The following is a 109,010-nucleotide window of genomic DNA, read 5'->3' on the forward strand; positions in this document are numbered from 1 at the left end:
CATGCCCCGCAGACAGAACGCCGGCAGCGACCCTGCGCTGCACGGGCGGTGAAAGCTTGAGCAGCCGCAGCGTGTTGGAGACCTGCGGACGCGAGCGACCGATGCGGTCGGCCAACTGGTCATGGGTGCAGTTGAAGTCCTTCAGCAGCTGGTCGTAGGCAGCTGCCTCCTCCAGCGGGTTCAGCTGCGCCCGGTGCAGGTTCTCCAGCAGGGCGTCCAGAAGAAGCTTGTCGTCCTCGGTGTGCCGGACGATCGCGGGGATCCGCTCCAGGCCGGCCTCACGGCAGGCCCTCCAGCGGCGCTCACCCATGATGAGCTCGTAGTGGTCCGGTCCCAACTGCCGTACGACAACGGGCTGGAGGAGTCCGACCTCTTTGATGGAGGTGATCAGCTCGGCGAGTGCGTCTTCGTCGAAGATCTCACGGGGCTGGCGCGGATTCGGGGTGATCGCGTCGAGCGGCACCTCCGCGAAGTGCGCTCCCGCCGGCTCGCTCGGCCGCGATGCCTCGTCGTGGTCCACCACGGCCCCGGCCGCTTCCGGCGCCGTGGCAGCCGCGGGAAGGGTGGCGACCTTGGCCGCCGCCACCCCGCGGTCCGTGGTCAGCACTGGAGCCGCCACCGGAGAGGCGGTGGCACCCGACGACAGGGACACCTGCTTCTCCTGGGGAGCAGCGGGGATCAACGCACCGAGCCCACGCCCCAATCCTCTACGTCGCTCGCTCACTGAATCCCCTCCGAGATGTTCTGCTGATGGTTCTGAGCCGCGTGGGCATGCTGCGGGTCGTAGTGGACCCCTACGCCCCGGAGCGCGATCTCGCGGGCGGCTTCGAGGTACGACAGGGAGCCACTCGAACCCGGATCGTAGGTGAGCACCGTCTGCCCGTAGCTCGGAGCCTCCGAGATGCGCACGGACCGCGGAATGCTTGTCCGTAGGACCTCGTCCCCGAAGTGGGTGCGCACCTCCTCAGCCACCTGCGAGGCGAGCCGGGTCCGGCCGTCGTACATGGTGAGCAGGATCGTCGAGACATGGAGCGAGGGGTTCAGGTGTCCTCGCACCAGGTCCACGTTGCGCAGCAGCTGACCGAGCCCTTCCAGCGCGTAGTACTCGCATTGGATGGGGATGAGGACTTCCGCGCCGGCGACCAGTGCGTTGACGGTCAGCAGGCCCAGCGACGGCGGGCAGTCGATGAGGATGTAGTCCAGCGGCTGCTCGTAGGCCTGGATGGCGCGCTGAAGTCTGCTCTCCCGCGCCACCAGCGACACCAGCTCGATCTCCGCACCGGCGAGATCGATGGTGGCGGGAGCGCAGAAGAGTCCTTCGACGTCGGGGACGGGCTGGACCACCTCGGCGAGGGGCCTGCTCTCTACCAGGACGTCATAGATAGAGGGGACTTCCGCATGGTGATCGATACCCAACGCCGTGGAGGCGTTGCCCTGGGGGTCGAGGTCCACCACCAGAACGCGCGCTCCGTGCAGGGCGAGCGAGGCGGCAAGGTTGACCGTCGTGGTGGTCTTCCCTACGCCACCCTTCTGGTTGGCGACAACCATGACGCGTGTCTGCTCAGGTCGGGGCAGACCCTCACCGGCACGCCCCAGCGCCTCCACGGCCAGCTGTGCAGCGCGGCCGATGGGGGTGTCGTCCATGGGCGGCGGTGTTTCACGTGAAACATCCTCCCCCGGGGACTCGGTACGGGGACCGGGGACCGGATCGGTCATCGGTCCCGCGATGTTGGCGTCGGACCGCAAGGATTCACTCTCCTCGACTTCAGGCTCGCGATGAGGAGAGCCTGCCATGCTTTTGGGGTCGTGAACCAGCGAGGCCCGTGGTTCTGTGGAGGAATCCACCTCTGTGGACAACTCCGTGGCCCGTAGGAGGGGCTTGCGGCCCTTTACCGGGGCGGCCGCACGGCCGCGGCTGATGATTCCCTGCAGCAGTGAGCGACGTTTCACGTGAAACACGATGCACGCGCCGCATCACCGAACCAGGACGACACTCCGAAATGTGTACGTATGGAAGCTTGTATGGCTCAGCGGACTACGGGTCAGCGGCGACGGCGCGTTCGGCTCGTCCTGGCGGCCTTCGCGCGCTTGGCGGCGAACCTCACACCGCCCGGGCTCTCACCCACCTCGACCCGTACGACAGTGGACAGCGGGTCGACGATTCCTTCACCGACATGGAGAACGGATGTCTCCACCACTCCGAGCTTGCTCAGCGCGGCCCGGGCGCCCTGGATCTCCTCCTCCGCGGTATCGCCCTTGAGTGCCAGCATCTCGCCATAGGGGCGAAGCAGAGGGACGCCCCAGCCGGCCAGCCGGTCCAGCGGTGCCACGGCCCGCGCCGTCACCACATGCACCGGAGGTACCTTGCCCAGCATTTCCTCGGCCCTGCCCCGGACCACGGTCACATGGTCGAGGCCCAGCAGCTCGACGACTTCCTGGAGAAAGTTCGTACGCCGCAGCAGGGGTTCGAGAAGGGTGATCTTGAGGTCCGGCCGGACGAGTGCGAGCGGGATACCCGGAAGCCCGGCGCCCGAGCCGACATCGCACACCGTCACCCCCTGCGGGACGACCTCGGACAGCACAGCGCAGTTCAGCAGGTGGCGCTCCCACAGTCGGGGCACCTCACGCGGGCCGATCAGACCGCGCTTGACCCCCGCATCCGCGAGCAGCTCCGCATACCGCACGGCCTCCGGAAAGAGCTCTCCGAATACCGTCCGCGCCGCCTCGGGCGCCTGGGGAAGCTCTGCTGCCTCCGTCACGGGAACCGTCCTTCCATACCGCACTGCCGCTCAGGGCTGTGGTGGCTGACTATTCAGGCTGACAAAGATCGGCCCCGCCTGCGAACAGACGGGGCCGACAGAACATGGGGTCAGGCAGGGAGTACGACGACGAAGCGCTGGGGCTCCTCGCCCTCGGACTCGCTGCGCAGCCCCGCGGCCGCGACCGCGTCGTGGACGACCTTGCGCTCGAAGGGCGTCATGGGGTCGAGCTTGACCGGCTGACCGGTGGTCTTGACCTCGTTGGCCGCCTTGGCGCCGAGCTCGGCCAGCTCGGTGCGCTTCTTCGCCCGGAAACCGGCGATGTCGAGCATGAGGCGGCTGCGGTCACCGGTCTCGCGGTGCACGGCCAGGCGCGTCAGTTCCTGGAGGGCTTCGAGGACCTCGCCGTCCCGGCCCACGAGCTTCTGCAGGTCCCGGCTGCCCGCCTCACTGATGATCGAGACCGCAGCTCGGTCCGCCTCGACGTCCATGTCGATGTCACCGTCGAGGTCGGCGATGTCGAGCAGACCCTCGAGGTAGTCAGCCGCGATCTCCCCTTCCTGCTCGAGGCGGGTCAGGGTGTCGCCACCCTCGGCGGCGGCGGAGATGGTGCCTTCCGTCACGGATGGACTCCTTCTTACTTCTTGGACGACGGGTGCTTGGGGCGCTGCTGGCCCTTGCGCTGCCCGGACTTTGCCTGTCCGGGCTTGGCCTGGCGGGCGGATCCGGTGGCCTTGCCACCGCCGGCCTTGGGCTTGGCGCCCTCGGCGGACCCTTCCTTTTGCAGCGACGTCTTGGACGTGGAGTCGGCCGGGCCTTCGGTGTCCTTGGCCGCACCCGGGGTGCCGACCGCGGTCTGGCGCCGTGCCTTGCTCTGCCGCTTGGGCTGCTGGCGCCGCTGAGCGCCGCTGCCACCCTCGGCCTCGGCCACTGCCGTCTCGCTCTTGGCCACCGTGCCGTCCGCCTGGGCGGCCAGGCCGGCCTTCGCCAGCCCGGTGATGAACCGGCGCTCGTTGTCGTTGCGGTCCGTCCCCTTGGCCACGATGGCCTGGACGACGGTGCGCTTGCGCCGCGAGCGGACCTCGCCGTGCGCGACGACGCTCTTGAGCAGGCGCTGCAGGTAGTGGTCCTGGGCCTTGCTGCCCGGGGTCGGGTTCTGGTTGATGACGTACATCTGCTGACCCATGGTCCACACGTTGGTGGTCAGCCAGTAGACGAGGACACCGACCGGGAAGTTGATGCCCATGACGGCGAAGATCACCGGGAAGATGTACATCAGCATCTTCTGCTGCTGCATGTACGGCGTCTTGACCGTGAGGTCGACGTTCTTCTGCATCAGCTGGCGCTGCGTGTAGAACTGCGACGCGGACATCATGATGATCATGATCGCGGTGACGATGCGGACGTCCGTCAGGGAGGCCTTGAGCACCTCGACCTTCTCGGGCGAGTCCATGAACTTGGCGGCGATCGGAGCACCGAAGATATGTGCCTCACGCGCACTGTCGACGAGGCTCTTGTTCAGCACGCCGATCTCGTCACCCGAGGCGATCTTGCTCAGCACGTGGTACAGCGCGAAGAAGAACGGCGACTGCGCGAGGATCGGAAGGCACGAGGAAAGCGGGTTGGTCCCGGTCTCCTTGTACAGCTTCATCATCTCTTCGGACTGACGCTGTCGGTCGCTCTTGTAGCGCTCCTGGATCGCCTTCATCTTCGGCTGGAGCGCCTGCATGTTCCGGGTCGACTTGATCTGCTTCACAAAGAGCGGGATCAGGCAGATCCGGATGAGGATCACCAGCGACACGATGGACAGTCCCCAGGCCCAGCCCGTGTCCGGGCCGAAGATCGCCCCATAGAGCTTGTGGAACTGGACGATGATCCACGAGACAGGTGTGGTGATAAAACTGAAGAGACTGGCAATCGTGTCCACTAATCAGGCTCCTTGAGCATTGGGCGAGGTCTCTGCGGCCGGGCTCGGGGTTCCGGGGGCCGACCCCGGGGCAGGCGCATCAGCGGCGGAGTGCCCGCCCTTGCTGCCACGCAAGGCATCGCGCAGCATTTCGTGCCACCGTGGGCGCTTGCGCGGGGGCACATGATCCACACCTCCGGGCGACCACGGGTTGCACCGCAGAATCCGCCAGGCGGTCAGGGCTGTGCCTTTCACCGCGCCGTGCCGGTCGATGGCCGTAAATCCATAGTGGGAACACGACGGGTAGTACCTGCAGACAGGTCCCAGCAGCGGGCTGATCGTCCACTGATAGAGCTTGATCAGTGCCAGCAGTGGGTACTTCATCGCGCGCCCCCTCCCAGCAGCCGCTGCAGAGCGACGTCCAGGTCTCGGGCCAGCTGTGCATGGTCGGCGTCGCCCGCACCGGGCAGCGCCCGTACGACCACCAGGCTACCGGGGGGCAGCTCGGACAGCCGATCGCGCATGAGGTGGCGCAGTCTCCGCTTGACCCTGTTGCGTACGACAGCTCCGCCCACGGCCTTGCTCACGACGAAACCCGCACACGTCGGGGGAGCGCTCTCCCCAGGCGCGTGCGGGTCCGTAGCACCGCTGCGTAGATGGACGACGAGGAGCGGGCGACCGGCCCGGCGTCCTCGGCGTACCGCAGTCGCGAAGTCCTCGCGCCGCCTCAGCCGATTCTCGGTAGGCAGCACGTCACGACCTGTTCGCGATCAGGCGGACAGGTTGGCGCGACCCTTGCTGCGACGGTTCGCCAGGATGGCGCGACCGGCACGGGTACGCATGCGCAGGCGGAAACCGTGGGTCTTCGCACGACGACGGTTGTTCGGCTGGAAGGTGCGCTTGCTCACTCGGGGGCTCCAGAAATGATTCGTTGATGGCGGGACATCGCCTGGCTGTCACCGTGCGCCCACGAGTAGCTCGCGATTACGCCCGAGTGCACCGCTTCACAATCACAGACCGTGATCTTTGCCCATCGGAGGCAGGCGGCAGCAGCCATCGACAACTCGACCTGGTTACGGTACGCGCGGCTACGCCATCCGGTCAAACCAGGCCGATGATGGACCTCGCTGTACACAGGCTGTGGACAACAACTTGAACCGCATGGCTCGGCCTGACTACCGTGGCTGAACTCGGATTCCTTTCCTGCCTGTCTTCCCATCCCGTCCCGAGAACCACACATTCGTGGGACCTGTGAGAGAGCGTGCCTTGTGGCTGACGTACCTGCCGATCTTGCCGCAGTGTGGCCACGAGTGCTGGAGCAGCTCCTCGATGAGGGCCAGCAGGGCGTCGAGCCCAAGGACAAGCAGTGGATCGAGCGCTGCCAGCCTCTCGCACTCGTCGCCGACACCGCGCTGCTCGCCGTACCCAACGAGTGGGGCAAGCGCGTGCTCGAAGGCCGGCTCGCCCCGCTGATCAGCGAGACGCTGAGCCGCGAGTGCGGCCGCCCGATCCGGATCGCGATCACCGTCGACGACTCCGTGGGCGAGCCCCCGGCCCCCCAGGCACCGCCCGCACACCAGCAGCAGGCGCCCCGCTACCAGGGACCTCAGCACGACGAGCCGCGCCAGAACGGGGACACATACGACGGCTCCCGCCAGAGCGACCCGTACGACGGACCGCGCCAGGGCGGCGACGCGTACGAGACCGGGCGCCAGGGCGGCTCCCCCTATGACAGCGGCGGCTACGGCCACCGCCCTTCGCCCGACGACGGCTTGCCGAACGTGCGCCCGTCGTACCCCGAGTACCAGCAGCAGCGCCCCGAGCCCGGCGCCTGGCCGCGCGTCCAGGAAGACCTCAACTGGCAGCAGCCCCGTCTCGGCGGTTTCCAGGAGCGCGATCCCTACGCCTCGGCACCGCCCGGACGGTCGCAGCACGACTACCGGCAGCCGCCCGAGCGCCAGCAGTACGACCCGCGCGCCGAGCGTCAGCTCCCCGAGTCGCAGGCCCCGCACCGCGGCGGCCCGTCGGGCGCACCCGGACCGCTCGGTGCCAAGCCCTCGCCGGCGCCCGGCCCCGGCGAGCCGCATGCCCGGCTGAACCCCAAGTACCTCTTCGACACGTTCGTCATCGGCGCGTCCAACCGGTTCGCGCACGCCGCTGCCGTCGCGGTGGCCGAGGCGCCGGCCAAGGCGTACAACCCCCTTTTCATCTACGGGGAGTCGGGGCTCGGAAAAACGCATCTGCTGCACGCCATCGGGCACTACGCCCGCAGCCTCTACCCGGGCACCCGGGTGCGGTACGTGAGCTCGGAGGAGTTCACCAACGAGTTCATCAACTCGATCCGCGACGGCAAGGGCGACACCTTCCGCAAGCGCTACCGCGATGTGGACATCCTGCTGGTCGACGACATCCAGTTCCTCGCGAGCAAGGAGTCGACGCAGGAGGAGTTCTTCCACACCTTCAACACGCTCCACAACGCCAACAAGCAGATCGTGCTGTCCTCGGACCGCCCGCCCAAGCAGCTGATGACCCTGGAGGACCGGCTGCGGAACCGTTTCGAGTGGGGTCTGACCACCGACGTACAGCCGCCTGAGCTGGAGACGCGTATCGCGATCCTGCGCAAGAAGGCCGTGCAGGAGCAGCTCAACGCCCCGCCGGAGGTACTGGAGTTCATCGCGTCCCGCATCTCGCGGAACATCCGTGAACTGGAGGGCGCGCTGATCCGGGTGACGGCGTTCGCCTCGCTCAACCGGCAGCCGGTCGACCTCGGTCTCACCGAGATCGTGCTCAAGGACCTGATCCCGGGCGGCGAGGACGCGGCCCCCGAGATCACCGCAGCGGCGATCATGGCGGCCACGGCGGACTACTTCGGCCTCACGGTCGAGGATCTGTGCGGATCTTCGCGCAGCCGTGTGCTGGTGACGGCGCGCCAGATCGCGATGTACCTGTGCCGAGAACTCACCGATCTGTCGCTGCCGAAGATCGGCGCGCAGTTCGGCGGGCGCGACCACACGACCGTGATGCACGCGGACCGCAAGATCCGGGCGCTGATGGCGGAGCGGCGGTCCATCTACAACCAGGTCACCGAGCTCACCAACCGCATCAAGAACGGCTGACCCAGCCCCCGGCACGGCCTGCGAAGGCGCCCACGGGACGAGATCCCGCGGGCGCCTTCGACGTTCCCGGGGCCCTGCCGGCGCCTCGCCGATGGGCCCACCGGTCCCCCGCCGGCACCCGCCGGAGCGTCGTCGGAGGGAGCCGGCGGGCCACCGCCGGCCGGAGACTCACCGTCCCCGCCGGAGACTCGCCAGAAGCGCCCTGCGGTGGCCCACCGACCGGAGACCGGATGTCCTCGCCGGCACCCGACGGTGCCCCCGGAGCGTCGACCGAGCCCTTCGGCCGGAGACCCGATACCCGCGCCGGCTCGCGCCTCAGCCAGCCGGGAGCCCCGCCGGTGCCCCCGGGCGCATCCCTGATCCCGCCGGAGGCAGGCGCGGAGCAGAGGCCCGCGACGCAGGCCCGTCAGTCCTCGCCAGACGTCCCCGGGCGCCTCGCCGACGGCCCGCAGGAGGAGTCCGGGACCCTCACGGCGCACCGCCGTCCGCGCTTCCCCCGGAAGATCGTGTTCGAATACCACCCGGCCCCCGCCCGTTCTCCACAGAACTGGGCACGATCTTCCGTCCACAGCCTGGGGACCGGGAAGTTGTCCAGATTCGGTCCACAGGCCGGCCGGTGCAGCGGATGTCGGGCCAGGTCAGCCGGTTGTGGATTTGTGGCCGGACGCCCTCCACAGTCTGTGGACAGAGAAATCGTCCACAGACCTTGATCCACGTTGTCCACCGGCAGCCCACAGGCAGGGCTCCGTTGCCCACAGCTTTTCCCCACCCCTGTCCACTGTTCGGCAACGCAACACCCCCGCTCACCGGGTCGAGTGAAAGGCGTCACACCAAGGAGGTCGGTTGGCCTGTGGGGAACGTGGGTAAAGCTGGGGACGGCACTGGGGAGAAGTCCCCGTGGGCTGTGCATCGGGTGTGCAGAACTTTCCGGTGTCCACAGAAGCACGGGGTTGTCCACGGCTCCCGCCCACAGGCGCGGTGGACAAAAAACGGGCCCTGACCTGCGCGGACGACGTTATCCACGGTTTCCACAGGCCCTACTACTACTCCCACTTAGAGTTACCGGGAAATTCGCTTGGAAGACGGGCCTGTGCACAACTCGGGCCCGGAGCGCCCCGTACCTCTTGGCGCGACTTGACCCCGACCCGCACCGACTGTCGGCGCCGTGCGTCAGACTGGTCTCCGGCATCAAGCCGACGACGAAGGCCAGCAGGGCGAGCCAGCAACAGCAGGAGGCGGTTCCGGTGAAGATCCGGGTGGAGCGCGATGTACTCGCGGAGGCGGTGGCCTGGGTGGCCCGCAGCCTCCCGGCCCGTCCGCCGGCGCCCGTACTCGCAGGCCTTCTTCTGAAGGCGGAGGACGGCGCCCTCAGCTTCTCCAGCTTCGACTACGAGGTCTCGGCCCGTGTCTCTGTGGAGGCGGAGATCGACGAGGACGGCACCGTCCTCGTTTCCGGCCGCCTGCTCGCCGACATCTGCCGCGCGCTGCCCAACCGTCCGGTGGAGATTTCCACAGACGGTGTACGGGCGACCGTGGTCTGCGGCTCCTCGCGGTTCACCCTCCACACCCTGCCTGTGGAGGAGTACCCCGCACTTCCGCAGATGCCGACCGCCACCGGCACCGTGCCCGGCGAGGTCTTCGCCTCCGCCGCCGCCCAGGTCGCCATCGCCGCCGGTCGCGACGACACCCTTCCCGTGCTGACCGGTGTGCGTATCGAGATCGAGGGCGACACCGTCACCCTGGCCTCCACCGACCGCTACCGCTTCGCGGTCCGCGAGTTCCTGTGGAAGCCCGAGAGTCCGGACGCCTCGGCCGTCGCCCTGGTGCCCGCCAAGACGCTCCTCGACACCGCCAAGGCGCTGACGAGCGGCGACACGGTCACGCTGGCGCTGTCGGGCTCCGGTGCCGGTGAGGGCCTGATCGGTTTCGAGGGCGCCGGACGGCGGACCACGACCCGTCTGCTCGAAGGCGACCTGCCGAAGTACCGCACGCTGTTCCCCACCGAGTTCAACTCGGTGGCCGTCATCGAGACCGCGCCGTTCGTCGAGGCTGTCAAGCGTGTCGCCCTCGTCGCCGAGCGGAACACCCCGGTGCGCCTCAGCTTCGAGCAGGGCGTGCTGATCCTGGAGGCCGGCTCCAGCGACGACGCACAGGCTGTGGAGCGTGTGGACGCACAGCTGGAAGGTGACGACATCTCGATCGCCTTCAACCCGACCTTCCTGCTGGACGGCCTCAGCGCGATCGACTCGCCGGTCGCCCAGCTGTCCTTCACCACGTCCACCAAGCCCGCGCTGCTGAGCGGCAGGCCGGCCGTGGACGCGGAGGCGGACGAGGCGTACAAGTACCTGATCATGCCGGTGCGCCTGAGCGGCTGACCAGCGGCTTCTGAGCGCCTGACCCCACAGGTGTGCACCCGTGTCCGGGCGTAGTCTCGGACGCGGGTAGGAAACGGCACTCAACGATTGAGGAATCTCTGATGGAGCTCGGTCTCGTCGGCCTCGGCAAGATGGGCGGCAACATGCGCGAGCGCATCCGCCGCGCAGGCCACACCGTCATCGGCTACGACCGCAACCCGGATCTCGCGGATGTCCACAGCCTTGAGGAGCTTGTGGGCAAGCTCAAGGGCCCGCGCGTCGTCTGGGTCATGGTCCCGGCGGGTGCCGCGACCCAGTCCACGATCGACGAGCTGGCGGAGCTGCTCTCCCCCGGTGACATCGTCGTCGACGGCGGGAACTCCCGTTGGACCGACGACGAGAAGCACGCCGTCGAGCTGGGCATCAAGGGCATCGGCTTCGTCGACTGCGGTGTCTCCGGCGGTGTCTGGGGCCTGGAGAACGGTTACGCCCTGATGTACGGCGGCGACGCCGAGCACGTGGCCAAGGTCCAGCCGGTCTTCGACGCGCTCAAGCCCGAGGGCGAGTTCGGCTCCGTCCACGCGGGCAAGGTCGGTGCCGGCCACTTCGCCAAGATGGTTCACAACGGCATCGAGTACGCCATGATGCAGGCCTACGCCGAGGGCTGGGAGCTGCTGGAGAAGGTGGACTCCGTCACCGACGTGCGCGAGGTCTTCCGCTCCTGGCAGGAGGGCACGGTCATCCGTTCCTGGCTGCTCGACCTCGCGGTCAACGCCCTGGACGAGGACGAGCACCTCGAGAAGCTGCGCGGCTTCGCGCAGGACTCCGGCGAGGGCCGGTGGACCGTCGAGGCCGCGATCGACAACGCCGTGCCGCTGCCGGCGATCACCGCGTCGCTGTTCGCGCGGTTCGCGTCCCGCCAGGACGACTCCCCGCAGATGAAGATGATCGCCGCGCTGCGCAACCAGTTCGGCGGCCACGCGGTGGAGAGCACGAAGTAATCCACAGGCTGTGCACCAGGCGGTGCGCAGCCACGCCGGGGGAAGGTCGGCGCCACACCATGCACGTCACGCATCTGTCGCTGGCCGACTTCCGCTCGTACGCCCGGGTCGAGGTCCCTCTCGATCCGGGCGTCACCGCTTTCGTGGGGGCGAACGGGCAGGGGAAGACCAATCTGGTCGAGGCCGTCGGTTATCTCGCGACCCTGTCCAGCCACCGGGTGTCCTCGGACGCGCCGCTGGTGCGGATGGGGGCCGACCGGGCGGTGATCCGGGCCGCGATCACCCAGGGCGAGCGCTCCCAGCTGGTCGAGCTCGAGCTCAACCCGGGGAAGGCGAACAGGGCCCGCATCAACAGGTCCTCGCAGGTCAGACCACGTGATGTGCTCGGGATCGTACGCACGGTGCTGTTCGCCCCCGAGGACCTGGCCCTGGTCAAGGGCGACCCCGGTGAGCGCCGGCGATTCCTCGACGAGCTGGTCACGGCGCGCTCGCCGCGCATGGCGGGGGTGCGCTCGGACTACGACCGGGTGCTCAGGCAGCGCAACACCCTGCTGAAGTCGGCCGCGATGGCGAGACGGCACGGCGGGCGTTCGATGGACATGTCCACGCTGGACATATGGGACCAGCACCTGGCGCGGGCCGGTGCCGAGGTGCTGGCCAGGCGGCTCGACCTGATCGCCTCCCTGCAGCCGCTGGCGGACAAGGCGTACGAGGCGCTTGCGCCCGGCGGCGGCCCGATCGCCCTGGAGTACCGTTCCTCCTCCGCTTCCGCCGGTGCGGAGCACGCCGGCCCGGCGACCCGTGAGGAGCTGTACGAGCAGCTGATCGCCGCGCTGGCCGAGGCCCGCAAGCAGGAGATCGAGCGGGGCGTGACGCTGGTCGGTCCCCACCGTGACGACCTGTTGCTCAAGCTGGGGCAGCTGCCGGCGAAGGGGTACGCCAGCCACGGCGAGTCCTGGTCGTACGCGCTGGCGCTGCGGCTGGCCTCGTACGACCTGCTGCGTGCCGAGGGCAACGAGCCGGTGCTCGTGCTCGACGACGTGTTCGCCGAGCTGGACGCGCGCCGCCGGGAGCGCCTCGCGGAGCTGGTGGCCCCCGGCGAGCAGGTGCTGGTGACGGCCGCCGTCGACGACGACGTCCCAGGCGTGCTGGCGGGTGCCCGGTACGCGGTGGCCGACGGGGCGGTGGAGCGCGTATGAGTGAGGACGAGACCCCGGTCCCCAAGTTCCCCGAGTCCTCGGGCGTGGACCTGGCCCGGGTCGCGCTGCGTGCGGCCAAGGAGCAGGCGAAGGCCAAGGGCGCGGCCGCGCAGCAGAAGAAGCAGGCCAGGCGCGGCGGCGGGCTGCGCTCGGGTGCGCGGGCCGACGGCCGCGACCCGCTGCCGCTTGGCGCGGCGATCAACCGGCTGATCACCGAGCGCGGTTGGGAGACACCGGCCGCGGTGGGCGGTGTGATGGGCCGCTGGCCGCAGATCGTCGGCGAGGACCTGGCCAAGCACTGCGTACCGCTGCGCTACGACGAGGACCCCGACCAGCGCGTGCTGACGGTCCAGTGCGACTCGACGGCATGGGCGACCCAGCTGCGGCTGCTGGCTCCGCGCCTGGTGGCGCGGCTGAACGAGGACCTGGGGCACGGCACGGTCCGCATGATCAAGGTGCTGGGCCCCGGCGGACCCGCGCGCAGATTCGGCCCGCTGCGGGCACCGGGGAGCACTGGCCCGGGGGACACGTACGGCTGAGGCCGGGCTGTGCGACGCGGGAAACCGGGCGGTACGGCTGAGGCATCCCTCACGGTAGCCGGAGGTTGACAGCCCGAAGCTCTCAAAGCCCGTGTGAGCCTCTTGGAGCCCCTTCCCGTATATGGGGAGTCGGCGGGAGGCGGTTGAGGGCGGCACATGCGGACTCAGCTACCGGCAAACCCCCATTCGTGTCGCCGGTACCGGTAGACTGGTGGACAATCCCGCGACTCTCGCGGGACTCGTCGATTAGATACCGAAAGACGCAGCCGGTCCCGCAGTGACGGAGAGCGGCTTGTGCTGTGCCAGAAAGGGCGCTTCGTGGCCGATTCCGGCAACCCCAACGAGAACCTTCCGTCCACTGCTGCCGGTGGGAACGGCGAGGTCACCGCCTCGTACGACGCCAGCGCGATCACCGTCCTCGAGGGTCTGGACGCGGTCCGCAAGCGCCCCGGCATGTACATCGGCTCGACCGGTGAGCGTGGACTCCACCACCTCGTCCAAGAGGTCGTCGACAACTCCGTCGACGAGGCCATGGCCGGCCACGCCGACAGCATCGACGTCACGATCCTCGCCGACGGCGGCGTACGCGTCGTCGACAACGGCCGCGGCATCCCGGTGGGCATCCACCCCGTCGAGAAGAAGCCGGCCGTCGAGGTCGTGCTCACCGTGCTGCACGCGGGCGGCAAGTTCGGCGGCGGCGGCTATGCCGTCTCCGGCGGTCTGCACGGCGTTGGTGTCTCCGTGGTGAACGCGCTGTCCTACAAGCTCGCCGTCGAGATCAGGACGGACGGCTACCGCTGGACGCAGGAGTACAAGTCGGGCGTCCCCACGGCCCCGCTGGCCAAGCACGAAGAAGTGTCCGACTCCGGCACCGCGGTCACCTTCTGGGCCGATCCGGACGTCTTCGAGACCACCGAGTACTCCTTCGAGACGCTCTCGCGCCGCTTCCAGGAGATGGCCTTCCTCAACAAGGGCCTGACCCTGACGCTGACGGACGAGCGCGAGTCCGCGAAGGCGACCGTCGGCGCGGACGACCCGGACGCGGCGGCGGTGGAGGAGCACCCGGCCCGGACCGTGAAGTACTTCTACGAGGGCGGCATCGTCGACTTCGTGAAGTACCTCAACTCCCGCAAGGGCGAGCTCGTCCACCCCACCGTCATCGCCGTCGAGGCCGAGGACAAGGAGCGGATGATCTCGGTCGAGATCGCGATGCAGTGGAACTCGCAGTACACCGAGGGTGTGTACTCGTTCGCGAACACCATCCACACGCATGAGGGCGGTACGCACGAGGAGGGCTTCCGCGCTGCGCTGACGGGTCTCGTCAACCGGTACGCGCGCGACAAGAAGCTGCTGCGCGAGAAGGACGACAACCTCACGGGCGAGGACATCCGCGAGGGTCTGACGGCGATCATCTCCGTGAAGCTGGGCGAGCCGCAGTTCGAGGGCCAGACCAAGACCAAGCTGGGCAACACGGAGGCGAAGACCTTCGTCCAGAAGGTCGTACACGAGCACCTCAACGACTGGTTCGACCGCAACCCCAATGAGGCCACGGACATCATCCGCAAGTCGATCCAGGCGGCCACCGCCCGGGTCGCGGCCCGCAAGGCGCGCGATCTGACGCGCCGCAAGGGCCTGCTGGAGTCGGCGTCGCTGCCGGGCAAGCTCAGCGACTGCCAGTCGAACGACCCCACCCAGTGCGAGATCTTCATCGTCGAGGGTGACTCCGCCGGCGGCTCGGCCAAGTCCGGCCGCAACCCGATGTACCAGGCGATCCTGCCGATCCGAGGCAAGATCCTGAACGTCGAGAAGGCGCGGATCGACAAGATCCTGCAGAACACCGAGGTCCAGGCGCTGATCTCGGCCTTCGGCACCGGTGTGCACGAGGACTTCGACATCGAGAAGCTCCGCTATCACAAGATCATCCTGATGGCGGACGCCGACGTCGACGGCCAGCACATCAACACGCTGCTGCTGACGTTCCTGTTCCGCTTCATGCGGCCGCTGGTCGAGGCCGGGCATGTGTACCTGTCCCGTCCGCCGCTCTACAAGATCAAGTGGGGCCGGGACGACTTCGAGTACGCCTACTCGGACCGCGAGCGCGACGCGCTCGTCGAGCTCGGCAAGCAGAACGGCAAGCGGATCAAGGAAGACTCGATCCAGCGCTTCAAGGGTCTCGGCGAGATGAACGCCGAGGAACTGCGCATCACCACCATGGACCAGGACCACCGGGTGCTCGGCCAGGTCACGCTGGACGACGCGGCGCAGGCGGACGACCTGTTCTCGGTGCTGATGGGCGAAGACGTGGAGGCGCGGCGCTCGTTCATCCAGCGCAACGCCAAGGACGTCCGCTTCCTCGACATCTGAGTCGGTCTCAGCTGACCGCACGAAAGGACTGAAGACCAGCAATGGCCGACGAGAACACCCCCGTCACGACCGAAGAAGAAGAGCCTGTAGCCCTGCGTGTCGAGCCCGTCGGGCTCGAGACCGAGATGCAGCGGTCGTACCTCGACTACGCGATGTCCGTCATCGTGTCGCGTGCCCTGCCCGACGTGCGGGACGGTCTCAAGCCCGTCCACCGCCGCGTGCTCTACGCGATGTACGACGGCGGGTACCGGCCCGAGAAGGGCTTCTACAAGTGCGCCCGCGTCGTCGGTGACGTCATGGGCACGTACCACCCGCACGGCGACTCGTCCATCTACGACGCCCTGGTCCGCCTGGCCCAGCCGTGGTCGATGCGTATGCCGCTGGTGGACTCCAACGGCAACTTCGGCTCTCCGGGCAACGACCCGGCCGCGGCCATGCGGTACACCGAGTGCAAGATGATGCCGCTGTCCATGGAGATGCTCCGGGACATCGACGAGGAGACCGTCGACTTCCAGGACAACTACGACGGCCGCAACCAGGAGCCGACGGTCCTGCCGGCGCGCTTCCCCAACCTGCTGGTCAACGGCTCGGCGGGCATCGCGGTCGGTATGGCGACCAACATCCCGCCGCACAACCTGCGCGAGGTCGCCTCCGGTGCCCAGTGGGCACTGGAGCACCCCGAGGCCACCCACGAGGAGCTCCTCGACGCGCTGATCGAGCGCATCAAGGGCCCCGACTTCCCGACCGGCGCCCTCGTCGTCGGCCGCAAGGGCATCGAGGAGGCGTACCGCACCGGACGCGGCTCCATCACGATGCGTGCGGTCGTCGAGGTCGAGGAGATCCAGAACCGCCAGTGCCTGGTGGTCACGGAGCTTCCGTACCAGGTCAACCCGGACAACCTGGCCCAGAAGATCGCCGACCTCGTCAAGGACGGCAAGATCGGCGGCATCGCCGACGTACGGGACGAGACCTCGTCCCGTACCGGACAGCGCCTGGTCATCGTCCTCAAGCGTGAAGCGGTCGCCAAGGTCGTCCTCAACAACCTCTACAAGCACACCGACCTCCAGACGAACTTCGGCGCCAACATGCTGGCGCTCGTCGACGGCGTGCCGCGCACGCTCTCGCTGGACGCGTTCATCCGCCACTGGGTGACGCACCAGATCGAGGTCATCGTCCGGCGCACGAAATTCCGCCTGCGCAAGGCGGAGGAGCGGGCGCACATCCTGCGCGGTCTGCTCAAGGCGCTGGACGCGATCGACGAGGTCATCGCCCTGATCCGGCGCAGCGACACCGTCGAGATCGCGCGCGAGGGCCTGATGGGCCTGCTGGAGATCGACGAGATCCAGGCCAACGCCATCCTCGAGATGCAGCTGCGCCGGCTCGCCGCTCTGGAGCGCCAGAAGATCGTCGCCGAGCACGACGAACTCCAGGCGAAGATCAACGAGTACAACGCGATCCTCGCCTCCGAGGCCCGTCAGCGCCAGATCGTCAGCGAGGAACTGGCCGCGCTCGTCGAGAAGTTCGGCGACGACCGCCGCTCCAAGCTGGTGCCCTTCGACGGCGACATGTCCATGGAGGACCTGATCGCCGAGGAGGACATCGTCGTCACCATCACGCGTGGCGGCTATGTGAAGCGTACGAAGACCGACGACTACCGCTCGCAGAAGCGCGGTGGCAAGGGCGTGCGCGGCACGAAGCTGAAGGAAGACGACATCGTCGACCACTTCTTCGTCTCCACCACGCACCACTGGCTGCTGTTCTTCACCAACAAGGGCCGGGTCTACCGGGCCAAGGCCTACGAGCTGCCGGACGCCGGCCGGGACGCGCGCGGTCAGCACGTCGCCAACCTGCTGGCCTTCCAGCCGGACGAGCAGATCGCCGAGATCCTGGCGATCCGCGACTACGAGGCCGTGCCGTACCTGGTGCTCGCCACCAAGGCCGGTCTGGTGAAGAAGACGTCGCTGAAGGACTACGACTCCCCGCGCGCGGGCGGTGTCATCGCGATCAACCTGCGGGAGACCGAGAGCGGCGCCGACGACGAACTGATCGGCGCGGAGCTGGTGTCCGCCGAGGACGATCTGCTGCTCATCAGCAAGAAGGCGCAGTCGATCCGGTTCACCGCGACGGACGAGGCGCTCCGCCCGATGGGGCGCGCGACCTCCGGCGTGAAGGGCATGAGTTTCCGTGAGGGCGACGAACTGCTCTCGATGAATGTCGTCCGGCCCGGTACGTTCGTGTTCACCGCAACCGACGGCGGGTACGCGAAGCGGACCCCCGTCGACGAGTACCGCGTCCAGGGCCGCGGCGGCCTCGGTATCAAGGCAGCCAAGATCGTCGAGGACCGCGGATCGCTCGTGGGCGCGCTGGTGGTCGAGGAGACCGACGAGATCCTCGCCATCACGCTCGGCGGCGGTGTGATTCGTACGCGAGTCAACGAAGTCAGGGAGACGGGCCGTGACACCATGGGCGTCCAACTGATCAACCTGGGCAAGCGCGATGCCGTGGTGGGCATCGCTCGTAACGCCGAGGCAGGTCGCGAGGCCGAAGAGGTCGACGGGACCGAAGCGGGCGACGAAGAGTCGGCCGAGTCGGCAGTCGAGGGCACTCCGTCCTCGGCAGGGGAGCACGAGGAGTAGAGCGTGAGTGGAGCCACGGGTGCCGGAGCGTCCGATTCTGGAGCGAATGGTGCCCGTGGCCCTGCCGCGGACTCCCAGGGGGCCACAGTGACGGACACCCGGGGGCCTCAGCCCCCTTACGAGATGTTTGGCGGCGAGCAGCCTGCTCAGCAGCAGGCCGGGCAGCCGTACCACCCGCCGCAGGCGTATCCCTCGCCGGGCGGCACCCACGGCGGGGCGCAGCCCGCGTCGGCGGTGCGCCGGCCGAAGACCGGTGCCCGCACGACGCCGCGGACGCGCAAGGCGCGACTGCGGGTGGCGAAGGCCGATCCGTGGTCGGTGATGAAGGTCAGCTTCCTGCTCTCCATCGCGCTCGGCATCTGCACCGTGGTCGCCTCCGCGGTGCTGTGGATGGTCATGGACGCCATGGGCGTCTTCTCGACGGTCGGCGGGACGATCAGCGAGGCCACGGGCTCCAACGAGAGCAACGGCTTCGATCTCCAGTCGTTCCTGTCGCTGCCGCGCGTGCTGATCTTCACCTCGGTCATCGCGGTGATCGATGTGGTGCTCGCCACAGCGCTGGCGACCCTGGGAGCCTTCATCTACAACCTCTCCGCCGGGTTTGTGGGCGGTGTGGAGCTCACGCTCGCCGAGGACGAGTAGCGCCGCAGCGGGGTCCGCGGATTCCGATTTTGGCGCTGCCCCGCGTGTGCGCTAATCTTCAGAGGTCAGCGCGCAGCGCGGAGGGGCTATAGCTCAGTTGGTTAGAGCGCATCCCTGATAAGGATGAGGCCACAGGTTCAAATCCTGTTAGCCCCACCAGTGCAAAGGCCCCCAGCCGATCAAGGTTGGGGGCCTTTGACATCTCCGGATGACATCAGCCGATGAGCGGACCTCCCAGAAGGTCGGCCGGCAATGCCGCCGCTTCCCGCTGATCTTCATCCACACCGTGTGTACAGCTGTCCATGGTCATGCTGAGCTGGCTGTGCCGCAGGATCGCCTGAGCCACCTTGGGGCGGACCTTGAGGAAGGCGAGCAGGGTCCCACAGGCGTGCCGGGCCGGCCGGACCGTGATCCGACGCAGACCGGCCCGCTTGATCGGACCATCGAAGGTGCGCGAGAAGCCGCGGCTCTCGATCATCCCGCCGTGTCGCTGCGAGAAGATCAGGTCTTCGCCGGGAGCCTGCTGCCAGGCATCACCGGCGATCTTCCGCGCCAGGGCTTACAGGTGCCGCCGTTACTCGAGGCGCGCCCGCACAGAGCGTGGGCAGCGGCAGCACGGACTGAGACGACTCGGTCTTGAGGTCCTTCAGCACCAGACCGCTGTCATCGCGCTGGACCTGCTTGACCGGGGTGAACTGCCGGCGGTCGAAGTCGATGATTCCCGCCAACGCAGGCCGAGGGCCTCACTCCGCCGGAGGCCGAGGACTGGGTCATGAAGTCCTCGGTGGCATTACGGCATGTCATGGCCCGAGGATGCCTGCCGTCCTCGAGGTCCGCTGGCCCTTTCACCGTCAAGCGACCTTCCGGGCCGTCGCGGGCCCTGGGAAGGGCGCTCAACAATGACCAACACCGACAGCCGTCGACGGCTCAGCCGCAGGTCACAACGTTGGTCGTCGCGCTCCACCTGGAGGCTGGGTTTGGGGAGAAGCATGCGCGTCCACGATGCCGCCAGAGGGTGTGTGACGGCTGTGTCGCCTCGAACGCTGAAGGAAGTGCGCAAACTCATCGCCTGACGCACGGGAGCCCATGCTCAGCTCGGATGACTGAAACACAGTGGAACCCCGTGTGACTGCTGGCAGTTGGCCCCTCATGCACCCGCCGTGTCGTACATCCGGCCGGTGGGTCCTCTTCTTCACTTTGGGAGATTCATGCGCAGACGCGCAATCTTTGCTGTGCTCGCCGCCACCACGCTGGGTGGGTTCATCAGCCCTGCCGCGTACGCAGACGAAACCGTCGGTGACATCCAGATCACCAATGTCTCCGTCAATGGCGGCAAGAACATCGCTGTCGGTCTCTCCGACACGACGGTCACGGTTTCGGTGACCGCCGCCGACCCCTCGGGCATCTGGGACGCCGACTTCCACCTGTGGCGCGGAACCGATCCCCACAACCCCGAGAGCTACATCGGGCCGAATGAGGACACCACGCCCGCGGACTGTGTGGCTTCCAGTGCGACCACCTCCACCTGTTCGAAGACCTTCACCTTCGAACCGGACTGGTGGCTCACCAACGCCGACGCCGGGACCTGGAAGGTGGGAGTCGAGGTATGGGCCAACGACGACAGTTGGACCCGGCGGGATGCCTACGCGACCACCCGCCTGCAACGGTTCTCCAAGCTGACCGTCAACGCTTCACCGGAACCGGTAGCCAGCGGCAAGACGCTCACGGTCACCGGCAAGCTCACCCGGGCAAACTGGGATACCGGCACCTACGCGGGCTACACCGCGCAGCCGGTCAAGCTCCAGTTCCGTAAAGCGGGCACCAGCACCTATGCCACCATCAAGACGGTGAACACCTCCAGTACGGGTGACCTGAAAACTACGACCACCGCGTCCGCGGACGGCTACTGGCGCTGGAGCTTTGCCGGCACCTCGACCACCCCGGCCGTTTCGGCGGCAGGCGACTACGTCGACGTGCAATAGCAACCGAGACAACCGCGTCCCGTTCGGTGCTCGCCTGTGAATGATCGCTGCTCTTACTCGCTGCCCCGACAGATGGTCGAACGCATGGCAGATGTCTGACGTCAGGCGGCTGACACCAACAGTGGCGGACGAGTGCGGATCGGGAGGGACCTCCACGACCACTCCGAAGCCTCTCGGCTGCCCCGTTGCAGATATTCGGATCCGCGATGATCGACCTGACAAGGTTGAGGCCACAGGGTTCAAATCCTGTGAGCCCCATGGTGACGATCGGCCCGGACGGAGTTTTCTCCGTCCGGGCCGATCGCTTGTGTACGGCCACAGTTGAGGCGGGGCCCGGGTTCCGCCGGGACGCATGTAGGTAACCGATCGGTATCGGTCGGTGTGTATAGTCGGGCGCCAGAGGTCCTCATACGTCAAGGAAAGACGAGGTCGCGCGGTGAAGAAGCTTCTCCTGGTCGCACTGGCCGCCATCGGCGGGCTCCTCGTGTACCGCCAGATCCAGGCGGATCGCGCCGAGCAGGATCTGTGGACGGAGGCGACCGACTCCGTGCCCGCAGGTTCGGGTGTGTGAGACGCAGCGTCTTTGGATCATGAGCCCCGGTCGCGGAAGCGGCCGGGGCTTCGTGCTGTCCAGGGCCGCCTCGGTCGGGGGGCGGGTGACTGCGCGCTGTTGCCGGACCGTGACGCAATCCCCTTGAGTTCACCTCCGCAAATCATTACCTTGCGAGAGCAAACTCGCGGGTGCGGAGGGGGAGGACCGTGACAGCACGACAGCGCTGCCGCGCGGCCGCGGTGACGATCGGCGCGGCACCGCTCGCCCTGGTGGCAGGGCCGCTGCCGGCGGCGGGCGCGGCGGAACCGGCGAGGTGGGAGGCCAGGGTGCCGGGTACGGACGGCGGTATTGGGCTGGTGATGGTGCTGGACTCCTCCGGCTCCATGGCCGACGACGACGGCACCGGCCGCACCCGGATGGAGGCGCGCGCATCGCCGCGGGAACGGCCGTCGACGCGCTCCCGGCGGGCCATCCGACCAGCCTGCGCGTCTACGGGGCACAGGCTCGCCAAGGAGGGCGTGGGGCTACGGATCGACACCGTCGGCTTCCAGGAGCCCGTCGCGGCACGGGAGCAGCTGGAGTGCATCGCCCGTGCCGGGAAAGGCCGTTACTGCGACGCTCCCGACGCTGCCGCCCTCGCCCGCCAGCCGCCCGGCTGTCTGCGGACGGCTACCGCTTCGACGGCGAGCATGTCACCGGCACGGCGACGCGCGACCCGGCTCCGGTGCTGCACCCCGGCAGGTACCTGGACACCATCGGCCCCGGTGAACAGCGGTACTACGCCGCCGGCCCGTGCGCCCCTCGGGGGCGGTACGGGGGAGTTCAGCCGGCAGGCCCTCTGCAACGGCCGTCCGGCGGTGCTGGAGATGGGCACGGTGCCGGTCGCCTGGACCAACCGCCATGAGACCCACCCCCATGTCGTCCCCGTGCACACGACGGGCGGGTTCTGCATCGCCGGGACGCTCGGCGCGAAGGCCGCGGAGATCGCCGAGAACCCGCAGCTCGGTGTGGTCCTCCGGGTGGCCGTTCTCGGCGACCGGCTGTCCGGGCCGCAGCACGACGCCCCCGTGTCGGCAGGCGGCGCGGGCGAACAGGGGGACAAGAAGGGTGATTCGCCCGGGCGCGCAGACAGCGCGGCCGCCGGCGGGGCAGGATGGTCCGGCGCCGCGATCGCCGCGATCGCCGCGGCGGCAGGCGGGGGCACGCCGTCCTGATCGCGGCGGTGGTATGCGTCCCGCTCCGGCGCAGGACCGCGGCGCCCGCCGGCTCGGCCGGCGACGCCGGTCACGGGCTCGTCGGACTCATCGACCACAGGGAGAAACGCGTGAAGAGGCAGCGCGGCAGGGGCCGGGTGACACTGGCCGCGATGGCGGCGATGTGTGCCGTGGCGGTGCTGCCGGGGCAGGCATGGGCGGCGGGCGAGCCCAACCCGTACACGTTCGACGACGAGGCGAAGCCCGTCCAGGGCACGCCCGTCAACAGCAATGGCCCTGAGTTGACGGACGGTTCGACATACAAGGACGCCATCAAGCCGGGCGAGAAGCGCTACTACCGGATCGACCTGGACGCCACGTCCGACGCGTACGTCTCGGCGGTGGCCGTCCCCAAGCTGGGGACCAAGGTCGACTACGCCGACAAGCTCGAGGTCAGCATCGAGGACCGGTCGGGCACCGAGTGCGGCGACGGCGAGGCCAGGTTCGGATCGGCGGCGTACGCCCGTCCGGTCGCCGACTACGCGAGCCGGCGGATCGAGAAGGACAAGAGCAGTTGCCAGGAGGCGGGCGCGTACTACGTCCTCCTGGAGCGCACGAGCGAGGCGACCTCGACGCCCGAGCCGTGGGACGTGGAGATCCGTTTCCTGTCCGAGCCGGGGCTGAAGAAGGCCGCGACCACGGCCCCGCCGGAGGTGTGGCCGTCCGCCTCCCCCGCGGTGCCGGGCGGCGGCCCCCGAAAGCGTGCGGGAGGTACGAGCTTCCACGAGGCCACCAGTATCGAACAGGGCGAGTGGCAGGACGAGATCGCGCCCGGCCGGACGCTCTTCTATCGGGTGCCGGTCGACTGGGGGCAGCAGCTGTTCGTCAGCGCCGATCTCGGCAGCAGCCTTTCGGGTGACGGGCTCAAGAGTGTCGGCAACGCCATGGCGGTGGCCCTGCACAACCCGGCGCGCGGGCTCGTGGACGAGGCCTCCGGCGTCTACTACGACGGCAAGCAGAAGTCCCTGGCCCTGGACCCGCTGCCGCCGGTCGCCTACGAGAACCGCTACGACTCCGACGCCGCCTCGGCCGCGATGCGGTTCGCCGGCTGGTACTACCTCTCGGTCACGCTGAGCCCGGAGATGGCCGAGGCGTTCAGCGAGAAGCCGCTGCCGCTGACATTGCGGGTGAACGTGACCGGGCAGGCCGAACCGGCGCCCTCCTACCGCGGTCCGGCGGGCGACTTCCAGGTCACCGAGGACGACCGGGCCGCGGCCGACAGCGGCAAGAACGCCGACGCCGCGGCGCAGAGCACCACGATGGCGTTGGTCGCCGCGGTGGGCATCGGCGCGGGGACCGTCCTGGTGCTGGGGCTCGGTGCATGGACGCTGCTCGCACGGCGGGGGGGCGGGGTCCCGGACGGCCCAGCCGTCCTCCCGGCACAGGCGCAGGCACAGGGACACGTCCAGGCGGCGCAGCAGGTACAGGACGGAGCGGCGGCTGCGTACGGGCCGGCGCCCGGGTACGGATACCCGCCCGCGCAGGGACAGCCCCCGCAGGGGCAGCCGGGCCAGGGCTACGGGTACGGGCAGTACGGCCCGCCGCCCGGCCGGTAGGCGCCGGCCGCAGCGCACCGGCTGCGCGGGCTCAGGTCTGGGTCAGCGCCCAGATGCCCACGGCGAAGCACAGCAGCGCGACGATCAGCACCGGGACCGCGACCTTCGGGGGCGGTCCCGGCCGCTTCTGCGCGGCGGCGGAGTGCGGGACCCCGGCAACCTGCGCGCCGTGACCGGGAGCCTGCGATTGCTGGGCGGTGTAGGCACGGGTGGCAGGCTGCTGGTACTGCACCGGGGCGGTGAGGGCCTGGTGAGGCTGGACCGCGGGCGCCTGATGGGGGGAGTCGGGATGCGCCGGTACGGGAGCGGGCGCGGCGGCGGGCGCCGGGCTCGGCGTGGACTCCGACTGCACGGGCATCGCAGGCGGAGTGGCGGGCTGCGCCGTGTGCGGCAGCTGAGCGGACGGCTGCTGCGGCGGCGGGGCCAGGTGGAAGCTGCCCGTCGGAGAGGCCGGGGCAGGCTGTGGAGCGGGGGCGGCGGGCGTTTCCCGGACCGGCTCAGGACCCGCAGGACCGAATCCCGCGGGCAGGGGACCGAGCTGGTCGAAGATCTCGACCGGCTCCTCGTCGGCCGTGGGCTCAGGGAGCATCTCCACGGCCGCGGTGAGCGCCTTCCGCGCGCCCGTGGCCGTGCGGAAACGGGCTTGCGGATCCGGCTGCAGCAGGCCGGCTAGCACCTGCCACAGCGGCTCGGGAATGCCCTGCGGAGCGCTCGGGGTGCCGTAGGCGGCGAAGTGCTCGATCAGCGCCTGGGAGTCCGGCTTCCTGCCCTGCAGGAGATACAGCCCGACAAGACCGACCGCGAACAGGTCAGCGGTGAAGTCCGGCTCCGCGCCCATCATCTGCTCGGGCGCGAAGTAACCGGGCGTCCCCACCACGTAGTTGGTCTCGGTCAGACGCGGCTCGCCCTTGCGCATGGAGATGCCGAAGTCGGAGACCCGCAGGTGTGGGCGGCCGGTTCCGGTGGCCTCCATCAGGATGTTGGCCGGCTTGATGTCGCGGTGCACGACCCCCTCCGCGTGCACCGCGGCCAAACCGGACAGCAGCTGATCGAGCAGGGTGCACACGAAGCGCGGCGGCAGCGGCCCGTAGTCGCCGATGACATGCGCCAGCGATCCGCCGCTCACCAGGTCCATCGTGAACAGGACCTTGTCGTCGTCCGCGGCCCAGCTGGCCGGGGCGAGGACATGCGGATGATCGATGCGCAGCGCCTGCTCGCGGACGAAGCGCAGCAGGGTGTGGGCATCGCTCTGCTGCAGCACCTTCGCCGCCACATAGCGGCGGCGCCGGTGGTCCCAGGCGCGCCAGACCGCGCCGACACCGCCGCGTCCGATCGGATCGATCAGTTCGTACCGACCAGCGAAGACCTCACCCATTGTGCTGCGCCAGCTCCTGGTTCCCTTGCGGCGACGTCCGCCTCGTTCAGCTCTGGTGCGACTCGTAGTGGGCGACCGCGTCGGCGGTGCGGCCCGCGCCGTACACCCGGAGGAACTCTGCCAGTTCGGGGTGGGTGGGGGCGAGGGAGTCCGCCGCATCGATGATGTCGCCCGCTGCCGCCACCGAGCGCAGCAGCGACTGGATCTCCCGCACGACACGGCGCACGGTCGGCCCTCCGGAGGTACCGGCGGACTGGCTGGTGCCGGTGAGGACGGAGCCGCCCTGCGACTTCTTGATCTCCTCCATCCGGTTCGTGGCCTCCACGGCGCTCACGCTGCCGTCGGCCACCTGGCTCGCCAGCTCCTGCAGTGCCTGGACGCGCTGGACGACAGCGGGATTGCCGATCTTGGCGCGCTGGCCGCTCATCAGCTGGGACAGCATCGGAGCCGACAGACCCAGCACACCCGCGAGCCTCGCCTGGTTCAGCCCGAGGTCGTCGATGAGCCTGCGGAACAGCGCACCCAGCGGCTCCCCGTACCAGCTGCGCTGCAGTTCCCGGGCTCTTGCGGTCGTCTCCTGCTGCGCTGCGTCCATTGCGTCTCCCCATCGCTTCCCCAAGCGGCTTCGCTGCTGCGAACCTCGTGGTGCATCCTACGGAGCGTGGTCGTCGACCGGGAGTCCCATCGGGAGTCCCAATCCTTTTGTGGAATCCCGGGGGTGACCCGGTACTCTGGTGCGCGGCGGTGACCGAGGAGCGTGTCTGTTCGGTCGCGGTCACCCTTCCCGGGGCCTTAGCTCAGTTGGTAGAGCGCTGTCTTTGCATGGCAGATGTCAGGGGTTCGACTCCCCTAGGCTCCACAACGACGGATACTCCCCTGACCTGCGGCGATACGCAGGGCAGGGGAGTTTTTCGTGGGCCGTTGCCTCGCTGTGCGGGGGAGGGCAGCGCATTCGACCGGTCACTGGCGGACGCACCGGGACGGCCGAAAGGGCCGGGCCGAGTTCGCTCGCCGCACCGGGTCGGCCCGGCCACCGTCCGCCGGGGACTGCGCCGTCCGACGGACGCCTCGGTGCTCACCTTCCGCGGCGAAACCGATATGGCCTCGCCGCTCCACCGCCGCTCCACCGCCCCGCCGGAGTCCGGTCCGACCCCTGGCCTGCGCGGCGCCGGGCCGGCGATCCCCTGGCCCCGGCGCCCGGAGACAGGGCGTAAAGACACGCGCCTACACGACCGCCGCCCACCGCGCATCCCGTGTGCTGCCTGCCCACGGCGACCCGGGTTGGGCCATCCGGGTGGTGTTCATCCGAAGAACTGCGCGGGAACGGCGTCGCTCCCACACTCCTCGAGATGCGTACACATCATGAGAAAGGTATGTAAAGCGCTCAACCCGAAAGCGAGGGGTCATGGCCGCCTTCAAGGTCAGGAATCTGTGGACCGCGTTCGTCACCGCGTTCTTCGCACTGCTTGCCTCGGTGGGGCTCACCACCGCCACTGCCGCCGCTGCCACGTCGCAGCCCGCCGCACAGACGCCCGACGAGCCCGTGAAGGCCCGTCCGCAGGCGTCCGGCGCGGTACTGCCGGCGCAGAGCAGGAGGGCGGCCCCGACACGCTGGCTGCCCACGGCACGGGACCGGTCGCTGCCGCCGACGATGAAGCAGCGCATCGGCGCCGAGGCACACGGCGCCTCCCCGGCCACCCGGCAGCTGTCCGCTGTCGAAGCCGACGCCGCCGACATGACCGAGGCCGACTCTGCGGACGCCGTCCCCGCCGCCTCGTCCACCCTCAGCACGGCACCCGTCGCGGCCGCCGCGCCCGGTTCACAGCGAATGGCGGTAACGGCGCGCGCCGCACGCCCCACGGCCGGTGCCCCGGCTGCCGCTCCCGTTCGCACGGCGTACGCCGTAGCGGCGTGAGGCGCCGGGAGCGTCCTTCTCTCCCGGCGCCATCACCCTTGAGGACGGATTGCGGTCAGCGACCCTCGTCGCGGTCCCCGGTCTCCGCCTCGTCCTGCTTCACCTGGACCTCGGGATCGAGATCGGCCTTGGTGCTGCCGTCGACGGACGCCAGCGGAGCCCGGTCGGAGACCTCCGTGGCGGCGGGCGGTTCCACCAGCCAGTCGGGGTTCGCCTGCTTGTCCCACCACTTCCAGGCGGCGAAGGCGCCGCCGGCCAGTACGCCGATCACCGCAACACCCTTGAAGACACGTCCGGCCCTCGAGCGCCGTTCGTGCTTCCTCACAAGCTTCTGGATCTCCTTCGCCGTCACCTGTCCGCGCAGCGCGGCCAGAGCGGCTGCGGAACGGGCCGCGGCCTCCTCCCGTACGGGCTGGGCGACGGCCATCGCGTGGCCGACACGCGGAACGGTGTAGTCAGCCGCCTGACGAGCCGCCTTGCGTGCCTGAACGGCAGCGCGGTGCGCGGCCTTGTCGACCTTGGGCGGCACATGCGGCGCCACGTACACGCCGTACTGAACACGGGCCTGCGTAGCGGCCTTCGAGACTTTCGGCGCGAGCCGTACGCGGGCATCGCGCGCATAGTGCGCGGCCTGGTCCTTGGCCGTGCCGGCGTAGGGCGCCACCACTTCCGCGGCGTGCCGCACGCTGTCCTTCGCCGTACCGCTCGCGGCGCGCACGCTTTCCATGCGGGTCACGGGATCCTCCTCCTCGGTGGCGTTCTGGGGGACTGGGGTTTATCCCCAGTTGGGCACAGTTCCGCCTTTCCACCCGATTGAAAATCATGCCTGTTGAGCGCTCCCCCGGCACGCGGGGCGGGCATCCGGGTCATGTCGGGCCCATGCGAACGACCCTGCCACTTCTCTCCGCAGAGCGCACCGGCGCGACGGCCACCCGGTCGCTTTTCCGTGTACGTGGTCCTGCCGTGCGAGGATCGGGCGACGTCAGAGAAGACTTACGGAAGGCAGACCGTGGCCGAGCAGCTTTACGCCACCCTGAAGACCAACCAAGGCGACATCGAGATCCGGCTTCTGCCGAACCACGCGCCCAAGACGGTGAAAAACTTCGTCGAGCTCGCGACCGGCGAGCGCGAATGGGTCCACCCGGCCACCGGCGAGAGGTCCACGGACAAGCTGTACGACGGCACCGTCTTCCACCGTGTGATCAGCGGTTTCATGATCCAGGGCGGCGACCCGCTGGGCAACGGCACCGGCGGCCCGGGCTACGAGTTCGCCGACGAGTTCCACCCGGAGCTGTCCTTCGACAGGCCGTATCTGCTGGCCATGGCCAACGCCGGCCCCGGCACCAACGGCTCGCAGTTCTTCATCACCGTGTCGCCGACCGCGTGGCTGACACGCAAGCACACCATCTTCGGCGAGGTCGCGACCGACGCCGGCAAGAAGGTCGTGGACGCCATCATCGCCACCCCGACCAACCCGCGCACCGACCGCCCGCTCAACGACGTCGTCATCGAGTCGGTCGTCGTGGAGAAGCGCGAGGGCTGATCCCGCGGGATTCCCGTACGGGAACCTTTTCGCCCTGGCCGTCCGTAAGGATGGACAGGGCGATGTCGCGCGAGCCCGGAAGGACGAGGGGACCTCATGGACCAGGCGCCAGGCAGTCCGCAGGAGCCGCAGGACACCCATGGCCTGCCGGTCTGCTACCGGCATGCGGGCCGTGAGACGGGCATTCGCTGCACCCGCTGCGAGCGGCCGATCTGCACGGACTGCATGATCAGCGCGTCGGTCGGCTTCCAGTGCCCGGACTGCGTGCGCACCGGCTCGGGCACGGGGCACGCCCCGGACGCGAGCAGGCCGCGGACGATCGCGGGCGGGACGGTGGTGGCGGACCCGCGGCTGGTGACGAAGGTGCTGCTGGCGATCAACCTCGCGGTGTTCGTCGTGGGGCTTGCGCTGGGGGAGCAGTTCATCCATCGGTTCACGCTGATCGGCGGCGCGCTCGACCCCGTTCTGGGCGAGCCGGTGGGGGTGGCTGCCGATGACGAGTGGTACCGCCTGCTGACCTCGGTGTTCCTGCACCAGGAGATGTGGCACATCTTCTTCAACATGCTCCTGCTGTGGTGGCTCGGCGGTCCGTTGGAGCAAGCGCTGGGACGCGCGCGTTTCCTTGCGCTCTATCTGATCTCCGGGCTCGCCGGCAGTGCGCTGACCTATCTCATCGCCGAGCCCAACGCGGGCTCCCTCGGCGCCTCCGGCGCCATCTACGGGCTGTTCGGGGCCACCATCGTCCTGATGCGCCGGATGCGCTACGACATGCGCCCCATCCTCGCGCTGCTGGCGATCAACCTCGTGATCACCTTCGTGGCGCCGGGCATCGCCTGGCAGGCCCACGTCGGCGGTCTCGTCGCCGGCGCAGCCATCGCCTACGGCCTCGTCCACGCCCCGCAGGGCAAGCGGCGCACCCTGGTGCAGTTCGGTACGTGTGCGCTCGTCCTGCTGGTCTCCGTCGGGATCGCACTGGTGCGGACCGCCGCGCTCACATGACCTGGAGCGGCACCTTTCCCCAAAGTTGTCCACAGCGTGTGTCGGATCTTGTGCACGCCGTGGGGAACAAGCGTGCCCCTCGTCACTGACCTGGGGATTCCAGGTCAGTGACGAGGGGCCGTTCGCTTCACCGGCATGGCCGAAGCAATCACATCGGCGTCAACGCCCGGAGAGTTATCCACAGATCGTCTGACCTTTTCCCCTGCTGTGGACAACCATGTGGATAACCTCAGGGCAGAGCTTGACGGCCGACGGCGCGGACGCTACTTCCACTGGGTGGAGACGCCGAAGCCCGCGGCGATGAACCCGAAGCCCGCGACGATGTTCCAGTTGCCGAAGCTCTGGATCGGCAGATCGCCCTCGGTCACGTAGAAGAGAACGATCCAGGCGAGTCCGATCAGGAACAGCGCGAGCATCACCGGGGCGACCCAGCTGCGACTGGTGAGCTTGATGTTCGTGGTCTGCTTCGAGGCCGGCGGCGGCGTGAAGTCGGCCTTCTTGCGGATACGTGACTTCGGCACGAGGGACTCTCCTGTCGATGCGCTTGCGTGACCGCGCAGGTAACTGTGGCTGGCGCCGGGGCCGGCGCGAGGGGGACCACTGCTTCCCCCGGGCGTCCGTTAGCGTAGTGCTTCCGCGGTGCTGAAGGAGATAAGGGTACGTTGAGCAATTCTGCCGACTCTCCACAAGGGCCGGTTCGCCGCAGCGAGTGGCGGCCTGTCCGGCTGCTCACGGCTGCCGTCTTCGCCCTCGCCGGTGTGATCTTCGTGACCAGCTTCAACGCCGCCAAAGGCACGGATCTGCGCACCGACGACTCTCTGTTGAAGCTCTCCGACCTGATCAGGCAGCGCAGCGCGGACAACGGCGACCTCGAGGAGTCCACCGCCGCCGTACGCGAGGACGTCGACGCCCTCGCCCAGCGCGACAACGGCGCGACGAAGGCGGAGGACGCCGAGCTCAAGGCCCTGGAGGCGTCCGCGGGCACCGAGAAGCTGAGCGGCAAGGCCGTGAGCGTCACCCTCGACGACGCCCCGCCGAACGCACAGGCCGCCCCCGGCTATCCCGAGCCCCAGGCCAACGACCTGGTCATCCACCAGCAGGACCTGCAGGCCGTGGTCAACGCGCTGTGGCAGGGCGGGGCGAAGGGGATCAGGGTCATGGACCAGCGGCTGATCTCCACCAGCGCCGTACGGTGCGTGGGCAACACGCTGATCCTCCAGGGCCGCGTCTACTCCCCTCCCTACAAGATCACCGCTGTCGGTGACCAGGAAGCCCTCAAGAAGGCGCTGGCCAAATCCCCCGCGATCCGGAACTACCAGCTGTACGTGGAGGCCTACGGCCTCGGCTGGAAAGTGGACGAGGACGAGCGGGTGACTCTTCCCGGCTACTCGGGCACAGTGGATCTCCACTACGCGAAGCCCGCCGGGTAGCCCTCGGCCCCCGGGGGTGCCGCCCGGTCGGTGGAGCCTGGGGGTGCACGTGAGGGTGCGGCTGCTCGTACGGACCTTCAGCGAACTGTGCATCACCGCGGGCACCATGATCGTGCTGTTCGTCGTGTACGTGCTGTTCTGGACCGGTATCGAGGCCGAGGGCGCGACGGACGGACAGATCGACCGGCTGAGGGAGAGCTGGGCCGAGGCGCCCGTGGCGAGGCCCGCGCCCCGCCCCACGCGGCCGCCCGCCCCCACGGCGTACGAACCCGGGAAGCCGTTCGCGGTCATGTACATTCCCCGCTTCGGGAAGGCCTGGGACTGGCCGGTCCTCGAGGGCACGGGCCCGGGGGTCCTCAAGAAGGGTCTCGGGCACTACGCCGGCACCGCGGCTCTGGGCGAGCAGGGCAACTTCGCGGTCGCCGGCCACCGCCGCACGTACGGCGACCCCTTCAAGGACGTGCCGCGGCTGCGGGCCGGGGACGCCGTCGTGCTGACGGACGGGACGACCTGGTTCACCTACCGGATCGTGCGAACGCCGTACCGCACGCTCCCCACCGACGTCGGCGTCATCGCCCCCGTGCCCGATCCGGCCGAGGCGGGTGCGGCGGGACTGGACGGGCCGGGCCGCTATCTGACGCTGACCACGTGCGAGCCGGAGTGGGGCAGCAGCCACCGGCTCGTCGTCTGGGCCCACCTCGATACGACGCAGCCTGTGACCGACGGCAAACCGCGAGCTTTCCACAGCTGACCCACCCCCGCCCTCGCCGCCCTTTAGTCTGGTGCCGTACCGAACGGAAAGGGACGGCATGTACGGCTGGATCTGGCGGCATCTGCCGGGGAACGCATGGGTGCGGGCGCTCATCTCGCTCGTGCTGGTCCTGGCGGTCGTCTACGTGCTGTTCCAGTACGTCTTCCCGTGGGCGGAGCCGCTGCTCCCGTTCAACGATGTGACGGTCGACGGAGAGGGGACGGCCCGATGAGCGCACGCATCCTCGTCGTCGACAACTACGACAGCTTCGTCTTCAACCTCGTGCAGTACCTGTACCAGCTGGGTGCCGAGTGCGAAGTGGTGCGCAACGACGAGGTGTCCCTGGAGCACGCGCAGGACGGCTTCGACGGCGTGCTGCTCTCCCCCGGCCCCGGCGCGCCCGAACAGGCCGGTGTCTGCATCGACATGGTGCGCCACTGCGCGTCCACCGGCGTGCCCGTCTTCGGCGTCTGCCTGGGCATGCAGTCGATGGCGGTCGCGTACGGCGGTGTGGTCGACCGCGCGCCCGAGCTGCTGCACGGCAAGACCTCCCTGGTCTCCCACGAGGGCAAGGGTGTCTTCGCCGGGCTGCCGTCGCCCTTCACGGCGACGCGCTACCACTCGCTGGCCGCCGAGCCCGCGGAGCTGCCGGCCGAGCTGGAGGTGACCGCGCGTACGGCCGACGGCATCATCATGGGCCTGCGCCACCGTGAACTGCCCGTCGAGGGCGTGCAGTTCCACCCCGAGTCGGTTCTGACCGAGCACGGGCATCTGATGCTCGCCAACTGGTTGGAGCAGTGCGGCGACGCCGGAGCCGTGGGGCGTTCGGCAGGGCTCGCACCGGTGGTGGGCAAGGCACTGGCGTGAGCGCCGTGCGCCCCGGGCATGAGCAGGAGCACGGGCGGCAGTTCGGCGGCGGGGGAGAGCTCGGCTACGACCCGTTGACGGACCCCCTGCCACCGGGCGAGCACGCTTCCCCGCGGTTCCGCGCGTCGGACATCGCTGCCGGGCAGGAGGAGCAGCCCCCGCCCTCCCCGCCGTATACGGAGCCGCTGCCCGGGGATCCGGTCGACTGGTACGACCGGGAGGGGTACCGGCAGGACTGGTACGGCCAGGAGCCCGCGGGCGAGCCGGAACCGGAATCCGGCCGCCTGCCGTCGGATGCCCCGGTGGCCCCGGTGGCCCCGGTGGCCCCGGTGGCCCCGGTGGCCCCGGTGGCCCCGCGGCAGGGCCGGCACCGGAGCGAGCAGGCCGGGGCGCGGACGACCGTCTTCGATTCACCGGTGCCCGATACACCGGCTGCCGAGGCGGAGGCACCCGTTACGCAGGCGTCAGGGCCCGCCGGGCCCCCCACCGTCCTCGTGCCCGACGACGAGACGGTGGCGCTGCGCACGTCCGACACGCGCCGCGCGGCCGAGGTGTCGCCGGGGCCCGGCCGGGCCGAGCGGCGCAGGGCGGCGAAGGGAAAGGGCCGCAGACGTTCCGCTCCCGAGGCGGCGAAGACGCCCGCAGAGCCGGCGAAACCGATGTCCAGGGTCGAGGCCCGGCGTGCGGCCAAGGCGGCGAAGGACAGCCCGGCGGTCATTGCCAGTCGCGCGATCGGCGAGCTGTTCATCACCTTCGGTGTGTTGATGCTGCTGTTCGTCACCTATCAGCTGTGGTGGACGAATGTGCTGGCGGGACAGCAGGCCGACAAGGCGGCGAACAAGATCCAGGACGACTGGGCCAACGGACGCAAGCCCGATGCCTTCGAACCGGGTCAGGGCTTCGCCATCATGTACATCCCCAAACTGGACGTCGTCGTCCCCATCGCCGAAGGCATCGACAAGCACGGCGTGCTGGACCGCGGCATGGTGGGCCACTACAGCGAGGGCAAGCTCAAGACCGCGATGCCCCAGGACAAGCAGGGCAACTTCGCGGTCGCCGGCCACCGCAACACCCACGGCGAACCATTCCGCTACATCAATCACCTGGAGCCCGGCGACCCCATCGTCGTCGAGACGCAGGACACCTACTACACGTACGAGATGGCGAGCATCCTGCCGCAGACCTCGCCGTCGAACGTCGGCGTGATCGGCCCCGTGCCGCCCGGCTCCGGTTTCACCCGGCCCGGCCGGTACATCACGCTGACGACCTGCACGCCCGAATTCACCAGCACCTTCCGCATGATCGTGTGGGGCAAGATGGTCGAGGAACGGCCGCGCAGCAAGGGCAAACCCGACGCACTCGTCGGCTGATGACGTCGGCCGAGACACTTCAGGACAGGAACAGGTGCAGTGGCACGTGCACGAGGCCGGATCGCCGGCGCCATCAGCGTCTTCGGCGAGCTGCTGATCACCACGGGCGTGGTGCTGGGGCTCTTCGTCGTCTACTCGTTGTGGTGGACGAACGTCCTCGCCGACCGCGAGGCCTCCGCACAGGGCGACCGGATGCGCGACGGCTGGTCGCACAGCGGCCCAGGTGAGCTGGACACCAAGGACGGCATCGGGTTCCTGCACGTACCCGCCATGAACAACGGCGAGGTGCTGGTCAAGAAGGGCACGGAGACCGATGCCCTCAACGACGGCGTCGCCGGCTACTACACCGAACCGATCAAGTCCGCGCTCCCGTGGGACGACAAGGGCAACTTCACGCTGGCGGCGCACCGCGACGGCCACGGCGCCAAGTTCCACAACATCCACAGGCTGCGCGCCGGCGATCCGATCGTCTTCGAGACGAAGGGCACCTGGTACATCTACAAGGTCTACGAGACGCTCCCGAAGACCTCGAAGTACAACGTGGACGTGCTGCAGCCGGTCCCGGAGGAGTCGGGCAAGAAGAAGGCGGGCCGCTACATCACGCTGACGACGTGCACGCCGGTCTACACGTCCGACTACCGGTACATCGTCTGGGGCGAGCTGGAGCGGACGGAGAAGGTGGACGCGCAGCGGACGCCGCCGGCGGAGCTGCGCTAGCCGGTCCGGCGGTCTTCGACGGTCCGGCGGCGTTGGACCGCCCGGCCCGGACGGGCCTCACGGCATGGGAAAGCCCCGGCACCCTCTGGAGGGTGCCGGGGCTTTCCGCCGGTCTCAGGTCAGGAAGGCCGGTCAGGAAGACCGTTCCGACAGGGCCTCAGTCGCCGTCGTTGCCGCCGATGAAGCCGCCGCCGTCACCGCCGTTGCCGCCGTTGTTGCCGCCGTCCCCGCCGATTGTCTGGAGGGTGACGGGGGTGGTTGCGGGGTCGGCCGGCGTGCCCGGCGGCGGGTTGGACGCGACCACGACGGCGTTGTCGTCCGGGCTGCTGCCCGGAGCGAACTGAACGCTCGTGAATCCGGCCTGCGCCAGCATCTGCTTGGCCTCGCCGACCCGCTTCCCCACGATCCCGGGCACCGGGACCTGGGTCTGCTGCGGGCCCTTGGAGACCTGGAGCGTCACCTTCGAGCCCTTGGCCACCAGACCCGGCTGCGGGTCCTGGGCGACGACCTGGTTCGCCGGTTCGTTGGAGTCGACGTCGGCACGGACCACCTCGAACCCGGCCAGCTCAAGCTGCACCTTCGCGGCGTCGAACTGGCGGCCCACCACGTTCGGCAGGTTCTCCTTGGCCTGCTTGGCGACCGTCAGGGTGACCTCGGCGCCCTTCTCGGCCATGCTCCGGCCGGGCGGGTTCTGCTCCAGGACCGTCCCGGGGTCCTCCTCGGCCGACTCGACCTCCTTGACGTCGACCTTGAAGCCGTCCTCCTCCAGGAGCTCGGTCGCCGACTCGACGTCCTTGTCGACGACGTCGGGGACCTTCACCTTGGGCGCGCCGTCCGAGACGACCACGGTGACGACGCTGCCCTCGGGAATCTCGCCGGACTGGGGATTCTGGCTGCAGATCCTGCCCTTGGGCTGGTCGCAGCGCTGGGTACCGGATTCCTGGACCTCGACCTTGGCGTTCTCGCCGCGATTTTTCGCCTCGTCCAGTGTCATTCCCACCAGCTGGGGGACGGGCACGTTGTTGGCGCCGCCGCTGTCGCCGAAGATTGACCGGCCGATCAGAACCGCGCCGATCAGGACCAGGATGCCCGCGACGACCAGCAGGATCGTCGAGGTGCTCGACTTCTTCTGGCGTCTGCGGTCCGGGCGGTCGTCGTAACCGCCGTAGCCGCCGTCGTCCGGGTTCACCGGGGGCAACATCGAGGTCTGGCCGGCCGGGTCGGCCTGGCGCAGCGCCGTCGTCGGCTGGTCGTCGGGGCCGTAGCCGCCGCCGTAGCCGACCGCGCCCATCGCCGCAGTCGCCGCGACCGGCTGGCCGTCGAGGCACGCCTCGATGTCGGCACGCATCTCGTCGGCCGACTGGTAGCGGTAGTCCGGATCCTTGACCAGGGCCTTCAACACGATCGCGTCCATCTCGGGCGTGATCTCGGGGTCGAAGTTGCTGGGCGGCTGCGGTTCTTCCCGTACGTGCTGGTACGCCACGGCCACCGGGGAGTCGCCCACGAACGGCGGGCGCACGGTGAGGAGCTCGTAGAGGAGGCAGCCGGTGGAGTACAGGTCGGAGCGGGCGTCGACCTGCTCGCCCTTCGCCTGCTCCGGAGAGAGGTACTGCGCGGTGCCGATGACGGCAGCGGTCTGCGTCATGGTCATGCCGGAGTCGCCCATCGCGCGGGCGATGCCGAAGTCCATGACCTTGACCTGGCCGGTGCGCGTCAGCATGACGTTCGCCGGCTTGATGTCGCGGTGGACGATGCCGTTGCGGTGCGAGTACTCGAGGGCCTGGAGGATGCCGATCGTCATCTCCAGGGTGCGCTCGGGCAGCAGCTTGCGGCCCGAGTGCAGCAGCTCGCGCAGGGTGGACCCGTCGACGTACTCCATGACGATGTACGGGATCGACACCCCGGCGCCCCCGCCGGAGGCGTTGTCGTACACCATGTCCTCGCCGGTGTCGTAGACAGCGACGATCGCCGGGTGGTTGAGCGAGGCGGCCGACTGGGCCTCACGGCGGAACCGGGCCTGGAAGGACGGGTCGCGGGCCAGGTCGGCCCGCAGCGTCTTCACGGCGACGGTACGGCCGAGCCGGGTGTCGTGGGCGAGGTAGACCTCGGCCATGCCACCACGGCCGAGCACCGAGCCCAGTTCGTACCGGCCGCCGAGGCGACGCGGCTCTTCCATAACCTTCCAGCCCTCTCCGTCAGTCCCGACCGCACCCGTGTGTGGTCCGCCGGTGTGCTGTTCGCGCAAAGGCTACCGGGCACCTACTGCTTGATCCGCCCGGGAGCAAATGCTGATACCCGACCGGTATCGCAAAGTGCAGGTATGCGGGTCGGGAGTGATCCTGGTCACTCCTGTTGGTCGAGCACCGCCTCCATCACGGCCTTGGCGATGGGAGCCGCGAGGCCACCACCGGAGATGTCGTCGCGGCGGGCCTTGCTGTCCTCGACGACGACAGCGACGGCGACGGGGGATCCGTTGTCGTCCTTGGCGTACGAGATGAACCAGGCGTAGGGGTTCTTGCTGTTGTTCTCGCCGTGCTGGGCCGTACCGGTCTTGCCGCCGACCTTCACGCCGTTGATCGCCGCACGGCCGCCGGTGCCGCTCTCGACGACGTTCTCCATCATCTGCTGGAGGAGCTGCGCGTTCTTCTGCGAGAGCGGACGGCTCATCTCCTCCGGGTCGTTCTGCTGGATGGTGTCCAGGTTCGGGGAGACCAGCTTGTCGATCATGTACGGCTTCATCAGCCTGCCGTCGTTGGCGATCGCCGCCGTGACCATGGCCATCTGCAGCGGGGTGGCGGCGGTGTTGAACTGGCCGATGGAGGACTGCGCGTTGCCGTCCCGGCTCATCTCCTTGTCGTAGACGGACGCCGCGGCACGGACCGGGGTGTCGATCTCCGAGTTGTTGAAGCCGAACTTCTCCGCCATCTCGACCATCTTGTCCCGGCTCACGTCGTCGCCGAGCTTGGCGAAGACGGAGTTGCAGGAGACCCGCAGCGCCTCGTTCAGACTGGCGTTCTCACAGCCGCTGGCGTGGTTGACCATCGGCGTCCGGGTGCCCGGCAGGATGTACGGCTCCGGGGTGTCGGTCGGGGCTTCGATGTCGTCGATCGCGCCGTACTCCAGGGCAGCCGCGGCCGTGACCACCTTGAACGTCGAACCGGGCGGGTAGGTCTCGCGGAGCGCGCGGTTGAGCTTCGGCTTGTCCTTGTCCTTCTCCAGCGCTATCCACGCCTTCTCGTCCTTGGCCGAGTAGCCGGCGAAGGAGGAGGGGTCGTACGAAGGGGTGGAGGCGAGGGCGAGGATCTTGCCGGTCTTGGGATCGATCGCGACGACGGCGCCCTTCTTGTCGCCGAGACCCTCGTAGGCGGCCTTCTGAGCGGCGCCGCTGAGGGTGGTGACGACGTTGCCGCCCTTCTTCTTGTCGCCGGTGAACATCGACATCGTGCGGTCGAAGAAGAGCTGATCGGAGTTGCCGGTGAGGATGCCGTCCTCGAGCTTCTCGATCTGATTGGCGTCGTACGCCTGTGAGGCGTAACCGGTCACGGGGGCCCACATGGGGCCGTCGACGTAGGTCCGCTTGTACGTGAAGTCCGTGTCGTCCGTCTCGACGGAGCCCGTGATGGCCTTGCCGTCGACGATGATGTTGCCGCGCTCGTGCGCGTAGCGCTCGATCTGGACGCGGCGGTTGAGCTTGTGCGTGTTGAGCTCGTCGGCCCGGACGTACTGGAGCCAGTTGTCCCGGATCAGCAGGGCGAGTACGAGCAGCCCGCAGAAGATCGCGATCCGGCGCAGGGGCTTGTTCACGGTCGGACCACCTGGGTCATCTCGGCGTCGGGGGACGGGGCTGGCGCGGGTGCAGGACGGCGCGCTGTGTCGCTGATCCTGATCAGGATGCCGATCAGGGCCCAGTTCGCGATCACGGAGGAACCACCCGCTGCGAGGAACGGCAGGGTCATGCCGGTCAGCGGGATGAGACCCATCACACCGCCGGCTACGACGAAGACCTGGAGCGCGAAGGCGCCGGACAGACCGATCGCGAACAGCTTGCCGAACGGGTCCCGGGCAGCGAGCGCCGTACGGACGCCTCGCTCGATGAGCAGGCCGTACAGCAGCAGGAAGGCCATTGCGCCGGCGAGACCGAGCTCCTCGCCGACGGTGGCGAAGATGAAGTCGGTGCTGGCGGCGAAGCCGATGAGATCGGAATCACCCTGCCCCAGACCGGTGCCGAGCGTCCCTCCGGCGCCGAAGGACATCAGGACCTGGGTCATCTGATCGCAGGCGTAGATCATGTTGGTGCCCTCGGGTGCGGTCTCCAGGCACCCGAAGGGGTCGAGCCAGGCGGCCACACGGGACTGGACGTGACTCGCGAACTGCGAGACGACGACCGCGCCGCCCGCGGACATCAGCAGACCCATCACGATCCAGCTGGTCCGCTCGGTGGCGACGTACAGCATGATCACGAACATGCCGAAGAACAGCAGCGAGGTACCGAGGTCGTTCTCGAAGACCAGCACCAGCAGGCTCATGGCCCAGATGGTGAGGATCGGGCCGAGGTCGCGGCCGCGCGGCAGGTAGAGCCCCATGAAACGGCGGCTGGCCAGCGCCAGAGCATCCCGTTTCACCATGAGATAGCCGGAGAAGAAGACGGCGATGATGATCTTCGCGAACTCGCCGGGCTGGATGGAGAAACCGCCGACACGGATCCAGATCTTCGCACCGAAGACATTCGCGCCGAGGCCCGGAACGAGCGGCAGCAGCAGCAGAACCAGCGCCGCCGCCATCGAGATGTAGGTGTAGCGCTGGAGGATGCGGTGGTCCTTCAGCATCAGGAGCACACCGACGAACAGGGCGACACCGAGGGCCGAGTACATCAGCTGGTTGGTGGCCTGCGCCGAGAAGTCGCCACGAGCCTGCAGCCGGGGGGACTGGTCGAGGCGCCAGATCAGCACCAGGCCGAGTCCGTTCAGCAGCGTCGCCAGCGGCAGCAGCAGCGGGTCCGCGTACTTGGCGAACTTGCGCACCACGAGGTGGGCGACGCCTGCGAGCAGACCCAGGCCGAGCCCGTAGCCGAGCATGCCCGTGGGCACCTCGCCGTCGAGAGCGAGCCCGGCGTTGAGGTAGGCGAACACCGGAATCGCGACGGCGAACCCGAGCAGCATCAGCTCGGTGTTCCGTCGGCTCGGTGCGTCGATCGCACCGATCGTGGTCGTGTTGGTGACAACGCTCATGGTGGAGAAGGCCCCCTACGGCCCTGTTACTGCTTGCCGCAGTTCGAGGCCAGCTTCTGCTCCTCCTCCGAGAGGGTGGGACCCGGAGAGGGAGCGGCTGTCGGCTTGGTCTTGGCGTTCTGGGTGGTGGGCGTCCCGGCCGTGTCTTCGGCCTCGGCGTCGCCCGTGCCGGGCGGCGGGGTGCTGGCGCGGTCGGCCGCCTCGCGGCGCTGCTCGTCCTTCTTGCAGGCGGTGGCCTGGCGGGCGAGCTCGTCGATCTTTGCCCGGGCCTTGCCGAGGCTGTCCTCGGTGATCGTCGCCTCCACCCGCTTGCGCTGGTAGGGCGGTAGGTACTTGAGTTCGATCTCGGGGTGGTCCTTCTCCATCTCCGAGAGCGAGACCCACGCGAGATCCTGGCTGATGCCCCGGTAGAGGGCCACGTGCTCGTCGTTCGAGCCCACGTAGTACTGGGTCTGGGTCCAGCGGTAACCGCCGTAGAGCCCGCCGCCCACGACCGCGAGCGCGAGGACCATCAGGAACGACCGCTTCAGCCACTTGCGGCCGCCGCGCTTGACGAAGTCGTCGTCGGTGAAGGACCCGAAGGAGCCCTCCGGGGGCATGCCGCCGTATCCGTCGCCGGAGCCTGGCGGGCCGAAGCTCCCGCCGGGAGCCGGCGGTGCGGAGGGGCGGCCGAGGCCCGCCGCGCGGCCGGCCGGGGTCTGCATCGCGCCGCCGTCGTTCAGCTGGTGCTGGTTCTCGGCGACCGCGCCGACGACGACCGGGGTGTCGCTCAGCTGTGCGGCGAGCGTGTCACCGGAATCGGTGTCGAGGACGTCGGCGACGATGCAGGTGATGTTGTCGGGTCCGCCGCCGCGCAGGGCGAGCTGGATCAGGTCCTGAACGGTCTCCTGCGGCCCCTGATAGCTGGCGAGCGTCTCCTCCATCGTCTGGTGGGAGACGACGCCGGACAGGCCGTCGGAGCAGATCAGGTAGCGGTCGCCGGCGCGGACCTCGCGGATGGAGAGGTCGGGCTCGACATGGTCGCCGCTGCCCAGCGCGCGCATCAGCAAGGACCGCTGCGGGTGGGTGGTGGCCTCTTCCTCGGTGATGCGTCCCTCGTCGACGAGCCGCTGCACCCAGGTGTGGTCCTGCGTGATCTGGGTCAGCACGCCGTCGCGCAGCAGGTACGCGCGGGAGTCGCCGACATGGACGAGGCCGAGGCGCTGACCGGTCCACAGCAGCGCCGTGAGCGTGGTGCCCATGCCTTCGAGCTGGGGATCCTCCTCGACCATCAGCCGCAGCTGGTCGTTGGCCCGCTGCACGGCGGTGCCGAGCGAGGTGAGGATGTCGGAGCCGGGCACGTCGTCGTCGAGCGTGACGAGCGTGGAGATGACCTCGGAGGAGGCGACCTCACCGGCGGCCTGGCCGCCCATGCCGTCGGCGATGGCAAGGAGGCGGGGGCCGGCGTAACCGGAGTCCTCGTTGCCTTCGCGGATCATGCCCTTGTGCGATCCGGCGGCGAAACGCAGAGAAAGACTCATGCGCACCTCGCCCGTCGGCTCGCCAGGCGTTTGTCGCGCCAGCCGGTCTCGAGCCACACTGCCCACCCTCCGGTCGGGAGCCCGTGCCGGTCCCCCGTGGGGACCGCTGCGGCTCGCTCGCTCCGCTCGCTCATTTTCGTACTACTTCCGCAGCTCGATGACGGTCTTGCCGATGCGGATCGGCGCGCCCAGCGGAATCGGTGTCGCGGTGGTGAGCCGGGTCCGGTCGAGATAGGTGCCGTTGGTGGACCCGAGATCCTCGACGATCCACTGGCCGTCTCGATCGGGGTAGATCCTGGCATGCCGGCTGGAGGCGTAGTCGTCGTCCAGCACGATGGTGGAGTCGTGCGCCCGGCCCAGGGTGATCGTCTGGCCCTGGAGCGCGACGGTGGTGCCCGTGAGGGTGCCCTCCGAGACGACCAGCTTCGTCGGCGCCCCTCTGCGCTGACGGCCGCCCGCCTGCTGGCGCTGCTGCTGCTGCGGCGGCGCAGCGGCCTGGCGCGCCTGCTGGGGACGGGCGTCCGCATTGCGGCGTGAGCCGCGCTGCGTGACGCGCGTTCCGAACAGATCGCTGCGGATGACCTGGACGGCCACGATCACGAACAGCCACAGAACAGCCAGGAAACCTAGCCGCATGACCGTCAGGGTCAGCTCTGACATTGCCCCCGCTTCACCCTTCGGCTTGCCGGTAAACGATGGTGGTGCTGCCCACGACGATCCGCGAGCCGTCGCGGAGCGTAGCGCGGGTGGTGTGCTGCCCGTCCACCACGATGCCGTTGGTGGACCCGAGATCCTGGATCGTCGAGGGCGTTCCGGTCCGGATCTCACAGTGCCGGCGCGATACGCCGGGGTCGTCGATCCGCACATCGGCGTCGGTGCTGCGACCCAGCACCAGCGTCGGGCGGGAGATCTGATGGCGTGTGCCGTTGATCTCGATCCAGCGTCGTACGTGTGCGCTCGGCATGGCGCCGGGAACCGGGGCGCGCTGGCCGGCCGCGGGGCCGGGGCGCCGGTCGCCGGCCGTGCCGGGCGGTGGTGCGGCGGGCATGGGCGGGGCGCCCGTCGGCGGGTAGCCGTAGCCACCGCGCGGGGCGCCCTGCTGTGCTGCCGCGGGGCCGGGAGAGCTCTGTGACGTACTCGACGCCAGAGTGCGACTGCGCACCCGGTACAGACCGGTGTCGAGGTCGTCCGCCTTCTCCAGGTGCACCTTGATGGGACCCATGAAGGTGTAGCGCTGCTGCTTGGCGTAGTCGCGGACCAGGCCGGACAGCTCGTCGCCGAGCTGGCCCGCGTACGGGCTCAGGCGCTCGAAGTCGGGCGCGCTGAGCTCGACGATGAAGTCGTTGGGGACGACCGTCCGCTCGCGGTTCCAGATCGTCGCGTTGTTGTCGCACTCCCGCTGGAGGGCGCCCGCGATCTCGACGGGCTGGACCTCGGACTTGAACACCTTGGCGAAGGTGCCGTTGACCAAGCCTTCGAGGCGCTGCTCGAAACGCTTCAGGACTCCCATGGGGCACCTCCTCCGTCGTTGTCGCCCTGGTACTGCTTACTGATCGTATCCACGCGTCGGGAAATCGGCTGGTTCCCCTTGTCTGCCCCGTCGATGAGTGTCACCTCTCACACGGATCGTAGAGGCGGCCTCTGAACAGTGTCCCGCACCCGGAGTACATCCAGGAGGAGTGGGGGGAGGTCGCCTTCCGTTCCCTCGTCCCTCGCTCCGTTCCCTGTTCGCTCCGCGGGGCTCCGAAACAACGGATGTGAATCCACCCTGTGCAGCGTGCTAATCTTCTGCATGTCGCCAGGGGGCAGGCACCGGCACGGTGAAGCACCCGAGGACAACACCCAATGCGCGGGTGGCGGAATAGGCAGACGCGCTGGATTCAGGTTCCAGTGCCCGAAAGGGCGTGGGGGTTCAACTCCCCCCTCGCGCACCACGAGAAACCGATGAAACGGGTTCTCACCAGAGACGAAAGTCCTGGTGAGGGCCCGTTTCTCGTTGACCGACAGCCCCGGCGGGCCCAGCGGTGCCGGGGGCTTCGCCGTCCTGGGGCGGTCGCACGCAGCAGGGCCGGTTCCGTGGCGTACGTCGCGGAACGGGCCCTCATCGTTCAAGATCTTCAGTTGATGTGGCCGGTGCTCTGTGGGTCTAGCTGCTAGCGGCCAGGTAGCCGGTGGGGGTCCAGCTGCTCAGCGGTTTGGTCCGCCGCCGATGGTGGGTGCGTCTGCGAGGCCGATGGCCGCCGAGGGCCAGGGTCTCCACCCAGTTTTTGATCTTCCGGCGGTTGGCGTGGGCGAGCTGGAAGACCAGGAGGATGGTCTGGGCGGCGAGACCGCGGATCCGACAGGAGCCGGCGGCTTCGATGGCCTCGGCCAGGGGGTCTTCGCGTAGCCGTTGTAGCCCTCGACGCTGTTCCGGAGCCGGAAGTAGACCTTCTGGCATTCGTCGTCGCCGTAAGTCGAGGGCCTGCCAGTGCTTGGCGCCTTCGGCGGGCGCGAGGGTGACGCCGCGCTGGCGGCAGACCTTGAGGGGCCCAATGGGGCTGGGCTCGGAGTCGACCAACGGGAGGTGATGCCTCGGCCCATGCTGCGCGGCTTGATGGGGCACTGTGCCTTGCCGGCCTCGGCAGGGCACATCACTCGCTGGTGGCCTTCCGTGTCCTCGTTCTCCTTGGGCATGAGGCGGTAGGGCCTGCGGGCGGGGATGAGGCGAGTCCAGGTCTCGCGGTCGTTGCGCTCGGCGTACAGGTCCTTGATGGCGTCGATAAGGGGCTTGGGCATGGAGGGGCAGTACCAGGTGCCCTCGACGAGGATCGCGCCCTGGGTTTCCGCCTGCTTGCCGAGCTGATCGACGCGGTAGTCGTAGACCGGCTTGAAGCCGAGGGCCCGGACGGGCAGCTGCCACTCGTCGGGGTCGGAGTTTTATTACGCAAGGTCACCGGCCAGAAAGCCCTGCTTGTATCCCCGCTCGCGGAGGCGGCGTAGGACCTTGAGGCCGTTGTAGGCGGGCGGTGGCCGGGCTTGTCGAGGGAGACACCGAGGACGAGGACAGGCAGGACCTCCGGAATCGGGGTGTTGTCCTCCAAGAGGACCTGGTCATGGCGGGCATCGCGGGTGACGGCCAGGGCCGCGTCGTAGCCGAACAGATACTTGGCCCGCTTCTTCAGGGATTGACGCTTCCCCTTGGTGGACCGCTGACTGGCCTCGAATCCCCGGTCGTCGTCAGCTCGCTGTCGGCAAACGTGAATCGGTCCGGCTGACTCGGCAACGGCGTCGACCCGGACAAAACGACGGACATGGCTCCGCGGGTGGAGCTGTGGTGCGAGGGGCCTGCATCCGCGGCCTTACGCACGAACGAGGCAGCACGGGCACGGGCTGTTGGCTGGTGGCCGTGGGGGGATCCGAATCTCCGTCAGCCGGTGCCTTCCGGGTTCTTGGTGTGCGTCTGCCCCCGGGTGTGGACGTAGAGGCGCTCGCGACCACCGGCTTCGAGGGGTTTGGGCTCCGGCAGTTCGTAGCGGACGGGGAGTTGGTGGTCGGCCAGCTGCCGGCGCGGATTGTAGACCTGGTTGAACTTCCACAGCATGCGAGCGAAATTGGTCTGGCCATGCAGCAGGTTGCGTCCCAGGACGCGCGCCGCGCCGAAGGCGGTGCGCAGCCCGAGGTGCTTGCGGTTGATGACGGCTTGGGTGCGCACGAGTTCCTCGTAGAACCGCTCCAACGGCAGCGTGGTGGGGACCACGGCGTGCTGGATGTCGAAGAGGCGGTAATCCCGGGTGGTGAGCCGCCGCGATTCGGTGTGCCAGATCTCCGTACCAGGGTAGGGCGTCATGACGGTGAAGTGGACGATCTCCGGTACGGACAGTGCGAACTCCCGCACCACGCGGAAGCGTTCCTCGTCCCATCCGGGGTCGACGATCAGGTTGATGGCCACCTGGATGCCCAGGCGGCGGGCCGTCTCCAGTGCCCGGAAGTTCTCGTCGGGGCTGACCCGCTTGCGGTACAGCTCAAGCCCGGCCGCGTCGATGGCCTCCATGCCGAGGAACATGTAGCGCAGCCCCAGGCGTGCCCAGCGTTCGAAGACCTCGGGGTGACGCAGCAGAACGTCGCTGCGTGTCTCCAGGTAGTACTGCTTGCGGATGCGGCGTCGTTCGACTTCCGCGGCGATGGCGTTGCCGTGCTCGGGCCGGATGAAGGCGACGTCGTCGACGATGAACACGTTGGGCTCGCGGATGGATGCCAGGTCGTCGGCCGCCGCCTCAGGCGACGCCTTGCGGTAGCTGCGGCCGTAGAACGTCCATGCCGAGCAGAACGAGCAGTCCCACGGGCAGCCGCGGGTGAATTCGACGGAGGCGCACGGGTCGAGTTCACCGATGAAGTAGCGGCGGCGATTGCGCATCAGGTCACGTGCCGGGAGCGGGGCGTCGATGTTGTGGAGCATCTGGGGCGCCGGCCCGCGGCCGGTGGTGGTGACGACTCCAGGGACGGCCTCCACTGCCTTGTCACGGATCGCCTCCAGCAGCGGTGCGATCGCAGGCTCCCCCTCGCCGCGGACAACGGCGTCCACCGAGCCACCGGCCTGCTGAAGCACCTCTGCGGCAATGAAGGAAACACTGTGACCGCCGAAGAAGACGAAGCAGCCGGGTACCGCCCGCTTCACCTGCTCGGCCAGCTCGATCGCCTCCGGGATGTTCGCCAGGTAGTTCAGGGAAATCCCGAGGGCTTCAGGCCGGAAGGACGTCAGCTCCCTCATCAGCCCGGACCGGGCGACTACCTGAAGGTCCACGACGCGGACCTCGTGACCCGCATTGCGAGCTGCCGCCGCCACTCGTTCCAGGCCCAGTGGTTCGAGCCTCAAAAAGATCTCTGAATACATCAGGGCGCTGGGATGGACGAGCAGCAGCCGCATGATCACCTTGTCAGGGGGAGCCGAAAACAGCAGGCATATCCCCTTCGAGCCCCGGATCCCTCCCGCGCCACCTCTCATGCGGCTGTCTGGCGGCATCAGGTGGCCCGCAGGAGTGGCCAGCAGCGGCGGCTCCGGGACCCTCAACCGGCCACGCTGCGGCTATATGGCACGCTCCCAGTCGTCACGGGGCGGGGATTTTGAGGACGCCATCGTCATAGTCGACGGTGATCGAGCCGAAGTCGCTGAGCACGTCCGAGCCGAGTAGGCCCTGAAGGCCGCTGCCTCCCTGAGGAGGGCCGAGGTCGATGACCGTGACCTCTCCTGGCTCGATACGTACGTCACCGACCTTCCACTGGTCCACCCGGGCTACGGGGACCTGCCCAGTGCCGAGGATCCCGCTCACCGAACGGCGCTCGCCGGTGCGTTCCAGACCGACCTGGTCGGCGACATCCTCGTCGACCACGCTCGTGGAGGCCCCGGTGTCCAGGGCGAACATGAAGGGTCCTTCCCCCTCGACGGTCACCGGGACGAACGCCAACGACTGGCCGCCCTGCTCCACGACCCGGAGCGGCACCTCGCGCACCGCTTCCGGGGACATCTGTGGCCCGTCCCGGTCGTCACGATCTTCGTACGCGATACAGCTCACGAGCAGCAGCGCGGCCAGGGGCCCTCCAACGAGTCGGCTCGCCCACTGGTGCCTCATACCGGGCGCGCCGTCGTCCCGCATGCTCATGGGGCGGAGGTGCCCACCCCATCACGGCGCAAACCACTCGTCTGCCAGCCGGCGTCGCGCACGCCATGAGAGCGGGGCTGCCGCGAGGTTGACGACGGTGGATACTGCGCGGCGAAGCGGCGCCGACCGGACCGGACCGCCGCGGCGCGAGGCCTTCGACTTGGCCGCGATCGACGATACGGGGCTGCCGCCGGTGCTCGCCAAGCTCGCGGCGGCGCGGGCGGACGAGATCGACGCAGGTTCATTGGAACCAGGCGTGGGTGGAAAGCTCGGGGCGCACGCCGCGCTGGGCGCGGGCGAGTTCCACGGCGCTGGAGATGAGGCCGACGTGGCTGAGGCCTTGGGGGAAGTTCCCGAGGAAGGAGCCGTCGGCGGGATCGATCTGTTCGGCGAACAGTCCGAGCGGGCTGGCGTAGGAGCACAGGGTGTCGAACAGTTCGGTTGCTTCCTCGACGTGCCCTTGGCCGACCAGGTTGTCCACCAGCCAGAAGCTGCACAGGACGAATGCGCCCTCGGGCTCGTTGAGTCCGTCGGGAGAGTCTTTGGGCAGATAGCGGTACAGCAGGCCGCCGCCTGCTCCGAGTCGGCTGATGATGGCCTGGGTGGTTGCGATCATCCGCGGGTGGTCGGCCGGGACGACGCGGCGTAGGGGAAGGCCGAGAAGTGAGGCGTCGAGTGCGCCCCCGGGGCCGAGGTGTTCGGTGAGGGCGTTGCTGCGTTCGTCCCAGGCGTCGTGGAGGATGCGCCTTGCCAGATGATGAGCCTCGGCGCCCCAGGTGTCCGGATCGCCCGGTAGGTGCAAGCGGCGCGCGAGCCGTGTGGCGCGGTCGAGCGCCACCTGGCACATGGCGGCGGAGTAGGTGAACGGGCGGCCTTGGGTGCGGACCTCCCAGATTCCGTGGTCAGGGGTCTTCCATGCGGTTCTGGCCTGCTCGGTCAGGTCGGTCAGGCGGTGCCAGAGCCGGCTGTGCAGGCGCCCGCCGGTGGCTGCCCACTGGAAGGCGCAGTCGAGGATCTCTCCGTAGACGTCGTGCTGCATCTGTTCTGCGGCGGCGTTACCCCAGCGCACCGGTTTCGAACGGCGGTAGCCCTCCAGCTCGTTGTCGATCACTTCCGCGGGCGGCGTTCGGCCGTCCACGTCATACAGGACACGTGGGTGCTCGTCATGCTGTGCGGCGGTCAGCGCCCAGGAGAGGAATCCTCCGGCTTCCATGGGCAGCCCGATGCGGCGCAGTGCGAAGACCGCGTATGCGGCATCCCGGATCCAGGCGTAGCGGTAGTCCCAGTTGCGGGCGCCCCCGATGCATTCGGGCAGAGAAGAGGTGGGGGCGGCGACGATCGCACCGTTCTCGACATGGTCCAGCAGTTTCAGGGTGATGGCGGAGCGGCGCACCAGGTCTGCCTGCGGCATGTCGTCGGCAACGTACGCCGACCAGCGCCGCCATGCCTTCACGGTATCGGCGATCTCGTCAGGGCCCACATGATTTCGGAGGGTGTCAGGCGGTTGGTTCCAGTGCAGAGCCCACCACGCATCCTCCCCTTCGTGCAGCCTCAGGTGTTCCTGGGCGCTGGCGGAGGCCGGGATGAGCGCAGGAGGAGCTCTAGCTCCTGGCGAGGGCAGGAGAGCCGCCATCCGGCAGCGTCTCGGCGGATTTCTGCGCTGCCGCGCGGCTCGATGAGCATCTTCAGGTCGACAGTGCCGTGGATGACACGCGCATGTCGCACGAGCCGACCCGTGCCGGCCGGGACGTCCTCCTCCAGGTGCGCTCCGGGTTCGAGGGCGAAGGCATCGGTCACCTGGACGGTGCCGGTGTCGGCTCGCATCTCCGTCACCAGGACGCCGGTGTCCGGCACGTAGTGCTGGCCGCAGTCCTGCAGCCGGTCGGGGGCCAGACGGAAGGAACCGCCGCGATGCCGGTCGAGCAGGGCGCAGAACAAGGGTGGGGAGTCGAACCGCGGGACGCACATGAAACTCACCGTGCCATCGCGTCCGACGAGGGCGCAGCCACGGCCATCACCGATCAACCCGTGATCCTCGAGGGGGAGGTATCCCTCGCGGTACGTCGGCCACGACGTGTCCATACCTGTCCTGTACCCATCGGCGGGAAAGGGTCAGTCGGCGCTCTGAAGCGGGTCTGCGGGCCAACCCAGGAGGCGGGCTCCGAGTGCGGCGGTCTGGAGGGTGTACCGCTGGTCGGGGTCTGTGGGGTCGTAGCCAGTGAGCTGGTGGATGCGAGCCATCCGATAGCTGACGGTGCGGACCCCCAGCCCCAGCCGACGGGCTGTGGCGGTGTTCATGCAGCCACTGGCGAAGTACGTGGTGAGCGTTTCCAGCAGCGCCTCGGGCCCCCCGCGTGCTTGCTCAAGGCCTCCGAGCACGGTGGCCACCAAGTCGGTGATCGCTGCTCGATCTCGGCCCAGCACCTGGAAGACCAGGAGGTCCGATGCGTTCACGACCGGGGCGGTGAGGCCAAGCTGAGTGGCCATGTCAAGGGCGCTGCGCGCCTCCTTGTACGAGAGGACGATGCCGCTGGGGCCGGCCCGGGGCCGGCTCATAGCAACCTGGCACCGCTCCTTGACGGACTTGCACACCTGAGCGGCGAACAACTCCGGAACGCCTCGGGCGGTTCCGGAGGCCACGCAGACGAGCAGTCCGTCCTTGGTAGTGATCAGTACATGCTCCATCCCGAACCTGGCGGTCAGCCCCTCCTCTACGTAGCGCGTTGCGGCGTTGCCTGCCTCAAAGGGGTTCATCGCACGCGCGATGGTGACGCTGTGCGGCCCGACCAGGCGAAGTCCGAACCGCTCGGCCCGCTCGGCCAGCGTTCCCAGGTCCGTGCGGCCCTCCAGGAGGTCGTCGACGAACTCACGACGGCTCGCCTCTTCGCCGCGGATGGCCGCCCGCTGAGCGCTCTCGTATCCCTCGCTCAGGGCCACGGCAGAATCGCCGACCGCCCGCATGACCGCCAATGCCGCTTCCTGCAGCTCGGCGAGATCATCAGCGTGATGAGTGCCCGGCAGGCGAGCCCAGGCACGGCAGGCCGAAGTGAAGTACTCGCAGACCACCACTCGCAGCGCCGTGCCACGGCTGGCCGCACCAGCCGCGAGATCTCGCAACTGCTGGAGGTCCGCGTCGGTCAGCTGCTGCTTGCTGAGGGATATCTCGGCCAGCCGCTCCAGATGTCTCCTCAGCTCATCCCCATAGGCGTCATAGCCACTGGCCGTGTCCGCCGGAGCGGACACCACCCGGCCATCTGCGGAGCATGAGCGATGGCGGCCTTCACCGGTCGACATGGGAACATTTTGCCGGAGAGCGGCAAAGAGCGCAGGTGCAAGATGCCAGCCCCTACCGTCCACTGGCCGACGTTCAGCCAACTGGCACGGGTAAATCTGTGGATAGAACATCCTCTGGCCTGACCTCAGCAGCGCAACGGTCGAGCCGGTATCGGCTTGAACTGGCTTGGCAGCCGTCGTCGAGGACGGGTGGCGGGTTTTTGCGGGGACGAGGGATGCGTCCTGGAAGCGAGAAGCCGAGGTGCCGGCAATGGACTGCTACGACTGCCACTCTCTGAAACGGGCGACAACAGCTGTCGCGGTGTGCCATCGGTGCGGCGTAGCGCTGTGCAGCGAGCACCTGTACATCGAGACCCAGGAAATCCATCGGGACAGGGGCTTGGGGAAATCGACGAGCGATATCCCAGCTCGTTTCGTCGTGTGCTCCGCCTGCCGTCGGGCGGAAGAAAGCGTGTGAGGTGACAGCCGCCAAGCAGTCTTTGCACCTCTGCGCAGGTCCCTGACCATCAGGACCTGTCGGCCATGCCCCTCGACGGACGAAGGAGGTGGTTCATCTCGTGCCCCGACACCACCCCTTCTCTTCTGTACAGGTACTCGTGCGACTACTGCTGGTGTGCCTCACCTGCCTCCTCGCCGTGCCGGCGACAAGCGCAGCGCAGGCCCAGTCCGTTCTGGTCACACGTGTCGACGGCACCATCACGCCGGTCGTCGCCGATCACCTCAGGGAAGGGCTGGGTATCGCCGAGAGCGACGGACACGCCGCGTATGTGATCGAGATGGACACTCCTGGCGGCTTGCTGCAGTCCACCAGGGACATCGTCCAGGACTTCCTCGCCTCGCCGGTGCCGGTCGTCGTCTACGTGGCGCCATCGGGTGCGCGAGCCGCATCGGCAGGTGCCTACATCACGATGTCCGCGCATGTCGCCGCCATGGCGCCCGGCACCCACATCGGGGCCGGCACGCCGGTGACGGGGCAGGGCGAGGAGGCGAGCGAGAAGGTGGTCAACGACGCCGTCGCCTTCGCGGTCGCGATCGCCGAGCAGCGGGGGCGCAGCGTCGACTTCGCCCGGGACATGGTCCGTGACGGCAAGGCGGTCGCCGACCAGGAAGCCGTGCGGATCGATGTCGTCGATCTCGTGGCGCCGTCCCGCGATGCCCTGCTCACCGAGCTGGACGGCCGCCGGGTCGTGGTCGGTCCGGAGGATGCGGAGCGCGAGGTGGTGCTGCGCACGGCCGGGGCGCAGGTCGTGGAGCACGAACTGGGGTTCTTCGGTGAGCTGCGGCAGCTGCTGGCGAGCCCGGAGCTGGCGTTCCTCTTCCTGTCGATCGGCACGCTGGCCGTCATCTATGAGCTGGCCAACCCGGGTATGGGCTTCGCCGGTGTCATCGGCGTCATCCTGCTCGTTCTCGGATTCGTCGCCCTCAGCGTGCTGCCCTTCAACGTCGGCGGGCTGCTGCTCCTCGCCCTGGCCGCCGCCCTGTTCGTCGCGGAAGTCCTCACTCCGGGCGTGGGGGTCTTCGCCGCCGGTGGAACGGTGGCCCTGGTGTTCGCAGGGGTGCTGATGTTCCGCGGTGAGCTCGGCGTGGATCCCGCCGTTCTGTGGCCGACCGCCCTGGTCGTGGGCGGCGGCTCGGTGCTGGCCGGCCGCCTGGCCTGGCGCGCCAGGAAGGCGCCGGCGACGACCGGGCACCAGGCGCTGCTGGACCGCGAGGCAGTCGTACGACACGCCGAGGGCGGCACCGGCCAGGTGCTGCTCGAAGGGGCGTGGTGGACCGTGCGCTGCCGTGATGCCGCGCTCGCCGAAGGCCGGCACGTGCGCGTGGTGGACCACGACGGCCTGGAACTGATCGTCGAACCCGTCGAGCCCCCCAGGGGCCCGGGAACTGAACAGGAGGACAGGCCATGAACACAACCCTGCTCGGCATCATCATCGGCGCAGCCGTCCTGCTCCTGCTGCTGATGGCCGCCGTGAAGATCGTGCCCGAGTACGAGCGCGGAGTGATCTTCCGCCTCGGCCGGATCATCGGAGCCAAGGGGCCGGGGCTGTTCTTCATCATCCCCGTGGTGGACCGCATGGTCCGCGTGTCCCTGCGGACCGTGACGATGGACATTCCGCCGCAGGACGTCATCACCAAGGACAACGTCACCGTGCGGGTCAACGCGGTGACCTACTTCAACGTCGTCGACCCGAACCGCTCGGTGGTAGCGGTCGAGGACCACATCACGGCAACCTCGCAGATCGCCCAGACGACGCTGCGCAGCATCCTGGGCCAGGTCGATCTGGACGAGCTGCTGGTCAACAGGGACGAGATCAACCAGCGGCTCCAGCAGATCATCGACGACGTCACAGACCCGTGGGGCGTCAAGGTCACCCTCGTCGAGGTCAAGGACGTCGAACTGCCCCAGGCCATGCGCCGTGCCATGGCGCGACAGGCAGAGTCCGAGCGTGACCGGCGGGCCAAGGTCATCCACGCCAAGGGTGAGTTCGAGGCCGCCCAGACCCTGGCCGATGCCGCAGAGCGCCTCGAGGGTCACCCTGCGGCCATGCACCTGCGGATCCTGTCGACCATGGCCGAGATCACCGGCGAGCGGAACTCCACTCTCATCTTCCCCCTGCCGATGGAGGTCCTGCGCCTCGTGGACACGCTCCGGCCCTCAGACGCCGCGGCCGGCGGCGCCCGCACCCCATAGACCAGATCCCATCGGGCGACCGTGCGCTCCGCGGACTTGAGTCCTGTCCCCAGCACACAGGTGATCGGCATGAACCCTTCGATGGACGACCGGCGCATCCTCGCGGAGATGGAGCGACACCTCTCCCGGGACGACCCCGAGCTGGTCTCGCTGATGGACGCACTGAACGGCCAGTTCCCCGACGATCAGGAGTACACCGACAGGTGCAACGACGGCGGCGGAGGGCACGACTGGCGCTGGAAGGCATGTGTCGTGTTCGCCCTCGTGGTGGTGGTGAGCCTGATCCTCACGCTGGCCTTCAGCGGGTCGCCTTCGGCCGAGGACGATCACGGACCGCCGCACGGCCGTGTTCCGGGCGTATCGGTTCATTCCAGGCGTCAGTCCTCCCGGTCCCGGGACGACCCCGAACCGATGCCCACCAGGCCAGGACGGCGAGTTACCGATCTTCCTGGAAGGTGGAAGCCGCATGCGTGCACGCGATCTTGCACAGTCGTATGTCTCGATCAGCATCCGAGCCTGAGCTGGCCGTCAGGTTGAAGCACACAGGAAGCCTGCCAGTCACCGAAAGGCCAGCTGGATGGTCGGACGCAACCGCAAGAACCGCATCTTCCTCGGCCGTCTCCCGCTGCCCGAGCGCACGTTCGTGGCGGACGCCCTGCGCACGGAGACGGTGGGCGGAATGGTGCTGCTCGCTGCGGCTGCGGTGGCGCTGGTGTGGGCCAACACACCGTTGAGCGGTGCGTACGCCTCCATTCGGGACTTCCACTTCGGTGTCGGAGCCCTGGGGCTGGATCTGTCGGTGGCCCATTGGACGGCCGACGGACTCCTGGCGATCTTCTTCTTCGTCGTCGGCGCGGAACTCAAACGTGAGTTGGTGGTCGGCGAGTTGCGCCATCCCGGAACGGCGGCGCTGCCCATGATCGCGGCGGTGTGCGGCATGGTCGCACCGGCCCTTGTCTACGGCCTCGTGGCCACGAGCCTGGGCGGCACGTGGAGTGGCTGGGCCGTCCCCATGGCCACCGACATCGCGTTCGCGCTGGGCGTCCTCGCGGTGATCGACACCCATCTGCCCTCGGCGCTGCGTGCCTTCCTGCTGACGCTCGCGGTCGTGGACGACCTGGGCGCCATCATCGTGATCGCCCTCTTCTACACCTCGACGATCAACTTTCCGGCCCTCATCGGCGCCGTATTGGGGCTGGGCCTGTTCTTCTACCTGCACCACCGAAGGCGCGTGCACGGCTGGTACTGGTACCTGCCGCTCGCACTGGTCATCTGGGGCCTGATGTACAACAGCGGAGTCCACGCCACCGTGGCCGGACTCGCCATGGGACTGCTGCTGCGGGTGGCACGCGACGGCGAGAGAGGCCGATGTCCCGCCGAACAGATCGAGCACCTGGTCCACCCGGTCTCCGCCGGAGTGGCGGTGCCGCTGTTCGCACTGTTCGCGGCCGGCGTCAGCGTCACCGGCGGCACGCTGAAGGCTGTGGTCAGCGGACCGGAACCCCTCGGAGTGGCACTGGGCCTGGCCGCCGGCAAGGTACTGGGCATCTTCGGCGGTTCCTACCTCGCCGTCCGCTTCACCCGTGCCCGGCTCAGCCCGGATCTCGCCTGGGCGGACGTGATCGCCGTGGCCATGCTGGCCGGCATCGGCTTCACGGTCTCACTGCTCATCGGCGAACTCGCCTACCCCGATCCGGCAGACCTCGAGCACATCAAGGCCGCCGTCCTCCTCGGCTCCCTGACCTCAGGGCTCCTGGCCTGCCTGCTGCTGCGGCTGCGGAACAACAAGTACCGACGGCTGCACGAGGCGGAGAACCTCGACGCCAATGCCGACAACATCCTCGACATCTACCAGCAGGTCGATGCCACTCCACCGCGGAACGGCGCGAACTCGTCGAGCCGGCATCCGGACCGTTCTGGTGACAGCGGCTCCGGCCCTGTCGATCCATCGTCACTCGACGGGCGACCGCGCACGCCTGGGAAGAAGTCATGGGGAAGACCCTAAGGACGGACAAGGGAGGTGGCTGCTGTGCGAGCGACGTTCTCACTGGGCCGTGTGGCAGGGATTCGCATCGGTGTGCATTGGAGCGTCCTGGTCATTTTCGTTCTGATTCTGGTGGGGCTGGCAGGTGGCGGCTTCCGGGAGGCTCATCCGGATCGCCCGGTGTGGCAGTACTGGCTGGCCTCAGCGGTGACCGCCGTGGTCTTCCTGTTGTCGCTGCTGGCTCACGAGATCAGCCATGCGCTGGTGGCCCGCCGCAACGGTGTGTCCGTCGACGACATCACCCTGTGGCTGCTGGGCGGGGTCGCCCGGCTCAGGAGTGAGGCATCCACCCCAGGAGCGGAACTGCGTATTGCCGGCGTGGGGCCTTTGGTCAGCCTGGTGCTCGGGGCGCTGTTCGCTCTGGCTGCCGGCCTGCTGGACGGGGCGAACGACGGCGGGCTCGTGGTGGGGGCGTTGGCCTGGCTGGCGGGGATCAACATCCTGCTGGCCGTCTTCAATGCCCTTCCTGCCGCGCCGCTGGACGGCGGTCGGCTGCTGCGGGCCATGGTGTGGTGGAAGACGGGCAGCCCGCTGCGCGCCACCGTCGTAGCCACGGCCGCGGGACGGGTACTGGGATGGGCGCTGGTGGGTATCGGCATGTACCTCGTCCTCGCCGGCGCCGCCTTCAGCGGCATCTGGCTGGTGGTCATCGGCTGGTTCGTCATCGTGATGGCCACGGTGGAAGGCGGCCAGGCAAAGCTCCGTGAACTCCTGGGCGGAATCCCGGTGAGCGACGCGATGACGCCTGATCCGGTGAGTGTTCCGGCCGCCACCACGGTCGGCGAGTTCCTGACAGACGCGCGCTTCCGCTACCGGCACTCGGCGTTCCCCGTCGTCGACAACGGGAACATCGCGGTCGGCCTGATCACCCTGAAGGGCGCCGACGCGGTCCCGGAGACGGAGCGCGCGTCCACTGTTGTCGCCCGCGTGATGGTGCCGGTCGACGACCTGCCGACTCGCCCCGACGACCCACTGGCGCGGCTCGTGCCCGAGTTGGAGGCCAACCCCGCCCACCGCGCCCTCGTGCTGGAAGGAAGGGACCTGGCCGGCATCGTCACCTCCTCCGACATCAGCCGGGTCACCTCCTGGCTGATGTCCTCGTCCGCGTGGCGGAACCGGACCTTTTGAAGGCGCAGGACCATGCCACAGCGAGTGCACGCTGCCGGACGCTCGGGCTCACTGCGGGGCGGCGACGACAACCGCGTAACTCCCCCCTCCTAGGAGATCGTCGCCGGGGCACGGTGTCCTTCTTGAGACCTGTTTCGGTCAACACCGCTTTACCCAGAGGCGGCAAGAGTAATGGCCAGTGCTCCGGCGGCCGTCGGGTGCAGTGGGGCTCGGTCCGCCGGCCCCTGGACGTATGGTCAGGTGCTGCACAGCCCGTGCCGTTCGAAGTCGGGCCTTACCGGGGTGAAGCCGACGGCGTTGACCGCGATCACCAGCGCGACGCCGCTGCCCAGAACCACGATTGTTCGCCCCAGCGGCATGCGACGATCACGGGTGGATTTTGGGGCACCCAGCGTGGCGTCATGACGATCCCTCGGCACGCTCGGGACACGCCGTGACTGCGTATGTCCGCGTGGGGCAGGCGTGCCTGGCTAACCCTCGTAGGCATCTGACGACATAGGTGAGACGAGGTGGGCAGTGGCACAGCCGGTGCTGGAGCCGCCGGCTGCTCGCGTGCCGCCAGTCCCGCGGGCGGTGCGTCAGTGGGGACGTGCGGCCGTGTGCGCTTCGGTCGGCGTGCTGGTGCTGGTCCTGTCGCTCGCGGGGTGCATGAGCTCCTCGCGCACCGATACGGACTATCGGAACAAGGTGGCGAACTCGGCAGAGGTGGTGCGCTCGTCGATTGAGACGGCACGTCTGCTGGTCCGCGCTGCCAAGAACGGCAAGTCTCCAGGGCCCTACACCTCGCGGACGCTGTCGCAGCTCGAAAGTGCGGTGGACAGCGTCGTTACGCAGTTCGGCTCCGTGCAGCCACCGACACAAGAAGCCAGCCAGCTGCGCGATGACGTGATCAGTCTGCTCGATGAGGTCCAGAGCGCTCTGAGCCAGCTGCGGATCGCCGCCCGTCAAGGGCTTCTGCAGGACCTGCCACGGATGGCTGAACCCCTGCCGGGCCTTTCTGAGCGGCTTCGGCGCTTCCAGGAGCTGGTGCCGACGTGAAGCGGGTGCTGTCGCTGCTACTGGGTGTGTTCACCGCCATGGGCGGATTCATGGACATCGGCGACCTGGTCACCGACGCACTCGTGGGCGCCCGCTTCGGGCTGGGACTGGCGTGGGTGACGGTCGTCGCCGTGGTCGGAATCGCGCTGTACTCCGAGATGGCCGGCAGGATCGCTGTGGTCACCGGCCGCACGGTCTTCGACCTGATCCGGGAACGCACCGGGGCCCGCATGGGACTGAGCACAGTGATCGCCTCCTATCTCGTCAACGCCCTGGCCCTGATCGCGGAGCTGTGCGGAGTCGCCCTGGCGATCGAACTGCTCGCCGATATCCACTACCTGCTGTGGGTACCGCCCGTCGCGTTCCTCGCCTGGCTGGTGGTGTGGCGGCTGCCGTTCGCCTACATGGAACGTCTCTACGGGCTTCTCGGCCTGGCGCTGTTCGTCTTCGTCGCCGCCGTGTGGTGGTTCGGCCCCGACTGGGGCGCCATGTGGCACGACGCCACCCACCCCACCGTCCCGCACGGGGAGGGACATGCCACGTACTTCTTCTACGCGCTGGTCCTGCTCGGCGCGCAGATGAACCCGTACGAGGTGTTCTTCTTCTCCTCCGGCGCCGTGGAGCACCGCTGGCGCCCACGCAACCTCCTCGAAGTACGGGTGAACGCCTGGCTGGGATACGCCGTGGGCGGCATCCTCGCCATCGGCATCCAGGCGACCGCCTACCTGGTCCTCCAGCCCGCCGGCATCCACGTGGAGCACCTGAGCCAGACCGTGCTGCCCGTGGTCCTCGCCTTCGGCCAGGTCGGCTTCGCCCTGGCCATTCTCGGCATCGTGGCCTCCGTGTTCGGGGCGACGCTGGAGACGCTGCTGTCGTCCAGCTACACCATCGCCCATCATTTCGGCTGGACCTGGGGCAAGGAGACACAGCCCGCCAAAGCGGCGCGCTTCCACACCCTGCTCCTGGTAACACTTCTCTGCGCCACGGTGGTTGCCCTGACCACCGTCAACCCCATCACGGTGACGATCTACGCCGTCTACCTCGCCGCCGTCGTGCTGCCGTTGACCTTTCTGCCGATCCTCGTCATCGCCAACGACCGGCGCTACCTCGGCAACCGGGTCAACGGCCGCCTGACCAACACCCTCGGCACGATTTACCTCGTCGCCGTGACCGCCGGCGCGGTGGCCGCGCTACCCCTCTTGATCGCAACCAAGGCAGGCGCATGACTGTGGACGCACTCGATGCCGGACTCGACCTCCTCGACCGCCAGGTAATCGACCGCGACGGCAAGTTGCTCGGCAAGGTCGACGACCTGCGCTTCGACGACTCCGCGGCCGGCTCGCCGCCCGTACTGGCTGCCCTGCTGATCGGGCAGCGCGCTTTCGGACAGCGCCTCGGAGGTCGCCTGGGCCGCTGGTGGGTGGCCGTAGCCGGACGCATGGCCGGCGGCGCGACGCCCGTGGAAGTGTCCGTCAGGCACGTGCGCGAGCTCGGACCCGCCCTCACGCTCGACGTACGCGCCGAGAGCCTGCCCGGTCTGGGCCGGGCCGAGCGGCTGCTCAGCCACGGTTTCGTCGGGAAGATCCCGGGGGCTCATCGTGAAAGCAAGTGATCTGCTGAACGCCGAAGTCGTCGACGAGAGCGGGCGACGCCTCGGCAAGGTCCACGACCTGCGCGTCACCCGCCCTTCGGCCTCCTCGCCCTGGCAACTGGAAGCCGTCGTGGTGGGATCCACGGGTCTGGCACACCGCTTCGGGTACGCCACTGGTGAGGTCCGCGGGCCGGCAGTGCTGGCAAAGGCCGCACACTGGCTGGCCCGCCGCAGACAGATCATCGAGTGGTCCCGCGTCATTTCGTACGACCAGCGCACGATCGTCGCCCGTGCCCCACATCCGGGCAGCGTGCAGCCGTGACCTCGGGCCTTGCCGTGTTCTTCGCCTGGCTGGAACTCCTCACTCTGGTGGGGCTGCTGATCTGGTTCATCACCCGCCGACCGCCCGGAGGGTAGACCCTCCCCGATGACGACGGGGGAGCCGCGCACGTGCGTGCCGACGCGAGACCAAGCAGCACCCGTGCTGCGAGCCCCCCGGCGTGCACGGCAACCTGTGCCGGCCTGGCCGAGTGGCCGAAAGAGACGGGGTCTCGGCCCAGAATCCCCAGCTCGGGACGGCTACGCCGTGCGCGTGAATGTCGTAGTGGTGTTTGGCGCCTGTGACGGTGGCAACTCGTCCCTTCACCTGAACGGTGTTGTGCTGCTCGAGGGCTCCGGTCCGTGACGGTTCTCGGGCCGCGGGAGAGGAAGCACATGCTGTTTCGGCGATTCGTTACCGCGGCTCGGGCAGCCGCGGCCGGCGCAGTGTTCGGGGCGGTCGCGCTGACCGCCGGCTGCGGCTCCGGCGAGGGGTTCGACCCCGACCAGTGGAATGCCCCTGGTCAGAATGCCAAGGTCGGTTCGGTTCTCATTCGCTACGCCCACATCGCGGAGCCCCAGGGACAGCCGTGGAAGGAGGGAGACGACGTACCGGCGTATATGTGGCTCTACAACAAAGGTCCGGAGGCTGATCGGCTGGTCAGCGCGAGTACTCCGGCGGCCCGCTCGGTCGAGATTGTGGACGCCGGCGGCGATCCGCTGCCCCAAGGTGTGACATTGCCGGCTGACGAGCTTCAGGAGTTGGAACCCGGCAGGACGCACCTGGTGCTACGAGACCTTCGCCAGGTCGTGCGGGGCGGGGATTTCGTGAAACTCGCGGTGCGCTTCGAGAAGTCGGGCGCCACCACCTTCAACGTCCACTCTCAGATCCCCGTGTACGACCAAAGCCCGTCCCCCGACCGGTGAGCGGATCAGGGTTGGGGTGGCCTTGGCGCCTCGGCCCGACCACTGGGAGGTATCCATGACGCCGCACAGCCGTTCCGTCGGCCGCCACGCGGGCACGCGCCCGCCGAAACAATCCATGGCCGCCCCGCTGAGAGACTCCCTCGTCAGCATACTGATGCTGTTGGCAGGAGTCTGGCTGCTTGTGGGGGCGTGGATCATCGGCTACCCGTTCAACGAGCCCGCAGTAGACGCCCACCTGCACGAGATGATCGTCGGAGTCGTCGTCTTCCTCGTAGCGACCGCCCGCTTGCTGGGCAGGCACGGCTGGGTGACCGACCTGATCATCGTCGTGGCCGGGGCGTGGCTCATTGCCGCACCATTCCTGATCAGCTACGGCGACACCTCCCAAGCGGACGCGGCACGCACCAACGACGTGGTAACCGGCATCGTCCTGATTCTGCTGGCCGCTGTCTCGCTCCTTCTGGCACGCGCGAAGGTCATGAGATGAGACACGCGTCCTTTCGCCTGTTCACAGTCGGGCCCTGACCGAGGACCGACTGGTCGGGCAGCCCGGATGCTCGTGCACACCTGATCAAGAGACCGGGCCAAGCCAGGAGGGAGACAAAGATGCCCGACATCGAACCGCAAGTCCCAGATGCCGCCGCCATTGTCTGGAACAGGGTCGCAAGTTACGACTCCTACGAGGAAGCCCAGAGCGCGGTGGACCGGCTCTCCGACGAGAAGTTCCCGGTGGAGTACCTCGACATCATCGGATCGGACCTGCGACTGGTCGAGCATGTGACCGGCCGGCTCACCACGGGCCGTGCAGCGGCCGCCGGCGCAGCGGGCGGAGCTTGGTTCGGCCTGTTGGTCGGCCTGCTGGTCGGGCTCTTCACACCAGGTTCCGTCTGGCTCGGACTGCTGCTGGGCGGGATCCTCTTCGGCGCCCTGTGGGGAGCTGTCCTGGGTTGGGCCGGACACGCGGCCACTGGCGGCCGAAGGGACTTCTCCTCCACCCGGGCGCTGGCCGCTGCACGATACGACCTCGTCGCTCGCGGTGGCCACGCGGACCAGGCACGGGCGCTCCTCCAGCTCGCCGAAGGAACCGAAGCGGGTGAGTGGCGTCCGCGCAGGGCTCGGGCGGCTTCAGGGATGAGTGAGAGGGAAGGCGCGCAGCTCGTCCAAGCGGCGCACGCCGCTGTTCCCGGCCGTCGCGCTCGCCTGCCCGCCGACGGGGGCCTTCATGATGCGCAGCGCGCACGGCTCGGGATGCCGGGCAGTGCCGACCGGGACGAGAGCCCGGTGTACTCGCTGAGTGAGAACGGGGCCACATGGCCCCTGGCTCGTACCCCTGGCGGCGTCTGCGCGTCTGCGCGTCCGCGGCATTTCCACCAGTGCCGTCTTGATGGCCAGGGCGGGAGGCGGTGATCGCCACGGTCAGGGATGAGGAGTCCACCGGCCCCAGCCCTGCCGCATCAGCGCTCGGAGGCGCCGGTCCGCTGGTAGATGTCGGGTATGCCGTCGTGGTCCTCGTCGCGCGTCTCCTCCTCGTACAGACGGCGATAGATGCCGTTGCGGCGCTTGATGAGGAGGGCTGCCAGGCAGGCGGCGATGAGGGAGCCGACCAGGACCGCGGCCTTGACGCGTTCGGCCATGGCCGGGTCAGGGAAGGCGAGTTCGCCGATCAGGAGCGCCACGGTGAAGCCGATCCCGGCGAGGACCGCGAGCGCGAAGACGTCCGCCCAGGCGAGCTCGGGGTTGAGCCGGGCGCGGGTGAAGCGGGCGGCCAGATAGGTGCCGGCGAAGATGCCGAGGGCCTTGCCGGCGACCAGGCCCAGGACCACGCCGAGGGGCTCGGGCCGGGTGAAGACCTCGCCCAGAGACGCGGCTGTCACTCCCACGCCCGCGGCGAAGAGGGCGAACAGGGGCACCACCACACCGGCGGAGAACGGGTGGATCAGGTGGGACGTGCGTTCGGCGGGGGAGGCGGTCTCGTCCTCGTCGCGGGTGGTCCGCAGGATGAGGCCCATGGCGACGCCGGCGACGGTGGCGTGGACGCCGCTGTTGTACATCAGTGCCCAGCTGACGACGCCGAGGGGGACGTACCACCACCAGCCGCGCACGCGGAATCGCTGGAGCGCGTAGAAGACGGCCAGGCAGGCGAAGGCGCCGCCGAGCGCGGCGAAATTCAGGTCGCTGGTGAAGAAGATCGCGATGATCAGGATGGCGCCCAAGTCGTCGACTACGGCGAGGGTGAGCAGGAAGGCGCGCAGCGCGGCCGGCAGGTGGCTGCTGAGGACCGCGAGGACGGCGAGCGCGAAGGCGATGTCGGTGGCCATGGGCACGGCCCAGCCGTCCAGGCTGCCCCCGCCGGCCGTGACCGTGACGGCGTACAGCGCTGCGGGCACGACCATGCCGCACAGCGCGGCGACGACCGGCAGAGCTGCTGTGGCGGGGGTGCGGAGTTCGCCGACGACCAGTTCGCGTTTCAGCTCGATGCCTGCGACCAGGAAGAAGATGGCGAGCAGACCGTCGGCTGTCCAGTGCTCCACCGAAAGGTCCAGGCCCAGGGCCGGTATGCCGAAGTGGAAGTCGCGTATCTGCTCATAGGCCCCGCTCCAGGGGGTGTTCGCCCACGCCAGCGCGACGACGGCGGCCGCGAGGAGCACCAGCCCGCCGACCGTCTCCGTCCGCAGGGCCTGAACCACCGCGTTGCGCTCGGGCAGTGGCAGGAGACCGAGGAAGGGAGAACGTTCACGAGGGGCGGCAGCCATCAGGGAGACCTCCGGAGGCGTCGACTTCAGGGCATACGAGCCCTAGGACGCCGACCAGACTTCCCGGCACACCGCGCGTCCACCGCAGCCGCCTTCGGGCGGGGCGCTGACGCGTTGTTTTCACCCTAACCGCCGCCCCGCTTTGCCGCCAGACCCGGTTTCACCTGCGAAAATGTGGCTCAGGGCATGGCGAACGGGCCCGTCCACACCAAGGGCGAAAGGTGCGTACGGGCCCGTTCAGGAGCCGGGCCGCGGGGGCGGTCAGACGGTGGTCTTCACCGACTCCTGGTCTTCGTCGTCCTCGGTGATCTCACCGGCGTTGCGGGCGCGGACGAACTCCAGGAAGGAGTTCAGCTCGCGCTTGACGACCGGGGCGAGAAGGTAGAGGCCGATGATGTTGATGACGGCGAGCATGAAGAGCACCGCGTCAGCCATGTCGATGAGGGTCTGCAGGGTCAGCAGCGAGCCCGCGACGGCGAACAGCGTGTAGAGGACCTTGAAGGTCAGCTCGCTCGCCTGGCTGCGGCCGAAGAGGTGCGTCCAGGCCTTCATGCAGTAGTAGCCCCAGGTGAGCACCGTGGAGATGGCGAACAGCATCACCGCGATGGTGAGGATGTACGGGAACCAGGGCAGGACGGTGGCGAAGGCGTCGGAGGTGATCGTGACGCCGCCGGTGGAGTTGTCTGTACGTGCCTCGGCCCAGCTGGCGGGGTTGGCGATGACAATGGTCAGCGCGGTCATCGTGCAGATGACGACGGTGTCGATGAACGGCTCCAGCAGGGCGACCAGGCCCTCGCTGGCGGGGTGCTTGGTCTTGACCGCGGAGTGCGCGATCGGGGCGGAGCCGAGACCGGCCTCGTTGGAGAACGCGGCCCGCTTGAAACCGATGATCAGCGCGCCGAGCACACCACCGGCGACGCCCTGCGGGTTGAAGGCGCCCTCGATGATGGTGCCGATCGCGGCCGGGACGGCGGAGACGTGCACCAGGATGACGACCAGGCAGGCCACGATGTAGATGCCGGCCATGGCGGGGACCAGCTTGCTGGTGACGTTGGCGATGGAGCGGATGCCACCGAGCAGGACGATGCCGACGAGGGCCGCGATGAGGATGCCGAAGAACAGGGCGCCGGCGGAGGAGCCCATCAGGCCGTCCTCGCCGCCGGTGACGGAGACCAGCTGGGCGTAGGACTGGTTGACCTGGAAGAGGTTGCCGCCGAAGAGGCCGAAGAACAGGATCATGAAGGAGGCGAGGACCGCGAGGACCTTGCCGAGGGTCTTGCCGTTCTTGCCGAAGCGGTCGGCCAGGCCCTTGGGCAGGTAGTGCATCGGGCCGCCGGAGACGGTGCCGTCGGCGTGCACCTCTCGGTACTTCACGCCGAGGGTGACCTCGACGAACTTGGTGGCCATACCGAGCAGGCCGCACAGGATCATCCAGAACGTGGCACCGGGACCACCGATGGAGACGGCGACGGCCACACCGGCGATGTTCCCGAGGCCGACCGTGCCGGAGACGGCGGCGGTCAGGGCCTGGAAGTGGTTGACCTCGCCGGCCGACCCCTTCTCGTCGTACTTCCCTCTCACCACGTCGAAGGCGAGCTTGAACTTGCGGACCTGCACGAACCCGAACCAGCCGGTGAAGACGAGACCGGCGACGACGAGCCAGGCGACGATGAGGGGCAGCTCCGTCCCGCCTACGGGCACGGAGTAGAAGACGACTTCCCCGAGCCAGGTGGCTATGGGCTCGAAGAATCCGCTGACGGCTTCGTCGACGGATGTGGTGATGGAGTCGAGTGACACGTTGACTACCTCGTTGGCGCAGGACCGGCATGGGGTGGGGCCGGTTGGTGTGCGGGCTTGAGTGAACGCCGTTGTCCGATCGGCGACGGGTGCGCTCCGCGAACTCGGAGCGTGATCACCCTGGTCTTGCTGCCGGGCGCGCGCCCGGGTCCCCGAAGGCCGCGACAGGCGGCCGCGTACGAGTTGCGTAGTTCTACCACGCCTTTACGAGATCTTTAGTGACCCGAATCACATAACGGTCAGTAACATTCGAAAGTCCCAGGCAGCGAGACCGGACCGTTATTCGGACAGCACGATTCATTCATCGGACACTTATGCCCCGTCGGTCCTCTGGCGCGGCCGTGGCGGGTTGGGTGACTCCCTGCGATCCGTGCCGAGCGCGAGGCAACTCTACGCAGTACTTCCCTTCCCTCAGGCCTCGCCTGGCGGCGTCGGACACTTGATGGTCTGCGGTGACGAGGCACTGGCCGACCGCGCTTCCTGGACGCCGTGGTCGGCTTCGCCCTGCTGACGGCCACGGTGAGCTGGGTCATGGGCATCTATCCCGCCCTGGCCCGCCGCCGAGCCGTCGCACTGCGACGTGTCCCAGCTACGGCGCGTCGGCCTGGGGAAGCAGCAGTTGTCCACGTCCGTGGCCTGCGCCGTCTTTCAGAACCTCGCCGCCGACCTGGCTCACATCTGTGTGGACTACCGGCAGTACGCCGAGTCGTACTACTTCCACGACGGCGACGAGAACACCTCGCTGGCCGCGAACATCATGTACCTCACCGCCGTGGCGGAGCAGCTGCCGGACGGTACCGGTGAAGAGCGCCGGCTGGTCAGGGAGCTCTTGCGCGTTTCCCTGCACGACCTTGCGGTCACCCTCGATGAACGGTTCCTCCACACCGGTGGAACGACTCAGCAAGTCTTCGCCCGGTACGCACAGGACCACGGGCGCGCCGCGAAGAGGTGACGGTCAGTCCCTGGGCGAGATCCGGCGTGCCCGTCAGAGTGCCTGCTCCGGCCAGTCCAGCAGGCGTGCGCCGATGACCGCGGTCTGGAGGGTGTAGCGATCGACGGCGTCCCCGGGGTCGGCGCCTGTCAGCTTGTGGATGCGTTCCAGCCGGTAGGTCATGGCCCGCACGCTCAGGGAGAGGCGGCGGGCCGCTTCGGCGGACACACAGCCGGTGTCGAAGTACGCGGTGAGGGTGTCGATGAGCGGCTGCGCGCCGCCGCGAGCCTGTTGGAGCGGGCCGAGCACCGTGCGCACGAGGTCGGCCATGGCCTGCCGGTCGCGGGTGAGGACCGGATAGACGAGCAGGTCCGCCGCGTGCAGTACCGCGTCCTCCAGGTTCATCCGGCCGGCCAGGTCGAGGGCGTTGAGCGCCTCCTCGTAGGAGTGGACGACTCCGCCGACGCCCGGGTGCGCCCGGCCGATGGCCACCCGGCCGCCGTCGGTCGCGGCGTACGCCTGCTTCGCGAAGAAGGCCAGGACGTCGGTCTCGTCGCCCGGCGCGATGCAGATGAGTCTGCCGTTCTTCGTGGTCAGCAGTATCCGGCGGTCGCCGAAGCGGGCGGTGAGGGACGACTCGATCCCGCGCGTGACCGAGTAGCCGTCGTCGTACGGCTCCGGGCCTTCGGCGACGGCCACCGCGTGCGCGTGGGAGAACAGCAGCCCGAAGCGACCGGCTCGTTCGGCGAGCCGGCCGGCATCGGCCCGGCCGTGAAGCACGTCGTCGATGAACTCCCGCCGCGCGGCCTCCTGCTGGCGGATGGCGAGCCGTTGCGCCCGCTCGTGACCTTCCGCGAAGGCGTCCACGGCCTGCTCCACGGCCGCGAGCAGGTGGTCGGCGGACCGCAGATCCGCTTGCACGTCCTGGGCCTTGGCCAGGTGGGCCCGCACCAGGAACCGGAGTCCGATCCCGGCTTCCGCAGCCCGCTCGCCCTGGGCGCGCAGCGCTTCCAACTCGTCGCGAGTCAGCCGCCTGCCGGTGGCGCAGGCGGCGGTGAGCGTCTGGGCGTACCCCTCCAGATACTCCTCGGCCGTGTCCCGCTCCGCCATGGTCCCTCCCCCGCTCCTGACGCGCCGATGAGGCCTTTTCGGCGCGAGTCGTCAAGGGTGGCACGTGGGCATCGCAGGGCGGCCACCGGCATCAAGAGGTCGTGAAGATTGCCGGTCGACGGCAATGCGGACGCGCGTGTCGCGCTGCCACGATGAGGTGGCCGGAGCCGGGGCGTCCGAGAGCGATGCCGGGATCCGGAAAGCGACCTGCCGCGTCACGGGATCGAAGGGGAGAGTCATGGCCGAGTTTCTGCATGCCATCGCCACCTTTCCCGCCGTGCTGTTCACCGCCGCTCTCGTGGTCGTCATCGGTTTCTGGCTGCTGGTGCTGCTCGGTGCCGCCGATCACGACGGTTTCGACGCGGACGTGGACGCCGACGCGCTCGGCCTGGGCGGAGTCCCCGTCTCGGTGTCGGCCTCGCTGCTGATCGTCCTGTCCTGGTTCTTCACCCTCACAGGCACGGTCGTGCTGTCCCGTACGGGATGGCCCGATGCCCTGCATCACCTGCTCGGCGCCGTCCTGCTGTTCGCCTCCCTCTTCGGCGCCTGGCCTTTGACCCGGGCGCTCGTCCGCCCGCTGGCCAAACTCTTCCCCGACGAACCCGGGCCGTCCCTGCACGACTTCGTCGGACTGACCTGCACCATCCGCACAGGGCGGGTGGACGGGGACTTCGGCCAGGCGGAGGTCGCTGCCCGGGACGGCTCCACCGCCGTCGTCCAGGTCCGCCAGAACGAGGTCCCTCAAAACGGCGGCAGCCGGCTGGCGCTCGGCAGCACGGGACTGCTGTACGCGTACGACGACACCGGCGAGTTCTTCTGGGTCACGCCCTTCGACAAGGCGCTCGACCCCCGCGGCTGACCCGCCGTCCCCCTGCTTCAGCTCTCACCCTTCGATCCGGGGATTCCTCATGGATGCCATCACCGTAGGTCTCGGCGTGCTCGTCGCCGTTGTCCTGCTCATCACCATCGCCATGCTGTTCGTGATCAGCCGGCTGTTCCGCAAGGTGGAGCAGGGCAAGGCGCTGATCGTGTCGAAGATGCGGAAGGTCGACGTGACCTTCACCGGTCAAGTCGTCCTGCCCGTGCTGCACAAGGCCGAGGTCATGGACATCTCGGTGAAGACCATCGACATCAGCAGGACAGGCCGGGACGGTCTGATCTGCCGGGACAACATCCGCGCCGACATCCGCATCTCGTTCTTCGTACGGGTCAACAAGACCGTCGAGGACGTCATCAAGGTCGCCCAGGCCATCGGCACGGCCCGCGCCAGCGACCAGGCCACACTCCAGGAGCTGTTCAACGCCAAGTTCTCCGAGGCGCTGAAGACGGTCGGCAAGCAGCTCGACTTCACGGACCTCTACACCAAGCGCGATGAGTTCCGGGACAGGATCATCCAGGTCATCGGCACCGACCTCAACGGCTACAGCCTCGAAGACGCGGCGATCGACTACCTGGAGCAGACCCCGCTCGCGCAGCTCGACGCCTCCAACATCCTCGACGCCCAGGGCATCCGGAAGATCACCGAGCTGACGGCCGTCGAGCACGTGCGCACCAACGAGTTCCAGCGCACGGAGGAGAAGGAGATCACCCGCCAGAACGTCGACGCCCGGGAAGCCATCCTGGAGCTGGAGCGCCGCCAGGCCGACGCCGAGATCAAGCAGAAGCGCGAGATCGACACCGTTCGTGCCAAGGAGGAGGCCGAGACCGCCCGCGTGGTCGAGGAGGAGCGGCTGCGCGCGCAGAGCGCCTTCCTCAAGACCGAGGAGCAGCTCGGCATCCAGCGCGAAAACCAGGCCCGCGAGGTTGCCGTCGCGCAGAAGAACCGCGAGCGCGTCATCGCCATCGAGAACGAGCGCATCGAGAAGGACCGCCTCCTCGAAGTCATCGCACGGGACCGGGAGACCGAACTCACCCGCATCTCCGCCGAGAAGGAGGTCGAGGCCGAGCGCCGTGAGATCGCCGAGGTGATCCGCGAGCGGGTCGCGGTGGACCGTACGGTCGCCGAGCAGGAGGAGTCCATCAAGAAGCTCCGCGCGGTCGAGGAGGCCGAGCGCAAGCGGCGGACCGTCGTCATCGCCGCCGAGGCCGAGGCGCAGGAGCAGCTGGTCAAGGACATCAAGGCCGCCGAGGCGGCCGAGCAGGCCGCTGTCCACCGGGCCGCCGAGGAGCTCACCCTCGCGGAGGCCCGTAACAAGACCGCCGACATGGACGCCCGCGCCAAGATCCGCCTCGCCGAGGGTGTCCAGGCCGAAGCCGCCGCCGAGGGTCTGGCCGCCGTCCAGGTCCGGGAGAAGGAAGCGGACGCGATCGAGAAGACCGGCCGCGCCGAGGCGGGGGCGACCGAGGCCCGGCTGCGTGCCGAAGCGGCCGGAACCCGGGAGAAGGCGCTGGCCGAGGCCACCGCCATCGGCGAGAAGCTCAAGGCAGAGGCCGCCGGCCTCACCGAGAAGGCCGCCGCGATGGCCGCGCTGGACGAGGCGTCGCGCACACACGAGGAGTTCCGGCTGCGCCTGGAGGCGGAGAAGGACATCCGACTCGCGGGCCTCGACGTCCAGCGGCAGGTTGCCGAGGCACAGGCCACGGTGCTGGCCACGGGGCTCGAGAACGCCGACATCAACATCGTGGGGGGCGAGTCCGCCTTCTTCGACCGGATCGTCGGTGCCATCTCCCTCGGCAAGAGCGTCGACGGCTTCGTCCAGCACTCGCAGACCGCGCAAGCGCTGGCCGGCCCGTGGCTCGACGGCTCCGCGTCCTTCACCGAGGACCTGACGAAGGTGCTGGGGTCGGTGTCCACGGCCGACGTGCAGAACCTGACCGTCTCGGCTCTGCTGATGAAGCTGATGCCGGCCGGGTCCGGGCAACTGGACGAACTCATCGGCAAGGCGCGACAGCTGGGCCTGGCCGACATGCCGGTGGCCGAGCTGGCCGGGCTGAACGGTACGACCGGGCTGAACGGCACGGCCAAGAGCTGACGCCCGGTTCCGCAGTTCCCGGAGCTGTCGCGCGGGGGGCGGCAGCTCCGGAGGAAGACCGTCACGTACACGAGGGAGCGGGAGAGCATGGAGACGACGGGGATGGACGCCGGTACGTACGAGGTACTGCGCGACCGCCTCGGTGCCCAGGCCGGCGAACTGGCCCGGCGCGCCGAGGACCTCAACACCGCCCGTATCGCGGCCTTCGGCTCCACGGAACTCGCCCTCCTCAGCACCGAGCGGATCCGCACGGACCGCAATGCCGTCCCCCGCGACGCCGTCGCCGTCGGTGACGCGCTGCTCGTCGGCTACGAGGCTCCGGCGGCGGACGTGTTCGCCCTCTACGACGGCGACCTGAACCGGCTCCCGGACGACGCGGTGCCCGGCCTGCTCGACGACCCCGCCTTCGTACGCGAACACGCCGCGCTGCACCGCTACTTCCAGGGCGCGCGACTCCTCCGGCTCCGCCGCGTGGAGGGCAGGCTGCTGGCGGTGTTCCGGACCGGGGAGCAGGCCGAGGACATCCGCGTGCTGCGCTGGTCGGTTTCGGCGTCCGGCGAGGTGCGGTTCCTTGACGCCCGGGGGGAGCGGGACAACGTCCTCCCCGACCCGTACGACTTCTCGTGGGTCGACGCGACCCGGGACGACCACGTCCTGGGACGGCACCCGCACATCTCCCTCGCCGCAGGCACCGTCTTCGTCTCGACGGTCGGCGGCACGCTGACGGTGAAGACCGACGACGACACGGAGTCCGGCGAGGGTGTGCACAGCGAGCCGGTCGACGAGCCCCTCCAGTCGCTCGCCGACGCCGACGTGGCCTACGCGGTCGTCGGTGCCCTGATCCTGATCCGTGTCCGTCCGTACAAGGAGGACACCCGGCGGCATCTGGTCTTCAACACGCTCACGAAGTCCGTCGTCCGGCTCGACGGCGTCGGACAGGCGTGCCGCCGGCTGCCCGACGGCCAGGGCATCGTCTTCCCCGGCGGCTATTGCCTGGCCACCGGCGCGGTGAAGACCTTCGACGCCGCGGACACCCGGGGCCTGGAGTTCGAGCGCGCTGTCCGCTCGCCCAACGGCGAGGACGTGCTGTTCGCGTTCCACGCCGGGGCCGAGGGCCGCACCCTCCTCCTGCCGTACAACCTCATCCGCAAGGCGGCCGCCACACCCCTGACCTGTCACGGCTACGCCCTCTTCGACGACGGCACCCTCACCCTGCTGCGCCCGGAGTCCGGCGCGCCGACGCGCGTACATCCGGTGCAGGCGTGGCGGACCCCGTACGTCTCCGACACCCACACCGTCCCCGTGGACGACGGGCCCCTCGCCCGGATCGGCAACGCCGATCTCGTACGCGGCATCTCCGACTGCCTCGCCATCGCCCGCCAGGCCACCGAGACCACCGCCACCAGTGAGCTGTACGCGGCGCTGGTCGCCGCCTGCACACGGGCCGCCGACCGCTTCCACTGGCTGGGCGACGCGGACGCCGGAGACCTGCGCACCCCGCTGGAGGAGCTGAAGACCACCGCCGAGCAGGTGCTGGAGGAGTTCGCGTCCGTCCAGTCCCTTACCCGGCAGGCCGCCGAGGCCGTCACGGAGACGGCCGAGCACCTCCAGCGCCTGGTACGGCGCGTCAGGGGCGAAGCTCCGGCCACCGCCGAGGAGTGGATCGAGCGCATCGCGGAGCTGCGCCGGGCCCAGGGCCGCCTGATGACCCTGAAGGAGATGCGGTACGCGGACACGGACGCCATCGACGCGCTCGCCGGGGACACCGAGGACCACATCGCCTCCACCGCGCAGCGGGCGGTGGCCTTCCTCCAGCGCGACGACGCATTCAGCGGCCACCACGCGGAGGCGGAGCGGCTCACCGACGCCGCCGGGGCCATCACCACGACAGCCGAGGCGGCCCCGGTCACGGAAAGGCTGGACGAGCAGGTCTTCGGCCTCCAGACCCTCACCGAGGTCGTCGCCGGTCTGGACATCGGCGACGCCACCGCGCGCACCGCGATCCTGGAGCGGATCGCGGAAGTGCTGGCCGGGCTGAACCGCGCTCGCGCGGCCCTCTCCGCCCGCCGCCGTGACCTCGTGGAGCGGGAGGGGCGGGCGGAGTTCGCGGCCGAGTTCGCGCTGCTCGCGCAGTCCGTCACCAGCGCACTGGCGGCGGCCGACAGCCCCGAGACCTGTGACACGCAGCTCGCGCGACTACTGCTCCAACTGGACACCCTGGAGTCGCGGTTCGCCGACCACGACGGCTTCCTCGCCGAGATCGCCGACAAGCGCACCGAGGTCCACGACGCCTTCTCCGGCCGCAAGCAGACTCTCCAGGACACCCGCGCCCGGCGCGCCGAACGCCTCGCCGAGTCCGCTGCACGCGTCCTGGAGACGATCGCCCGCCGGTCGGCCGGACTGGACAGCGTCGACGCGGTCAACACGTACTTCGCCTCCGACCCGATGGCGGCCAAAGTCCGGCGTACCGCCGACGAGCTGCGCGGACTCGGTGACCAGGCCCGGGCCGAGGAACTTCAGGGACGGCTCAAAGCCGCCCGCCAGGAGGCCGCGCGGGCGCTGCGGGACCGCACCGAGCTGTACGCGGACGGCGGCGACACCATCCGCCTGGGCACGCACCGCTTCGCCGTCAACACCCAGCCCCCCGAGCTCATGCTCGTGCCCCACGGCGACGACGGGATGGCGTTCGTGCTGACCGGCACCGACTACCGGCGCCCGGTTACCGACGCCGGGTTCGCGGACACCCGCGCCTACCGGCACCAACTCCTGCCGTCCGAGAACGCCGACGTCTACCGGGCGGAGTACCTCGCCGCGAAGCTCCTGGCCGAGCGCGGCGCGGAGGCCCTCGCCGACGCGGACCTCCCCGGCCTCGCCCGGCGGGCCGCCGAGGCCGCGTACGACCAGGGGTACGAGCGCGGCGTCCACGACCACGACGCGGCCGCGATCCTCTCCCTCCTGCTGCGCTTGCGGGAGCGGGCGGGGCTGCTGCGGTACCCGGCCGCCGACCGCGCCACCGCCCAACTGTTCTGGGCCCACGGCACGACACCGCAGACGCGGCGAGCGTGGATGAGCGAGGCGGCGTCCTTGGTACGGGCGCGGAACATGTTCGGCACCGCACCGGCACTCGACGCGCTGCGCGGCGAACTCATCGACGCGGGCGCCCTGACAGATCTCGCGGCCGAGTACCTCGTCGAGGAGCTCGCGACCGGCGAGTCCTTCGTGGCGGGCCCGGCGGCACGCACGCTGCTGGAGAAGTTCCGCCGGTCGGTGGGCTCGACGCCGTACGCGGAAGAGGTACGCGACCGGCTGGCCGCCGACGACACCGCGGCCGCGCGACGGCTGGTCGAGGGGTGGCTCGCCGCGTACGCCGCCTCCAGCGGGGAGAACCAGGACGCCGGTGACCTCGCCGAGGCGGTCGCGATCGAGGTCTGCCCCGAGCTGGTGCGCCACGACGCGGACAGCACGCTGACGGCCACGGTCACGGGCCTGCTCGGCACGCACCCGAGGATCACCCGCGGCGTCCTGACCCTGCGGCTCGACGAATTCCTGGCCACGACCGGCGACTTCACCCGCCGAGTGGCGCCCGGCTTCCGCGCCTACCAGCAGCGCAGGACGGCTCTCGTCGCCGCCGAGCGCCGGCGGCTGCGCCTGGACGAGTACCGGCCGCGCGTCATGTCCTCGTTCGTACGCAACCGGCTCGTCGACGAGGTGTACCTGCCCCTCGTCGGCGACAACCTCGCCAAGCAGCTCGGCGCCACTGGGGCCGGCAAACGGACCGACAACCACGGTCTGCTGCTCCTCGTCTCACCGCCCGGCTACGGCAAGACGACCCTCATGGAATACGTCGCCGACCGCCTCGGCCTGCTCCTGGTGAAGATCGACGGCCCGGCCCTGGGGCATGACGTCACCTCCTTGGACCCGGCGGAGGCACCGAACGCCACGGCCCGCCAGGAGGTCGAGAAGATCAACTTCGCGCTGGCGGCGGGAAACAACGTCCTGCTGTATCTGGACGACATCCAGCACACGTCGCCCGAGCTGTTGCAGAAGTTCATCCCGCTGTGCGACGCCACCCGCACCCTGAACGGCCACGACCTGCGCGGCAAGCGCTTCGCCGTCTGCATGGCCGGCAACCCCTACACCGAGTCCGGGCAGCGCTTCCGCATCCCCGACATGCTCGCCAACCGCGCCGACGTCTGGAACCTCGGCGACGTTCTGACCGGCAAGGAGGACGCCTTCGCCCTCAGCTTCATCGAGAACGCCCTCACCTCCCACCCGGACCTCGCGCCCCTGGCCGCGCGGGACCGCGCTGACCTGGAGCTGCTGGTCCGGCTCGCCGCTGACGACCCGACCGCCCGACGCGACCGGCTCGCCCACCCCTACGCCCCTGTCGAACTCGACCGGATCCTCGCCGTCCTGCGCCACCTGCTCACCGCTCGTGAGACGGTCCTCGCCGTCAACGAGGCGTACATCGCCTCCGCGGCCCAGACCGACGCCACCCGCACCGAGCCGCCCTTCCAGCTCCAGGGCTCCTACCGCAACCTGAACAAGATCGCGGCACGGATCTCCCCGGCCATGAACCACGCCGAACTGGCCGCCGTCATCGACGACCACTACACGGGCGAGGCCCAGACCCTCACCACCGGAGCCGAGGCCAACCTGCTGAAACTCGCCGCACTGCGCGGCACGCCCACCCAGGCGCAGACAGCGCGCTGGGCGGAGATCACCGCCGCGTACGTCCGCACCCAGGCCCTCGGCGGCTCCGGCGACGATGCCGTCGGCCGGGCGGTGGCCGCCCTCGGCCTGCTCGCCGACCGGATCGCCGCCGTAGAAGCCGCCATCACCCGGGCCACGGACCCCCGCCACCTGCTGAGCCGCCCGGCCGCGGGGCGACATGCGGTCCGCCCGGAAGGCGGGCAGCCCGGATGACACATCCCTGCGGTCAGATGCGCGGGCAAGACTGATCGGCAGCAGGTCTTTCCCTGCCCTGGAGTTGCCCGATGCCGCCTTCACCACCGGTTTTGGACCGGTGTCCTCGCTGGGCCGGAACTCTGCGCAGAGGGACTTCGGCGCCGGACTACCGCCCTCGTACGGCTGCGAGGGGACACCGACGCCCGCGGCGTCGACCGGACGACCGGCAAGCTGGTCGATGCTCCGGGAACGTCGCCTGCCGCACTGGTGGTGGAGGGCATCGCGTATCCCCGTGATCGGTCGGACGCTGCCCGTGCCGCCTGCATCGAGGCGATGCGCCGACACCTTTGACGGACGCAGTACAAGCGCTGAACCAGGGCCGTGGGAAATGATCTACAACAGCGCGGGATGCCCCTCTCGCTGTTCATCGAACGCTGCTGGCCGGCGCATTTCGTCGGTTCCCCACCACCACCACAGGAGACGGGTCTTCGGGGCGCGTGTGGGGCTTCGGACACGCGCAGGGCCCTGGTGGTGACGTGGGTCTCCACCAGGGCCTGCTGATTTGATCTTGTTCTGCTCGGGGAGGGAGCGCCGGGCCGAGTGTGCGCGGTCGGTGCCGGGAAGCCGGTCGGTGTTCAGCTGCCGAGCGGTTTCGTCTTGCCTCGGCGGAAGGTGCGTCGGCGTGGTCGCTCACCGCCGAGGGTGAGTGTGTCGAGGTTCCCCGAACAGAACCCCGTGCCGCCGGCGGGCGGGGGAGCCGTCCGAGGGCGACGCGACGGCGCAGCAGACCGGGGGCGGCACCGGCGGTCGGGGGCGGCACCGGCGGTCGGGGACGCGGGGCGGGATTTGGTCCTCGTGTTGTGCGGCGGGCTGCCGGGCCGTTTGTCGGCCGTGATGTTTCACGTGGAACGTCGAAGGGCCGGCGACGGAGCCTGACGCGGCCTGACGGGTCCCGAGCGGCGGACGCCCGCCGAGGGCCGAAGCCGCGTTCCGCGTGTGTCCTGGATGCCGATGCCGATGCCGCGGCCGGTCGGGCGCCGCTCCCGTGGGTCCTCGGCGCTCCCGCCAGAGCCTGGGGGCATGGTTGTCCACAGGGGGCAGACGGCTGTCGTGGCCCGGCGGTACGGTCTGGGCAGTTGATGTTGAGGGCGTACGACGCCGGGGGAGGCAGCGGCATGAACGAGGCCGGGATGTTGGTGCCCGCGCAGCGGCTGGAGGACGGCGCGGCCGGGGCCGTGGATGTGGTGGCCGGGGGCCGCATTCCGGACGTGCCCGGATTCGCGCCGCGCACGGCGGCCAAGGGAAGGGCGGCCGGGCAGGCCGGCGGCTCGCCGAAGGAGCTGGGCAAGGCGCTGCGGGCGCGCGTGCCGCGCTCCGGGCACGACTCGCTTGTTCTCACCACCGATCGCCCGGACGCTGTCCGGGCGGTTGAAGAGTCCAGCCGGGGCCGTGTGCCCGAGCTCACTCCCATACGAGTGGGCAGGATGGCGGCCTCCCCGTTCGCGTTCCTGCGCGGCTCGGCAGGACTGATGGCACACGATCTGGTGGGCACTCCTGTGACCGGCGTCGGCGCCCAGATCTGCGGCGACGCGCACGCCGCGAACTTCGGTCTCTACGGGGACGCCCACGGGCGACTCGTCATCGATCTGAACGACTTCGACGAAACGGTCGTCGGCCCGTGGGAGTGGGACGTCAAGCGGCTGGCGGTGTCGCTGGTGCTGGCCGGACGGGTGGCGGGGGCGGACGAGGACGTCTGCCGGGCGGCCGCCTTCGATGCCGTCGGCGCCTACCGGCGCACCATGCGGCTGCTGGCGAAGCTGCCCGCGCTGGACGCGTGGAACGCCATCGCCGACGAGGAGCTCGTCTCGCACACGGACGCGCGGGACCTGCTGGGCACGCTGGAGCGTGTCGCCGCGAAAGCCCGCAACAACACCAGCGCCCGCTTCGCCGCCAGGTCCACGGAGCCGGTGACCGGCGAGGACGGCGAGGCGGGCCGCCGCTTCGTGGACGCAGCGCCGGTGCTGCGGCGGGTGCCGGACGCGGAGGCGGCGGCTGTCGCCGCGTCCCTCGGCCCGTACCTGTCCACGGTGTCCGAGGACCGGCTGCCGCTGCTCGCGCGGTACGCGATCCACGACGTCGCCTTCCGCGTCGTGGGCACCGGCAGCGTCGGTACCCGGTCGTACGTGGTGCTGCTGCTCGATCACCGGGGCGATCCGCTGGTACTGCAGGTGAAGGAGGCGCGGGCTTCGGCGCTGGAGCCGTATCTGCCCGCCGCCGGTTTCCCGGTACGGCCGGTGGACCACGAAGGCCGGCGCGTGGTGCTCGGGCAGAAGCGGATGCAGGTCGTCAGCGACATCCTGCTCGGCTGGACGACGGTGGACGGCAGGCCGTTCCAGGTGCGGCAGTTCCGCAACCGCAAGGGCAGCGTGGACCCTGCCGCTCTGGCCCCAGAGCAGGTCGACGACTACGGGCGGATGACCGGCGCGCTCTTGGCGCGTGCGCACGCCCACAGTGCAGACCCGCGGCTCCTGGCGGGCTACTGCGGCAAGAGCGAGGAGTTCGACGAGGCCGTCGCATCCTTCGCCGTCGCCTACGCGGACCGCACCGAGGCCGACCACGCGGAGCTGCTGGCCGCGGTCAAGAGCGGTCGGACAGCAGCCGAGCTGGGTGTGTGACCGGCCACCCCGGGGCGGCCGTAGTCTGGACGGGTGACCCAGGAAGCCGCCGGTGAACCGACCTCCCGGAACGACGAAGAGCGCCACGCGCACCAGGACGCACAGCCGAGGCCAGAGGCCCGGCTGGCGAACGCGGTGCGGGTGGCCGAGCAGGCGCTGATCGAGTTCGAGATCGCGCTGGAGACGTTCCGGGTGGAGGTGGAGAACTTCTCCCGGCTGCACCATCAGAAGCTCGGGCCGATGTATGCGCGGCTGGATGAGCTGGACGCGCAGATCGCCGAGGCCCGGGCGACGCGCAGCGGTGATCCCGAGGACCTGCGCAAGGCGCAGGAGGCACGGGCCATGGTGCTGCCCATGCCGGGCGTGGACGAGCTGTTCCACGACTGGATGGACAGTGACGGCCTGTCCCCGGAGGCCGCCGCGATGCTCACGGAACAGCCGGTGCGGGCCCCCAGGCGCGTGCGGCCCAGTGAAGAGGCCCGCAAGCTCTACCGGGAGCTGGCCCGCAAGGCGCATCCGGACCTGGCGCAGGACGAGACGGAGCGGGCGCGGCGTGATGAGTTCATCGCCCGGGTGAACGCCGCCTACGGCCTCGGCGACGCGGACCGGCTGCGGGAGCTGGCCGCGGAGTGGGAGGCGGGGCCGATGGCACCGGAGCTGCAGCTCAGCGAGAGCGAGGAGCTCTACGCACGCCTGGAGTGGCTCGCGCAGCGCAAGGAGCTGCTCACCCGGGTGGCCAAGGAGCTGGAGGAGAGCGCCATCGGCGCGATGCTGCGGATGGCGCCCGACGACCCGGACACGCTGCTCGAGGAGATCGCCGAACAACTGCTCGCGCAGGTCGCCGAGCGGGAGAAGGAACTGGCCGACCTGGTGGACTAGGTTTCCTCAAGGCCCGTCAAGCGGCCGGCAGGTCCGCTGTACCCGTACGAGAGAAGGCATTGCCCCATGAACTTCGCCCCGCTCCCCTCCGTGGACGCCGCGGCGGTACCGGCCGACGGTCTGGTGCTGGACGTCCGTGAGGCCGACGAATGGGCGGCCGGTCATGTCGAGGGTGCGCTGCACGTCCCGATGAGCGACTTCGTGGCCCGCTTCGGCGAGGTCACCGAGGCGGTGGCGGACGGGCGCCGCGCCTATGTGATGTGCCGGGTCGGCGGCCGGTCCGCCCAGGTGACCCAGTACCTGGTGCAGCAGGGCATCGACGCGGTGAACATCGACGGTGGCATGCTCGCCTGGGACGGCGCGGGCCGCCCGATGGTGACCGAGAACGGTGCCCCTGCCTTCGTGCTCTGACCCGGCGGCGTGCGATTGACCCGGCCACCGGCGGCTGTCGCCGCGGCCGGTTCGCCCGGCGGGGGCCTCCTGGCCGACCCGCTGGTGGGGCGGCGGCTAGCCGAGTGGATGGGCGGCGAGCAGATCGCCGAGCGCCTCTTCGTGGGCGGCGGCCGGGCCGAGGGACAGTTCCAGCTGCTTGGCCCAGGCGTGGAAACGGTGCAGCGGGTAGTCCGTGTCCGCGCCGAAGCCGCCGTGCAGATGCTGTGCCGTCTGCACCACGCGACGCACCCCCTCGGACGCCCAGATCTTGGCCACCGCCACGTCGGCGGCGACGGGAAGCGTTCCTGACGTCGTGCCGGACGCGCCGGTCTCCTCCGGCTCCGTGAGGCGCCAGGCGGCCTGCCACAGGGTGGCCTCCATGGCGCGCAGATCGATGTAGCGGTCGGCCGCCTGGACGGCGACCGCCTGGAACGTCGCGACGGGGAAGCCGAACTGCTCGCGCTGCGCCGTGTATCGGCTCGTCATGGTCAGCACCGCTTCGCCGAGGCCGAGCGCCAGCGCGCAGGTCCCCGTCGTCAGCAGGTGGCGCAGCCACTCCCAGGCGCCGTCCGCGTCGATCACGTCGGGCGCGTCGACGCGTACGGAGTCCAGCGCGACCTCTGCGTACCGTTCGCCGTTGGTGGAGATCTGCTCGGCGAGCGTGAGTCCCGCGCGGCCCGGGGAAACCAGGGCGAACACCGCACGGCCGTCGTCGGTGTGCGCGGGCACGGCGATGCGGTCCGCGCACGGGGCCCAGGGCACGCCCGTCTGTACCCCGTCGAGGACCCAGCCGCCGTCCTGCCCCTGGCCCCGGCGTGCGGTCACGGCGAGCTCCGCGGGGTCGTGGCCGGTGCGGCCGTTGGCCCCGACGGTGAGAACCAGCTCTCCACGGACCACCCGGGGGAGGATCTCGGCGCAGAGCGCCGGGCTGCCGTGGCGCGCGACCGCCATGGCGACCGCGCTCGTCTCCAGCATGGGCACCCTGGCCAGCGCCTTCGCCGACTCGCGCAGCACCAGGCACAGGGCTATGGGGTCGAGCCCCGCGCCGCCGTGCTCCGGCGGCAGGACCAGGCCGAGCAGATCCGCCCCCGCGAGCCCGGCCCACACGGCGCGGTCGAACTCCTCGGCCACCGGACCCGCGGTCAGCGCCGGGCTCGGCACCGCATCGGGCGCCACACCCGACAGGACGGCTCGTGCTGCCTCGACGGCCGCCTGTTGCTCCTCGGTGAAGGTGAAGTCCACTGTCCCGTCCCTCCCGTACACGCTGGCACAACGGCACCGCCAGAGGCCATATCTGACGGACCGTCAAGATAGGGGACGCTGCCGGAAATGACTACAGCGCGGGCGCGGGATTTCGGGGCGGCGGCGCTGCCGCCGGCCTCAGCGGTCGAAGTCCAACTCCACTTCCCCGGTGGCCGGGTGGGACTGGCAGGCGAGCACATAGCCCGCCTCGGTCTCCTCCGGTTCCAGTGCGAAGTTGCGGTCCATGCGGACCTCTCCGGACACAAGGAAGGCACGGCAGGTGCCGCAGACACCTCCCTTGCAGGCGTAGGGCGCGTCCGCCCGGCTGCGCAGCACGGTGTCCAGCAGCGACTCCCCGTCCCGCACCGGCCATGTACCGGAGCGGCCGTCGAGCGTCGCCGTCAGCGACGCATGGGCCGGGGCAGCCACCGGGGCAGCCACCGGGGCCGAGCCGTCGTCGACATGGAAGATCTCCTGGTGGATGCGCCCGCGGTCCACCCCGAGCCCGTGCAGCGCCCGCTCCGCACCCTGCACCAGGCCGAAGGGCCCGCACAGGAACCAGCCGTCCACCTCGGCCACCGGCAGCAGCGCCGGCAGAAGAGCCGTCAACCGCTTCCGGTCCAGCCGTCCGGACGGCAGACCCGCCTGCTGCTCCTCCCGGGACAGGACGGTGACCAGCTGAAAGCGGTCCGGGAAGCGGTCCTTCAGGTCGGCGACCTCCTCGAGGAACATCGTCGACGCCGCCGTACGGTCACTGCGGATCAGACAGAACCGGGCACCCGGCTCCTCGGCGAGCAGCGTCGTGACCATGGACAGGACCGGTGTGATGCCGCTGCCGCCGACCACCGCGGCGAAGTACCCGGGGCGGGGCGGCAGGAGGAACCGGCCCATCGGCGGCATGACCTCGACCGTGTCGCCGACGGCCAGCTCCTTGAGGGCGTACGTGGAGAATTCGCCGCCGTCGACCAGCCGGATGCCCACGCGCAGCACCAGGGCGCCGTCGGCCGGTGCCGCCGGGGAGCAGATCGAGTACGTACGCCGGATCTCCACGCCGTCCACGACCCGGCGCAGGGCCAGATGCTGGCCGGGGGTGTGGCGGAAGGTCTCGCGCAGCTCGGGCGGCACCTCGACGGTGACGGCCACCGAGTCGTCGGTGAGCTGCTCGACGGCGCCGACCCGGAGCGGATGGAACATCTACAGCTCCTTGAAGTGGTCGAAAGGTTCGCGGCAGGAGACGCAGCGGCGCAAGGCCTTGCACGCCGTCGAGGAGAACCGGCTGAGCAGCTCGGTCTCGGTCGACCCGCAGTGCGGGCAGCGCACGGCGAGCGTCAGCTCCACGGAGCCGTCCGCCGTGTGGGGGCGGGGCGGCGCTATACCGAACGCGTCGAGCTTGCGCCGGCCCTCCGGGCTGATGTCGTCCGTCGACCAGGCCGGGGTGAGCACCTTGACGACACTGACGTCCGCCACCCCGTGGTCGTGCAGCACCTGCTCGATGTCGGCGGTCATCGCCTCGATGGCCGGGCAGCCCGTGTACGTCGGGGTCAGCTCGACCTCGACGCGATCCGGTCCGACCAGATGGACCCCGCGGAGCACCCCGAGCTCCTCCAAGGTCAGAACCGGCAGCTCGGGGTCGGGGACGGCCCCGGCCAGCCGGCGCAGCTCCGCCTCAAGCGCGGTGTCGTCGGCGGACGGCTTCTGTGTCCTGGTCACCATGACGCCCCCGGATGGCTTCGGCGCAGGTGCTGCATCTCGGCGATCATCCGACCGAACGGCTCGGTGTGCAGGCCCTGCCGCCCTGCGCCCGCCGACCAGGCGCCCTTGCGGGGCCCGTCCGGCACGGTCAGCGTCGCCTTCTTCAGCACGCCCGTGACGTACGCCAGCCAGGCCGGCTCCAGCGTCTCCAGGTCGAAGCCGAGGCCCTCGACCGGCTGGAACATCTCGCCGGTGAACCGCCACAGCGCCTCGCAGGCCCGCTGCATGCGCTGGTGGCTCTCCGCGGTCCCGTCACCCAGCCGCGCCATCCAGTGCTCGGCGTGGTCACGGTGGTACGCGACTTCCTTGACGGCCTTCGCGGCGAGGCCGGCGAAGGGGCCGTCGCCCGAGGCGAGTGTCTCGTAGAGCAGGGCCTGGTAGCCGGAGAAGTAGAACTGGCGGGCGATGGTGTGGGCGAAGTCGCCGTTCGGCTGCTCGACGAGCTGGAGGTTGCGGAATTCGCGCTCGTCGCGCAGGTAGGCGAGCTCGTCCTCGTCCCCGACGAGGGAGAGCAGCACCCGGGCCTGGCCCAGCAGGTCGAGGGCGATGTTGGCGAGGGCCACCTCCTCCTCGAGGACCGGCGCATGGCCTGCCCACTCCCCCAGCCGGTGCGAGAGCACCAGGGCGTCGTCGCCGAGCGCCAGGGCAGCGGCGGGCACGGAAGTGCTGGTCACAGGTGCTTCACCCCTTCGGGGATCTCATAGAAGGTCGGGTGGCGGTAGGGCTTGTCGGCAGCCGGGTCGAAGAACGAGTCCTTCTCGTCCGGCGAGGACGCGGTGATCTCACTGGAGGGCACAACCCAGATCGAAACACCTTCGCTGCGCCGGGTGTAGACGTCTCGCGCGTTTCTCAGAGCCATTTCGGCGTCCGGGGCGTGCAGGCTGCCCGCGTGCGTATGGGACAGGCCGCGGCGCGAGCGCACGAAGACCTCCCACAGCGGCCATTCGGTCGAGCTGCTCATGCGGTCGCCTCCCCGGTCTCGGTGTGCTGTGCTGCTGATCGGTTCTTGGCGGCATACGCCGCGGCTGCCTCGCGGACCCAGGCACCTGCCTCGTGTGCCCGGCGGCGCTGGGTGATCCGCTGCTCGTTGCACGGGCCGTTGCCCTTGAGGACTTCCTGGAACTCCGACCAGTCGATCTCGCCGAAGTCGTGGTGCCCGCGCTCCTCGTTCCACCGGAGGTCCGGGTCGGGGAGCGCCAGTCCGAGTGCCTCGGCCTGCGGGACACAGATGTCGACGAAGCGCTGGCGCAGCTCGTCGTTCGAATGACGCTTGATCTTCCAGGCCATGGACTGGGCGGAGTGTGCCGAGGCGTCGTCCGGCGGGCCGAACATCATCAGCGAGGGCCACCACCAGCGGTCCACCGCGTCCTGGGCCATCGCATGCTGCTCGGGAGTGCCCTGGGACAGGGCGAGCAGCAGCTCGTAACCCTGGCGCTGGTGGAAGGACTCCTCCTTGCAGATCCGGACCATCGCGCGCGCGTACGGGCCGTAGGAGCAGCGGCAGAGCGGGACCTGGTTGGTGATCGCGGCTCCGTCGACCAGCCAGCCGATGGCGCCGACGTCCGCCCAGGTCAAGGTCGGGTAGTTGAAGATCGACGAGTATTTCTGGCGGCCCGTGTGGAGCTTGTCGAGCAGCTCGTCCCGGCTCGTGCCCAGCGTCTCGGCGGCGCTGTAGAGGTAGAGGCCGTGGCCGGCCTCGTCCTGGACCTTGGCCATGAGGATCGCCTTGCGGCGCAGCGACGGCGCCCGCGTGATCCAGTTCGCCTCCGGCTGCATGCCGATGATTTCCGAGTGCGCGTGCTGGGCCATCTGACGGACCAGCGAGGCCCGGTAGGCGTCCGGCATCCAGTCTCGCGGCTCGATGCGCTCGTCGGCGGCCACGGCGGCGTCGAACGCCGCCTCGTACGCCTCCGGTGTCACTGTCGTCATCCGGGCCCCCTACCTACCTACCTACCGACCGATCGTTCGGTTCATCGACTTCAATGGTGGGTCGAGGGCCCTTAGGGTGTCAACCCTGTGGATAACTGACGTGGACGACATACAGGGGATCGGGGCGGGGATGGAGTCCTACGAGCACAAGGACGGTTCGGGCGGGCGAAGCCTGAGCTCCGGTCCGCCTCCGCCCCGCCCGCCGGAAGACGAGGCGACGCCCGCTCTCGCCCCCGGCGCGGTCCCGGCGCAAGGCGCTCCCGCAGCGACCGGCCCTGCGACGGACGGCCCCGCCACCGGCACAGCAGCGTCTGGCGCGGCAGCGGTCGGCCAGGCGCCGACCGACCCGGCACCGGCTGCCTCGGCCATGACAGGCACGGACACGGACACGGACACGGACACGGCCTCTCCGGGCACGCCCCGCCCGACCCACGGCATAGCGGCGCTCTCCATGCCCTACCAGGTCCTGGCCGCTGTCTCCGTCACGCTCGTCGCCGCTCTCGTCTGTGTCCACCTGGCCATGGTCTTTCTCCACGTCGCTCCGCCCAACACGGTCACGAAGCGTCATGGCGAGGCGGTCCAGGGCTGGGTGTACCCCGAGTTCGAACAGAATTGGAAGCTCTTCGCCCCCAACCCGCTCCAGCAGAACATCGCCGTGGAGGTGCGGGCGCAGTACACCGCGGCCGACGGCAGCCGCCGCACCAGCGAGTGGATCGATCTGTCCGCACAGGACGGCGAGGCCATCCGCGGCAATCTCGTCCCCAGCCACATCCACCAGAACCAGCTGCGCCGCGGCTGGGACTTCTTCGTCGGCTCCCACGACAACGAGGCCCGTCCCAACGGCCTGCGTGGCAGGCTCTCCGAGCGCTACATCCGGCGCATCGTGATGCTGCGGCTGGACGACATCGACCTTGGCGGTCCCCTCCAGCGCGTCCAGGTCAGGTCGTCTACCCGGGCGATCGAGGCACCCGCGTGGAGCGGCGAGCGGGTGGACACCAGGCCGGTGCACCGGCTCATGCCGTGGTGGACGATCACGGAGGCCGATTTCCCGGGCGGTGTCGACAGCGGCGGTACCGGAAACGGCGGTGTGGCCAACGGCGCCGGCAACAGCGGTACGGAGGCGGGCCGGTGACCACCACCGTGGAGCGCGGCGCGGCACGTGCGATCCAGCGCATCACAGCGACGGCCTTCGGCCCGTACCAGACCGCGATCGTCCGGATCGGGTTCGGCACCACCTGGCTGGTCTTCCTGCTGGTCGAGCTGCCCCACCGCCATCAGCTCTACGGGCCCGAGGGCCCCTGGAGCTGGGACATGGGCCGGGAACTGGTGGCCAACAACAATGCCTTCACCGGCCTGCTGTGGTCGGACAGCAGCCTGTGGTTCGAGACGGTCTACGGCCTGTCCATAGTGGCGAGCCTGCTCCTCATACTCGGCTGGCGCACCCGTGCCGCGTCGGCGCTGTTCATGTTCGGCGTCCTGTCCCTGCAGAACCGCTCCATCTTCGTCGGCGACGGCGGTGACAATGTCGTCCACCTGATGGCGATCTATCTGGTGCTGACACGCTGCGCCCAGGTCTGGTCCCTCGACGCCCGCCGCGCGGGACGTGTCGTGCCCGGTGCCCCCTCGCGCGACCGCGTCGGCCCGCTGCTGTGGGCGGTGCTCGGAGTCGGACTGGTCGTCGGCACCTCCCTCAACGAGACCGGCCCCTTCGTGCTCGTACTCCTGTGGGCGCTGTGGGTGGCCCAAGGGCTGTGGTGGCTGGTCTGCCGGTACGCCCCGCGCGGCGAGCCCCGCGTCCTGCTCGACGTCCTGGCCAATGTGGTCCACAACGGCGCACTCGTCGTGATCATGGCCGAGGTCTGCCTGATCTACGCGACCGCCGGCTGGTACAAGATCCAGGGCTCACGCTGGCAGGACGGTACGGCCCTGTACTACCCGCTCGAGCTCGACTACTTCACTCCGTGGCCGGCCCTCTCCGGCATTCTGGCCGGCAGCGCGCTGCTGGTGCTGGTGCTGACCTACGGCACGGTCATCGTCCAGGTCGCGTTCCCGTTCACCCTCTTCAACCGGCGCGTCAAGAACGTGCTGCTGGTCGCCATGATCCTGGAGCACGCGGGCATCGCCGTGCTGCTCGGTCTGCCGATCTTCTCGCTCTCCATGATCGCCGCCGACGCCGTCTTCCTGCCGACCGCCTTCCTCGTGTGGCTGGGTGCGCGTGCGGCCCGGGCGCGTGACCGGCTGCTCTCGCGGAAACCGGACCCTGGGCAGCCGGAAGGGGAGACCGGAGAGGTGCCCCGTACGCTCGTGGGGTGAGCACCACCGAGGAACCGACGCAGTACGACGAGGGCTACGGCCCCGAGATCGGCGTGGGACCGCACCCGCTGCCGTGGCCGCAGGACGAGCGCTACGCCCCCGAGCTCCTCGCCGAGGGCGACCGCCGCAACGTCGTCGACCGGTACCGGTACTGGACGCGCGAGGCGATCGTCGCCGACCTCGACACCCGCAGGCACGACTTCCATGTGGCCGTCGAGAACTGGGGCCACGACTTCAACATCGGGTCCGTGGTGCGCACGGCGAACGCTTTCCTCGCGAGGCAGATCCACATCGTCGGCCGCCGGCGCTGGAACCGGCGCGGGGCCATGGTCACCGACCGGTACCAGCATGTGCGTCACCACCCGGACACGGTGTCCCTGACTGCCTGGGCCGCGGCCGAGGACCTGCCGATCATCGGTATCGACAACCTGCCGGGGGCCGTGCCGCTGGAGCGGACAGAGCTCCCGCGCCGGTGCGTGCTGCTCTTCGGGCAGGAAGGGCCGGGGCTGACGCAGGAGGCGCGTGAGCACGCGGCGATGGTGTGCTCGATCGCCCAGTTCGGCTCCACCCGGTCGATCAACGCGGGCGCCGCAGCGGCCATCGCGATGCATGCCTGGGTGCAGCGGCACGCGGACATACCGCTGCCCTGACCATGCGCCCCTGCGCCGGGCAGGCGGGCGGGGGCGGTGACCGGCGGGCCGACAGCAGGTCGGCCCGCCGGGCGGGTCAGGCCTGGCGCCGTACCTCGACCACACGGAAGCGGTTCGAGACGAACGCTCCGTCGCACAGGGCCGCGTTCGCCGCGGGGTTGCCTCCGGAGCCATGGAAGTCGGAGAACGCCGCGGTCTGGTTGACGTACACCCCGCCGGTCAGGTTCAGCGAGAGCTGGGCCGACTCGTCGAGGCAGACGTCCTCCAGCGCGCGCTCCGTCGCCGGGGAGGTGGTGTACGCGCCGACCGTCATGGCGCCCTTGTCGCGGACCGTGCGCCGGAGCAGGTCGAGCGCGTCCGCCGTGGAGTCCACGGCGACCACGAACGACACCGGGCCGAAGCACTCCGAGAGGAACGCCGGCTCCGCGTCCTGCGACTCCCACAGCTTCCGGGCGCCGTCGAGCTTGACGATCACCGGCGTGCGCACCGTCGCGTCCGGGAACTCCGGATTGGCCACCTCGCGTGAGGGGAGCGCCACCTCGCCGAGGTCGGCCGCCGCCTCCAGGCGCGCCTTCACATCGGGGTTGACCAGGGCGCCCAGGAGGGCATTGGCCCTGGCGTCGTCGCCGAGCAGACCGCCGACGGCCGCCGCCAGGTCGGCGGCCACCTCGTCGTAGGTCTTCGGGCCCTGGTCGGTGGTGATGCCGTCCCGGGGGACCAGCACGTTCTGCGGAGTGGTGCACATCTGGCCGCTGTACAGGGACAGCGAGAAGGCCAGGTTGGACAGCATCCCCTTGTAGTCGTCCGTGGAGTCGACGACGACCGTGTTGACACCGGCCTTCTCGGTGTAGACCTGTGCCTGACGGGCGTTGGCCTCCAGCCAGTCGCCGAAGGCGGTCGAGCCCGTGTAGTCGATGATCTTGATCTCGGGGCGCGTGGCCAGCGCCTTGGCGATGCCTTCGCCCGGACGCTCGGCCGCCAGGCAGACGAGGTTCGGATCGAAGCCGGTCTCGGCGAGGACCTCGCGGGCCGCCTGCACGGTGAGAGCGAGCGGGAGCACCGCGCGCGGGTGCGGCTTGACCAGGACCGCGTTGCCCGTGGCCAGGGAGGCGAAGAGCCCGGGGTAGCCGTTCCACGTGGGGAAGGTGTTGCAGCCGATCACCAGGGCGATGCCACGGCCCGCCGTCGTGAACGTCTTGCGCAGCTCAAGGGGGTCGCGCTTGCCCTGGGGTTTGGACCAGTCGGCCGCGGCCGGGGTACGGGTCTGCTCCGCGTACGCATACGCCACGGCCTCCAGGCCGCGGTCCTGGGCGTGCGGGCCGCCGGCCTGGAACGCCATCATGAAGGCCTGCCCGCTGGTGTGCATCACCGCGTGCGCGAACTCATGGGTGCGGGCGCTGATGCGGGCGAGGATCTCCAGGCACACCAGGGCGCGCGTCTCCGGGCCGGCCTCGCGCCAGGCCACCATGCCCGCGCGCATCGCGGGCAGCAGGACGTCCAGGTCGGGGTGGGGGTACTCGATGCCCAGCTCCGGTCCGTACGGCGAGGTCTCACCGCCCGTCCAGCCGTCCGTGCCCGGCTGTCCCAGATCGAAGCGGGTGCCGCGCAGCGCCTCGAAGGCCGCGAGGCCGTCCGCGGGGGCGCTGTCGCCGTACGCCTTTGGATGCTCCGGGTGCGGGGACCAGTAGGCGCGCGTGCGGATCGCTTCGAGGGCCTGGTCGAGCGTGGGCCGGTGGGTCTCGGTCAGCTGCTGCATGACGGACCAACTCCTCGTCGAGCTGGGCAGGGGAGTGATGACAGAGTTAGAGTAACCGAACGATCGGTCGGTACAAGGGGGCCTGTCGAACCTGTGGACAACTCATCGGGGAGGATCGCTCCATGACCGCCATCGACTTCAGCCGCGCCGTCGCCGTCGTCGGCACGGGCACCATGGGCCAGGGCATCGCGCAGGTCGCCCTTGTCGCGGGCCACCCCGTGCGCCTCCACGACGCCGTGCCGGGCCGGGCCGAGGAGGCCGCGGCGGCGATCGGAGCGCGTCTGGACCGGCTGGTCGAGAAGGGCCGTATGGACGGCGCGGCGCGCGACGCCGCCCGCGCGAGGCTCCTCCCGGTCGCGGACATCGCGGAGCTCTCCGGCGCCGCGCTCGTCGTCGAGGCCGTCCTCGAACAGCTGACGGTCAAGCAGGAGCTGTTCGCCGAGCTGGAGAAGATCGTCGGCGAAGACTGCCTGCTCGCCACCAACACCTCCTCCCTCTCGGTCACGGCGGTCGCGGGCGGGCTTCGCCATCCCGGTCGCTTCGTCGGTCTGCACTTCTTCAACCCCGCACCACTCCTCCCGCTCGTCGAGGTCGTCAGCGGCCACGCCACCGAGGAGGAGGCCGCCACGCGCGCGTGGGCGACGGTCGCGGCCTGGGGCAAGACGCCCGTGCGCTGCGCCGACCTCCCGGGCTTCATCGTCAACCGCATAGCCAGGCCCTTCTACGCCGAGGCCTTCGCCGTCCACGAGGAGCACGGCGTCGACCCCGCCACCATCGACGCGATCCTGCGCGAGTGCGGCGGCTTCAGGATGGGGCCCTTCGAGCTCACCGACCTGATCGGCCAGGACGTCAACGAGGCCGTGACCCGCTCCGTGTGGGAGTCCTTCTTCCACAGCCCCAAGTTCCAGCCCTCCCTCGCCCAGCGCCGGCTCGTCGAATCGCGCAGGCTGGGCCGCAAGTCCGGCCACGGATGGTTCTCGTATGCCGAGGACGCCGAACAGCCGGCGCCGGCCGACGCGGCACCGCAGGATGCGCCCGAGTACGTCGTCGTCGAGGGCGACCTCGGGCCCGCCGCCGAGCTGATCGGGATGATCCGCGATGCCGGCGTGACGGTGCGGGAGGAGGGCGAGGACAAGGGGACGCGCCTGATTCTGCCCAGCGGTGGGCAGCTGGTGCTCGCGGACGGACAGATGTCCGCGGAGTTCCGCGACGTCGTCTACTTCGACCTCGCCCTCGACTACCGGTCGGCGGGCCGGATCGCCCTGTCCGCCGCAGCTGACGTCCAGGAGGACACCCTCGCGCAGGCCACCGGCCTGTTCCAGGCACTCGGCAAGCGGGTCAGCGTCATCCCCGACGTACCGGGCATGATCGTCGCCCGTACGGTGGCGATGCTCGGGGACCTCGCGCTGGACGCCGTCGCCCGGCGGGTCGCCTCCGCCGAGGACATCGACACGGCGATGCGACTCGGCGTCAACTACCCGCTCGGACCGGTCGAATGGAACGAGCGACTGGGGCGCGACTGGGCCTGGGAGCTGCTCGCCAACCTCCACCAGTCCGTGCCGACCGGCCGATACGCGCGCACTCTGGGGCTGCACCAGTGGTCATACGGTTCCTCCCGCGAGGACGCGTCATGACCACGCCCAAGCGGGACACCTACACCCCCGAGACGCTGCTGACCGTCGCGGTGCGGATATTCAACGAGCGCGGCTACGACGGCACGTCCATGGAGCACCTGTCCCGGGCGGCGGGTATCTCCAAGTCCTCGATCTACCACCATGTCGCCGGCAAGGAGGAGCTGCTGCGCCGGGCCGTGAGCCGGGCCCTTGACTCCCTGTTCGCCGTCCTCGACGAGGACGGCGCCCGGCAGGGCCGGGCCGTCGAGCGCGTCGAGTACGTCACCCGGCGCACCGTCGAGGTGCTCATGGCCGAACTGCCCTATGTGACGCTGCTGCTGCGTGTGCGGGGCAACACGAAGACCGAGCGGTGGGCGATGGAACGCCGCCGTGAGTTCGACCAGCGGGTCGCCGATCTGCTGAAGGCGGCCGCCGCGGACGGGGACCTGCGGGCCGACGTGGACACCCGGCTGGCGACGAGGCTGCTCTTCGGCATGGTGAACTCCCTGGTCGAGTGGTACCGCCCCCAGGCCGGCGGCGGTCACGACGGGGAACAGGTGGCCGACGCGGTCGTGCGGATGGCCTTCGACGGGCTGCGTACGGACGCGCACGGCGCCTCCTGAGCCCACGGGTCCGCCGCGCTCCTTCTGGCTGCGTCCCGGCGGGCCCCGGCGCGCCCGCGACCTTTGTACGGCCGCGCTCCTCTGCCGCGTCCGGCGAGTAGCCCGCGAGCCCCTTCGCGCGCCCACCGAGCCGTCCGTGCGCCCCTACGCAGCCCATCGAGCCGCTGCGCGCCCCTTTTCCGCGTGCCGCCCGTCCCGGACTCCTACGGGCTGTCCGGGACCTCCGAGTCGGGCGACAGGCCCGCGGCGGGGCCGGCCGGGCCGGTCACCGGATCGAGGTCCGTCTCCTCGAACACCAGCAGCGTGCGCGTCGAGAGGACCTCAGGAATCGACTGGAGCCTGGTCAGGACCAGTTCGCGCAGGGTGCGGTTGTCAGGCGTGTGCACCAGGAGCAGCACGTCGAAGTCGCCGCTCACCAGCGCGATGTGCGCTGCTCCCGGCAGAGCCTGGAGCTGCTCGCGCACGGTGCGCCAGGAGTTCTGCACGATCTTGAGCGTGATGTAGGCGGAGGCGCCCTGGCCCGCCCGCTCGTGGTTCACCCGTGCGCTGAAGCCCCGGATCACTCCGTCGTCGATGAGCCGGTTGATCCGTGCGTACGCGTTGGCCCGGGACACGTGCACCCGCTCGGCGACGGAACGGATCGAGGCGCGGCCGTCCGTCTGGAGCATCCGGAGGATGTCGCGGTCGATCGCGTCCAGGGGGCGCGGCGGCGGCGCCTGCTCCGCACGGTCCCCGCCCTCGGCCATTTGTTCAGTCGGCATGTCCCCCCGCCTTTCCAGCATGGACGACCTGTCTCCATCTCAAGCTGTGGAGAACCGTTTGTCCACAGGCTGCCCGTGCCTGTAGCCAAAATGCGTCCACGACCGAACAATCGGTAGGTGAGGCGCGCCACACTCGCGACGCCTCCCGTTCGCATTCGTCGTCGCCTTCGTCCTCGTTGATCGTCGGCGCTCCCACGAGGAGGTGCTCGCGTTGAGAAAGAGCAGCATGACGGTCCAGGAGCTGCCCGGTGACGCTGCGGCCTACCGGCCCACCCCGCCGCCGGCCTGGCAGCACCGCACCGATCCCGCCCCCTTGCTCCCGGACCCGGAGCCGTTCCGCGTGCTGGGCACCGAGGCAGCCGCCGCGGCCGACCCCGAGCTGCTGCTGCGGCTGTACGCGGAGCTCGTGCGCGGTCGGCGGTACAACGCCCAGGCGACCGCGCTGACCAAGCAGGGCCGGCTCGCCGTCTACCCGTCGAGCACCGGGCAGGAGGCGTGCGAGGTCGCCGCGGCGCTGGCCCTCGAGGAGCGGGACTGGCTCTTCCCGAGCTACCGCGACACCCTCGCCGCAGTGGCCCGCGGGCTCGACCCCGTGCAGGCCCTGACCCTGCTGCGCGGCGACTGGCACACCGGATACGACCCGCACGAGCACCGCATCGCACCCCTGTGCACTCCGCTCGCCACCCAGCTGCCGCACGCCGTGGGGCTGGCGCACGCGGCCCGCCTCAAGGGAGACGACGTCGTCGCGCTCGCCATGGTCGGCGACGGCGGCACGAGCGAGGGCGACTTCCACGAGGCGCTGAACTTCGCCGCGGTGTGGCGGGCCCCCGTCGTCTTCCTCGTCCAGAACAACGGCTTCGCGATCTCCGTGCCGCTGGCCAAGCAGACCGCCGCGCCGTCCCTGGCCCACAAGGCCGTCGGCTACGGCATGCCCGGCCGCCTCGTCGACGGGAACGACGCCGCCGCGGTGCACCAGGTGCTCGGCGAGGCCGTCGCCCGCGCCCGGCGCGGTGGCGGCCCCACGTTGATCGAGGCCGTCACGTACCGCATGGACGCCCACACCAATGCCGACGACGCCACGCGCTACCGGGGCGAGAGCGAGGTCGAGACCTGGCGTGCCCACGATCCGATTCTGCTGCTGGAGCGCGCGTTGACGGAGCGAGGGCTGCTCGACGACGACCGCCGCAAGGCGGCCGCCGACGCCGCCGAGTCCATGGCGGCCGACCTGCGCGCGCGGATGAACGCGGACCCGGTTCTCGATCCGATGGACCTGTTCGCCCACGTCTACGCCGAGCAGACCAGCCAGCTTCGTGAGCAGGCGGCGCAGCTGCGCGCCGAGCTGGACGCCGAGGGAGAAGCACGATGACCACGGCTGCCGTGAAGCCGGTGACCATGGCCCAGGCCCTGCAGCGCGCGATGCGCGACGCGATGGCCGAGGACCCGACCGTCCATGTGCTGGGCGAGGATGTCGGCACACTCGGCGGGGTCTTCCGGGTGACGGACGGGCTCGCGAAGGAGTTCGGCGAGGACCGCTGCACCGACACCCCGCTGGCGGAGGCCGGCATCCTCGGCACGGCGGTGGGCATGGCGATGTACGGGCTGCGGCCTGTCGTCGAGATGCAGTTCGACGCCTTCGCCTACCCCGCGTTCGAGCAGCTCATCAGCCATGTCGCCCGCATGCGCAACCGCACCCGCGGCGGCATGCCGCTGCCGATCACCGTGCGCGTGCCCTACGGCGGCGGGATCGGCGGCGTCGAGCACCACAGCGACTCCTCCGAGGCGTACTACATGGCGACGCCGGGCCTCCACGTCGTCACGCCCGCCACGGTCGAGGACGCCTACGGCATGCTGAGGACGGCGATCGCCTCCGACGACCCCGTGGTCTTCCTGGAGCCCAAGCGGCTCTACTGGTCGAAGGCCCCCTGGTCGCCGGAGGCTCCCACGGCCGTCGAGCCGATCGGCCGCGCGGTCGTGCGGCGTCCGGGCCGCGGCGCCACCCTCATCACCTACGGCCCCTCCGTGCCGGTCTGCATGGAAGCCGCCGAGGCCGCCGAGGCAGAGGGCTGGGACCTGGAGGTCGTCGACCTGCGCTCGCTCGTGCCCTTCGACGACGAGACCGTCTGCGCCTCCGTGCGGCGGACGGGACGTGCGGTCGTCGTCCACGAGTCCACCGGCTTCGGCGGCCCGGGCGGCGAGATCGCCGCGCGGGTCACCGAGCGCTGCTTCCACCATCTGGAGGCGCCCGTGCTGCGGGTCGCCGGCTTCGACATCCCGTATCCGCCGCCGATGCTGGAGCGTCACCACCTCCCGGGCGTGGACCGGGTGCTCGATGCGGTGGCACGGCTGCAGTGGGAGGCGGAGAGCTGATGGCGCAGGTGCTCGAATTCAAGTTGCCCGATCTCGGCGAAGGACTGACCGAGGCGGAGATCGTGCGCTGGCTGGTGTCCGTCGGCGACGTCGTGGCCATCGACCAGCCCGTTGTCGAGGTCGAGACGGCCAAGGCGATGGTCGAGGTGCCGTGTCCGTACGGAGGCGTCGTCACCGCGCGCTTCGGCGAGGAAGGCACCGAGCTGCCCGTCGGCGCGCCGCTGCTGACGGTCGCGGTGGGGGCGATGGACGCGGGTGCCGTGGGCACCGCGGAGCCGGCGGGAGCAGGAGCCGGTGCAGGATCGGCGGCCGCAGCGGGGGCCACCGGTTCGGAGACCTCCGGGAACGTGCTCGTCGGGTACGGGACCGGGGCCCCGGCGGCCCGCCGCAGGCGTATCCGGCCCGCCACGGGCGCACCGTCCGCCGACGGGGCGGCCTCCTCCGCCCCCGCGCCGCCCGCCGTGCCGTCCAGCGCTGCGGACGGGGCGACCGACCGGGCCGGCATGACGTCGGGTCCGGTCCATGGTGCCTCGGCGCGCAGGGCGGCGGCCGAGCGGGCCCCGCAGGACAGCCCCGTCGCCGTCATCTCGCCGCTCGTGCGCAGGCTCGCTCGCCAACACGCCCTGGATCTGCGGCTCCTTGCGGGGTCCGGGCCCGACGGGCTCATCCTGCGGGCCGACGTCGAGCGGGCTGTGCGAGCCGCCGACACACAGCTCCAGGCACCCGACGCGTCGCAGGTCACGGCGGCTCGGCCCGAGGCGCCCCGCCCCCCGGCGGAGGCACACGGCGAGCGCGTCCCGCTGCGCGGTGTGCGCGGAGCCGTGGCGGACAAGCTCTCGCGCAGCCGGCGCGAGATCCCCGACGCCACCTGCTGGGTCGACGCGGACGCCACGGAGCTGATGGCCGCCCGAGCCGCGATGAACGCCGCCGGCGGGCCGAAGATCTCCCTCCTGGCCCTGCTCGCCCGTATCTGTACGGCAGCGCTGGCGCGTCACCCCGAGCTCAACTCCACCGTCGACATGGACGCCCGCGAGATCGTGCGGCTTCCGCAGGTGCACCTCGGCTTCGCGGCACAGACGGACCGCGGTCTGGTCGTGCCCGTCGTCAAGGACGCGCACGCGAGGTCGGCGGAGTCGCTCAGCGCGGAGTTCACGCGGCTGACGGAGGCAGCGAGGCAGGGGACGCTGACCCCGGCGGATCTCACGGGCGGCACGTTCACGCTGAACAACTACGGAGTGTTCGGCGTAGACGGCTCCACGCCGATCATCAATCACCCGGAGGCCGCGATGCTCGGCGTCGGCCGGATCGTGCCCAAGCCATGGGTGCACCAGGGTGAGTTGGCTGTCCGGCAGGTGGTCCAGCTGTCGCTGACCTTCGACCACCGCGTCTGCGACGGCGGTACCGCCGGCGGATTCCTGCGGTACGTCGCGGACTGCGTGGAGCACCCTTCGGTGCTGCTGCGCACGCTGTAGGGCATCACCGCCCTGCTGCGCACCTTGTAGGGCGTCACGGCCCTGCTGCGCACCCTGTGGGCATCACGGCGAAGGCCCCGGACCGGCATCCCGGAGATCGGGACGGGGCTCCCCGCCCGCACGATCGCGGCTCATACTGCATGGGTGACCGCGAAGACCGCGTACGACGCCGTCGTGCTCGCCGGAGGCGCCGCCAAGCGCCTGGGCGGAGCCGACAAGCCGGCAGTGAGTGTGGGCGGGCGCGCCCTGCTCGACCGGGTCCTCGGAGTGTGCCGGGACGCGGGGCGCACCGTTGTCGTCGGCGGCCGCCGCCCGACCGCACGCCCCGTCGTGTGGGCACGTGAGGAGCCACCGGGCGGCGGTCCGCTCGCCGCGCTCGATGCCGGGGTGCGGCAATGCGAGGCATCCGCGGTGCTCGTCCTCTCCGCCGACCTGCCCTTCCTCGGGCGGACAACGGTGCGGCGGCTGATCTCCGCACTGTACGAGGGCGTTTCCGAGGCGGTGCTGCTGACCGACGCCGACGGTCGCGACCAGCCCCTCGTGGCCGTCTACCGTACGGAGCCGCTCCGACGCGAACTCGCCCTCCTCGCCACCGAACACGGCACCCTTTCCGGGCTGCCGCTGCGTCTTCTCGCACAGGAACTGGACCTCGCCCGGATCGGGGCCGATCCCCTCGCCTCCTTCGACTGCGACACCTGGGAGGACGTCTCCGCGGCCCGGGCCCGTATCAGGGAGCATGGCAACGTGCTGGATGAATGGATCACCGCAGTCAAAGACGAACTCGGCGTCGAGTTGGACGTCGACACCCGTGTCCTCCTCGACCTCGCCCGCGACGCCGCGCACGGCGTCGCCCGCCCCGCAGCCCCGCTGACCACCTTCCTGGTGGGTTACGCGGCCGCCCGATCCGGCGGCGGACCGGAAGCGGTCGCCGAGGCCGCCCGTAAGGCCGTCGCGCTCGCGGCTCGCTGGGCGGAGGAGACCGAGGAGAGCGAGCAGACGGGAGGGGCCGGGAGCTCCGGAGCCGGCACCGGCAGCCCCGGCAGCGCCGCCGACAGGACCGGTGACGCCGACAGGACCGGCGAGGCCGAAGCCGGATGACCGGTCACGACGACGCATCAGGCCGCCGCAAGGACGGACCGGCCCACGAAGACCTGTGGTCCGGCCCGGAGCAGCCGCAGCCCGCCCAGGAGGGCGATCTCGACGGCGTGGAGGAGGCGCTCGCGCTGGTCGGCCACCGAGACCGGCAGCCCGCTCCGCAGGCCCCGGCCGGCACGTCCGCCAGCGGTGGCACCCCCGCCCGGCACCGCGCCACCTCCTGGCCCGACGCGCGGTCCCTCGCCGCCCGGATCGGCCGCAGCGCAGCACAGCGCACCCGGAGGACGGCCCTCGGTGACGCGCTGGGAGAGGTCATCGCCGAGCCCCTCGTGGCGCTCTGCGACCTTCCGTCCTTCGACACCTCCGCCATGGACGGCTGGGCGGTCGCCGGCCCAGGCCCCTGGCGCCTGGACGCGGAGGCCTCGATCCTCGCCGGCCACGGCGAGATGAGGCCCCTCCCCGACGGCACGGCGGTACGGATCGCCACCGGTGCCCGGGTGCCACCCGGAACGACCGCGGTCATCCGCAGTGAGCACGCCCGTGCCGACACGGTCACACAACCAGCGGAGACGTCAGGTACGGACACACAACGTACGGACACATCCCGTACGGGCACATGGCCTACGGGGGCGCAACAGCTGTACGCCGAGCGCGAAGTGGTCCCCGGCCAGGACATCCGGCCGCGAGGCCAGGAGTGCCGTTCAGGCGACCAGCTCCTGCCTCTCGGCTCCCTGGTGACCCCGGCCGTCCTGGGGCTCGCGGCGGCCGCCGGCTACGACGCACTCGTCACCGTCGCCCGGCCGCGTGTCGACGTCCTGGTGCTCGGCGACGAGCTGCTCTCCTCCGGACTCCCCCACGACGGTCTCATCCGCGACGCACTCGGTCCGATGATCGGCCCCTGGCTGCGATCGCTGGGCGCCGAGGTCGTCGCGACACGACGGGTCGGAGACGACGCCGAGGCCCTGCACCGCGCCGTTACGACGTCCGATGCCGACCTGCTGATCACCACCGGCGGTACGGCCTCGGGGCCCGTCGACCATGTCCACCCGGTGCTGCGCAAGGCGGGCGCCGACCTGCTGGTCGACGGAGTCGCCGTACGACCCGGTCACCCCATGCTGCTCGCCCGGCTCGCGCCGGGGCGCCATCTGGTGGGTCTGCCCGGTAACCCCCTGGCCGCCGTCTCGGGGCTGCTCACGCTTGCCGAGCCACTGCTGCGCGGGCTCTGCGGGCGACCACCGGCAGCTCCCTACAGCCTCCCCGTACGGGAGGCGGTGCACGGACACCCGCAGGACACCCGGCTGGTCCCCTTCGTGCACGGCGACGATCTGCTCCTGCCGCTCCACTACAACGGTCCGGCGATGCTGCGGGGCATCGCGGCGGCCGACGGTCTGGCCGTGGTCCCGCCCGGCGGGGCACGGCCCGGTGACGAGCTGGAAGTCCTTGATCTGCCCTGGGCCACATGGACGCCGCCGACGGGCGAGAGAGGATGTTTCACGTGAAACTGCCCGGCCAGGACGCGATGGCCCGGCATGCCGACGAGCACCTGATCACCGGCCGGGTGAAACTTCCCCGCCGGATCATCGAACGTCCGTTGCGCCAGGTCAGCAAGCGGCTTCTGATGGCCCTGGCCGTCCTGGTCATCACGGTCCTGCTCGTCTGGATCGACCGCCACGGCTACCATGACGCCGCCGACGGGTCCGTCGACTTTCTCGACTGCGTCTACTACGCGACCGTCACCCTTTCCACGACGGGCTACGGCGACGTCGTTCCCCACAGCGACGCGGCCCGGCTCACCAATGTGCTGCTGGTGACCCCGTTGCGTGTGCTTTTCCTGATCATTCTGGTCGGCACCACTCTCGAGGTCCTCACCGAACGCACGCGGGAGGAGTGGCGACTGAATCGCTGGAGGTCCACCTTGCGCGACCACACCGTCATCGTCGGCTTCGGCACCAAGGGGCGATCGGCGATGATGACGCTCTGTGCCACAGGGCTGCGGAAAGACCAGATCGTCGTCGTCGACCCGAGCAGCAAGGTGATCGACGCCGCTAACGTCGAGGGCTTCGTCGGTGTGGTCGGCGACGCCACCCGCAGCGACGTACTCATCAGGGCCGAGCTCCAGAAGGCGCGGCAGATCATCGTCGCTCCCCAGCGCGACGACACCGCCGTACTGGTCACTCTGACCGCCCGCCAGCTCAACCGCGGCGCCAAGATCGTCGCCGCGGTCCGTGAGGAGGAGAACGCGCCGCTGCTGCGCCAGTCCGGAGCCGACGCGGTCATCACCAGCTCGGGCGCCGCCGGCCGGTTGCTCGGCCTGTCCGTCCTCAGCCCCAGCGCGGGCACGGTCCTGGAGGACCTCATCCAGCAGGGCAGCGGCCTCGACCTCATCGAGCGGCCGGTGATAAAAGCCGAGGTGGGCCGGAGCGTGCGCGAGACGGACGACCTCGTCGTGAGCGTCCTGCGCGGGCACCGGCTGATCGGCTACGACGACCCCGCGGCGAGCCCGCTGCAGCTCACGGACCGGCTGATCACCATCGTGCGCGCCCGGAACGACCAGTCACCGGGCAGCCGGGAGTAGCCTCGCGGCCATGCATGCGATCACGATTCCCGAACCCGGTGGCCCCGAGGCCCTGGTCTGGGCCGAGGTGCCCGATCCCGTACCCGGCGAGGGAGAAGTCCTCGTCGACGTCGTCGCGAGCGCCGTCAATCGCGCCGATCTGCTGCAACGACAGGGCTTCTACGACCCGCCGCCCGGCTCCTCCCCGTATCCCGGACTCGAGTGCTCGGGCCGGATCTCCGCGCTGGGGCCAGGAGTTTCGGGCTGGGCCGTCGGCGAGGAGGTGTGCGCGCTGCTCGCGGGTGGGGGATACGCGGAGAAAGTCGCCGTTCCGGCCGGGCAGTTGCTGCCCGTACCGCACGGAGTGGATCTGGCGACGGCCGCGGCGCTGCCGGAGGTCACCGCGACCGTGTGGTCCAACGTTTTCATGGTCGCCCACCTGCGGCCGGGCGAGACCCTGCTGGTCCACGGCGGCGCCAGCGGCATCGGGACGATGGCGATCCAGCTGGCCAAGGCCGTGGGCGCGCGGGTGGCGGTCACGGCGGGCGGTCCCGAAAAGCTGGCGCGCTGCGCCCAGTTGGGCGCGGACATCCTCATCGACTACCGCGAGCAGGACTTCGTCGAGGAGATCCGCAAGGCCACGGACGGCGCCGGGGCCGATGTCATCCTCGACATCGTCGGCGCGAAGTACCTGGACCGGAATGTCCGGGCACTGGCCGTCAACGGCCGGCTCGCGGTCATCGGCCTCCAGGGCGGTGTGAAGGGCGAGCTCAATCTCGGCGCCCTGCTCAACAAGCGGGCGGCGGTCACCGCCACCTCGCTGCGTCGCCGTCCGCTGGGCGAGAAGGCGGCCATCGTCGGGGCCGTCGCCGAGCACGTCTGGCCGCTGATCGCGGCAGGCCGCGTACGCGCGGTCGTGGACCGGCAGGTGCCGATGCGGGACGCCGCCGAGGGGCACCGGGCGCTGGAGACGGGCAGCCATGTCGGCAAGGTGGTGCTGATCGCGCCCGAGAAGGGCTGACAGGCCCCGGTCGTACGAGTTGCCGATGGCCCGGCCCACCGGTGAGGTGGGCCGGGCCTTCCCATTCGGCCGCGAAGCCCGGACGACGCCGCGCCGGTTGCGCCATGCCCGGTCACGCCGCATACCGGGGTGCGCCCCATCACGCCGCATAGCGGGGAGCATGCGCCCGGTCACGCCCCGCCCGGGCATGCGCCCGGTCACGCCCCGAGCGGGGCATGCACCCGGTCACGGCGTGCGCCGAGGAACGCGTGCGCGGGGCGCCCCGCTCCCGGTTACAGATACGGGCCCGAGCGGATCGCTCCGTGCTGTCCGCCTTCGTCGTCGTCATGCGGGGCACCGGGCGGCAGGGCGCGACGCATCTGCTCCAACTGCGCCCTCGCCGCCATCTGCTGGGCGAACAGCGCCGTCTGGATACCGTGGAACAGGCCCTCCAGCCAGCCGACCAACTGAGCCTGGGCGATGCGCAGTTCCGCCTCTGAGGGAATGGCGTCGTCGGTGAACGGGAGAGAAAGACGCTCCAGTTCCTCGACGAGCTCGGGTGCGAGGCCGTCCTCCAGCTCCTTCACCGAACCGGCGTGGATCTCCTTGAGCCTGACGCGGCTCGCCTCGTCGAGAGGTGCCGCCCTGACCTCCTCCAGCAGCTGCTTGATCATGCTGCCGATGCGCATGACCTTCGCCGGCTGTTCGACCATCTCCGTCACCGGGACCTCGCGCGACTCGTCGTCACCGTCACCGCCGCCGAGCGCCATCCCGTCCTGTCCCACCACGAGGACCTGGGGGCTCTCCTGCGACCGTTCATTCCTCGGCATCTCCATGCGGCCATTCTCTCGTACAACTGCGTCACCACAGGGTGTGCCCCCGCAGGAAGGTGATCCACCTTCCTGCGGGGGCACAAAACCGCAGCGCATCGCGGGTACGGGTCCGGTCAGGTCGCCTCGCGGCGGGCCAGCGCCCCGCGAGAGCGGGTGACCAGGGCCGCCAGCAGAGCCGCACCCACGGGTACGGCGACCAGCAGCGCGGCCAGCGTCGCCCACGGCACCACGATCGGCACGAACGGTTCGCCGCCCGGGCCCCAGCCGTTGTCGAGGGCCTCCTGGTACCAGTTCATCTGCTGACGCTTCTCCGTGAGCCGCAGGCCGATGGCGGGGAGCACTCCCGCCGCCGAGCCCAGCACCACACCCATGGCGGCGACCACGCCGCACTGGAAGCCGCTGAGCGTCCTGCGGACCCTCGGCGGGGCGCCGACGGCGGCCAGCGTCTTCAGGTCGGCCTCCGCGTCGGCCTGGGCGAGGCCCGTGGCGATACCGGCCGCACCGATGGTGATCAGGCCGGCGAAGACGGTCAGCGCCAGCAGCACGATGCTGTTCTCGCTGGTGTAGCCCTCCTCGATGTGGAGGTTGATGTCCACGCCCGTCTTGTCGAGCTCGTTGTCCAGCTTCTGCCGCTGCTCGCTGCTGGGCATGCGGTCGGTGGAGTAGTAGGCGCCGATCGGGGCCGTGTCGATGCCCGCCGCCTTGGCCGCCGCGAACGGCACGATCAGACGGACGCCGTACGTGTCCGGCGTACCGGCCACCTGGTGGGCGGTGAGGCTCTTGATCTCGCCGGGAGCCTCCTTGCCCTGCTCCAGCGCCCTGTCGGCGGCCTCGGCGTCGGTGATCAGACGGATGTCGATCGCACCCTTTGCGTTGACGTTGCGCTTGTCGAAGGACACCACCTGACCGGCGGCCAGAGCCTTCTCGGCACCAGGGTCGTCGATGCCGAGCACCTTGAGCAGCTTCGTGTCGCCGACGAGAACACCGCCGTCGGTCGGGGCCCCGTAACCGCCGTTCTCCTTGCACCGCCAGTCGTCGGCGAGCTTGCGGCGTTCGGCCTTGGAGAACCGCTCCGCGGGATCCTCGTCGGGCTTGGCCGGGTCCGTGGCCCACAGGGGACACTCATGGGCCTTGGGCACGACCACCTCGTAGCGGCCGCAGCCGTCGCGCGTCTCGTACATCGAGCAGTTGCCCTTGCCGACGGCGATGCGGTCCACATCGGCCCGCACGTCGACGGGCAGCAGCTTCTGCACGGTGGCGCGCACACCCGGGACGTCACGCCCGCCGGCCTCGTCGATCACCACCGAGACCGCTCCGTGCGGGAGTTGGGCCTCGTACTGCGCCCTGCCCTGCGCGTCGTTGCTCGCCGCGTACGTCGCGACGGCCACCGTACCCGCGACCGCGGCCAGGACCGCGGCGACAGCGGGAGCCGTACGTCCCCGGTTGCGCACAGCGTCGCGCAGCGCGAGCCGTGGGGAGAGCGGCAGCAGACGGCCGGTCCGGCCGAAGAGGCCGACCAGGGCCGGGGTCAGCGCGACCACGCCCAGCTCGGCGATGGCACTGCCCCCCGCCACCACGGCGAACTGGTCGGTCATGGTCGATCCGTACAGCGCGATCGAGGCGCCCAGGAGGACCGCGACCAGGCCGACGACAGGCAGCACGCGGCTGCTCCTGCGCACTCCCCGGCGGCCGGTGAGCGAGGCCAGGACCGACTGCCGGGAGGACGTGATCGCCGGGACGATCGCCGCCAGCAGGCCGGTCAGGACAGCCAGCAGGGCGATGCCGAGCAGTTCCAGGGGCCGTATGTCGAAGCTGCCGAAGCGCTGGCCCAGGGAGTCCTCCAGCACGGGCTGGAGGAGGAAGGTGAGGATCAGACCCAGCACGGTGCCCACGACGGCCGCGGCGACGCCGATCACCAGGCCGCCGGCGAGGACGATGGCCCGGATGTGGCGGCGGTCGCCGCCGTTGGCTCCGACGAGACCCAGCTGGCGGCGGGACCGGCGCGCCCCCACGGCGAACGCGGGACCGGCGAGCAGGCAGATCTCCAGCATCGCGAGACCGACGACCGTGCCGATGGCGGCGAGCGCGGCCGCCTTGGCGGCGGTGCTCTCCTCGTACCTGCCCCAGTCCTCCTTCTGGAACAGCGGCACCTCGGAGTCGGCGGGCGGGTTCAGCGCCACCGCACGCGATTCGACCACCACACCCTTGGTGTTGACGCCCTGGACCATGTTCCACGTGAAACCACCGGGAATGGTCGCAAGGAGGGTCATGCCTGCTGAGGGCCCGGGCAGCCCGGCGGCGTCCAGAGCCTTGGCGAGGGGGGCGATCAGAGCGCCGGGAAGGGCGTTGACCTGGTCGGTGTCCAGCGCGTCGGGAAGCTCGTACGAACCGACGATCGTGTACTCGCGGTCGAAGCCGCGCGCGGTGAGCTTCGAGCCGACCTTCAGACCGCTGCTCTCGAGGAAGTGCGTGGTGGCGGCGACCTCGTCGGACTTCTGCGGCAGCCTGCCGCTGACGACCGGCATCATGCCCTGAGCCATCGGGTCGGCGGCCTTGAGCTCGCGGATCTCGGTCTGCAGCAGACCGTGCGTCGTGCGGACCTTGGCATAACCGGTCGTGTCCGTCAGGGTCTTGGCTCCCGCGGGCAGCGCCTTGGCGATGTCCGTGCGGCCCTCGGGATACGGCTGGTCGTCGAAGTCCTGAACCGGTGCGTGGTTGAGGCCGTCCGGGGACTGCAGGATCGGGACACCGCCCATGCCCGGGTCGGACAGCCGCGCGTCCGCGCCGCCGATCCGGCGCGTCAGGCTCTGCTCGGTCGACAACTCGGCGCTGCGCACGGTGAGATCGGCCGCGCTCACTCCGACGATGGGCAGGGCGATCATCGCGAGGACCAGGAAGCTGCGCCCCTTGGAGCGCCAGGCGTCGCGGCGCGCGATCCGGATCGCGGCGCGCCAGGAGTGGTACCAGGTCGTCACAGCTCGGCCGCCTGGCCGGAAAGCAGGGAGTCGGCGTCGCTGCGGACCGTCTGGTCGACGACCGCACCGTCCCGCAGGAACACGACCCGGTCGGCCCACGCGGCGAAGCGGGGCTCGTGGGTGACGAGGATGCCCGCGGCCCCGGCGTCGCAGCGAGCCCGCAGCAGCGCCAGCACGGACTCCCCGGTCTCGGAGTCGAGGGCGCCGGTGGGCTCGTCGGCGAGCACGAGCCGGCGCCGGCCCACGAGTGCGCGGGCGATGGCGACGCGCTGCTGCTGGCCGCCCGACATCTCGTCGGGGAAGCGGTCGGCGAGCTGGCCGAGCTCCATCTCCTCCAGGGCCGAGACGGCTTCGGCGCGGGCCTTGCGGGCCGAGGTGCCGTCGAGTTCACGCGGCAGGGCGACGTTCTCGGCGGCGGTGAGGGCCGGTATGAGGTTGTAGTCCTGGAAGACGTAGCCGATGCTGCGGCGGCGCAGGGCGGCGAGCGTCTTGCGGTCCGCGGTGGTGATGTCGGTGTTCTCGACGATCACCCGTCCCGAGGTGGGGGTGTCGAGCCCGCCCGCGATGGTGAGCAGCGTGGACTTGCCGGAGCCGGAGGGGCCCATGACGGCGACGAGTTCGCCGGGGAAGACGTCGAGGTTGACGCCGCGCAGGGCGTGCACTTCGGTGGCTCCGCTGCCATGGACGCGCGTCAGTTGCTGAAGTTGCAGCACGGGCTGCCGTGATTCCAGTGGCTGTGGTGACTGCTGTTGGGACATCGGTGGTTTCCCCCTTGAGCGGGTGAGTACACGCAGGCGGTGTACGAGAGATCGGTGGGCCTGAAGAGGCCTGTCGGATGGGCCTGAAGAGGCCGAAGGGGGCAGCCGGGGCCGACTGCCTTGGGACGGGGACGGGACGGGACGGGTACGGGTAGGGGTGCGGACGGGTGGCGGGGCGTACCCGTTGAGGACGCCGGCCCGGTGCGGCGGACCGAAGCCGTCGCCCGGGTCCTGCACCAACCCGGTATGAGGGGCCGAGGCCGCCGTCCGGGTCCTACGCCGGCCCGGTGCGACGGGCCGAGGCCGCCGTCCGGTCCTGCGCGGGCGGCTGGACGGCCGGCTCCGCCGGAGGCGCGGCCGGCGACGGGGCGTGCCCGGCCGCAGCGGACAGCCTGATGAGCCGCATCTCGCAGTGGTCGAGCCAGCGGGCCTCCGCCTCGGTCTGGAAGATGAGCTGTTCCAGCACCAGCAGCCAGGCCACGTCGTCGCGCTCCTGCGAGCCCCCGCCCTCGATCGCGGCCAGGGCCTGGGCCTTGAGCCGGGTGTAGTCCTGCATCGCCTTCACGGAGTGCCGGCGCTGGGACTGGATCACCGCGCGGATGTCCACTCCGGGCGTCCCCACCGCCATCGCGAGCTTGATGGCGAGCTCGTCGCGGGGCGGGCTGCTGCGGTCCACGGGAGTGGCGAACCATTCCCGTAGCTCGGCGCGGCCCTTGTCGGTGATGACGTACAGCGCGTGCCCCGCCTCGTCCTCGCCGTCCTGGGCGACCATCCCGTCGCGTTCCAGGCGGCCCAGGGTCGTGTAGACCTGGCCGACGTTCAGCGGCCAGGTGGCGCCGGTACGCGACTCGAACTCAGAGCGCAGCTGGGAGCCGTAGCGCGGGCCGGGCTCCAGGAGGGCGAGAAGCCCGTGACGGATCGACATACTCGGTATGTATACCGGGTATGTCGAGCGGGGCCAACCATCCTCCGAAGGACGTGCGAGATCCGTCTTGAGGAGGACGGGAGGGTCAGCGGCGGCGCAGGCGGATGCCGAGGAAGCCGATCCCGAGGCCCATCAGGGCCATTCCGACCCCCAGCGACAGCGGTGAGATCTGCTGGGCGACGGGGGCGGGCACAGCCTCAGGCCCCTGGTCACGGGCGTCGGCCGGCGCGGAGGTCGGCGCCGCGGGCGACCATGCGCCCCAGTAGCCGCCGTCCTCGTCCCTCCGGGGTGCTTCGTCATCCGCAGGAGGGTGATGCTCCTCCGGCCGGCCCGTCCGGGGGCCATGCGCCCAAGGGGACGAGGGCGTTCGGGCGGGGCGGGAAGGCCGGGCGGACGGTGGTGCGGACGGTGTCGACGCGGACGAGGAGGCGGTGGGCGCGGTGGCGCTGCGCGCAGGGTCCACGGAGGGGCGGGCGCTCGCGGTCGGCAGCTGCCGCCCGGGGCGCGGCCTGCCCTGACCGGCCTGCCGCCCGGCGAACGAGGCCGAGGGTGACGGCTTCACGACGGGCCGGGGACCGGGGGGCTCGGACGGCTCGGCATGCGCGGCCGGTGCGAGGGGGAGGGTCGCCAGCGCGAGCGATGCGACGGTGATCGCGCACCGGGCGCGGAGCTGTGGAATCACCGGAGGGCCTCCCGTGACGGGGCACCGAGTCGCCGACTGATCGAGGAACGGACTCAGCGTCACATGGGTGCACAAGTCCGGCATCTCGGGCGTCATGGTCTGAAGACCGGCAGAAGCGGTGCGACGGCCGAGGCCCGGCACACGGATCGTGTACCGGGCCTCGGCCGAACGGCGTATCACCGGGCCACCCGCAGAGGCCCGGTGGGCGGACTAATCCGCGTACCCCGTGGAGACCTCAAGGGTGAACGTGGCGTTGTCCTCGGAGATCTCCGTGTCCGCCAGCGGGAACTGCGAGATGACGACGTCCTTCCCCCACTGGGCGTTGTCGACTTCGTCGATGTTGATCTTCCAGCCGCGTGTGTTCGCGCATTCCTTCACCGACAGGATGTCCTTGTAGACGAAGTCGGGGGCCAGGACCTTCGACGGGTCGTCGTAGCCCTCCTGGGCGTCCGAGCACTTCGTCTTGTCGATGGTCCGGTTGCGCTCCGGGCCCTTGTAGCCCGCCTCCTTCGACTCGCTCGTCGACGGGTCGCCGCCGGCCTCCGTCTCCGGGTCGTCCTCGCCGTTCAGCGCGATCGCCGTGACCAGGCCGCCGATGGCGAGGAGCGCCACCGCGACGGCGCCCACGATCACCGGCATATTGCGCTTGCCGCTGCTCCCGCCCGACGAGGCCGCCGTGTGCGGCGCCATCGTGTACGGAGGCGGTGTCGACGCCGCCGGGGGCTGCGTCTGGTAGGCCGGGGACGGGGTCGGGTAGCCGTAGTGCGGAGCGGGAACGGGCGTGGGGGCCGGGGTGGGCGGGCCGTACGGGCCCGGCTGGTACGGCGTCTGGACGCTCTGGGGCGCCGGCGTCGACTGGTCCAGCGGCGGGAATACGGCGGAGCCGACTCCCGAACCGCTGCTCGCGGGCGCACCGCTGATGATCACGGGTGCGCCGGTCTGGCCGGCGCCCGCGACCCGGGCGCACTCGTCGCGCATCGCGGCCGCGCTCGGGAAACGCTCGTTCGGGTTCTTCTTCAGCGCCCGGGCGACCAGCGCGTCCATCGCGGGAGTGAGGGAGCGGTTGATCGTGGACGGGGCGACGGGCTCCTCCTGCACATGCGCGTACGCGATGGCGAGCGGCGAGTCCGCGTCGAAAGGCAGCCGTCCGGTCAGCAGCTGGAAGAGCATGATGCCGACCGAGTACAGGTCGGAGCGGGCGTCCACGCCTCGGCCCAGGGCCTGTTCGGGCGAGAGGTACTGAGGGGTCCCGACGACCATGCCGGTCTGCGTCATGGACGTGACGCCCGACTGCATGGCGCGGGCGATGCCGAAGTCCATGACTTTGACCACACCGCGCTTGGTCATCATCACGTTGCCCGGCTTGATGTCGCGGTGGACCAGGCCCATCTCGTGGCTGGTCTCGAGCGCGGCCAGAACGTCGGCGGTGACCTTGAGTGCCTTGTCGGCGGGCATCGCACCGTACTGCTGGATGTCCGCGGCGAGGACCGAACCGAGCGGCTGGCCCTCCACGTACTCCATGACGATGTACGGCATCAGCGAGCCGTCCAGCTCGTCCTCACCCGTGTCGAAGACGGACACGATGTTGGTGTGGGACAGCTTGGCGACCGCCTGGGCCTCGCGGCGGAAGCGCTCGCGGAAGGACTGCTCGCGGCCCAGCTCGGTGTGGAGCGTCTTGATCGCGACCTGGCGGTCCAGCGCGGAGTCGTAGGCCAGATATACGGACGCCATGCCGCCTTCGCCGAGCAGGTCGCGAAGCTGGTACCGGCCGCCCGCTACGGAACCGCCCGCATAGCGGCCCTGTGCGCCGTCCTGGCTCATTTCGTGCTTCCCCCTGTGCGCGCTTGGCCGCGGCTGATCCGAATTTACGGGCCAAGTCTGCCCCAGGGCACCGACACGTCAAGCCAGGTGCCCGTTCCGTGACCGTACGCACAAGAAGAGTCTCGTAAGCGTTACAGGAACAGCATGGAATTTGCGCGGGCCGGTGGGCTGCGGGTTTGATGGCCGGTCTCCTTCGAGACCGGCCTGCCGCGTGAAGGCTGTAGCGTGACGTGGCACAGCACCCTGAGGACAGCGGACCCCGCACGCACACCACGTACGCGGACAGATACGACGGCGAGGACTGATGGCACCCGAACCCGAAGCAGACGGCGGCGGAGTGCCGGAGTCAGCGGACGCCTGGGGCATCGGCGGAGTGGTCGGTGACGGCCGCTACCGGCTGACGCACCGTCTCGGACGAGGCGGCATGGCCGAGGTGTTCGCGGCGGAGGACGTACGGCTGGGCCGGACCGTGGCCGTCAAACTGCTGCGTGCGGATCTGGCCGAGGACCCCGTCTCCAAGGCCCGTTTCACGCGCGAGGCGCAGTCGGTCGCCGGCCTCAACCACCATGCGGTGGTCGCGGTCTACGACTCCGGCGAGGACGTCGTCGGCAATCAGACCGTCCCCTACATCGTGATGGAGCTCGTCGAAGGCCGCACGATCCGCGACCTGCTGGTCAATGCCGAAGCCCCGCCGCCCGAGCAGGCGTTGATCATCGTCTCCGGTGTGCTGGAGGCCCTCGCCTACTCGCACCAGCACGGCATCGTGCACCGTGACATCAAGCCAGCCAATGTCATCATCACGCACTCCGGCGCCGTGAAGGTGATGGACTTCGGCATCGCCCGTGCCCTGCACGGCGCGCAGTCCACGATGACCCAGACCGGCATGGTCATGGGCACGCCGCAGTACCTCTCCCCCGAGCAGGCGCTGGGCAAGGCCGTCGACCACCGCTCCGACCTGTACGCCACGGGCTGCCTCCTCTACGAACTGCTGGCGCTGCGGCCCCCGTTCACCGGTGAAACGCCGCTCTCGGTCGTCTACCAGCACGTCCAGGACATTCCGGTCCCGCCGTCCCACGTCCTGGACGCGGTGCCGCCGGAGCTCGACGGCCTGGTGATGCGCTCGCTCGCGAAGGACCCGGACGACCGGTTCCAGAGCGCCGAGGAGATGCGCGGACTCGTCCAGTAC

At 69.8% G+C, this 109,010-nt stretch carries 93 protein-coding genes, 3 tRNA genes and 2 pseudogenes (1 of these 98 running past the window's edge); 58 read left to right on the top strand and 40 right to left on the bottom strand.

The window, feature by feature from the left end; translation table 11 throughout:
- From J7E88_RS18420 to rpmH, 8 genes are all read right to left on the bottom strand, one after another.
- Window positions 1-724: the 5' portion of a ParB/RepB/Spo0J family partition protein gene (locus tag J7E88_RS18420; RefSeq protein WP_215182393.1), read on the bottom strand. The gene continues 377 nt to the left of window position 1, outside the view; only the first 724 of its 1,101 coding nucleotides appear in the window; it begins with the start codon at window positions 722-724; its stop codon lies off the left edge, out of view.
- A complete protein-coding gene (locus tag J7E88_RS18425) occupies window positions 721-1,794 on the bottom strand; it encodes a ParA family protein (RefSeq protein WP_215182395.1) in 1,074 nt (357 codons plus the stop codon). Before J7E88_RS18425 ends, J7E88_RS18420 begins: the two co-directional genes overlap by 4 nt.
- A gap of 248 nt (window positions 1,795-2,042) precedes the next feature.
- Window positions 2,043-2,759, bottom strand: coding sequence for a 16S rRNA (guanine(527)-N(7))-methyltransferase RsmG (gene rsmG / locus J7E88_RS18430; protein WP_215182397.1), 717 nt, complete (start codon window positions 2,757-2,759; stop codon window positions 2,043-2,045).
- 110 nt (window positions 2,760-2,869) lie between these two features.
- A complete protein-coding gene (locus tag J7E88_RS18435; protein WP_215182399.1) occupies window positions 2,870-3,382 on the bottom strand; it encodes a R3H domain-containing nucleic acid-binding protein in 513 nt (170 codons plus the stop codon).
- A 14-nt stretch (window positions 3,383-3,396) separates the two neighbouring features.
- Window positions 3,397-4,686, bottom strand: a complete 1,290-nt coding sequence (yidC, locus tag J7E88_RS18440) for a membrane protein insertase YidC (protein ID WP_215182401.1) — start codon at window positions 4,684-4,686, stop codon at window positions 3,397-3,399.
- Window positions 4,687-4,689: 3 nt separating this feature from the next.
- Window positions 4,690-5,049, bottom strand: a complete 360-nt coding sequence (gene yidD / locus J7E88_RS18445) for a membrane protein insertion efficiency factor YidD (protein WP_215182403.1) — start codon at window positions 5,047-5,049, stop codon at window positions 4,690-4,692.
- A complete protein-coding gene (gene rnpA, locus J7E88_RS18450; RefSeq protein WP_215182405.1) occupies window positions 5,046-5,417 on the bottom strand; it encodes a ribonuclease P protein component in 372 nt (123 codons plus the stop codon). Before rnpA ends, yidD begins: the two co-directional genes overlap by 4 nt.
- An 18-nt stretch (window positions 5,418-5,435) precedes the next feature.
- Window positions 5,436-5,573 carry a 50S ribosomal protein L34 gene (gene rpmH, locus J7E88_RS18455; protein WP_018846094.1) on the bottom strand — a complete coding sequence of 46 codons (138 nt, stop codon included), beginning with the start codon at window positions 5,571-5,573 and terminating at the stop codon, window positions 5,436-5,438.
- Window positions 5,574-5,933: 360 nt separating this feature from the next.
- On the opposite strand from rpmH, the gene dnaA reads away from it, so the two are divergent.
- The 9 genes from dnaA (at window position 5,934) to J7E88_RS18500 (ending at window position 18,675) form a co-directional block, all read left to right on the top strand.
- Window positions 5,934-7,781 (top strand): chromosomal replication initiator protein DnaA, encoded by a 1,848-nt coding sequence (gene dnaA / locus J7E88_RS18460; RefSeq protein ID WP_215182407.1) that lies wholly within the window; start codon window positions 5,934-5,936, stop codon window positions 7,779-7,781.
- 1,244 nt (window positions 7,782-9,025) lie between these two features.
- Entirely contained in the window at window positions 9,026-10,156 is a 1,131-nt protein-coding gene (gene dnaN / locus J7E88_RS18465) for a DNA polymerase III subunit beta (RefSeq protein WP_215182558.1), read from the top strand.
- Window positions 10,157-10,257: 101 nt separating this feature from the next.
- Window positions 10,258-11,136: a phosphogluconate dehydrogenase (NAD(+)-dependent, decarboxylating) gene (gene gnd, locus J7E88_RS18470; RefSeq protein ID WP_215182409.1), complete on the top strand. Its 879-nt coding sequence runs from the start codon at window positions 10,258-10,260 to the stop codon at window positions 11,134-11,136.
- A 59-nt stretch (window positions 11,137-11,195) separates the two neighbouring features.
- Window positions 11,196-12,335: a DNA replication/repair protein RecF gene (gene recF / locus J7E88_RS18475; RefSeq protein WP_215182412.1), complete on the top strand. Its 1,140-nt coding sequence runs from the start codon at window positions 11,196-11,198 to the stop codon at window positions 12,333-12,335.
- The gene (locus J7E88_RS18480) at window positions 12,332-12,874 is read left to right on the top strand and encodes a DUF721 domain-containing protein (protein ID WP_215182414.1); all 543 of its coding nucleotides are present in this window, start codon (window positions 12,332-12,334) and stop codon (window positions 12,872-12,874) included. Before recF ends, J7E88_RS18480 begins: the two co-directional genes overlap by 4 nt.
- A 294-nt stretch (window positions 12,875-13,168) precedes the next feature.
- On the top strand, window positions 13,169-15,238 hold the full coding sequence (gene gyrB / locus J7E88_RS18485) for a DNA topoisomerase (ATP-hydrolyzing) subunit B (protein ID WP_308307536.1): 2,070 nt from the start codon (window positions 13,169-13,171) through the stop codon (window positions 15,236-15,238).
- Between the two features lie 41 nt (window positions 15,239-15,279).
- A complete protein-coding gene (gene gyrA / locus J7E88_RS18490; RefSeq protein ID WP_215182418.1) occupies window positions 15,280-17,874 on the top strand; it encodes a DNA gyrase subunit A in 2,595 nt (864 codons plus the stop codon).
- Between the two features lie 87 nt (window positions 17,875-17,961).
- Window positions 17,962-18,516, top strand: coding sequence for a DUF3566 domain-containing protein (locus J7E88_RS18495; protein ID WP_215182420.1), 555 nt, complete (start codon window positions 17,962-17,964; stop codon window positions 18,514-18,516).
- Between the two features lie 82 nt (window positions 18,517-18,598).
- Window positions 18,599-18,675: transfer RNA gene (locus J7E88_RS18500), tRNA-Ile, on the top strand.
- 55 nt (window positions 18,676-18,730) lie between these two features.
- On the opposite strand, the gene J7E88_RS35990 is transcribed toward J7E88_RS18500, so the two are convergent.
- Both J7E88_RS35990 and J7E88_RS35995 read right to left on the bottom strand, forming a co-directional pair.
- Window positions 18,731-19,072: a tyrosine-type recombinase/integrase gene (locus tag J7E88_RS35990; protein ID WP_308307542.1), complete on the bottom strand. Its 342-nt coding sequence runs from the start codon at window positions 19,070-19,072 to the stop codon at window positions 18,731-18,733.
- The gene (locus J7E88_RS35995) at window positions 19,050-19,244 is read right to left on the bottom strand and encodes a hypothetical protein (RefSeq protein WP_251022823.1); all 195 of its coding nucleotides are present in this window, start codon (window positions 19,242-19,244) and stop codon (window positions 19,050-19,052) included. Before J7E88_RS35995 ends, J7E88_RS35990 begins: the two co-directional genes overlap by 23 nt.
- Window positions 19,245-19,724: 480 nt before the next feature.
- Between J7E88_RS35995 and J7E88_RS18510 the strand changes: the two genes are divergently transcribed.
- The 4 genes from J7E88_RS18510 (at window position 19,725) to J7E88_RS18525 (ending at window position 23,860) form a co-directional block, all read left to right on the top strand.
- Complete coding sequence (locus tag J7E88_RS18510; protein ID WP_215182422.1) at window positions 19,725-20,498, top strand: calcium-binding protein; 774 nt, start codon at window positions 19,725-19,727, stop codon at window positions 20,496-20,498.
- Between the two features lie 436 nt (window positions 20,499-20,934).
- A complete protein-coding gene (locus J7E88_RS18515; RefSeq protein WP_003958712.1) occupies window positions 20,935-21,069 on the top strand; it encodes a DLW-39 family protein in 135 nt (44 codons plus the stop codon).
- A 188-nt stretch (window positions 21,070-21,257) separates the two neighbouring features.
- Window positions 21,258-22,265 carry a hypothetical protein gene (locus J7E88_RS18520; protein WP_251022824.1) on the top strand — a complete coding sequence of 336 codons (1,008 nt, stop codon included), beginning with the start codon at window positions 21,258-21,260 and terminating at the stop codon, window positions 22,263-22,265.
- A gap of 110 nt (window positions 22,266-22,375) precedes the next feature.
- A complete protein-coding gene (locus tag J7E88_RS18525; protein WP_215182560.1) occupies window positions 22,376-23,860 on the top strand; it encodes a hypothetical protein in 1,485 nt (494 codons plus the stop codon).
- A gap of 31 nt (window positions 23,861-23,891) precedes the next feature.
- On the opposite strand, the gene J7E88_RS18530 is transcribed toward J7E88_RS18525, so the two are convergent.
- Together J7E88_RS18530 and J7E88_RS18535 are read right to left on the bottom strand one after the other, a co-directional pair.
- Window positions 23,892-25,235 carry a serine/threonine-protein kinase gene (locus tag J7E88_RS18530; protein ID WP_215182424.1) on the bottom strand — a complete coding sequence of 448 codons (1,344 nt, stop codon included), beginning with the start codon at window positions 25,233-25,235 and terminating at the stop codon, window positions 23,892-23,894.
- A 46-nt stretch (window positions 25,236-25,281) separates the two neighbouring features.
- On the bottom strand, window positions 25,282-25,830 hold the full coding sequence (locus J7E88_RS18535) for a DNA-binding protein (RefSeq protein WP_215182426.1): 549 nt from the start codon (window positions 25,828-25,830) through the stop codon (window positions 25,282-25,284).
- Between the two features lie 191 nt (window positions 25,831-26,021).
- Between J7E88_RS18535 and J7E88_RS18540 the strand changes: the two genes are divergently transcribed.
- Both J7E88_RS18540 and J7E88_RS18545 read left to right on the top strand, forming a co-directional pair.
- Window positions 26,022-26,094, top strand: a tRNA-Ala gene (locus tag J7E88_RS18540).
- Between the two features lie 546 nt (window positions 26,095-26,640).
- Window positions 26,641-26,967: pseudogene (locus J7E88_RS18545) on the top strand (DUF6344 domain-containing protein); the annotation flags it as partial.
- 238 nt (window positions 26,968-27,205) lie between these two features.
- Here the strand turns inward: J7E88_RS18545 and J7E88_RS18550 are convergent.
- A complete protein-coding gene (locus tag J7E88_RS18550; RefSeq protein WP_215182428.1) occupies window positions 27,206-27,886 on the bottom strand; it encodes a DUF5324 family protein in 681 nt (226 codons plus the stop codon).
- Window positions 27,887-28,159: 273 nt separating this feature from the next.
- On the opposite strand from J7E88_RS18550, the gene J7E88_RS18555 reads away from it, so the two are divergent.
- On the top strand, window positions 28,160-28,693 hold the full coding sequence (locus J7E88_RS18555) for a peptidylprolyl isomerase (RefSeq protein ID WP_215182429.1): 534 nt from the start codon (window positions 28,160-28,162) through the stop codon (window positions 28,691-28,693).
- A gap of 96 nt (window positions 28,694-28,789) precedes the next feature.
- Window positions 28,790-29,692, top strand: a complete 903-nt coding sequence (locus J7E88_RS18560) for a rhomboid family intramembrane serine protease (protein ID WP_215182431.1) — start codon at window positions 28,790-28,792, stop codon at window positions 29,690-29,692.
- Window positions 29,693-29,955: 263 nt separating this feature from the next.
- Here J7E88_RS18560 and crgA read toward each other — a convergent pair whose 3' ends face one another.
- Complete coding sequence (gene crgA, locus J7E88_RS18565; RefSeq protein WP_215182433.1) at window positions 29,956-30,213, bottom strand: cell division protein CrgA; 258 nt, start codon at window positions 30,211-30,213, stop codon at window positions 29,956-29,958.
- 141 nt (window positions 30,214-30,354) lie between these two features.
- On the opposite strand from crgA, the gene J7E88_RS18570 reads away from it, so the two are divergent.
- From J7E88_RS18570 to J7E88_RS18595, 6 genes are all read left to right on the top strand, one after another.
- Entirely contained in the window at window positions 30,355-31,122 is a 768-nt protein-coding gene (locus J7E88_RS18570) for a DUF881 domain-containing protein (RefSeq protein WP_215182435.1), read from the top strand.
- Window positions 31,123-31,171: 49 nt separating this feature from the next.
- Window positions 31,172-31,873, top strand: a complete 702-nt coding sequence (locus J7E88_RS18575) for a class E sortase (protein WP_215182562.1) — start codon at window positions 31,172-31,174, stop codon at window positions 31,871-31,873.
- 31 nt (window positions 31,874-31,904) lie between these two features.
- Window positions 31,905-32,105, top strand: coding sequence for a hypothetical protein (locus tag J7E88_RS18580; RefSeq protein WP_215182577.1), 201 nt, complete (start codon window positions 31,905-31,907; stop codon window positions 32,103-32,105).
- Window positions 32,102-32,740, top strand: a complete 639-nt coding sequence (locus J7E88_RS18585) for an aminodeoxychorismate/anthranilate synthase component II (protein WP_215182437.1) — start codon at window positions 32,102-32,104, stop codon at window positions 32,738-32,740. Before J7E88_RS18580 ends, J7E88_RS18585 begins: the two co-directional genes overlap by 4 nt.
- Before the next feature lie 86 nt (window positions 32,741-32,826).
- Complete coding sequence (locus tag J7E88_RS18590; protein WP_374196294.1) at window positions 32,827-34,110, top strand: class E sortase; 1,284 nt, start codon at window positions 32,827-32,829, stop codon at window positions 34,108-34,110.
- A gap of 39 nt (window positions 34,111-34,149) precedes the next feature.
- Window positions 34,150-34,827, top strand: a complete 678-nt coding sequence (locus J7E88_RS18595) for a class E sortase (RefSeq protein ID WP_215182442.1) — start codon at window positions 34,150-34,152, stop codon at window positions 34,825-34,827.
- 157 nt (window positions 34,828-34,984) lie between these two features.
- Here J7E88_RS18595 and pknB read toward each other — a convergent pair whose 3' ends face one another.
- The 6 genes from pknB to J7E88_RS18625 form a co-directional block, all read right to left on the bottom strand.
- Window positions 34,985-37,003, bottom strand: coding sequence for a Stk1 family PASTA domain-containing Ser/Thr kinase (pknB, locus tag J7E88_RS18600; RefSeq protein WP_215182444.1), 2,019 nt, complete (start codon window positions 37,001-37,003; stop codon window positions 34,985-34,987).
- A 167-nt stretch (window positions 37,004-37,170) separates the two neighbouring features.
- Window positions 37,171-38,631, bottom strand: a complete 1,461-nt coding sequence (locus tag J7E88_RS18605) for a penicillin-binding protein 2 (protein ID WP_215182445.1) — start codon at window positions 38,629-38,631, stop codon at window positions 37,171-37,173.
- Window positions 38,628-40,055 carry an FtsW/RodA/SpoVE family cell cycle protein gene (locus J7E88_RS18610; protein ID WP_215182446.1) on the bottom strand — a complete coding sequence of 476 codons (1,428 nt, stop codon included), beginning with the start codon at window positions 40,053-40,055 and terminating at the stop codon, window positions 38,628-38,630. Before J7E88_RS18610 ends, J7E88_RS18605 begins: the two co-directional genes overlap by 4 nt.
- Window positions 40,056-40,081: 26 nt before the next feature.
- Entirely contained in the window at window positions 40,082-41,575 is a 1,494-nt protein-coding gene (locus J7E88_RS18615; protein WP_215182447.1) for a PP2C family serine/threonine-protein phosphatase, read from the bottom strand.
- A 141-nt stretch (window positions 41,576-41,716) separates the two neighbouring features.
- A complete protein-coding gene (locus J7E88_RS18620) occupies window positions 41,717-42,235 on the bottom strand; it encodes an FHA domain-containing protein (RefSeq protein WP_215182449.1) in 519 nt (172 codons plus the stop codon).
- Window positions 42,236-42,245: 10 nt separating this feature from the next.
- The gene (locus tag J7E88_RS18625) at window positions 42,246-43,085 is read right to left on the bottom strand and encodes a DUF3662 and FHA domain-containing protein (protein WP_215182451.1); all 840 of its coding nucleotides are present in this window, start codon (window positions 43,083-43,085) and stop codon (window positions 42,246-42,248) included.
- A 337-nt stretch (window positions 43,086-43,422) separates the two neighbouring features.
- Here J7E88_RS18625 and J7E88_RS18630 point away from each other — a divergent pair.
- Window positions 43,423-43,509, top strand: a tRNA-Leu gene (locus J7E88_RS18630).
- 1,074 nt (window positions 43,510-44,583) lie between these two features.
- A complete protein-coding gene (locus J7E88_RS18635; protein ID WP_215182453.1) occupies window positions 44,584-44,832 on the top strand; it encodes a hypothetical protein in 249 nt (82 codons plus the stop codon).
- 152 nt (window positions 44,833-44,984) lie between these two features.
- Here the strand turns inward: J7E88_RS18635 and hpnR are convergent, their stop codons facing one another.
- From hpnR to J7E88_RS18655, 4 genes and pseudogenes are all read right to left on the bottom strand, one after another.
- Complete coding sequence (hpnR, locus tag J7E88_RS18640) at window positions 44,985-46,481, bottom strand: hopanoid C-3 methylase HpnR (RefSeq protein WP_215182455.1); 1,497 nt, start codon at window positions 46,479-46,481, stop codon at window positions 44,985-44,987.
- A gap of 181 nt (window positions 46,482-46,662) precedes the next feature.
- Entirely contained in the window at window positions 46,663-47,214 is a 552-nt protein-coding gene (locus J7E88_RS18645; protein WP_215182457.1) for a retropepsin-like aspartic protease, read from the bottom strand.
- 241 nt (window positions 47,215-47,455) lie between these two features.
- Window positions 47,456-49,296 (bottom strand): annotated as a pseudogene (locus tag J7E88_RS18650) (glycoside hydrolase family 15 protein).
- A gap of 30 nt (window positions 49,297-49,326) precedes the next feature.
- The gene (locus J7E88_RS18655; RefSeq protein ID WP_215182458.1) at window positions 49,327-50,508 is read right to left on the bottom strand and encodes a CdaR family transcriptional regulator; all 1,182 of its coding nucleotides are present in this window, start codon (window positions 50,506-50,508) and stop codon (window positions 49,327-49,329) included.
- Between the two features lie 250 nt (window positions 50,509-50,758).
- On the opposite strand from J7E88_RS18655, the gene J7E88_RS18660 reads away from it, so the two are divergent.
- The 13 genes from J7E88_RS18660 to J7E88_RS37095 all read left to right on the top strand — a co-directional run bounded on the left by J7E88_RS18660 (window position 50,759) and on the right by J7E88_RS37095 (window position 61,653).
- A complete protein-coding gene (locus J7E88_RS18660; RefSeq protein ID WP_215182460.1) occupies window positions 50,759-50,965 on the top strand; it encodes a DUF2180 family protein in 207 nt (68 codons plus the stop codon).
- A gap of 100 nt (window positions 50,966-51,065) precedes the next feature.
- Entirely contained in the window at window positions 51,066-52,415 is a 1,350-nt protein-coding gene (locus tag J7E88_RS18665; protein ID WP_308307539.1) for a nodulation protein NfeD, read from the top strand.
- A complete protein-coding gene (locus J7E88_RS18670) occupies window positions 52,412-53,200 on the top strand; it encodes a slipin family protein (protein WP_215182462.1) in 789 nt (262 codons plus the stop codon). The genes J7E88_RS18665 and J7E88_RS18670 overlap by 4 nt, the downstream gene beginning before the upstream one ends.
- Window positions 53,201-53,269: 69 nt before the next feature.
- On the top strand, window positions 53,270-53,737 hold the full coding sequence (locus tag J7E88_RS18675; protein ID WP_215182463.1) for a DUF3040 domain-containing protein: 468 nt from the start codon (window positions 53,270-53,272) through the stop codon (window positions 53,735-53,737).
- 40 nt (window positions 53,738-53,777) lie between these two features.
- Window positions 53,778-55,205 carry a Na+/H+ antiporter NhaA gene (gene nhaA / locus J7E88_RS18680; RefSeq protein WP_215182465.1) on the top strand — a complete coding sequence of 476 codons (1,428 nt, stop codon included), beginning with the start codon at window positions 53,778-53,780 and terminating at the stop codon, window positions 55,203-55,205.
- A gap of 15 nt (window positions 55,206-55,220) precedes the next feature.
- Window positions 55,221-56,372, top strand: a complete 1,152-nt coding sequence (locus J7E88_RS18685; RefSeq protein ID WP_308307540.1) for a site-2 protease family protein — start codon at window positions 55,221-55,223, stop codon at window positions 56,370-56,372.
- Between the two features lie 516 nt (window positions 56,373-56,888).
- Window positions 56,889-57,410, top strand: coding sequence for a hypothetical protein (locus tag J7E88_RS18690; protein WP_215182467.1), 522 nt, complete (start codon window positions 56,889-56,891; stop codon window positions 57,408-57,410).
- Window positions 57,407-58,636 carry an NRAMP family divalent metal transporter gene (locus tag J7E88_RS18695; protein WP_215182469.1) on the top strand — a complete coding sequence of 410 codons (1,230 nt, stop codon included), beginning with the start codon at window positions 57,407-57,409 and terminating at the stop codon, window positions 58,634-58,636. The genes J7E88_RS18690 and J7E88_RS18695 overlap by 4 nt, the downstream gene beginning before the upstream one ends.
- Window positions 58,633-59,022, top strand: coding sequence for a PRC-barrel domain-containing protein (locus tag J7E88_RS18700; protein ID WP_215182471.1), 390 nt, complete (start codon window positions 58,633-58,635; stop codon window positions 59,020-59,022). The genes J7E88_RS18695 and J7E88_RS18700 overlap by 4 nt, the downstream gene beginning before the upstream one ends.
- Window positions 59,009-59,323, top strand: coding sequence for a PRC-barrel domain-containing protein (locus J7E88_RS18705; protein ID WP_215182473.1), 315 nt, complete (start codon window positions 59,009-59,011; stop codon window positions 59,321-59,323). The genes J7E88_RS18700 and J7E88_RS18705 overlap by 14 nt, the downstream gene beginning before the upstream one ends.
- Window positions 59,324-59,715: 392 nt before the next feature.
- Window positions 59,716-60,246, top strand: coding sequence for a copper chaperone PCu(A)C (locus tag J7E88_RS18710; RefSeq protein ID WP_215182475.1), 531 nt, complete (start codon window positions 59,716-59,718; stop codon window positions 60,244-60,246).
- A 160-nt stretch (window positions 60,247-60,406) separates the two neighbouring features.
- Entirely contained in the window at window positions 60,407-60,733 is a 327-nt protein-coding gene (locus tag J7E88_RS18715; protein WP_215182477.1) for an SPW repeat protein, read from the top strand.
- A gap of 119 nt (window positions 60,734-60,852) precedes the next feature.
- Window positions 60,853-61,653: a general stress protein gene (locus tag J7E88_RS37095; protein WP_308307541.1), complete on the top strand. Its 801-nt coding sequence runs from the start codon at window positions 60,853-60,855 to the stop codon at window positions 61,651-61,653.
- 47 nt (window positions 61,654-61,700) lie between these two features.
- On the opposite strand, the gene nhaA (J7E88_RS18725) is transcribed toward J7E88_RS37095, so the two are convergent.
- Together nhaA (J7E88_RS18725) and J7E88_RS18730 are read right to left on the bottom strand one after the other, a co-directional pair.
- Window positions 61,701-62,999, bottom strand: a complete 1,299-nt coding sequence (gene nhaA / locus J7E88_RS18725; protein ID WP_215182479.1) for a Na+/H+ antiporter NhaA — start codon at window positions 62,997-62,999, stop codon at window positions 61,701-61,703.
- Between the two features lie 261 nt (window positions 63,000-63,260).
- Window positions 63,261-64,796, bottom strand: a complete 1,536-nt coding sequence (locus J7E88_RS18730) for a sodium:alanine symporter family protein (protein ID WP_215182481.1) — start codon at window positions 64,794-64,796, stop codon at window positions 63,261-63,263.
- Window positions 64,797-65,376: 580 nt separating this feature from the next.
- On the opposite strand from J7E88_RS18730, the gene J7E88_RS18735 reads away from it, so the two are divergent.
- Window positions 65,377-65,748: a hypothetical protein gene (locus tag J7E88_RS18735; protein WP_215182483.1), complete on the top strand. Its 372-nt coding sequence runs from the start codon at window positions 65,377-65,379 to the stop codon at window positions 65,746-65,748.
- 33 nt (window positions 65,749-65,781) lie between these two features.
- Here the strand turns inward: J7E88_RS18735 and J7E88_RS18740 are convergent, their stop codons facing one another.
- Window positions 65,782-66,837 carry a CdaR family transcriptional regulator gene (locus J7E88_RS18740; protein WP_215182485.1) on the bottom strand — a complete coding sequence of 352 codons (1,056 nt, stop codon included), beginning with the start codon at window positions 66,835-66,837 and terminating at the stop codon, window positions 65,782-65,784.
- A 238-nt stretch (window positions 66,838-67,075) separates the two neighbouring features.
- Between J7E88_RS18740 and J7E88_RS18745 the strand changes: the two genes are divergently transcribed.
- From J7E88_RS18745 to J7E88_RS18770, 6 genes are all read left to right on the top strand, one after another.
- Window positions 67,076-67,696 (top strand): YqiJ family protein, encoded by a 621-nt coding sequence (locus J7E88_RS18745; RefSeq protein WP_215182487.1) that lies wholly within the window; start codon window positions 67,076-67,078, stop codon window positions 67,694-67,696.
- A gap of 49 nt (window positions 67,697-67,745) precedes the next feature.
- Window positions 67,746-69,809, top strand: coding sequence for a flotillin family protein (locus tag J7E88_RS18750; protein ID WP_215182489.1), 2,064 nt, complete (start codon window positions 67,746-67,748; stop codon window positions 69,807-69,809).
- Window positions 69,810-69,896: 87 nt separating this feature from the next.
- Window positions 69,897-74,735, top strand: a complete 4,839-nt coding sequence (locus J7E88_RS18755; RefSeq protein ID WP_215182491.1) for a DNA repair ATPase — start codon at window positions 69,897-69,899, stop codon at window positions 74,733-74,735.
- A gap of 1,157 nt (window positions 74,736-75,892) precedes the next feature.
- Window positions 75,893-77,392: a DUF2252 domain-containing protein gene (locus J7E88_RS18760; RefSeq protein ID WP_215182493.1), complete on the top strand. Its 1,500-nt coding sequence runs from the start codon at window positions 75,893-75,895 to the stop codon at window positions 77,390-77,392.
- A 33-nt stretch (window positions 77,393-77,425) separates the two neighbouring features.
- Window positions 77,426-78,271, top strand: coding sequence for a hypothetical protein (locus J7E88_RS18765; protein WP_215182495.1), 846 nt, complete (start codon window positions 77,426-77,428; stop codon window positions 78,269-78,271).
- 66 nt (window positions 78,272-78,337) lie between these two features.
- Complete coding sequence (locus tag J7E88_RS18770; protein WP_215182497.1) at window positions 78,338-78,682, top strand: rhodanese-like domain-containing protein; 345 nt, start codon at window positions 78,338-78,340, stop codon at window positions 78,680-78,682.
- A 96-nt stretch (window positions 78,683-78,778) separates the two neighbouring features.
- On the opposite strand, the gene J7E88_RS18775 is transcribed toward J7E88_RS18770, so the two are convergent.
- From J7E88_RS18775 to paaA, 6 genes are all read right to left on the bottom strand, one after another.
- Entirely contained in the window at window positions 78,779-79,945 is a 1,167-nt protein-coding gene (locus J7E88_RS18775; RefSeq protein WP_215182499.1) for an acyl-CoA dehydrogenase family protein, read from the bottom strand.
- A gap of 138 nt (window positions 79,946-80,083) precedes the next feature.
- On the bottom strand, window positions 80,084-81,139 hold the full coding sequence (locus J7E88_RS18780; protein ID WP_215182501.1) for a 2Fe-2S iron-sulfur cluster-binding protein: 1,056 nt from the start codon (window positions 81,137-81,139) through the stop codon (window positions 80,084-80,086).
- Window positions 81,140-81,658, bottom strand: coding sequence for a 1,2-phenylacetyl-CoA epoxidase subunit PaaD (gene paaD / locus J7E88_RS18785; RefSeq protein WP_215182503.1), 519 nt, complete (start codon window positions 81,656-81,658; stop codon window positions 81,140-81,142).
- Window positions 81,652-82,371, bottom strand: a complete 720-nt coding sequence (paaC, locus tag J7E88_RS18790) for a 1,2-phenylacetyl-CoA epoxidase subunit PaaC (protein ID WP_215182505.1) — start codon at window positions 82,369-82,371, stop codon at window positions 81,652-81,654. Before paaC ends, paaD begins: the two co-directional genes overlap by 7 nt.
- Complete coding sequence (gene paaB, locus J7E88_RS18795) at window positions 82,368-82,658, bottom strand: 1,2-phenylacetyl-CoA epoxidase subunit PaaB (RefSeq protein WP_215182507.1); 291 nt, start codon at window positions 82,656-82,658, stop codon at window positions 82,368-82,370. The genes paaC and paaB overlap by 4 nt, the downstream gene beginning before the upstream one ends.
- Window positions 82,655-83,626 carry a 1,2-phenylacetyl-CoA epoxidase subunit PaaA gene (paaA, locus tag J7E88_RS18800; RefSeq protein ID WP_215182509.1) on the bottom strand — a complete coding sequence of 324 codons (972 nt, stop codon included), beginning with the start codon at window positions 83,624-83,626 and terminating at the stop codon, window positions 82,655-82,657. Before paaA ends, paaB begins: the two co-directional genes overlap by 4 nt.
- Window positions 83,627-83,726: 100 nt before the next feature.
- Here paaA and J7E88_RS18805 point away from each other — a divergent pair, with 100 nt between their 5' ends.
- The 3 genes from J7E88_RS18805 to J7E88_RS18815 are packed head-to-tail and all read left to right on the top strand — an operon-like array spanning window position 83,727 to window position 86,589.
- Complete coding sequence (locus J7E88_RS18805) at window positions 83,727-84,758, top strand: DUF5819 family protein (protein WP_215182511.1); 1,032 nt, start codon at window positions 83,727-83,729, stop codon at window positions 84,756-84,758.
- Entirely contained in the window at window positions 84,755-85,939 is a 1,185-nt protein-coding gene (locus J7E88_RS18810) for an HTTM domain-containing protein (protein WP_215182513.1), read from the top strand. Before J7E88_RS18805 ends, J7E88_RS18810 begins: the two co-directional genes overlap by 4 nt.
- On the top strand, window positions 85,936-86,589 hold the full coding sequence (locus J7E88_RS18815) for a TrmH family RNA methyltransferase (RefSeq protein ID WP_215182515.1): 654 nt from the start codon (window positions 85,936-85,938) through the stop codon (window positions 86,587-86,589). The genes J7E88_RS18810 and J7E88_RS18815 overlap by 4 nt, the downstream gene beginning before the upstream one ends.
- 76 nt (window positions 86,590-86,665) lie before the next feature.
- Here J7E88_RS18815 and paaN read toward each other — a convergent pair whose 3' ends face one another.
- Complete coding sequence (paaN, locus tag J7E88_RS18820; RefSeq protein WP_215182517.1) at window positions 86,666-88,345, bottom strand: phenylacetic acid degradation protein PaaN; 1,680 nt, start codon at window positions 88,343-88,345, stop codon at window positions 86,666-86,668.
- A 122-nt stretch (window positions 88,346-88,467) separates the two neighbouring features.
- Here paaN and J7E88_RS18825 point away from each other — a divergent pair, with 122 nt between their 5' ends.
- On the top strand, window positions 88,468-89,979 hold the full coding sequence (locus J7E88_RS18825; RefSeq protein WP_215182519.1) for a 3-hydroxyacyl-CoA dehydrogenase: 1,512 nt from the start codon (window positions 88,468-88,470) through the stop codon (window positions 89,977-89,979).
- Window positions 89,976-90,581, top strand: a complete 606-nt coding sequence (locus J7E88_RS18830) for a TetR/AcrR family transcriptional regulator (RefSeq protein ID WP_215182521.1) — start codon at window positions 89,976-89,978, stop codon at window positions 90,579-90,581. The genes J7E88_RS18825 and J7E88_RS18830 overlap by 4 nt, the downstream gene beginning before the upstream one ends.
- Before the next feature lie 203 nt (window positions 90,582-90,784).
- On the opposite strand, the gene J7E88_RS18835 is transcribed toward J7E88_RS18830, so the two are convergent.
- Entirely contained in the window at window positions 90,785-91,327 is a 543-nt protein-coding gene (locus J7E88_RS18835; protein WP_215182568.1) for an Lrp/AsnC family transcriptional regulator, read from the bottom strand.
- 241 nt (window positions 91,328-91,568) lie between these two features.
- Between J7E88_RS18835 and pdhA the strand changes: the two genes are divergently transcribed.
- The 7 genes from pdhA (at window position 91,569) to J7E88_RS18870 (ending at window position 99,851) form a co-directional block, all read left to right on the top strand.
- The gene (gene pdhA / locus J7E88_RS18840) at window positions 91,569-92,708 is read left to right on the top strand and encodes a pyruvate dehydrogenase (acetyl-transferring) E1 component subunit alpha (RefSeq protein ID WP_215182570.1); all 1,140 of its coding nucleotides are present in this window, start codon (window positions 91,569-91,571) and stop codon (window positions 92,706-92,708) included.
- Window positions 92,705-93,709: an alpha-ketoacid dehydrogenase subunit beta gene (locus tag J7E88_RS18845; protein WP_215182522.1), complete on the top strand. Its 1,005-nt coding sequence runs from the start codon at window positions 92,705-92,707 to the stop codon at window positions 93,707-93,709. Before pdhA ends, J7E88_RS18845 begins: the two co-directional genes overlap by 4 nt.
- On the top strand, window positions 93,709-95,181 hold the full coding sequence (locus J7E88_RS18850; protein WP_215182524.1) for a dihydrolipoamide acetyltransferase family protein: 1,473 nt from the start codon (window positions 93,709-93,711) through the stop codon (window positions 95,179-95,181). Before J7E88_RS18845 ends, J7E88_RS18850 begins: the two co-directional genes overlap by 1 nt.
- A 144-nt stretch (window positions 95,182-95,325) precedes the next feature.
- Window positions 95,326-96,279, top strand: coding sequence for an NTP transferase domain-containing protein (locus tag J7E88_RS18855; protein ID WP_215182526.1), 954 nt, complete (start codon window positions 95,326-95,328; stop codon window positions 96,277-96,279).
- A complete protein-coding gene (locus tag J7E88_RS18860; RefSeq protein ID WP_215182528.1) occupies window positions 96,276-97,775 on the top strand; it encodes a molybdopterin molybdotransferase MoeA in 1,500 nt (499 codons plus the stop codon). The genes J7E88_RS18855 and J7E88_RS18860 overlap by 4 nt, the downstream gene beginning before the upstream one ends.
- Entirely contained in the window at window positions 97,763-98,851 is a 1,089-nt protein-coding gene (locus tag J7E88_RS18865; RefSeq protein ID WP_374196295.1) for a TrkA family potassium uptake protein, read from the top strand. The genes J7E88_RS18860 and J7E88_RS18865 overlap by 13 nt, the downstream gene beginning before the upstream one ends.
- A gap of 10 nt (window positions 98,852-98,861) precedes the next feature.
- The gene (locus J7E88_RS18870) at window positions 98,862-99,851 is read left to right on the top strand and encodes an NAD(P)H-quinone oxidoreductase (protein ID WP_215182529.1); all 990 of its coding nucleotides are present in this window, start codon (window positions 98,862-98,864) and stop codon (window positions 99,849-99,851) included.
- Between the two features lie 272 nt (window positions 99,852-100,123).
- Here J7E88_RS18870 and J7E88_RS18875 read toward each other — a convergent pair whose 3' ends face one another.
- From J7E88_RS18875 to J7E88_RS18900, 5 genes are all read right to left on the bottom strand, one after another.
- Window positions 100,124-100,666, bottom strand: coding sequence for a bacterial proteasome activator family protein (locus tag J7E88_RS18875; protein WP_215182531.1), 543 nt, complete (start codon window positions 100,664-100,666; stop codon window positions 100,124-100,126).
- Window positions 100,667-100,776: 110 nt separating this feature from the next.
- Window positions 100,777-103,638, bottom strand: coding sequence for an ABC transporter permease (locus tag J7E88_RS18880; protein WP_215182533.1), 2,862 nt, complete (start codon window positions 103,636-103,638; stop codon window positions 100,777-100,779).
- Window positions 103,635-104,396 (bottom strand): ABC transporter ATP-binding protein, encoded by a 762-nt coding sequence (locus tag J7E88_RS18885; protein WP_215182535.1) that lies wholly within the window; start codon window positions 104,394-104,396, stop codon window positions 103,635-103,637. Before J7E88_RS18885 ends, J7E88_RS18880 begins: the two co-directional genes overlap by 4 nt.
- A 274-nt stretch (window positions 104,397-104,670) precedes the next feature.
- Entirely contained in the window at window positions 104,671-105,321 is a 651-nt protein-coding gene (locus J7E88_RS18890; RefSeq protein ID WP_215182537.1) for a PadR family transcriptional regulator, read from the bottom strand.
- An 892-nt stretch (window positions 105,322-106,213) separates the two neighbouring features.
- Window positions 106,214-107,824, bottom strand: a complete 1,611-nt coding sequence (locus tag J7E88_RS18900; RefSeq protein ID WP_215182539.1) for a protein kinase — start codon at window positions 107,822-107,824, stop codon at window positions 106,214-106,216.
- Window positions 107,825-108,128: 304 nt separating this feature from the next.
- Between J7E88_RS18900 and J7E88_RS18905 the strand changes: the two genes are divergently transcribed.
- A partial coding sequence (locus J7E88_RS18905) for a protein kinase (protein ID WP_215182542.1) occupies window positions 108,129-109,010 on the top strand: 882 nt, incomplete at its 3' end.

This window comes from Streptomyces sp. ISL-10 (assembly GCF_018614575.1).
GTDB lineage: Bacteria > Actinomycetota > Actinomycetes > Streptomycetales > Streptomycetaceae > Streptomyces.

What these genes read in the sequence shown, in the direction of transcription:
- J7E88_RS18425 (WP_215182395.1), bottom strand. Translation starts at nt 1,794, where the DNA reads ATGGCAGGCTCTCCTCATCGCGAGCCTGAAGTCGAGGAGAGTGAATCC.
- yidD (WP_215182403.1), bottom strand. Translation starts at nt 5,049, where the DNA reads ATGAAGTACCCACTGCTGGCACTGATCAAGCTCTATCAGTGGACGATC.
- gnd (WP_215182409.1), top strand. Translation starts at nt 10,258, where the DNA reads ATGGAGCTCGGTCTCGTCGGCCTCGGCAAGATGGGCGGCAACATGCGC.
- recF (WP_215182412.1), top strand. Translation starts at nt 11,196, where the DNA reads ATGCACGTCACGCATCTGTCGCTGGCCGACTTCCGCTCGTACGCCCGG.
- J7E88_RS18480 (WP_215182414.1), top strand. Translation starts at nt 12,332, where the DNA reads ATGAGTGAGGACGAGACCCCGGTCCCCAAGTTCCCCGAGTCCTCGGGC.
- gyrA (WP_215182418.1), top strand. Translation starts at nt 15,280, where the DNA reads ATGGCCGACGAGAACACCCCCGTCACGACCGAAGAAGAAGAGCCTGTA.
- J7E88_RS18510 (WP_215182422.1), top strand. Translation starts at nt 19,725, where the DNA reads ATGCGCAGACGCGCAATCTTTGCTGTGCTCGCCGCCACCACGCTGGGT.
- J7E88_RS18530 (WP_215182424.1), bottom strand. Translation starts at nt 25,235, where the DNA reads ATGGGTGAGGTCTTCGCTGGTCGGTACGAACTGATCGATCCGATCGGA.
- J7E88_RS18535 (WP_215182426.1), bottom strand. Translation starts at nt 25,830, where the DNA reads ATGGACGCAGCGCAGCAGGAGACGACCGCAAGAGCCCGGGAACTGCAG.
- J7E88_RS18560 (WP_215182431.1), top strand. Translation starts at nt 28,790, where the DNA reads ATGGACCAGGCGCCAGGCAGTCCGCAGGAGCCGCAGGACACCCATGGC.
- J7E88_RS18585 (WP_215182437.1), top strand. Translation starts at nt 32,102, where the DNA reads ATGAGCGCACGCATCCTCGTCGTCGACAACTACGACAGCTTCGTCTTC.
- pknB (WP_215182444.1), bottom strand. Translation starts at nt 37,003, where the DNA reads ATGGAAGAGCCGCGTCGCCTCGGCGGCCGGTACGAACTGGGCTCGGTG.
- J7E88_RS18610 (WP_215182446.1), bottom strand. Translation starts at nt 40,055, where the DNA reads ATGAGCGTTGTCACCAACACGACCACGATCGGTGCGATCGACGCACCG.
- J7E88_RS18615 (WP_215182447.1), bottom strand. Translation starts at nt 41,575, where the DNA reads ATGAGTCTTTCTCTGCGTTTCGCCGCCGGATCGCACAAGGGCATGATC.
- J7E88_RS18620 (WP_215182449.1), bottom strand. Translation starts at nt 42,235, where the DNA reads ATGTCAGAGCTGACCCTGACGGTCATGCGGCTAGGTTTCCTGGCTGTT.
- J7E88_RS18625 (WP_215182451.1), bottom strand. Translation starts at nt 43,085, where the DNA reads ATGGGAGTCCTGAAGCGTTTCGAGCAGCGCCTCGAAGGCTTGGTCAAC.
- hpnR (WP_215182455.1), bottom strand. Translation starts at nt 46,481, where the DNA reads ATGCGGCTGCTGCTCGTCCATCCCAGCGCCCTGATGTATTCAGAGATC.
- J7E88_RS18645 (WP_215182457.1), bottom strand. Translation starts at nt 47,214, where the DNA reads ATGAGCATGCGGGACGACGGCGCGCCCGGTATGAGGCACCAGTGGGCG.
- J7E88_RS18655 (WP_215182458.1), bottom strand. Translation starts at nt 50,508, where the DNA reads ATGTCGACCGGTGAAGGCCGCCATCGCTCATGCTCCGCAGATGGCCGG.
- J7E88_RS18660 (WP_215182460.1), top strand. Translation starts at nt 50,759, where the DNA reads ATGGACTGCTACGACTGCCACTCTCTGAAACGGGCGACAACAGCTGTC.
- J7E88_RS18670 (WP_215182462.1), top strand. Translation starts at nt 52,412, where the DNA reads ATGAACACAACCCTGCTCGGCATCATCATCGGCGCAGCCGTCCTGCTC.
- J7E88_RS18675 (WP_215182463.1), top strand. Translation starts at nt 53,270, where the DNA reads ATGAACCCTTCGATGGACGACCGGCGCATCCTCGCGGAGATGGAGCGA.
- nhaA (WP_215182465.1), top strand. Translation starts at nt 53,778, where the DNA reads ATGGTCGGACGCAACCGCAAGAACCGCATCTTCCTCGGCCGTCTCCCG.
- J7E88_RS18700 (WP_215182471.1), top strand. Translation starts at nt 58,633, where the DNA reads ATGACTGTGGACGCACTCGATGCCGGACTCGACCTCCTCGACCGCCAG.
- J7E88_RS18710 (WP_215182475.1), top strand. Translation starts at nt 59,716, where the DNA reads ATGCTGTTTCGGCGATTCGTTACCGCGGCTCGGGCAGCCGCGGCCGGC.
- J7E88_RS37095 (WP_308307541.1), top strand. Translation starts at nt 60,853, where the DNA reads ATGCCCGACATCGAACCGCAAGTCCCAGATGCCGCCGCCATTGTCTGG.
- nhaA (WP_215182479.1), bottom strand. Translation starts at nt 62,999, where the DNA reads ATGGCTGCCGCCCCTCGTGAACGTTCTCCCTTCCTCGGTCTCCTGCCA.
- J7E88_RS18740 (WP_215182485.1), bottom strand. Translation starts at nt 66,837, where the DNA reads ATGGCGGAGCGGGACACGGCCGAGGAGTATCTGGAGGGGTACGCCCAG.
- J7E88_RS18745 (WP_215182487.1), top strand. Translation starts at nt 67,076, where the DNA reads ATGGCCGAGTTTCTGCATGCCATCGCCACCTTTCCCGCCGTGCTGTTC.
- J7E88_RS18750 (WP_215182489.1), top strand. Translation starts at nt 67,746, where the DNA reads ATGGATGCCATCACCGTAGGTCTCGGCGTGCTCGTCGCCGTTGTCCTG.
- J7E88_RS18755 (WP_215182491.1), top strand. Translation starts at nt 69,897, where the DNA reads ATGGAGACGACGGGGATGGACGCCGGTACGTACGAGGTACTGCGCGAC.
- J7E88_RS18760 (WP_215182493.1), top strand. Translation starts at nt 75,893, where the DNA reads ATGAACGAGGCCGGGATGTTGGTGCCCGCGCAGCGGCTGGAGGACGGC.
- J7E88_RS18770 (WP_215182497.1), top strand. Translation starts at nt 78,338, where the DNA reads ATGAACTTCGCCCCGCTCCCCTCCGTGGACGCCGCGGCGGTACCGGCC.
- J7E88_RS18780 (WP_215182501.1), bottom strand. Translation starts at nt 81,139, where the DNA reads ATGTTCCATCCGCTCCGGGTCGGCGCCGTCGAGCAGCTCACCGACGAC.
- paaD (WP_215182503.1), bottom strand. Translation starts at nt 81,658, where the DNA reads ATGGTGACCAGGACACAGAAGCCGTCCGCCGACGACACCGCGCTTGAG.
- paaB (WP_215182507.1), bottom strand. Translation starts at nt 82,658, where the DNA reads ATGAGCAGCTCGACCGAATGGCCGCTGTGGGAGGTCTTCGTGCGCTCG.
- paaA (WP_215182509.1), bottom strand. Translation starts at nt 83,626, where the DNA reads ATGACGACAGTGACACCGGAGGCGTACGAGGCGGCGTTCGACGCCGCC.
- paaN (WP_215182517.1), bottom strand. Translation starts at nt 88,345, where the DNA reads ATGCAGCAGCTGACCGAGACCCACCGGCCCACGCTCGACCAGGCCCTC.
- J7E88_RS18825 (WP_215182519.1), top strand. Translation starts at nt 88,468, where the DNA reads ATGACCGCCATCGACTTCAGCCGCGCCGTCGCCGTCGTCGGCACGGGC.
- J7E88_RS18830 (WP_215182521.1), top strand. Translation starts at nt 89,976, where the DNA reads ATGACCACGCCCAAGCGGGACACCTACACCCCCGAGACGCTGCTGACC.
- J7E88_RS18835 (WP_215182568.1), bottom strand. Translation starts at nt 91,327, where the DNA reads ATGGCCGAGGGCGGGGACCGTGCGGAGCAGGCGCCGCCGCCGCGCCCC.
- pdhA (WP_215182570.1), top strand. Translation starts at nt 91,569, where the DNA reads ATGACGGTCCAGGAGCTGCCCGGTGACGCTGCGGCCTACCGGCCCACC.
- J7E88_RS18845 (WP_215182522.1), top strand. Translation starts at nt 92,705, where the DNA reads ATGACCACGGCTGCCGTGAAGCCGGTGACCATGGCCCAGGCCCTGCAG.
- J7E88_RS18850 (WP_215182524.1), top strand. Translation starts at nt 93,709, where the DNA reads ATGGCGCAGGTGCTCGAATTCAAGTTGCCCGATCTCGGCGAAGGACTG.
- J7E88_RS18860 (WP_215182528.1), top strand. Translation starts at nt 96,276, where the DNA reads ATGACCGGTCACGACGACGCATCAGGCCGCCGCAAGGACGGACCGGCC.
- J7E88_RS18865 (WP_374196295.1), top strand. Translation starts at nt 97,763, where the DNA reads ATGTTTCACGTGAAACTGCCCGGCCAGGACGCGATGGCCCGGCATGCC.
- J7E88_RS18870 (WP_215182529.1), top strand. Translation starts at nt 98,862, where the DNA reads ATGCATGCGATCACGATTCCCGAACCCGGTGGCCCCGAGGCCCTGGTC.
- J7E88_RS18875 (WP_215182531.1), bottom strand. Translation starts at nt 100,666, where the DNA reads ATGGAGATGCCGAGGAATGAACGGTCGCAGGAGAGCCCCCAGGTCCTC.
- J7E88_RS18885 (WP_215182535.1), bottom strand. Translation starts at nt 104,396, where the DNA reads ATGTCCCAACAGCAGTCACCACAGCCACTGGAATCACGGCAGCCCGTG.
- J7E88_RS18890 (WP_215182537.1), bottom strand. Translation starts at nt 105,321, where the DNA reads ATGTCGATCCGTCACGGGCTTCTCGCCCTCCTGGAGCCCGGCCCGCGC.
- J7E88_RS18900 (WP_215182539.1), bottom strand. Translation starts at nt 107,824, where the DNA reads ATGAGCCAGGACGGCGCACAGGGCCGCTATGCGGGCGGTTCCGTAGCG.